Source organism: Streptomyces sp. NPDC049687, from assembly GCF_044465285.1.
Lineage (GTDB): Bacteria > Actinomycetota > Actinomycetes > Streptomycetales > Streptomycetaceae > Streptomyces.
Window position 1 is genome coordinate 1 of record NZ_JBITLN010000023.1, and the last position, 89365, is coordinate 89365.

At 70.9% G+C, this 89365-nt stretch carries 89 protein-coding genes, 3 tRNA genes and 1 pseudogene; 38 read left to right on the plus strand and 55 right to left on the minus strand.

What is annotated here, in order from left to right; translation table 11 throughout:
- From ACIBVL_RS40380 to ACIBVL_RS40395, 4 genes are all read right to left on the minus strand, one after another.
- Nucleotides 1–1259: ABC transporter substrate-binding protein (locus ACIBVL_RS40380; RefSeq protein ID WP_399105750.1), on the minus strand; the 1259-nt coding region annotated here is incomplete at its 3' end.
- Between the two features lie 206 nt (nucleotides 1260–1465).
- Entirely contained in the window at nucleotides 1466–2908 is a 1443-nt protein-coding gene (locus tag ACIBVL_RS40385; protein WP_399105752.1) for a cellulose binding domain-containing protein, read from the minus strand.
- 194 nt (nucleotides 2909–3102) lie between these two features.
- Entirely contained in the window at nucleotides 3103–4473 is a 1371-nt protein-coding gene (locus ACIBVL_RS40390; protein WP_399105754.1) for an ATP-binding protein, read from the minus strand.
- Entirely contained in the window at nucleotides 4470–5177 is a 708-nt protein-coding gene (locus ACIBVL_RS40395) for a response regulator transcription factor (protein WP_399105756.1), read from the minus strand. The genes ACIBVL_RS40390 and ACIBVL_RS40395 overlap by 4 nt, the downstream gene beginning before the upstream one ends.
- A 122-nt stretch (nucleotides 5178–5299) precedes the next feature.
- Here ACIBVL_RS40395 and ACIBVL_RS40400 point away from each other — a divergent pair, with 122 nt between their 5' ends.
- On the plus strand, nucleotides 5300–5818 hold the full coding sequence (locus ACIBVL_RS40400) for a hypothetical protein (protein WP_399105758.1): 519 nt from the start codon (nucleotides 5300–5302) through the stop codon (nucleotides 5816–5818).
- Between the two features lie 90 nt (nucleotides 5819–5908).
- Here the strand turns inward: ACIBVL_RS40400 and ACIBVL_RS40405 are convergent, their stop codons facing one another.
- Both ACIBVL_RS40405 and ACIBVL_RS40410 read right to left on the minus strand, forming a co-directional pair.
- Nucleotides 5909–6778 (minus strand): spermidine synthase, encoded by an 870-nt coding sequence (locus ACIBVL_RS40405; RefSeq protein WP_399105760.1) that lies wholly within the window; start codon nucleotides 6776–6778, stop codon nucleotides 5909–5911.
- 56 nt (nucleotides 6779–6834) lie between these two features.
- Nucleotides 6835–7239: a hypothetical protein gene (locus ACIBVL_RS40410; RefSeq protein ID WP_399105913.1), complete on the minus strand. Its 405-nt coding sequence runs from the start codon at nucleotides 7237–7239 to the stop codon at nucleotides 6835–6837.
- 263 nt (nucleotides 7240–7502) lie between these two features.
- On the opposite strand from ACIBVL_RS40410, the gene ACIBVL_RS40415 reads away from it, so the two are divergent.
- Nucleotides 7503–8999: a hypothetical protein gene (locus tag ACIBVL_RS40415; RefSeq protein ID WP_399105762.1), complete on the plus strand. Its 1497-nt coding sequence runs from the start codon at nucleotides 7503–7505 to the stop codon at nucleotides 8997–8999.
- 100 nt (nucleotides 9000–9099) lie between these two features.
- On the opposite strand, the gene ACIBVL_RS40420 is transcribed toward ACIBVL_RS40415, so the two are convergent.
- On the minus strand, nucleotides 9100–9696 hold the full coding sequence (locus ACIBVL_RS40420) for a histidine phosphatase family protein (protein ID WP_399105764.1): 597 nt from the start codon (nucleotides 9694–9696) through the stop codon (nucleotides 9100–9102).
- A 247-nt stretch (nucleotides 9697–9943) separates the two neighbouring features.
- Between ACIBVL_RS40420 and ACIBVL_RS40425 the strand changes: the two genes are divergently transcribed.
- The 7 genes from ACIBVL_RS40425 to ACIBVL_RS40455 all read left to right on the plus strand — a co-directional run bounded on the left by ACIBVL_RS40425 (nucleotide 9944) and on the right by ACIBVL_RS40455 (nucleotide 16341).
- Nucleotides 9944–10969, plus strand: coding sequence for a phosphatase PAP2 family protein (locus tag ACIBVL_RS40425; RefSeq protein ID WP_399105765.1), 1026 nt, complete (start codon nucleotides 9944–9946; stop codon nucleotides 10967–10969).
- Nucleotides 10920–12062 carry a hypothetical protein gene (locus ACIBVL_RS40430; RefSeq protein WP_399105915.1) on the plus strand — a complete coding sequence of 381 codons (1143 nt, stop codon included), beginning with the start codon at nucleotides 10920–10922 and terminating at the stop codon, nucleotides 12060–12062. The genes ACIBVL_RS40425 and ACIBVL_RS40430 overlap by 50 nt, the downstream gene beginning before the upstream one ends.
- Nucleotides 12063–12105: 43 nt before the next feature.
- Nucleotides 12106–13695, plus strand: coding sequence for a hypothetical protein (locus ACIBVL_RS40435; RefSeq protein ID WP_399105767.1), 1590 nt, complete (start codon nucleotides 12106–12108; stop codon nucleotides 13693–13695).
- The gene (locus ACIBVL_RS40440; protein WP_399105769.1) at nucleotides 13692–15032 is read left to right on the plus strand and encodes an AAA domain-containing protein; all 1341 of its coding nucleotides are present in this window, start codon (nucleotides 13692–13694) and stop codon (nucleotides 15030–15032) included. Before ACIBVL_RS40435 ends, ACIBVL_RS40440 begins: the two co-directional genes overlap by 4 nt.
- A 178-nt stretch (nucleotides 15033–15210) precedes the next feature.
- Entirely contained in the window at nucleotides 15211–15579 is a 369-nt protein-coding gene (locus tag ACIBVL_RS40445) for a hypothetical protein (RefSeq protein WP_399105771.1), read from the plus strand.
- A 125-nt stretch (nucleotides 15580–15704) separates the two neighbouring features.
- Nucleotides 15705–16277, plus strand: a complete 573-nt coding sequence (locus tag ACIBVL_RS40450; protein WP_399105773.1) for a bifunctional DNA primase/polymerase — start codon at nucleotides 15705–15707, stop codon at nucleotides 16275–16277.
- Nucleotides 16268–16341: transfer RNA gene (locus tag ACIBVL_RS40455), tRNA-Lys, on the plus strand. The genes ACIBVL_RS40450 and ACIBVL_RS40455 overlap by 10 nt, the downstream gene beginning before the upstream one ends.
- Nucleotides 16342–16466: 125 nt before the next feature.
- Here ACIBVL_RS40455 and ACIBVL_RS40460 read toward each other — a convergent pair.
- Entirely contained in the window at nucleotides 16467–17750 is a 1284-nt protein-coding gene (locus tag ACIBVL_RS40460) for a M6 family metalloprotease domain-containing protein (RefSeq protein WP_399105775.1), read from the minus strand.
- Between the two features lie 318 nt (nucleotides 17751–18068).
- Between ACIBVL_RS40460 and ACIBVL_RS40465 the strand changes: the two genes are divergently transcribed.
- The gene (locus ACIBVL_RS40465; protein WP_399105777.1) at nucleotides 18069–19910 is read left to right on the plus strand and encodes a putative bifunctional diguanylate cyclase/phosphodiesterase; all 1842 of its coding nucleotides are present in this window, start codon (nucleotides 18069–18071) and stop codon (nucleotides 19908–19910) included.
- Here the strand turns inward: ACIBVL_RS40465 and ACIBVL_RS40470 are convergent.
- Complete coding sequence (locus ACIBVL_RS40470; protein WP_399105779.1) at nucleotides 19889–20977, minus strand: LLM class flavin-dependent oxidoreductase; 1089 nt, start codon at nucleotides 20975–20977, stop codon at nucleotides 19889–19891. The genes ACIBVL_RS40465 and ACIBVL_RS40470 overlap by 22 nt on opposite strands.
- Before the next feature lie 92 nt (nucleotides 20978–21069).
- Nucleotides 21070–21813 (minus strand): decarboxylase, encoded by a 744-nt coding sequence (locus ACIBVL_RS40475; protein WP_399105781.1) that lies wholly within the window; start codon nucleotides 21811–21813, stop codon nucleotides 21070–21072.
- A 175-nt stretch (nucleotides 21814–21988) separates the two neighbouring features.
- Between ACIBVL_RS40475 and ACIBVL_RS40480 the strand changes: the two genes are divergently transcribed.
- From ACIBVL_RS40480 to ACIBVL_RS40510, 7 genes are all read left to right on the plus strand, one after another.
- Nucleotides 21989–22939, plus strand: coding sequence for a D-2-hydroxyacid dehydrogenase (locus ACIBVL_RS40480; RefSeq protein ID WP_399105782.1), 951 nt, complete (start codon nucleotides 21989–21991; stop codon nucleotides 22937–22939).
- 89 nt (nucleotides 22940–23028) lie between these two features.
- On the plus strand, nucleotides 23029–23934 hold the full coding sequence (gene ehuB, locus ACIBVL_RS40485) for an ectoine/hydroxyectoine ABC transporter substrate-binding protein EhuB (RefSeq protein WP_399105784.1): 906 nt from the start codon (nucleotides 23029–23031) through the stop codon (nucleotides 23932–23934).
- Nucleotides 23931–24575 carry an ectoine/hydroxyectoine ABC transporter permease subunit EhuC gene (gene ehuC / locus ACIBVL_RS40490; RefSeq protein WP_399105786.1) on the plus strand — a complete coding sequence of 215 codons (645 nt, stop codon included), beginning with the start codon at nucleotides 23931–23933 and terminating at the stop codon, nucleotides 24573–24575. The genes ehuB and ehuC overlap by 4 nt, the downstream gene beginning before the upstream one ends.
- A complete protein-coding gene (gene ehuD / locus ACIBVL_RS40495; RefSeq protein ID WP_399105788.1) occupies nucleotides 24572–25222 on the plus strand; it encodes an ectoine/hydroxyectoine ABC transporter permease subunit EhuD in 651 nt (216 codons plus the stop codon). Before ehuC ends, ehuD begins: the two co-directional genes overlap by 4 nt.
- A complete protein-coding gene (ehuA, locus tag ACIBVL_RS40500) occupies nucleotides 25212–25988 on the plus strand; it encodes an ectoine/hydroxyectoine ABC transporter ATP-binding protein EhuA (RefSeq protein ID WP_399105790.1) in 777 nt (258 codons plus the stop codon). The genes ehuD and ehuA overlap by 11 nt, the downstream gene beginning before the upstream one ends.
- Nucleotides 25989–26197: 209 nt before the next feature.
- The gene (locus ACIBVL_RS40505; RefSeq protein ID WP_399105792.1) at nucleotides 26198–26956 is read left to right on the plus strand and encodes an IclR family transcriptional regulator; all 759 of its coding nucleotides are present in this window, start codon (nucleotides 26198–26200) and stop codon (nucleotides 26954–26956) included.
- Nucleotides 26957–27043: 87 nt separating this feature from the next.
- A tRNA-Lys gene (locus ACIBVL_RS40510) sits at nucleotides 27044–27117 on the plus strand.
- Here ACIBVL_RS40510 and ACIBVL_RS40515 read toward each other — a convergent pair.
- The 6 genes from ACIBVL_RS40515 to ACIBVL_RS40540 form a co-directional block, all read right to left on the minus strand.
- Complete coding sequence (locus ACIBVL_RS40515) at nucleotides 27083–28726, minus strand: AMP-binding protein (protein ID WP_399105794.1); 1644 nt, start codon at nucleotides 28724–28726, stop codon at nucleotides 27083–27085. The two genes, ACIBVL_RS40510 and ACIBVL_RS40515, sit on opposite strands and share 35 nt — an antisense overlap.
- Before the next feature lie 34 nt (nucleotides 28727–28760).
- Nucleotides 28761–29228: a DUF3592 domain-containing protein gene (locus ACIBVL_RS40520; RefSeq protein ID WP_399105796.1), complete on the minus strand. Its 468-nt coding sequence runs from the start codon at nucleotides 29226–29228 to the stop codon at nucleotides 28761–28763.
- A gap of 98 nt (nucleotides 29229–29326) precedes the next feature.
- Entirely contained in the window at nucleotides 29327–29749 is a 423-nt protein-coding gene (locus ACIBVL_RS40525) for a DUF3592 domain-containing protein (protein ID WP_399105798.1), read from the minus strand.
- A gap of 92 nt (nucleotides 29750–29841) precedes the next feature.
- Nucleotides 29842–30447, minus strand: coding sequence for a lytic polysaccharide monooxygenase (locus tag ACIBVL_RS40530; RefSeq protein ID WP_399105800.1), 606 nt, complete (start codon nucleotides 30445–30447; stop codon nucleotides 29842–29844).
- A 95-nt stretch (nucleotides 30448–30542) separates the two neighbouring features.
- Nucleotides 30543–31652, minus strand: a complete 1110-nt coding sequence (locus ACIBVL_RS40535) for an SPFH domain-containing protein (RefSeq protein WP_399105802.1) — start codon at nucleotides 31650–31652, stop codon at nucleotides 30543–30545.
- A gap of 63 nt (nucleotides 31653–31715) precedes the next feature.
- On the minus strand, nucleotides 31716–33113 hold the full coding sequence (locus ACIBVL_RS40540) for a peptidoglycan-binding protein (RefSeq protein ID WP_399105804.1): 1398 nt from the start codon (nucleotides 33111–33113) through the stop codon (nucleotides 31716–31718).
- Nucleotides 33114–33299: 186 nt separating this feature from the next.
- On the opposite strand from ACIBVL_RS40540, the gene ACIBVL_RS40545 reads away from it, so the two are divergent.
- Nucleotides 33300–33373 (plus strand) — tRNA-Lys (locus ACIBVL_RS40545).
- A 69-nt stretch (nucleotides 33374–33442) separates the two neighbouring features.
- Here ACIBVL_RS40545 and ACIBVL_RS40550 read toward each other — a convergent pair.
- The 5 genes from ACIBVL_RS40550 to ACIBVL_RS40570 all read right to left on the minus strand — a co-directional run bounded on the left by ACIBVL_RS40550 (nucleotide 33443) and on the right by ACIBVL_RS40570 (nucleotide 37861).
- Nucleotides 33443–34093 carry a class F sortase gene (locus tag ACIBVL_RS40550; RefSeq protein WP_399105806.1) on the minus strand — a complete coding sequence of 217 codons (651 nt, stop codon included), beginning with the start codon at nucleotides 34091–34093 and terminating at the stop codon, nucleotides 33443–33445.
- Between the two features lie 3 nt (nucleotides 34094–34096).
- Nucleotides 34097–34681 (minus strand): hypothetical protein, encoded by a 585-nt coding sequence (locus ACIBVL_RS40555; RefSeq protein ID WP_399105808.1) that lies wholly within the window; start codon nucleotides 34679–34681, stop codon nucleotides 34097–34099.
- Between the two features lie 104 nt (nucleotides 34682–34785).
- On the minus strand, nucleotides 34786–35565 hold the full coding sequence (locus ACIBVL_RS40560; RefSeq protein WP_399105809.1) for an HAD-IIA family hydrolase: 780 nt from the start codon (nucleotides 35563–35565) through the stop codon (nucleotides 34786–34788).
- Nucleotides 35566–35757: 192 nt separating this feature from the next.
- A complete protein-coding gene (locus ACIBVL_RS40565) occupies nucleotides 35758–36645 on the minus strand; it encodes a hypothetical protein (RefSeq protein ID WP_399105811.1) in 888 nt (295 codons plus the stop codon).
- Nucleotides 36646–36745: 100 nt separating this feature from the next.
- A complete protein-coding gene (locus ACIBVL_RS40570; protein WP_399105813.1) occupies nucleotides 36746–37861 on the minus strand; it encodes an ROK family protein in 1116 nt (371 codons plus the stop codon).
- Between the two features lie 48 nt (nucleotides 37862–37909).
- Here ACIBVL_RS40570 and ACIBVL_RS40575 point away from each other — a divergent pair, with 48 nt between their 5' ends.
- Complete coding sequence (locus tag ACIBVL_RS40575) at nucleotides 37910–39007, plus strand: Gfo/Idh/MocA family oxidoreductase (protein WP_399105815.1); 1098 nt, start codon at nucleotides 37910–37912, stop codon at nucleotides 39005–39007.
- Nucleotides 39007–39516: a heme-degrading domain-containing protein gene (locus tag ACIBVL_RS40580; RefSeq protein ID WP_399105817.1), complete on the plus strand. Its 510-nt coding sequence runs from the start codon at nucleotides 39007–39009 to the stop codon at nucleotides 39514–39516. The genes ACIBVL_RS40575 and ACIBVL_RS40580 overlap by 1 nt, the downstream gene beginning before the upstream one ends.
- 95 nt (nucleotides 39517–39611) lie before the next feature.
- Here ACIBVL_RS40580 and ACIBVL_RS40585 read toward each other — a convergent pair whose 3' ends face one another.
- The 3 genes from ACIBVL_RS40585 to ACIBVL_RS40595 form a co-directional block, all read right to left on the minus strand.
- Nucleotides 39612–40469: a fumarylacetoacetate hydrolase family protein gene (locus ACIBVL_RS40585; RefSeq protein ID WP_399105819.1), complete on the minus strand. Its 858-nt coding sequence runs from the start codon at nucleotides 40467–40469 to the stop codon at nucleotides 39612–39614.
- A gap of 113 nt (nucleotides 40470–40582) precedes the next feature.
- Nucleotides 40583–41290 (minus strand): YidC/Oxa1 family membrane protein insertase, encoded by a 708-nt coding sequence (locus tag ACIBVL_RS40590; protein WP_399105821.1) that lies wholly within the window; start codon nucleotides 41288–41290, stop codon nucleotides 40583–40585.
- 95 nt (nucleotides 41291–41385) lie between these two features.
- Nucleotides 41386–41697, minus strand: a complete 312-nt coding sequence (locus ACIBVL_RS40595) for a DUF6412 domain-containing protein (protein ID WP_399105823.1) — start codon at nucleotides 41695–41697, stop codon at nucleotides 41386–41388.
- Between the two features lie 219 nt (nucleotides 41698–41916).
- Here ACIBVL_RS40595 and ACIBVL_RS40600 point away from each other — a divergent pair, with 219 nt between their 5' ends.
- Complete coding sequence (locus ACIBVL_RS40600) at nucleotides 41917–42675, plus strand: hypothetical protein (protein WP_399105825.1); 759 nt, start codon at nucleotides 41917–41919, stop codon at nucleotides 42673–42675.
- On the plus strand, nucleotides 42668–43051 hold the full coding sequence (locus ACIBVL_RS40605) for a GntR family transcriptional regulator (protein WP_399105827.1): 384 nt from the start codon (nucleotides 42668–42670) through the stop codon (nucleotides 43049–43051). Before ACIBVL_RS40600 ends, ACIBVL_RS40605 begins: the two co-directional genes overlap by 8 nt.
- 208 nt (nucleotides 43052–43259) lie before the next feature.
- Here ACIBVL_RS40605 and ACIBVL_RS40610 read toward each other — a convergent pair whose 3' ends face one another.
- The gene (locus ACIBVL_RS40610) at nucleotides 43260–44468 is read right to left on the minus strand and encodes an MFS transporter (RefSeq protein ID WP_399105829.1); all 1209 of its coding nucleotides are present in this window, start codon (nucleotides 44466–44468) and stop codon (nucleotides 43260–43262) included.
- Nucleotides 44469–44531: 63 nt separating this feature from the next.
- On the opposite strand from ACIBVL_RS40610, the gene ACIBVL_RS40615 reads away from it, so the two are divergent.
- Entirely contained in the window at nucleotides 44532–44927 is a 396-nt protein-coding gene (locus ACIBVL_RS40615; protein WP_399105831.1) for a MerR family transcriptional regulator, read from the plus strand.
- Here the strand turns inward: ACIBVL_RS40615 and ACIBVL_RS40620 are convergent.
- From ACIBVL_RS40620 to ACIBVL_RS40665, 10 genes are all read right to left on the minus strand, one after another.
- Nucleotides 44909–45811, minus strand: a complete 903-nt coding sequence (locus ACIBVL_RS40620) for a fumarylacetoacetate (FAA) hydrolase (RefSeq protein ID WP_399105833.1) — start codon at nucleotides 45809–45811, stop codon at nucleotides 44909–44911. The two genes, ACIBVL_RS40615 and ACIBVL_RS40620, sit on opposite strands and share 19 nt — an antisense overlap.
- A 67-nt stretch (nucleotides 45812–45878) precedes the next feature.
- Nucleotides 45879–47162: a pyridoxal phosphate-dependent aminotransferase gene (locus tag ACIBVL_RS40625; RefSeq protein ID WP_399105917.1), complete on the minus strand. Its 1284-nt coding sequence runs from the start codon at nucleotides 47160–47162 to the stop codon at nucleotides 45879–45881.
- Between the two features lie 94 nt (nucleotides 47163–47256).
- Complete coding sequence (locus ACIBVL_RS40630; RefSeq protein ID WP_399105835.1) at nucleotides 47257–48912, minus strand: AMP-binding protein; 1656 nt, start codon at nucleotides 48910–48912, stop codon at nucleotides 47257–47259.
- 97 nt (nucleotides 48913–49009) lie between these two features.
- Complete coding sequence (locus tag ACIBVL_RS40635) at nucleotides 49010–50128, minus strand: Glu/Leu/Phe/Val dehydrogenase dimerization domain-containing protein (RefSeq protein ID WP_399105837.1); 1119 nt, start codon at nucleotides 50126–50128, stop codon at nucleotides 49010–49012.
- Nucleotides 50129–50156: 28 nt separating this feature from the next.
- Complete coding sequence (locus ACIBVL_RS40640; RefSeq protein WP_399105839.1) at nucleotides 50157–50720, minus strand: type 1 glutamine amidotransferase; 564 nt, start codon at nucleotides 50718–50720, stop codon at nucleotides 50157–50159.
- Nucleotides 50721–50731: 11 nt separating this feature from the next.
- Complete coding sequence (locus tag ACIBVL_RS40645; RefSeq protein ID WP_399105841.1) at nucleotides 50732–51535, minus strand: acetylglutamate kinase; 804 nt, start codon at nucleotides 51533–51535, stop codon at nucleotides 50732–50734.
- On the minus strand, nucleotides 51532–52590 hold the full coding sequence (gene argC / locus ACIBVL_RS40650) for an N-acetyl-gamma-glutamyl-phosphate reductase (RefSeq protein WP_399105843.1): 1059 nt from the start codon (nucleotides 52588–52590) through the stop codon (nucleotides 51532–51534). Before argC ends, ACIBVL_RS40645 begins: the two co-directional genes overlap by 4 nt.
- A complete protein-coding gene (locus tag ACIBVL_RS40655; RefSeq protein WP_399105845.1) occupies nucleotides 52587–53435 on the minus strand; it encodes a RimK family alpha-L-glutamate ligase in 849 nt (282 codons plus the stop codon). Before ACIBVL_RS40655 ends, argC begins: the two co-directional genes overlap by 4 nt.
- Before the next feature lies 1 nt (nucleotide 53436).
- Entirely contained in the window at nucleotides 53437–53622 is a 186-nt protein-coding gene (locus ACIBVL_RS40660) for a lysine biosynthesis protein LysW (protein ID WP_399105846.1), read from the minus strand.
- Between the two features lie 72 nt (nucleotides 53623–53694).
- Complete coding sequence (locus tag ACIBVL_RS40665) at nucleotides 53695–54846, minus strand: isopropylmalate synthase (protein ID WP_399105848.1); 1152 nt, start codon at nucleotides 54844–54846, stop codon at nucleotides 53695–53697.
- A gap of 242 nt (nucleotides 54847–55088) precedes the next feature.
- Between ACIBVL_RS40665 and ACIBVL_RS40670 the strand changes: the two genes are divergently transcribed.
- Together ACIBVL_RS40670 and ACIBVL_RS40675 are read left to right on the plus strand one after the other, a co-directional pair.
- Nucleotides 55089–56312, plus strand: a complete 1224-nt coding sequence (locus ACIBVL_RS40670) for an acyl-CoA dehydrogenase family protein (RefSeq protein ID WP_399105850.1) — start codon at nucleotides 55089–55091, stop codon at nucleotides 56310–56312.
- Between the two features lie 17 nt (nucleotides 56313–56329).
- Nucleotides 56330–57553, plus strand: coding sequence for an acyl-CoA dehydrogenase family protein (locus ACIBVL_RS40675; RefSeq protein WP_399105852.1), 1224 nt, complete (start codon nucleotides 56330–56332; stop codon nucleotides 57551–57553).
- A 139-nt stretch (nucleotides 57554–57692) separates the two neighbouring features.
- On the opposite strand, the gene ACIBVL_RS40680 is transcribed toward ACIBVL_RS40675, so the two are convergent.
- Together ACIBVL_RS40680 and ACIBVL_RS40685 are read right to left on the minus strand one after the other, a co-directional pair.
- Nucleotides 57693–58382 (minus strand): winged helix-turn-helix domain-containing protein, encoded by a 690-nt coding sequence (locus ACIBVL_RS40680; protein WP_399105854.1) that lies wholly within the window; start codon nucleotides 58380–58382, stop codon nucleotides 57693–57695.
- Between the two features lie 398 nt (nucleotides 58383–58780).
- Nucleotides 58781–59497: a ScbR family autoregulator-binding transcription factor gene (locus ACIBVL_RS40685; protein WP_399105856.1), complete on the minus strand. Its 717-nt coding sequence runs from the start codon at nucleotides 59495–59497 to the stop codon at nucleotides 58781–58783.
- A 112-nt stretch (nucleotides 59498–59609) separates the two neighbouring features.
- Between ACIBVL_RS40685 and ACIBVL_RS40690 the strand changes: the two genes are divergently transcribed.
- The 3 genes and pseudogenes from ACIBVL_RS40690 to ACIBVL_RS40700 all read left to right on the plus strand — a co-directional run.
- Entirely contained in the window at nucleotides 59610–60521 is a 912-nt protein-coding gene (locus tag ACIBVL_RS40690; protein WP_399105858.1) for a ScbA/BarX family gamma-butyrolactone biosynthesis protein, read from the plus strand.
- Nucleotides 60522–61191: 670 nt separating this feature from the next.
- The gene (locus tag ACIBVL_RS40695) at nucleotides 61192–62556 is read left to right on the plus strand and encodes a DUF3500 domain-containing protein (protein WP_399105860.1); all 1365 of its coding nucleotides are present in this window, start codon (nucleotides 61192–61194) and stop codon (nucleotides 62554–62556) included.
- 404 nt (nucleotides 62557–62960) lie between these two features.
- Nucleotides 62961–63113: pseudogene (locus ACIBVL_RS40700) on the plus strand (transposase family protein); the annotation flags it as partial.
- A gap of 254 nt (nucleotides 63114–63367) precedes the next feature.
- Here ACIBVL_RS40700 and ACIBVL_RS40705 read toward each other — a convergent pair.
- Both ACIBVL_RS40705 and ACIBVL_RS40710 read right to left on the minus strand, forming a co-directional pair.
- On the minus strand, nucleotides 63368–64132 hold the full coding sequence (locus tag ACIBVL_RS40705) for an SDR family oxidoreductase (RefSeq protein ID WP_399105862.1): 765 nt from the start codon (nucleotides 64130–64132) through the stop codon (nucleotides 63368–63370).
- Nucleotides 64133–64272: 140 nt separating this feature from the next.
- Nucleotides 64273–65073, minus strand: a complete 801-nt coding sequence (locus ACIBVL_RS40710) for a class E sortase (protein ID WP_399105864.1) — start codon at nucleotides 65071–65073, stop codon at nucleotides 64273–64275.
- 212 nt (nucleotides 65074–65285) lie between these two features.
- Here ACIBVL_RS40710 and ACIBVL_RS40715 point away from each other — a divergent pair, with 212 nt between their 5' ends.
- Together ACIBVL_RS40715 and ACIBVL_RS40720 are read left to right on the plus strand one after the other, a co-directional pair.
- A complete protein-coding gene (locus ACIBVL_RS40715) occupies nucleotides 65286–66761 on the plus strand; it encodes a beta-1,6-galactanase (RefSeq protein WP_399105866.1) in 1476 nt (491 codons plus the stop codon).
- A 91-nt stretch (nucleotides 66762–66852) separates the two neighbouring features.
- The gene (locus ACIBVL_RS40720; protein WP_399105868.1) at nucleotides 66853–67875 is read left to right on the plus strand and encodes a hypothetical protein; all 1023 of its coding nucleotides are present in this window, start codon (nucleotides 66853–66855) and stop codon (nucleotides 67873–67875) included.
- A gap of 53 nt (nucleotides 67876–67928) precedes the next feature.
- Here ACIBVL_RS40720 and ACIBVL_RS40725 read toward each other — a convergent pair whose 3' ends face one another.
- Nucleotides 67929–68993, minus strand: a complete 1065-nt coding sequence (locus tag ACIBVL_RS40725) for a YDG/SRA domain-containing protein (RefSeq protein ID WP_399105870.1) — start codon at nucleotides 68991–68993, stop codon at nucleotides 67929–67931.
- Between the two features lie 186 nt (nucleotides 68994–69179).
- Between ACIBVL_RS40725 and ACIBVL_RS40730 the strand changes: the two genes are divergently transcribed.
- A complete protein-coding gene (locus ACIBVL_RS40730) occupies nucleotides 69180–72257 on the plus strand; it encodes a DUF3427 domain-containing protein (RefSeq protein ID WP_399105919.1) in 3078 nt (1025 codons plus the stop codon).
- Between the two features lie 45 nt (nucleotides 72258–72302).
- Nucleotides 72303–72803 (plus strand): GNAT family N-acetyltransferase, encoded by a 501-nt coding sequence (locus ACIBVL_RS40735; RefSeq protein ID WP_399105872.1) that lies wholly within the window; start codon nucleotides 72303–72305, stop codon nucleotides 72801–72803.
- A 15-nt stretch (nucleotides 72804–72818) separates the two neighbouring features.
- Here the strand turns inward: ACIBVL_RS40735 and ACIBVL_RS40740 are convergent, their stop codons facing one another.
- Nucleotides 72819–73451, minus strand: coding sequence for an ATP-binding protein (locus ACIBVL_RS40740; protein WP_399105874.1), 633 nt, complete (start codon nucleotides 73449–73451; stop codon nucleotides 72819–72821).
- A 215-nt stretch (nucleotides 73452–73666) separates the two neighbouring features.
- Here ACIBVL_RS40740 and ACIBVL_RS40745 point away from each other — a divergent pair, with 215 nt between their 5' ends.
- From ACIBVL_RS40745 to ACIBVL_RS40760, 4 genes are read left to right on the plus strand one after another with little or no spacing between them, the layout of a single operon-like run.
- Entirely contained in the window at nucleotides 73667–74515 is an 849-nt protein-coding gene (locus tag ACIBVL_RS40745) for a helix-turn-helix domain-containing protein (RefSeq protein ID WP_399105876.1), read from the plus strand.
- 32 nt (nucleotides 74516–74547) lie between these two features.
- Nucleotides 74548–74760, plus strand: coding sequence for a DUF397 domain-containing protein (locus tag ACIBVL_RS40750; RefSeq protein ID WP_399105921.1), 213 nt, complete (start codon nucleotides 74548–74550; stop codon nucleotides 74758–74760).
- 37 nt (nucleotides 74761–74797) lie between these two features.
- Nucleotides 74798–75094 carry a DUF6247 family protein gene (locus tag ACIBVL_RS40755; RefSeq protein WP_399105878.1) on the plus strand — a complete coding sequence of 99 codons (297 nt, stop codon included), beginning with the start codon at nucleotides 74798–74800 and terminating at the stop codon, nucleotides 75092–75094.
- Nucleotides 75091–75378 carry a hypothetical protein gene (locus ACIBVL_RS40760; protein WP_399105880.1) on the plus strand — a complete coding sequence of 96 codons (288 nt, stop codon included), beginning with the start codon at nucleotides 75091–75093 and terminating at the stop codon, nucleotides 75376–75378. Before ACIBVL_RS40755 ends, ACIBVL_RS40760 begins: the two co-directional genes overlap by 4 nt.
- A 337-nt stretch (nucleotides 75379–75715) precedes the next feature.
- Here the strand turns inward: ACIBVL_RS40760 and ACIBVL_RS40765 are convergent, their stop codons facing one another.
- The 12 genes from ACIBVL_RS40765 to ribB all read right to left on the minus strand — a co-directional run bounded on the left by ACIBVL_RS40765 (nucleotide 75716) and on the right by ribB (nucleotide 86482).
- Entirely contained in the window at nucleotides 75716–76429 is a 714-nt protein-coding gene (locus tag ACIBVL_RS40765; protein WP_399105882.1) for a nucleotidyltransferase domain-containing protein, read from the minus strand.
- A gap of 268 nt (nucleotides 76430–76697) precedes the next feature.
- Entirely contained in the window at nucleotides 76698–77102 is a 405-nt protein-coding gene (locus ACIBVL_RS40770) for a hypothetical protein (protein ID WP_399105884.1), read from the minus strand.
- 124 nt (nucleotides 77103–77226) lie between these two features.
- Nucleotides 77227–79479 (minus strand): MMPL family transporter, encoded by a 2253-nt coding sequence (locus ACIBVL_RS40775; RefSeq protein WP_399105886.1) that lies wholly within the window; start codon nucleotides 79477–79479, stop codon nucleotides 77227–77229.
- Nucleotides 79480–79758: 279 nt separating this feature from the next.
- Nucleotides 79759–80385, minus strand: coding sequence for a hypothetical protein (locus ACIBVL_RS40780; RefSeq protein ID WP_399105888.1), 627 nt, complete (start codon nucleotides 80383–80385; stop codon nucleotides 79759–79761).
- Nucleotides 80386–81163: 778 nt separating this feature from the next.
- The gene (locus ACIBVL_RS40785) at nucleotides 81164–81433 is read right to left on the minus strand and encodes a hypothetical protein (protein ID WP_399105890.1); all 270 of its coding nucleotides are present in this window, start codon (nucleotides 81431–81433) and stop codon (nucleotides 81164–81166) included.
- Between the two features lie 58 nt (nucleotides 81434–81491).
- Nucleotides 81492–82499 (minus strand): beta-ketoacyl-ACP synthase III, encoded by a 1008-nt coding sequence (locus ACIBVL_RS40790; RefSeq protein ID WP_399105892.1) that lies wholly within the window; start codon nucleotides 82497–82499, stop codon nucleotides 81492–81494.
- A 98-nt stretch (nucleotides 82500–82597) separates the two neighbouring features.
- Complete coding sequence (locus tag ACIBVL_RS40795; RefSeq protein WP_399105894.1) at nucleotides 82598–82771, minus strand: hypothetical protein; 174 nt, start codon at nucleotides 82769–82771, stop codon at nucleotides 82598–82600.
- 1 nt (nucleotide 82772) lies between these two features.
- Nucleotides 82773–83192, minus strand: coding sequence for an SRPBCC family protein (locus ACIBVL_RS40800; RefSeq protein WP_399105896.1), 420 nt, complete (start codon nucleotides 83190–83192; stop codon nucleotides 82773–82775).
- Nucleotides 83192–83956, minus strand: coding sequence for an SDR family oxidoreductase (locus ACIBVL_RS40805; RefSeq protein ID WP_399105898.1), 765 nt, complete (start codon nucleotides 83954–83956; stop codon nucleotides 83192–83194). The genes ACIBVL_RS40800 and ACIBVL_RS40805 overlap by 1 nt, the downstream gene beginning before the upstream one ends.
- The gene (locus tag ACIBVL_RS40810; protein ID WP_399105900.1) at nucleotides 83953–84546 is read right to left on the minus strand and encodes a hypothetical protein; all 594 of its coding nucleotides are present in this window, start codon (nucleotides 84544–84546) and stop codon (nucleotides 83953–83955) included. The genes ACIBVL_RS40805 and ACIBVL_RS40810 overlap by 4 nt, the downstream gene beginning before the upstream one ends.
- 8 nt (nucleotides 84547–84554) lie before the next feature.
- Entirely contained in the window at nucleotides 84555–85796 is a 1242-nt protein-coding gene (locus tag ACIBVL_RS40815) for a 1-acyl-sn-glycerol-3-phosphate acyltransferase (protein ID WP_399105902.1), read from the minus strand.
- A gap of 17 nt (nucleotides 85797–85813) precedes the next feature.
- Nucleotides 85814–86482: a 3,4-dihydroxy-2-butanone-4-phosphate synthase gene (gene ribB, locus ACIBVL_RS40820; RefSeq protein ID WP_399105904.1), complete on the minus strand. Its 669-nt coding sequence runs from the start codon at nucleotides 86480–86482 to the stop codon at nucleotides 85814–85816.
- A 299-nt stretch (nucleotides 86483–86781) separates the two neighbouring features.
- Between ribB and ACIBVL_RS40825 the strand changes: the two genes are divergently transcribed.
- Nucleotides 86782–87303 carry a MarR family winged helix-turn-helix transcriptional regulator gene (locus tag ACIBVL_RS40825; protein WP_399105906.1) on the plus strand — a complete coding sequence of 174 codons (522 nt, stop codon included), beginning with the start codon at nucleotides 86782–86784 and terminating at the stop codon, nucleotides 87301–87303.
- A gap of 332 nt (nucleotides 87304–87635) precedes the next feature.
- Here ACIBVL_RS40825 and ACIBVL_RS40830 read toward each other — a convergent pair whose 3' ends face one another.
- Together ACIBVL_RS40830 and ACIBVL_RS40835 are read right to left on the minus strand one after the other, a co-directional pair.
- A complete protein-coding gene (locus tag ACIBVL_RS40830) occupies nucleotides 87636–87983 on the minus strand; it encodes a hypothetical protein (RefSeq protein WP_399105908.1) in 348 nt (115 codons plus the stop codon).
- Nucleotides 87984–88388: 405 nt separating this feature from the next.
- A complete protein-coding gene (locus ACIBVL_RS40835; RefSeq protein ID WP_399105910.1) occupies nucleotides 88389–88814 on the minus strand; it encodes an Hsp20/alpha crystallin family protein in 426 nt (141 codons plus the stop codon).
- Nucleotides 88815–88971: 157 nt separating this feature from the next.
- On the opposite strand from ACIBVL_RS40835, the gene ACIBVL_RS40840 reads away from it, so the two are divergent.
- Nucleotides 88972–89274, plus strand: a complete 303-nt coding sequence (locus ACIBVL_RS40840) for a hypothetical protein (protein WP_399105911.1) — start codon at nucleotides 88972–88974, stop codon at nucleotides 89272–89274.
- Nucleotides 89275–89365 lie beyond the last annotated feature (91 nt).

An 89365-nucleotide genomic window follows, 5' to 3' on the forward strand; every position in this document is an offset into this window, starting at 1 on the left:
ACGCCCTTGGGGTCACGGACGAACTTCTGCAGCGCGGGCTGCATCACCGTCGAGGTGAAGTCCGGCCGGCTGTCGCGGTCCATGAACTGGGTGAGGCTCTTGGCGCCCGAGATCATCTCGTACGCCTTCTTCTGCAGGGCGGTGTACGAGGAGGTGTCGGCCTTGCTGGAGGCGGCCACCACGCTGGAGTCGGCCTTGAGGTAGATCGACTCGGCCTCGGGGGTGCCCAGGTACTCCAGGAGCTTGGTGACGCCGTCCTTGTTCTTGGGGCTCTTGCTGACCATGAAGCCGTCGGTGGGGGCCTCGACGGTGTCCTGGCCGTACGCCGAGTTGATCTCGGGGAAGGCGAAGAAGTCGAGGTCGTCCAGGTCGGCCTTGTCGGTGAACTGCTGCGCCACGAAACTGCCCAGCAGGTACATGCCCGCCTTCTTCGACACCAGGGTCTGGGCGGCGTCCTGCCAGGTACGGCCGAGGGAGCCCTCCTGGTGGTAGGGGAGGAGCTCGGCCCAGTGGTCGAAGGCGTCCTTCACCTTGGCGTCGGTCCAGGAGGCCTTGCCCGCCATCAGCTCGACGTGGAAGTCGTAGCCGTTGAGGCGGAAGTTGATCTGGTCGAAGGTGCCCATCGCCGGCCAGGCGTCCTTGTCGCCGAAGGCGATCGGGGTGAGCCCGTCCTTCTTCATCTGCTTGCACAGGGCGACCAGCTCGTCCCAGGTGGTGGGGACGGTGTAGCCGTGCTGCTCGAAGACGCTCTTGCGGTAGAAGAGCGCCCAGGGGTACGTGTACAGCGGCACGAAGTAGTACTTGCCGTCGGCGCCCTTGCTGAGCTTCTTCATCGCGTCGGGGAAGTTGTCCCCGATCTTCGCCCACACGTCGTCGACGGCGGTGGTGAGCCCCTTGGCCGCGAAGAACTGCATCCGGTAGCCGGCGAACCAGTTGAACACGTCGTCCGGGGTGCCCTGGAGGTAGGAGTTGATCTGCTCCTGGAACGTGTTGTGGTCCTTGGTGTTCACGTCGACCGTGATCCCGGACTGCTTCTTGAAGGCCGCGTAGATCTCGGCGAAGGCCTTCTTCGGGACCGCGTCGGAGGCGTTGGAGCCGAGGGTGACGGTCTTCGGGTCGGACGAGGTGCCACTGCTGCCACAGGCGGACAGCAGCGGTATGCCGGCGCCGAGGACAGCCGCGCCGCCTATGCCGCGCAGCAGGGAGCGACGGCTCGGGGAGGGGAGGGAGAGGCGGCCGGAGAGGGAGAGGTCGTGCATGTACGGCTCCTGACAGCGGGGTTCGGCCATGAGGCCTGGCTGAAAACTTCCGGTCGAAATCGACCAGAAATCAACTTGACCGAACACTGGTGGCGCAATAACAGCCGTATGTCCGGTCATGCGTCAAGAGCCGTCACCTTCATTTGTCGAAACGTAATCGACTCGGATTGATCGTCCGATTGCTCCCCCGCTGCCCCTTTCCTTGATCACTTGAGCGCGGCGAAGGCCTTCGAGAACGCGGAGTCGCCCTGGACGATCGAGCTGCAGGTGGCGTCAGCGGAGTTCTTGGCCCCGCCCGGGCACTGCCTGTCCCGCGTCGCCGACCACATCGACAGCCACGCCAGCCCCTTTGACTTCGCGAAGGCGACGAGCCGGCCGGCGTCCTCGACCCTGAAGACCTCGGACGTGACGTCGTTCACGCCGATCATCGGGGTGACCGCGACCGCCTTCCAGGCCGCACGGTCGCTCAGCCCGAACACGCTCTTGACCTGTGCCTGAGTCGCGGTGGCCGCCTGTTCGGCATATGTACCCATATCACCGCTGTAATCCGGACCGTAGTCCATGGCCATCACATTGACAGTGGCGCCCTTCACACCGTTGGCCTTTGCGGTCAAGAGCACATTCACGCCGTCCCGGGTCAGGCCCTCGGGCATCACGGGGAGGGTGAAGGAGACATCGAGCCCCGGGTGCCGCTGCTGGAGCTTGACGATGGCCTGGGCGCGCCGGGTGTTCGCCGCGGTGTTCGGCAGCGCCCCGCCCTCGACGTCGAAGTCGACCTTGGTGAGCCGGTAGGCGTCCACGACCTTCCCGTACGCCGCCGCCAGCGCGTCCGCCGAGGAGCAGGTGGTGGCCAGCTCGGAACCGTTGGCGCCACCGAAGGAGACGCGTACGTCGCCGCCCTCGGCCCGGAGCGCGCCGATCCGGGACGCCACCCCGTCGCTCCCGAGGTCGGTGACCCCGCCCCACTTCGGCGTGCAGCCGCCGCCGTCGGTGACGAAGGCGAGGTTGTAGTCCTTCACTCCGGTGGCGGCGACGTTCCCGAGCAGGTCGAAGGCGGGGTGGAGGGAGGTGTCGACGTAGGGCGCGAAGCCGGCGGAGGTGGCGGTGCCCGTGCCGGAACCGGTGCCGGTGCCCGCGCTCGGGGACGGGGCGGTGGTGGCCGTCTGACCGGGAGCGGGCGTCACGGACCGCGTCGGCCGCCCGCCCGGCTCGGGTGGGGCCCCCTCGTCCGCCGAGCACGTGGCGCCGTCGACGAGGCAACCGACCGGATCCCCGGCCCCGTTGACCACGAACCCGACGGTGACCGACTCCCCGACGGCCAGCCCGTCGGTGTCCCACTTCGGCGGGGTCACGGTGACATGTCGCCCGCCGACGCTCGACTCCCCGTTCCAGAGCGAACCGAGCTTCGCCCCCGCCGGCAGATCGAACTCCAGCTTCCAGTCCGCCTTGGCCCGACCGCTGTTGTTGGTGACGACGTACTGCGCGGTGTATCCCGTCGACCAGTCACCGGTCTTCGTGTACACCGCGCCGACCCCGGCCGCCTGCGCGGTGCCCGTGACGAGCACGACCCCACCACCCACCACGGCCGCGGCGACCGCACCCCCGATGACCTTGTTCCTGCCACTGACCTCGCGCCGGTGTCCGCTCATCGCCTGCCTGCCTCCACTGTTGGGTGCGGCAGACGCTAGCGACCCCGAAAGGGGCAAAGTGCCTGACAGGGGCGGGGGTCGGGGATCTTAGGACGCGCTTAAGGAGGGCATCGGGACAGGTTAAAGGTCGAGACCGATCCCCGGAGTCGTACCGCCACTCGGGCGACTTGACGGCCTCATGCGACAACCGCCCCTCATCCGACAACCGCCCGCTTCCGTCGCCGCACGGCCCCCCGATGCCCCCGGCGAACCGGCTCCCGCCCGTCCAGCTGGATCCAGATCCGGACCTCGGTGCCGCCCAGCACCGACGAGCCGATACGTACGTCGCCGCCGGTCGACTCCGCGAGGCGGCGGACGATGTCCAGGCCGAGGCCGGTCGAGCCGGTGGTGCCCGAGCCACGGCCGCGGGCCATGGCCGTCTCGGGGTCGGGGATGCCGGGGCCCGCGTCGGAGACGAGGACGATGACGGCGTCCTCGCTGTTGTGGACGTCGACCGCGAAAGCGGTGCCCTCCGGGGTGTGGCGGAAGACGTTGCCCAGGAGGGCGTCCAGGGCGGCGGCGAGGTCGGCGCGGGCCACGGGTATCCGGACCGGGCGGTCGACGCCGGCCGTGCGCACCTTGCGGCCCTCGTCCTCGGCGAGCGCCGACCAGAACGCCATCCGTTCCCGGACGACTTCGGCCGCGTCGCATCCGGCCCCCGGACCGGGAGCCGTCGTCTGCGGTTTGGCCTCCCGGGCCGTGCGGATGATCGTGTCGACCTCCCGCTCCAGCTGGGCGACCGCCGTGCGGGTCTGCTCGGCGGCCGGGGAGTCTCCGAGGGAGGCCGCGTTCAGCCGCAACACGGTCAGCGGGGTGCGGAGGCGGTGGGACAGGTCGGCCGCCAGTTCGCGCTCGTTCGCCAGCAGTTGGACCACCTGGTCGGCCATCGAGTTGAACGCCACGGCGGCGAGGCGCAGTTCGTTCGGGCCCTCCTCCGGGACCCTCGCCCCGAGCTTGCCCTCCCCCAACTCGTGCGCACCCTCGACCAGTCGCCGCGCCGGCTGCACCATCCGTACGCCCAGCCGGTCGGCGACCGCGACCGAGCCGACGACCAGGGCAAGTCCCACGGCGGCCAGCACCGCCCAGGCAGTGCCGACGCCGTTGGTGACCTCGGACTCGGGGACGTACACCTCGATGACCACGGTTCCCAGGCCCAGCGCCACCGGCTGGAGCAGCGCGGAGCCGCCGGGCACCTCGGCGGTGGAGGCGCGGCCCAGTTTCCGTACGGCCGCGATGTCCGCGTCGGCGGCGCGCCGCCGGCCCAGGTCGACGGCGGCCCGGCCGTCGCCCGCCGGTATGTGCACGGCCATCCCGTCGTCAGAGCCGGCGGAGGCGACCACCCGCTCCAACTGGTCGCGGTCGGTGGTGATGGACAGGGCCGGGACCACGACCGCGGCCTCCCGCTCGGCGTTGGAGAACGCGCGGTCGCGGGCCATCTCCTTGATGACGAGACCGAGGGGGACGGCGAAGGCGACCACGACCATCGTGGTGACCGCCAGGCAGACCTTGACCAGAGCCCATCTCATCGCACCGGCCCCCCTTCCCCCGGTGGTTCGAGCTTCACGCCGACGCCGCGCAGGGTGTGCAGATAGCGCGGCCGGGCCGCCGTCTCCCCCAGTTTCCGCCGCAGCCAGGACAGATGGACGTCGATGGTCTGGTCGTCGCCGTAGGACTGCTGCCACACCTCGGCGAGCAGTTCCCGGCGCGGGACGACGACACCGGGCCGGGCGGCCAGGAAGGCCAGCAGGTCGAACTCGCGCCGGGTGAGGTCGAGGCGCACGCCGTCCAACTCGGCCTGGCGGCGCAGCGGGTCGACGGTCAGGCCGCCGACATCGAGGACGGAGGAGGGCGGGATCTCCACCGTGCCGGCGCGGGACCGCCGCAGGACCGCGGCCATCCTGGCCGACAGGTGCTCCACCGAGAACGGCTTGGTCAGATAGTCGTCCGCGCCCGCGTTCAGCAGCCGGACGATCTCCGTCTCGTCGTCGCGCGCGGTGGCGATGATGACCGGCACGTCGGTGATGCCGCGCAGCATCTTCAGGGCTTCGGAGCCGTCCAGGTCGGGCAGTCCGAGGTCCAGGATCACCACGTCGAAGCGGAAATGGGCGACCTCGCGCAGCGCCTCCAGCGCCGTCCCGACGCTGCGCACGAGGTACGAGGCGTCGGTCAGATGCCGGATGAGCGCCGAGCGTACGAACTGGTCGTCCTCGACCACGAGCACACTTGCCATGCGCCGCACCGTACGCCATCCGCCGAGGCCCGGCCGGGGCCTGTGGACAACTCCCCTCCTGTGGACAACCGGTGGCCCGGCCGTGCGACACCCGTGGGACAGGTGAGGCAAGATGGCCCGCGATGCGCAGAGGACTCGTACACGTACTGGCCTGGCTGCTCGCCACGGGCGCGGCGGTCACGCTGTCGTGGTGGGGCGTCCACACGGTCATGGCGGGCACGGTCTACGACCCTCCGCGTGCCCTCCCCCTGACGGCGGGCGAGGCGACCACGACCGCCCAGGAGTCCAGGCCCCTGCCCTCGCCGAGCGCCGGCCCGTCCACCTCGCCCAGCCCGTCGCAAACCCCCGCCAGGACAACGGGCTCACCCGGGCCGAGCCGCACGCCCACCGCCCCGGCCCCTTCGAGGTCCGCCGCCTCCGGCACGGTCAAGAGCTACGACACCGACGGCGGCCGGGTCGTTCTCGACCTCGCCGAGACCCACGCGACCCTCGTGTCCGCCACCCCGGGCGCCGGCTGGTCGGTGCAGGTGTGGAAGACGGAGTCCTGGATCCGGGTGGACTTCGCCTCGGGCGCGGACCGGGTGACCGTGTTCTGCACCTGGCACGACGGCCCGCCACGGGTGGAGGTGCAGACGTACTAGCGGGCTTGTGCGTGGGACTCGGCGGCACACCGCCTCCACCCCGAAATCAACAAAACCCACCGTCGCCCCTTCGAGACGCCCGGCACGGTCCTAGCGGAACACCGAGGGCGGTGGCGCCGGGGAGGCGACCGCCGCCGCGTCCGTCACCGGTACGGCGCCCCCGGTGAAGTCGGTGAGTGCCCGGCCGTGCTCGACCCGGCCGGGGTGCGGGTCGGAGGCGGCGCGGCGGGTCAGTTCGGCGGTCGGGAGGGGGAGGTCGGAGGCGAGGAGCACGGCATTGCCGAACCGTTTCCCCCGCAGGACCGTCGGGTCGGCGACCAGGGCGAGTTCCGGGAAACGGGCGGCGGCGCTGGCGATCTGGCCGCGGAGATGTGCGAGGGGCGGGCCGTCGGCGATGTTGGCGGCGTAGAAACCGCCCGGCCTCAGCGCCCTGCGGACCTCGTCGAGGAACTCGGTCGAGGTGAGGTGGGCGGGGGTACGGGCGCCGCTGAAGACATCGGCGATGACGAGATCGGCCCAGCCGTCCGGCACCTTGCCGAGCCCTTCGCGCGCGTCGGCCGACCGGACCCTGATCCGCGCCCCAGAATCCAGGGGAAGCTCCCGGCGCACCAGTTGGACGAGGGCCGCGTCCCGCTCGACGACCTGCTGGGTGGAGCGGGGCCGGGTGGCGGCCACGTACCGGGCGAGCGTGAACGCGCCGCCGCCGAGGTGCACGACGCGCAGCGGCCTGCCGGGCGGCGCGGCGAGGTCGATGACATGGCCGAGGCGGCGCTGGTACTCGAAGGAGAGGTACGCCGGGTCGTCGAGGTCGACGTGCGACTGTGGCGCCCCGTCGATGAACAGCGTCCAGGCCCGCGCCCGGTCCCGGTCGGGGAGGAGCTGCGCGAGCCCGCCGTCGACGGTCTCGACGACGGCGGCGTCGGCGCCTCGCTCACGCCGGGTGTTCCTGGACTTCGCCATGAGGGCATCTTCGCAGGCGGCCGGCCCGCCCCGCGCCCTCGGCCGGGGCAGGAGCCTCACCGGCAGTTGTCCGCCGCCTCGATCGTCCTGGCCGCCTCGCCCAAGGCCCGCCGCAGGACGGCCGGATCCGTCGCCAGGTCCGCCTCGCCGGGCGGCACCAGCCAGTCCGAGCCCTCCACCGGGGGCTCGGGGTCGAGTCTCAGCCCGCGGCCGTCGGTCTCCGTGCAGACGCTTCCCGGCAGGTCCCAGGCGGCCGCGGTTCCGGGCGGCACCAGGAAGCCCAGGGTGCCGTCGCCGTCGTCGTGCAGGACGGGCCCTACGGCGTCCCCCGCGCCCCGGCGCAGGATGTCGACCGCCTCCAGTCCCTGCCGGGTCGGCACCGTCACGAGGTCGCAGGCCGCACCCGAGGGCACGACCGCCACCGACGGCGCACAAGGATCGTTGATCTGGCTGGTCTCCATCCCGGCCTCCACCGCGCAGCCCGCTGTAGTCCACAGCATTCAACGCACCATCGCGTCAACGGCTACGGCGGAAGTGCGCCGCAAAGGATGGCAGTTCATGGCAGATCCCGGAGGAGATATCCGGTTTGTGGTCAAACACTGCGTGGCGGCCCGAGCACAGCAGGTACGTTCTTGCCCGCCGGACATCAGGGTGATCACCTCGGTAAATCGGTCAGGACACCCCGTCCCGGCATGGTTCGACGGTTCGCAGAGAGGACCCGGCCATGGCGTCGTCAACGGTGACCCCACCCCGGCCCAACCGGCCACCACGGCCCAACCTCGCCTTCCGGCAGCTGCGTGGACAGCGCTCGCCGGCCGAGTTCGCCGCACTGGTACGGCGCGCCGCGCGCGAGATCGGCGAGCGGGTCAGCTGCGACGCGCGCTACATCGGGCGGGTCGAGGCGGGGGAGATCCGCTGCCCCAACTACGCGTACGAGCGGGTGTTCCTGCACATGTTCCCCGGCCGCACGCTCACCGACCTGGGGTTCGCGCCCCGCGCGTCCGTACGCGGACGCGGGGCGCGCACCGCCGAGGACACGCCCTGCGAGCACATCATGAGCCCGGCGCACACCAGTGGTGAGGCCGGGGAGGTCGATGAGACGCCTGGGGCCTACGAGCCGTATGACACGCAGGACCCGTACCACACGCACCACAACAACGAGGAGAGCGACGTGCTGCGTCGCGCATTCATGACCTGCGGGGGCGCCACCGTGGCCGCCGCCTCGCTGGGCCCCCTGGGGCTGCCCCTCCCCCACTCCCGGCTCCGCACGAGCGGGGGGAGTCCCACCGCCTCGACGGCGGAGCGCCGAGTGCGCCGCGCCGGGGCGAGCGAGGCGGGCGCCCTCGAAGAAGCGGTCCGCAGGATCCGGCTGCTGGACGACCGGCACGGCGCCGACGGCCTCTACCGGCGCGCGGCCGCCCCCCTGCGCGCCGCCTACGCGCTGCTCGACGCCGGCACCACCCGGCAGGCGACCGCCGACCGGCTGCACTCGGGCGCCGGGGAGCTCGCGATCTCCGTGGGCTGGCTGGCGCACGACTCGGGCCGCTTCGACGACGCCCGTTCGCACTACGCGGAGGCTCTGGCCACCGCGCGGATGACCGGCGACCAGGCGCTGGAGGCGCACGCCTTCTGCAACACCGCGTTCCTCGCGCGCGACGCCGGGCGCCCCCGCGAGGCGGTGCGCGCCGCGCAGGCCGCCCAGCGTGTCGCACGCTCCCTGGGCTCATCGCGGCTGATGTCACTCCTCGCGCTGCGCGAGGCGGGCGGCTGGGCCGGACTCGCCGACCGGGCCGGCTGCGAGCAGGCCCTCGCCCGCGCGCACGCCCTCTACGACCGGGGCCCCTCGGACGCCGACCCCGAGTGGATGAGCTTCTACGGCGAGGCCGAGCTGGCCGGTCTGGAAGCGCAGTGCTGGTCCGCGCTGGGCGACTGGACGCGGGCGGCGCGGCACGCGGGGCGGGCGGCGGACCTCCAGGACCCGCACTTCACGAGGAACATCGCGCTGTACACCACCGAACTGGCCGACGACCTGGCCCGCGGCGGCCGTCCCGACGAGGCGGCGGTGGCGGGGATGCGGGTACTGGACCTCCTGGACCAGGTCCAGTCGTCGCGCATCCAGGCGATGCTGGAGGGAACGGCCCGCGTCCTGCTGCCGCACCGGCGGGCGAGCGGCGTCCAGGAGTTCCTGGACAGGCACGCGTCGGCGCCGAGATCCCCCTAGGGGGTGTACGCCGTGGCCCTGGTTCCGGAAGGCACGGGCGGCACCCGCGAGAGCGGCGGGCAAACCCCCCGTCGCCGGCGACGGCGGGCGTGAGCCGCCGTCACGCCGCCAGGTGCCCCAAGTCGTTCCAGCTCTCGATCGCCGGCTCCCCGTAAGCCCACCCCAGCACCGACAGCGACGTCGGATTCAGCCGTATCCGCGCCGCGAAGTCCAGTGGCAGCCCCAGCCACCGTGCCCCGATGGACCGAAGGATGTGCCCGTGGGCGAAGACCAGCACGTCCCGGTCCGCGGACCGCGCCCAGGCGACGACCTCGTCCGCGCGCGCGGTGACCTCGGCGAGGGACTCCCCCTCGGGGACGCCGTCGCGCCAGATGAGCCAGCCGGGCCGGACCGCCTGGATGTCGTCGGGGGTCATGCCCTCGTACGCGCCGTAGTCCCACTCCATCAGCGTGTCCCAGCGGGCGGCCCGCTCCCCGAAGCCGGCGAGTTCGCACGTCTCCCGCGCGCGTGCCAGCGGACTGGTGCGTATCTCGACCTCCGCCAGGCCGTCGTACGGCGCCCGGTGCAGCCGCTCGCCCAGCAGCTTGGCGCCCCGGCGGCCCTCCTCCAGGAGGGGCACGTCGGTCCTGCCGGTGTGCTTGCCGGACAGCGACCATTCCGTCTGTCCGTGCCGGGCCAGCAGGATGCGCGGTGCCATGGAGGACCTTTCCGGGGAAACCCTGGGACGGACCAGGGGGAAAGCGGAGGCGGACCTTTCCATCATCGCTCACCCTGGAACGGGGCAACCCAGCGGGCGATCTCGGCGTCTTTGAGGGCCGGGGGGCGCCCCGGGAAGGCGCGCACATACGCCGTAAAGTGGCGCGTCCCGCGCCATGGGCACCGCAGCGAGCATGACAGCTCCACGACAGCGACACGAACAGCGACACGAAGGGGGAGGCGATCGGATGCCGCAGACCGAGACACCGGGCACCGAGGCGGCCCCGCGGACCCGGCTGCGCTGGTGGACCGAGCTGCCGCTGATCCTGCTGGTGTACGCCTGCTACTCGGCGGGCCGCCTGCTCGCGCGCGGGGACGTCACGACCGCCGTCGACCACGGCCTGGCGATCCTGCGCATCGAGAAGGTCCTGCACGTCAACGCCGAGCACCCGCTGAACCGCCTGTTCACCCGCGAGGCCTGGCTCGGCGTCCCGGCCGACTTCTGGTACGCGTCGCTGCACTACCTGGTGACCCCGGTGATCCTGGTGTGGCTGTTCCGCTCCCGCTCCCTGCGCTACCGGGCGGCCCGCACCTGGCTGATGACGTCCACGTTCATCGGCCTGATCGGCTTCACCCTGCTGCCCACCTGCCCGCCCCGCCTGCTCTCGGCGGACCACGGGTTCGTGGACACGATGGCCCAGTACAGCTCGTACGGCTGGTGGGGCGGCGAGGCGAGCGCCCCGCGCGGGCTCGGCGGGATGACCAACCAGTACGCGGCGATGCCGAGTCTGCACGTGGGCTGGTCGCTGTGGTGCGGGGTCGTGCTGTGGCGCTACGGCGGCACCCGCACGACGAAGGTGGCGGCCGTGCTCTACCCGCTGCTGACGACGGTCGTGGTGATGGGCACCGCGAACCACTACTTCCTCGACGCGGTCGCGGGCGCGGCCGTGATGGGTGTGGGTCTGCTGCTGGCGCCGCTCGTGATGCGCACCGGCGACCGGATCCGGACGGCGTTCGCGGTCCGTGTCCCGGCCCCCGCGGTCGGCACCCCGGCGGACGCCCCGGCGGAGGCCTCCGTGGCAGCCTCGGTGGACTCCGCGGTGGACGTCTCGGCGGCCTCTGCGGGCACAGCGGCCTCGATTGTCAGTGGCGGATGCCAGACTTCGACGGGTGAGCGAATTCCATGGCAGCGCGAGTCACGGTTCGGGCCAGGCACCGAGCCGGGTGCCTCCCCCTCGGACGCGGGGGACGGCGCTCCGGCAGCGGCTCGCTGAGCTGCGCGGCCCCGACGTACCGGCCAAGGCGCTGGACGCCCGTGCCCTCGCGGCCCTCGCCGCCAACCCGGGCTGCAGGCGGCGCGCGATCCTCGACGGCGCCGGGGTGAACAAGGCGGCGCTGGCAGGGGCGCTCGGCTCCCCGTCGGCCTTCGGGCAGTCCCAGTTCGCCCTCACGCGCGGCAACGCTTTCGAGGCGAAGGTGAAGGCGGACGGCGGCGCCGAGTTGCTGAGGCTGGTGCACGAGCGGCTGGACCCCGGTGCCGAACCGCCCGCCACCGCGAGCACTCCCGACCTGGCGGCCGCCGGCCCCGAGGGCCGCACGGCGCTTACGGCGCTGGCGCTGCGCGAGGCCACCGAGCAGGCCCGCGGCACCTGGACGTTCCTCGACCACCCCATGCTCGCCCTCGAGGTCGCCGGCTCCCCGGCCTTCCTGGAACCGGACGCCGTGGTGGTGCACCCGGACGGCAGCTGGACGGTGGTGGAGATCAAGTCCTTCCCGATGCTGGACGGTTCGGCCGACCCGGCGAAGGTGGGCGCCGCCGCCCGCCAGGCCGCCGTGTACGTGCTGGCCCTGGAGGAGGTCGCCGCCCGCCTCGACCCCGCCCCGCGGGTCCGCCACCGGATCCTCCTCGTCTGCCCCAAGGACTTCTCCAACCTGCCCACCGCCTCCGCCGTCGACGTCCGCAAGCAGCGCGCGGTCACCGGCCGCCAGCTGGCCCGGCTCACCCGCATCCAGGACATCGCCGACGCCCTCCCGGAGGGCACCTGCTTCTCCCCCGAGCTGCCCGCCGATCGGCTCACGGCGGCCGTCGAGTCCGTCCCTGCGACCTACGCGCCGGAGTGCCTGGCCGCCTGTGAGCTGGCCTTCCACTGCCGCGACCGCTCCCGCGCGGCCGGTGCGGTGACCACCCTGGGCCGCTCGGTCCGCGCCGAACTGGGCGGCCTCACCACGGTCGAGGACGTCCTGGCCGCCGCGCGCGGCGAGGCCGGCGACCCGGACGACCCGGCGGTGGCGGCGCTCAGGAGAGCGGCGGCACTGCGCGCGGAGGCGCTGGCCGGCGCCGTACCGGTGGGAGGCGCCGCCCGGTGACCCTCGCCGTCCGCTCCGAGCCCGCACGCCCGAAGGTGCCCCCGTGTCGCTGATCGCCACCCTCGCCCGCCTGGAGGCCGTCACCACCGGCCGCGCCCAGCCCACCGCCACCGTCCGGCACCGTCATCTGTCCGACCGCCCGCTGGTCTTCGTGCCGCTGACCACGGCCGGTGAGGCCGGCGCCCCGCTCGGCGCGCTGGTCGGCACCGACCGGGACGCGCCGCGCCTGCTCGTCGTACCGCAGCCCCGCGACCGCGACCTCCGCTTCGCGTTCGTGGCGGAACTGGCCGATGTCGTCCTGCCGTACATCGACTCCTGCGCCGAGTCCGTGGAGGCCGCCGAGCGCAACGAGACCGACCCGGAGACCGGCAAGCGCGTCAAGGTCGAGGTCGAGCTGTGCGCCGACGCACCCCAGCTGATCGTCCCCAGCCGCGCGGGCATCGACTACGTACGCCTCCTCGGCCGTTCCACGCGCTTTCGGCGCACGGCGGAGCAGGACCCGGAGACACCGCATCCCGCGCCCCCGCGCGTGCCGCTGCTCGGGCGCTGGCTGACGCACTTCGGGGAGCGGTCCCGGGTGCCCGGGTCCTCGCTGCTCCTCGCGCTCACCGAGGTGCTCGGCCGGCACTGGGCGACCGGTCAGTCCAGCCTGGAGGACCAGCACCTGGGGGCGCTGCTCGCCTGGATCGACCCGCCGGACGGCGGCACGGGCGCCGAGGCGGCCCGGCGGGCGGAGCTCGCCCGGGACGCCGAGGGCCAGCTGCTGTGCCCGCCGGCCGGACCGGCCACCGACCCCGCCTTCGACAACAAGCTGCTCGCCCCGGCCCTCGAGCGCTACGACCGCGCGCGCACCGCCCTCGCCGCCGCCGAGGACGGCCTGCAGGCCGACGACCGCATGGGCGCGCTGACGGCCGCCGAGCGGGAGGTCCGCGCGCTGGTGCTGAGCCGGACGCTGCCCACCTGGGAGGCGGTGTGGCGGGGGCTCGACCTGCTGCGGGACCTGCCCGAGGGAGCGCATGCCGAGGAGCGCTGGACGCGCGACCGCTGGTCGTTCACCGGCCACCGCGACCGGGTCGTCGCCGGGGAACCCCCGCAGCCGCGCCGCGACGACGCGGTGACCGCCGCCAACAAACTGGCCACGCGCGAGCGGGAGCAGGCCCGTCTGGACGCGCAGGAGGCCCTGGACGATCCGCTGGTGATGGCGGGGCGGCGGCTGGCCGGGGAGGCGTTCGCGGGCGAGGTCGTCGACGTCGTCATGGCGTACAGCGAGGGCAGACGGCCCAGCCCGCGCCCGCTGGTCACGGTACGCACGGACGACCGGCCGCATCTCGGGGAGCGGGCGAAGGTCTACCGGTCGCTGGGCGGGAAGCCGCAGGCGGCCGAGTTCGTGGAGCAGCAGGACGAGGGTCTGCTGGTGCTGCGGATCGTCGACAAGATGGGGCGCGGCAAGGAGCCCGAGCCGGGGTCGGTGCCCGAGAAGGGCGACCTGCTGTGCTTCACGCTCTTCGAGCACGAGCAGCGCGGCGGCGCCAAGCTGCCCGACCCGGAGGAGACGCCGTGGACGCACGGCGGCCCGCCGGGCGAGCGGACGCCCGAAGCCCCCGACTCCGTCACCCAGGAGGACGTGCTGTGACCACCGAGGCCGCCTTCGACCCCGGGACCGCCGCCGGCCGCGCCACCGACGCGATCCTGCGCGACACCCTGCACGGCACCGCGCGCGGGGTGGTCGTCGACTCCCCGCCCGGCGCGGGCAAGTCCACGCTCGTCGTCCGCGCCGCGCTGGAGCTCGCCGACGCGGGGCGCCCCCTGATGGTGGTCGCTCAGACCAACGCGCAGGTCGACGACCTGGTGCTGCGGCTCGCCGAGAAGAGCCCCGAGCTGCCGGTGGGCCGGCTGCACAGCAGTGACGCCGACCCCTACGACAAGGCGCTGGAGGCGTTGCCGAACGTGCGGAAGTCGGCGAAGGCGGCGGACCTGGCCGGTCTGCCGGTCGTCATCTCCACCGCCGCCAAGTGGGCGCATGTGAAGGTCGACGAGCCGTGGCGGCACGCGATCGTGGACGAGGCGTACCAGATGCGGTCGGACGGGCTGCTGGCCGTGGCCGGGCTGTTCGAGCGGGCCCTGTTCGTGGGCGACCCGGGTCAGCTGGACCCGTTCGCGATCGTGGGCAGTGAGCAGTGGGCGGGACTGTCGTACGACCCGTCGGCCTCGGCGGTGACGACCCTGCTGGCCCACAACCCGGAGCTGCCCCAGCACCGCCTGCCGGTCTCCTGGCGCCTCCCGGCGTCGGCGGCTCCGCTGGTGTCGGACGCGTTCTACCCGTACACCCGCTTCCGCAGCGGCACCGGCCACGGCGACCGCCGGCTGACCTTCGGCGTCCCGTCGGACGGCGCGGGCCCCGACCGGGTCATCGACGAGGCGGCGGAGTCGGGCTGGGGCCTGCTGGAGCTGCCCGCGCGGCACACACCCCGCACCGACCCGGAGGCGGTACGGGCGGTCGCGACGGTCGTACGGCGCCTGCTGGACCGGGGCGGCGCGGCCACCTCGGAACGCTCCCCGGACCCCACCCCCGTGACCGCCGACCGGATCGCCGTCGGCACGGCCCACCGTGACCAGGCGGCGGCGGTGCGGGCGGCGCTGGCCGAGCTGGGCGTCCTGGACGTGACGGTGGACACAGCGAACCGTCTCCAGGGCATGGAGTTCGACGTCACGGTGATCCTCCATCCCCTCTCCGGCCGCCCCGACGCCACCGCCTTCCACCTGGAGACGGGCCGCCTCTGCGTCCTCGCCTCCCGCCACCGGCACGCGTGCATCGTGGTCTGCCGTGCGGGGGTCGGCGACCTGCTGGACGACTACCCGTCGACGGAGCCGGTCCAGCTGGGAACCCTGGTGAAGTTCCCGGACGGCTGGGAGGCGAACCACGCGGTGCTGGCGCATCTGGCGGAACACCGAGTGGTGTGGAAGCCGTGAGCGCGCGGGACCCTCGCAGGGCCCGGAATGCCGGAGCGCGGGAACATCGTGGGGGCCGGGAGGCTTGAGAGTGCGGGGCGGAGTGCCTCTTGCGCCGCCGGGGGACAATGGAAGGTGGTCCACTCCACCGGTGGTGTTCACCGGTGGCGGCAATCGAACCCTACGAGGAGGTCGAGACATGGCGGAGCCCACGCCGCGTCGGAACGAACCGCGGCTACGCCCCGCGCCCCTGCTCTTCGAGCCGGCGGAGGCGGCCGGTGACCCGGAGCACTTCTTCGACCTGGAGTCGATAGACGACCCGGCCGCGCTGCTGTCGCGGGCGACGGAGCTGACGGTGGCGTTCCAGGCTGCGGCCGACCGGGCGGTGGAGTTCCAGGCCATGGCGGCCGCGCAGCTCGCCGACCCGCGCCGGTTCGACCGGCTGACGCCTGCGGACATCGCCGAGCGGGCCGAGTGGACCGAGGACTACGCGAAGAAGATGGTCGAGTTCGGCCATGATCTGCTGCGGGGGGACGCGGAGGGCCGGGGGCACGTCGACCCCGTGTGACACAGGCCCGGCACAATCCCGCCCGGCATATGCCAGGCGGGCAAGATACTCCCTTCCCCTCCCCTTGTCCCGGTTTTCCGCAACTCTCGGGAATCGCACACTCACGACCGGTAGACCTGTTCGGCATGAGCAGCGCATGTGTCACCGCGGACGGCGCCGTCTGGCTGGCCTCCGCCGGAACGTATCCGCGCAGCACCCTCGCCCTCTGGGACGAGCGGCCGCACGCCCCGGTCGTGCTGCCCTGCGGCTCCGTGTTCGACGTCGTGAGCGCCCCGGCGATGTTCGGGCGGCTGATGCTGGACCGGCTGTGGGACGAGGGGCCGGGCTCGGGGCCGGTGGCGGTGTTCCGGGGGCGGATGCTCCTGTTCGCCGCGCCGGGCACGGCACAGCGGCTGGCCTCACTGCTGGAGTGGGAGGAGTGGAGCGCCCACGGCCGCCGGGACGGCCGTACCGGATCCGTGCCGCCGCTGTTGTGCCACGGCACGGGGGACGCGGTGACCGTGCCCGCGCTCACCCCCGCCGAGGAGCAGGGCCCCACCCGCTGGGTGGTCGCCCCGGACTGCCGGCACCCATGGCTGCCGGGCCCGGAAATCCTGCTCTGGGCGGCCGTACGGGCGGCCCGCGCGGCGGTGCGCATATCGATTTTTCCTCCCCAGGATCAGGGTGCTAATGTCTACGACGTCAGCAGGCGCCGCTAGCTCAGTTGGTTAGAGCAGCTGACTCTTAATCAGCGGGTCCGGGGTTCGAGTCCCTGGCGGCGCACGACGTCGAGGGCGAGGCTTGTTCGCAGAAACGCGAACCGGCCTCGCCCTCGTCCTTTTCCGCGCGGCCCCGTCGCGCGTCGTGGGGGCTCGGCCACCCACCCCCCGGCCGGAGGCTCGCGTGAGCTACCTCTTGAGGGACGCCGGGGTGATCTTCACCGTCCAGGCGCCGGAAGCCGTGCGGCCCTCCGCCTCGACGCGTACGCCGTCGCCCGGCACCGTGAAGCTCTCGCCGAGGGCGACCGGGGCGTCGGCCAGGGGTGGGTAGACGGAGGATTCCCAGCAGGCCTCGGCGCCGGGGTGGGCGTCGATCACCTCGACCGGGCCGCGGCCGGACTGGGCGTCCGCGCTGACGCGGTAGACGAGGATGCCGGAGCGGCAGGCCGCGCGGTCGTTGCCGACGGGCCCGCGGGCCTCGAAGGCGAGGGCGGTGTCGGCGCCGGTGCGGACCACGGCCAGTTTGGTGCCGTGGCCCAGGCCGAAGGCGGGTGAGCCGGAGGCGCCGGTGACGGGGACGCCTGGTCCGGCGCCGAGGGGTTCGAGCGTGAGCCGGGTCGGCCCCACGCTCCGTACGCACACCACCTGCCGTGGCTCCAGCCAGCCCAGCTTCCACTTGTGCCAGCCGAACAGGTCAGGGGCGAGGGCGAACTGGCTGCCCATCAGGTCCCAGTCGCCGACATAGGTGTCCCAGTCGCCCTTGCCGTCGGCCGGGCGGTGGTAGAGGTCGGGCAGGTCGAAGACGTGGCCGGTCTCGTGGGCCAGGACCAGGCGGTCCGGGGGGTGCTTTTCGAAGACGGTGACGACGCGGCGGATGTCCGTGCCGTCGGCGTGCAGGGGCACGTCCAGGTTGACGACCTTCGTGGCGTCCGAGTTCACGCCGGGGGCGTCCGGGTCGGCGACGAAGTAGACGACGTCGTAGCGGGAGAAGTCGACCCGGCCGTCGGCGGCGGCGAGTGCGTCGCGCAGATAGGCGGCGCGGTGCCCGGCGTTCCAGTCGCGCTGTATGCGATAGGCGGTGGACGGCTTCGGCATCCGGATCCACTGCCGCAGGGGGTGCGCGCGCAGCGCGAACCTGCCGTAGGACGCCTGCTGGAAGAAGCGGCTGGTGGCCGGGAAGTGGTCGGCGGCCAGTTCGGCGGGGGAGGTCATCGGGGCCCAGTCCGGGAAGGACAGGAAGACCATCACCGCGTCGAGGGTGCGGGTGGGCCGGGGGTAGGCGGTGTTCCAGGTGTCGAGGCCCTCGGAGTGGTGGGCGTCGGTGCGCTGCAGCGCGCAGGGTGCGGCGGAGAAGGGTTCGGCGACCGAGGGGCCGGTGCACAGGGAGATCGCGGCGAGCGCCGACAGGGTGGTGCACAGGGCCGCGGTGCTGCGCAGTCGGGGGCGCGGGAACAGTCGCGGAAGACGCGGCACTTCAGACCTCCGGGGGGCGGTTCACGGGGCACCGCCACCCAGCCTCTTCCACTTTGTCCCTCTATGCCCTGTTTGCCTGCCCCAGAAGAGTGAGGCGGAGGAAAGCGGGCATCAATCTCGACACCCCCGGAATTCTCACGGAACGTCACAAGCGGTCGGGGGTCCGCAGAACCGGTCCACCTGCGGGCAGAAACGATCTGTCAGAAGGGTGGGTCGTTCCGGGACACTGGGCAGTGGCTGCACAACTCCGGGGGCAGCATCTATGATCGGCACACTTTCCTGCCAGGACAGCGATCGAGTGCACTGCGGGAGCGAGCGGTGAGCGGAACGTCCGAAGGGTCGACGCCCGCGGCAGACCTCGACCGGTCCGCCGTCACGGAGCGTGACAGTCAGGCTTCTCCTTGTGCGGAGGGCCCCGAACGTATCGATCCGCCGGCCTACCGTTCCGTCTTCGCGGCGGCGCCCCTCGCCATGGCGCTCGTGGACCGCGAGGGCCAGGTCGTGGACGCCAACCAGGCGCTCGGCGAGCTGCTCGGCGGGGACGGCGCGAGCCTGGTCGGTCGGGTCGCCGCCGATCTGCTGGACCTCGCCTCCGACGCCCGCACCTGGCACGCCTACGGTGAGGTGCTGCGCGGCCGGCAGGCGAAGCTGCGCTGCACCCGGCGGCTGAAGCACCCCGACGGGCGCTCGCTCTGGACGCAGGTCACGGTCTCCCCGCTCGAGGACGGCACCCCCGGTGTGCTGCTGTCCGTCGCCGACATCAGCGCCCGCCACGACCTGCAGGCGCGGCTGCGGCACCTCCAGATGCACGACCCGGTGACCCGGCTGCCCAACCGCACGCTGTTCTTCGAGCGGGTGTCGGCCGCGCTGGAGGCGGAGTCGTACGAGCAGAGCGGCACCGGCCGGATCGGCCTGTGCTATCTGGACCTGGACGGCTTCAAGGCGGTCAACGACACCCTCGGTCACCGCGTCGGCGACCGGCTGCTGGCCGCCGTGGCCGAGCGGCTGACAGAGTGCGCCAAGGAGGCCGGGCAGAACCGGCCGAGTGAACCCCTGGTGGCGAGACTGGGCGGCGACGAGTTCGCCCTGCTGGTGGAGGACTCCACGGGCACCGAACAGCTCGCGGACCTCGCCGAGTCCGTGCTGAAGGCCCTGCAGGCGCCGTTCGACCTCGCCGGGCAGCGGATGAACGTCTCGGCGTCGATCGGGGTCGTCGAGCGGCACGCGGCCGGGACCACCGCGACCGGTCTGATGCAGGCCGCCGACACCACGCTGTACTGGGCGAAGCTGGACGGCAAGGACCGCTGGACGCTGTTCGACCCGGAGCGCAACGCCCATCTGATGACCACCCAGGCCCTCGCCTCCACTCTCCGGCCCGCCATCGAACGCGGTGAGTTCCGGCTGGAGTACCAGCCACTGGTCGGCATGGCCGACGGACGGCTGCGCGGTGTCGAGGCGCTGGTGCGCTGGGACCATCCGCGGTTCGGCCTGCTGCCGCCGAATCGGTTCGTCGCACTGGCGGAGGAGGACGGCTCGATCGTCCCGCTCGGCCGCTGGATTCTGGCCACCGCCTGCCGGCAGGCCCGGCAGTGGCAGCTCGACCATCCGGACGAGCCGCCGCTGTTCGTCAGCGTCAACGTGGCGGTCCGTCAGGTGTGGGACTCCGACCTGGTGTCGGACGTGGCGCAGATCCTCGCGGAGACCGGCCTGCCGCCGGACCTGCTCCAGCTGGAGCTGACCGAGTCGGCCGTCATGGGTTCGGCGGGACGGCCGCTGCAGGCCCTGCAGGCGCTCAGCGACATGGGCGTGCACATCGCCATCGACGACTTCGGCACCGGCTACTCCAACCTCGCCTACCTCAGCCGGCTGCCGGTGTCGGTGCTGAAGCTCGACGGATCGTTCGTGCGCGGCTTCCAGTACGAGGGCACGGGCGCCGCGCCCAACCCGGCCGACCAGGTCGTCGTCGAGGCGATGATCGACCTCGCGCACCGGCTCGGGCTGACCGTCACCGCCGAGTGCGTGGAGACCGCCGCCCAGGCCACCCGGCTGCGCAGCATCGGCTGCGACACCGGTCAGGGGTGGCTGTACTCCCGTCCGGTGTCGCCGGATCGTATCTCCGAGCTGATGGACACCGAGAGCTACGCGGTCGGCAATCCGTAGGCGTCCGCGACGAGTTCGTAGGAGCGCAGGCGCAGTTCGCCCCGGTGGGCGTGGCTGGTGAGCATCAGCTCGTCGGCGCCGGTGCGCTTGTGCAGGTCGTCGAGTCCGGTGCGGACCTCGTCGGCGGTGCCGTGGACGATGTTCGCCGTCCAGGAGTCGACGAACTCCCGCTCCAGCTCGCTGAGCCGGTACGCCTCCGCCTCCTCGGGGGACGGGAAGAGTCCCGGGCGGCCGGTGCGCAGCCGGACCATGTTCACCCCGGTCGCCAGGACCTGCCGGCGGGCCTCGCGCTCGTCGTCGGCGGCCAGTACGGAGACCCCGATCAGCGCGTACGGCTCGGACAGCACCTCGGACGGGCGGAACGACTCGCGGTAGAGGTCCAGGGCCGGAACGGTGTTCTGGGCGGAGAAGTGGTGCGCGAAGGCGAAGGGCAGGCCGAGCAGTCCGGCCAGGCGGGCACTGAAGCCCGAGGAGCCGAGCAGCCAGATCGGCGGGCGGTGCCGGGACTGCACGCCCCCGGGAGAGGTGGCCTGGACCGGGCCGGGCACGGCGTGGATACGGCGGTAGGGGTGGCCGTCGGGGAAGTCGTCGTCCAGGAACCGGGTGAGCTCGGCGAGCTGCTCGGGGAAGTCGTCGGCGCCCTCGTGGGGGTTGTCCGTGCGGCGCAGGGCGGCGGCGGTCGCGCCGTCGGTGCCGGGGGCGCGGCCGAGACCGAGGTCGACGCGGTGCGGGGCGAGCGCCTCCAGGGTGCCGAACTGTTCGGCGATGACGAGGGGCGCGTGGTTGGGCAGCATGACGCCGCCCGAGCCGAGCCGGATGCGCTCGGTGTGGGCGGCGAGGTGGGCGAGGATCACCGCGGGCGAGGAGGAGGCGACACCCGGCATCGAGTGGTGTTCGGCGACCCAGTAGCGGTGGAAGCCGCGGGACTCGGTGAACCGGGCGAGGTCGACGCTGGTGCGCAGGGCGTCGGTGGCGGTGCGGCCGGAGCCGACGGTGACCAGGTCGAGGACGGAGAGGGGGGTGGGGGCGGTGCCGTGCGCCGTGCCTCGGATCTCGTCTGCCGCCACGGGGGTCCTCCTGTTTTCGGGCTTGCGGTGTCCTCGTGGCACTAACAGGAGGGTGTCCCCGTTTATTCCCGCCGGTCACCCCGGCCGGCGGCTCACACCTGCACGATCGGCTCCCGGGTGAACAGCGCCCCCAGCCCCGGCGCGTTCACCCGCCGGGCCGTGAGGCGCAGCGCCTCCCAGACGGTCACCTGGTTGGCGGTGAGGACGGGCTTGCCGAGTTCCTTCTCCAGGGCCGGGATGCAGGCGACCGTGTGCAGGGCGGTGTCGGGCAGCAGGACCGCCTCGGCTCCGGGGTCGTCGGCCGCCCGTGCCAGGGCGAGCACCTCCTCCTCGCCCCAGGCGCCGGCCTCGGCCGCGGTGGCGACCCCCACGCTGTGCAGCGCGGTCACCTCCACGCCTCCCGCGCGCAGGAACTCGGCGAAGCGGGCGGACACCTCCCGCGGGTACGTCGCCCCCACGGCCACCCGCATGGCCCCCACCTCCTGGACCGCGTGCACGAACGCGAAAGAGGTGGAGGAGGCCGGCATGCCGGCGGTCGTGGCCAGGGTGCGCACCTGCTCGTGGGCGCCCTCCCAGCCGTAGCCGAAACTGCCGCTCGTGGAGGCCCATACGACGGCCTCGGCGCCCGACAGCCGCAGTTGTTCGACGCCCGCCGCGAGCCGGTGGGGGGCACCCAGCCGCAGCGGCGCGTCGCCCTGGTGCGCGTCCTCGGCGAGCTCCGTACCGGTGTCCGTGCGGACGAGCTCCACCCGGATGTCACTGCCCAGGAGCTGCTCGATACGGGGGTAGTCGTCCTCGGCCGAGTGGCCCGGGTGGAGGAATCCGAGTGCGGTCATGTCCAGCCTTCCTACTGCTGCTCTTCTTCCGGCAGTACCCGGGTACCCAGCCGGAGCGACCCACCGCCCGCATCGTCACCTGGTTGGCCGTCCGGCCGTGTTGACGGCCGTGGGCCGGGGTGCGACCGTGTTCCGTCCCCGCACGTCAGGCCCTTGGCCAGGGAAAGGGCACCGGATGGCCGCCGTCCCCACGCTCCTCGTCCTCGACGCCGAGCCCCTCCCCCGCCTGGGCCGTCTCACCGGCCGGGTCCGTGTGCTGCACGCCGACGCCTCCACGCTCGCCGAACTCCTGCCGTCCGCCGACGTGCTGCTGGTGTGGGACACCGCCTCGCACGCGGTGCGCGCCGCCTGGCCGGGCGAGGGGCCGAGGCCGCGCTGGGTGCACACGGCGAGCGCGGGCGTGGACCATCTGCTCTGCCCGGAGCTGGTGGCGTCCGACACCGTGGTGACGAACGCGCGTGGGATCTTCGACGAGCCGGTCGCGGAGTACGTCGCCGCCCTGGTGCTGGCGATGGCGAAGGACCTGCCGCGCACCTGCGAGTTCCAGGGGCGGGGCCAGTGGCGGCCCCGGGAGAACCAGCGGGTGGCCGGCACCCGGGCCGTGGTCGTCGGCTCGGGCCCGGTCGGCCGGGCGATCACCCGCACCCTCAAGGCCCTCGGCATCACCACCGCCCTCGTCGGCCGCGTCCCGCACACCGGCATCCACGGCCCCGACGAGCTGGACCGTCTCCTCGCCCGCGCCGACTGGGTGATCGCGGCCGCCCCGCTCACCGAGCAGACGTACGGCATGTTCGACATCCGGCGCTTCGGCGTGATGCAGCCGTCCGCCCGTTTCGTGAACGTCGGCCGCGGTGGGCTGGTCGTCGAGGAGGCACTCGTACGGGCGTTGCGCAGCCGCTGGATCGCGGGCGCCGCCCTGGACGGTTTCGCCACCGAACCCCTGCCGTCCGACAGCCCGTTGTGGCAGGTCCCGGGTCTGCTCGTGTCCCCCCACATGGGCGGCGACACCGTCGGACGCCACGACGAGCTCGGCGCGCAGTTCGTGGAGCTGTTCGAGCGGTGGGCGGCGGGGAGACCGCTGAAGAACGTGGTCGACAAGGAGCGCGGATACGTGCCCGGGCGCTGAGATCCCGGCCCCGCCGTTGACGTCCTCCGCACACTCCCCTCACAGGACGCCCCCGCATAACCCGTGTGCGCCCGGGTAGCCGCGCGGCCATGGCTCCACCGAACAGACAACCCACACATCACAAGAACCCCACACGCCGGTCGCTGCTCGCGGGGGTGGCGGCGGTCGGCGCGCTGGGCGCGGCGGGCTGTACGCGCGTGGCCACGGCGTCCACCACGGACGGCGGCGACCTGCTCGACCGGCTCCGCGCCGCCGGGGTCGTACGGCTGGGGATCGCGGGTGAGATCCCGTTCGGGTACATCGACAGGGACGGGCAGCTCACCGGCGAGGCGCCCGAGCTGGCGAAGGCGATCTTCAAGCGGCTCGGGGTGGACCGGGTGCAGCCCGTGCCCACCGAGTTCGGCTCGCTGATACCCGGGCTGAACTCGCAGCAGTTCGACGTCGTGGCCGCCGGGATGTACGTCACCCCCGAGCGCTGCGCGCAGGTCCTGTTCGCCGACCCGGACTACCAGATGCTCGACTCGTTCGTCGTGCGCAAGGGCAACCCCAAGGGGCTGCACACCTACCGGGACGTCGTCGCGAAGAAGGCGAAGTTCGCCACCGGCACCGGGTACGCGCAGATCGAGCACGCCGTGGCGGCGGGCTACAAGGAGAGCGACATCCTGATCGTGCCCGACCAGGTCGCCGGCCTGAACGCCGTCGAGGCCGGGCGGGTCGACGTGTTCGCCGGTACGGCCGTCACCACCCGGGACGTGGTGACGAAGTCCCGCAAGGCGGAGTCGACCAAGCCCTTCGCGCCCCTCGTGGACGGCAAACCGACCGTCGACGGGGGCGCCTTCGCCTTCCGGCTCACCGAGACCCGGCTGCGGGACGCCTTCAACGCCGAGCTGCACAAGCTCAAGAAGAGCGGCGAACTGGCCCGCGTTCTGCGGCCCTTCGGATTCACGAAGGCCGAGATGACGGACCTGACCGCGAAGGAGCTCTGCGGCGGATGACCTCCGGACTCTGGGAACTCGTCCTCAAAGGCCTCTGGACGACCGTCCAACTCCTCGTCTTCAGCGCGGCGCTGGGGGCCGCCGTGGCCTTCACCGTCGGGATCGCGCGGACGCACCGGCGGCGGATCGTCCGCTTCCTCGCGGGCTTCTACACCGAGGTGTTCCGAGGCACTTCGGCACTGGTGATGATCTTCTGGGTGTTCTTCGTGCTGCCGCCCGCCTTCGGCTGGCAGCTGGTGCCGATGTGGGCGGGCACGCTCGCGCTCGGCCTGACCTACGGGGCGTACGGCGCGGAGATCGTGCGCGGGGCGCTCGGCGCCGTGGACCCGGCGCAGAAGGAGGGCGGAATCGCGCTCGGGTTCACGCCCGGCCAGCGGATGCGGAAGATCCTGCTGCCGCAGGCGGTGCCGGAGATGATCCCGCCGTTCTCCAACCTCCTCGTCGAACTGCTCAAGGGCACCGCGCTGGTGTCGGTCATGGGCATGGGCGACCTGGCCTTCAGCGGCAACCTGGTCCGGCTGGCGCTCCAGGAGAGCGCGGAGATCTACACGTACGTGCTGCTCATCTACTTCGTCATCGCCTTCCTGCTCACGAGGGGCATGCGGGGGCTCGAGCAGCGACTGAAGGCGGGTGTCCGATGACCTGGAACTGGAGTGCCGTCGGCGACTTCATGCCGCTGTTCTGGGACGGGCTGCTGGTCACGCTCCAGGCGCTGGCCCTCGGGTCGCTGATCTCGTTCACGCTGGGGCTGGTGTGGGCGCTGCTGATGCGGACGCCGACGCGGTGGGTGCAGTGGCCGGTGGGGATCGTCACGGAGTTCGTGCGGGACACCCCGCTGCTGGTGCAGCTGTTCTTCCTCTTCTACGTCCTGCCCGAGTGGGGGCTGACCTGGTCGGCGATGACCACCGGGGTGGTGGCCATCGGGCTGCACTACTCGACGTACACGATGCAGGTCTACCGGGCCGGTATCGACGCGGTGCCCACCGGGCAGTGGGAGGCGGCGACCGCGCTGAACCTGCCCAGGGGCCGGACCTGGCGGGCGGTGATCCTGCCGCAGGCGGTGCGGCGGGTGGTGCCGGCGCTCGGCAACTACGTGATCGCGATGCTCAAGGACACGCCCCTGCTGATGGCGATCACCGTGCTGGACATGCTCGGCCGGGCGCGGCTCTTCTCCCAGCAGCACTTCCAGTTCACCGAGCCGCTGACGGTGATCGGCGTGGCCTTCATCGTCGTCTCCTACCTCGCCTCCCTTCTCCTGCGCACCCTGGAGCGTCGTCTTGTCCGTTGACACCACCCCCACCCTGAAGAAGCAGCAGACCACCGAGCTGATCCGGCTGGAGCAGGTCACCAAGAGGTTCGGCGACCACACCGTCCTCGATCATCTGGACTTCTCCGTGGAGCCGGGCAGGCACGTGACCCTGATCGGGCCCTCCGGCTCCGGCAAGACCACGATCCTGCGCCTGCTGATGACCCTGACCAGGCCCGACGAGGGCACGATCACCGTCGACGGGCAGCGGCTGTTCCCCGCGCCCGAGAAGCAGGTCCGCGAGGTCCGCAAGAAGATCGGGATGGTGTTCCAGCAGTTCAACCTGTTCCCGAACATGAGCGTGCTCAGAAACGTCACCGAGGCCCCCGTCACCGTGCTCGGCCTGTCGAAGGACGAGGCGGAGGCGCGGGCGCGCGAGCTGCTGGACCTGGTGGGCCTGGCCGACAAGTGCGACGCCAGGCCGTCCCGGCTGTCGGGCGGGCAGCAGCAGCGGGTGGCGATCGCGCGGGCCCTGGCGATGCGGCCGCAGATCCTGCTGCTCGACGAGGTGACCTCCGCGCTGGACCCCGAGCTGGTCGCCGGTGTCCTTGACGTCCTCAGGGACATCGCCCGCACCACCGACATCACCATGCTCTGTGTGACCCATGAGATGAACTTCGCCCGGGACATCTCCGACCAGGTACTGATGTTCGACCAGGGCCGGGTCGTCGAGGCGGGCCCGCCGGAGCAGATCTTCGGCGCGCCGCAGGAGGAGCGCACGCGGGAGTTTCTGAGCGCGGTGCTGTAAGAGCACCGCAGGTCCCGCCGGGTCCCGCACCTGGTCTCCACAACTGGGCATGACCTTGGCATATGCCAGAGGGTCAGTGCCGCAGTTGAGGGGACCGAAGGTGCAACACATTCTCGTCGACTACTCCTCCCTTCCCCCTGCTCGGCCGTTATCGTGGAGACGATTCGCTGCCAGGATCACGGCCAAGAAAAGCGACCAGGGGGGAAACCGTGGCGCTGAAGCACGAGCCGACCGCGCCGTACCACTCGGCCCAGGACGCCCTGCGCGTGCTGGAGACAGTGGCCCGACACTCCACCGGTGTCACCGACGCCGAACTCGCCCGCCAGACCGGCCTGGGCACGGAGCGACTGACCGCGCTCCTGCGCATGCTGCGCCGCGAGGGCTACGTCGAGCAGGTGGCCGACGGCGCGTATGTCACCGGGGACGCGCTGACCCGCCTCAGCTCCGCCCGGGAGCACCAGCAGGCCCTCCGCGACCAGCTCCAGCGCGCCCTCGACCGGCTGCGCGACTCGATCGGCGCCGCCATCTACGTCAGCCGGTACGTCGACGGCGAGGTCACCATCGCCCAGTACGCCGACAGCCCCGCGAGCCCCGCCGTCAACGAATGGTTCGACTTCCGCTCCTCGGCACACGCCACCGCACTCGGCAAGAGCCTTCTCGGCCAGCTCGACCACAACGGCCGGCGGGACCACCTCTCCCGGCACAAGATGGCCCGCCTCACCTCGCGCACCATCACCAGCGACCGGCTGCTCCTGTCCCGCCTCGAGTCCCAGCCGCCCACGGTTCCGCACCTGGACCTCCAGGAGTACGCCGTCGGCACGGTCTGCGCGGCCGTCCCGATCACCGCCGGCTCCTCCGTCGGCTGCCTCGCCCTGTCCCTGCCCGTCTCCCACGCCCACCGCCTCCGCCAGGCCGCCGACGCACTGAACAGGAACGCGGCCCCGGTGCTGCTGTCCCTCGTGATCTAGCCTCCGGAAGGTGGTCGGAAGCACCCCTCGGGACCAGGTAGTATTTTCTCCGTCGCCAGCCGCCCGAGGGTGGACGGCGAGGGTCATGCGCCGCTAGCTCAGTTGGTTAGAGCAGCTGACTCTTAATCAGCGGGTCCGGGGTTCGAGTCCCTGGCGGCGCACAGATGAGGGGCCTCTCGTGGACACGAGGGGCCCTTCGGCTTCCCCCTCCGCGAGTCTGCGGTACGCCCGCTCCCCCGGCGGCCGCCACCACACCGGATCGGCACACCGCACCCCCTCCCTCCTCAGCAGCGCCCGGTGGATCTTGTTCGTGGCGGTGACCGGCATCCGCTCGACGACCCGTACGAACCGGGGCGCCATCTTCGTCCCCAGGTCGGCCTGGGCGGACAGGAACGCGGCGAAGGCGAGGGGTTCGAAGTCCCCGGCGATCGCCGCCATCACCTGGTCGCCGGTCACCGGATCCGGCACGGCGTAGACGGCGACGGCGTCCGCGCCCTCGTACCGGGCGAGGATGTTCTCGATCATCGCGGCCGCCAGGTTCTCGCCGTCGACGCGGAGGCGGTCGTCGGTGCGGCCGGCGAAGTAGAGGTAGCCGTCGCGGTCGCGGCAGAAGAGGTCACCCGTCCAGTACAGGCCGTCCCGGCGCCGCTCCGCCTCCGCCGCGGGGTTGCGCCAGTACCCCTCGAAGGGGTTCGGCCCGCGATTGACCAGTTCCCCGATGGCCTCGTCCCCGTTCAGCAGCCGCCCGGCGGCGTCGAAGACGGCCGGAGGGCACTCCCGCCGCGTCCGCGGATCGAGTACGGCGAGCCCGGGCCCCGCCCGCCCCACCGCACCCGCCGGTGTCCCCGGCGTCCACTGCACGGCCGCGCCACCCTCCGAGGAGCCGTACCCCTCCACCAGCCGCACCCCGAACCGCCGCTCGAAGGCCGCCGCGTCCGCCGCCCCCGCCTCCGTCCCGAAGCCGAGCCGCAGCGCGTGGTCCCGGTCGTCGGGGCCCGGCTCGGTGGCCAGCAGATACTGGATCGCACGGCCGACATAGGTGAAGTACGTCGCCCGGTGACGCCGTACGTCCGCCAGGAAACCGGAGGCCGAGAACCGCCGCCGCAGCGCCACCTGGGCCCCCGCCGCCAGCGCGGGCGCCCAGTCGGCGATCACGGCGTTGCCGTGGAACATCGGCATGCAGACGTAGTGCACGTCGTCCGGCGTGACGGAGAACTGCACCGCCAGCGACCGCCCCGCGGCGGCCAGCCGGCCCTGGGTGCAGATCGCGGCCTTGGGGGCGCCGGTCGAGCCGGAGGTGAAGTAGAGGAGGAGACGGTCCCGGGGGGTGGCCCGGGACGGGTCCGGGCGGGCGTCCGCGTAGGGGGCGAGGAGGGCCTCGTACTCCTCGGTGTCCGTCACCAGGACCCGTACGCCGGGCAGGTCGAGGCCGCCGAGGAGGGGGAGGTGGGTGTGCTCGGTGATCAGCAGCCGGCACTCGGTGTGCAGGATGTCCCGGGCCAGCTCGGCACCCCGGCGGGTGTGGTTGATCCCGGCGACCGCCGCACCGGCGAGCGCGGCGGCCGACAGCCACAGCGGGAACTCCGGGGTGTTGTCCAGCAGCACTCCGAGGTGCGGTGGTCCGCCCGGCGGCAGCAGGTCGGCGAGGAGCGCGGCCCGGGCGGCGGCCCCGGCGGCGACCTCGTGGTGGGTGAGGACGACGTCCTCGTACGACAGCCCGGGGCGATGGTCGCCCCAGCGCGCGGCCACCAGTTCGGAAACGGACTCCATGGGGGCGCACGGTAGCTGACGTACCGTCAGATGACTACGGCGCGACGTCCTCCCATCCGGCGAACGCCGCCTGGACGGTGACGATGAAGACGACGCAGAAGGCCAGCGCCACCCCCAGGAACACCAGCAGACAGCCCGACTCGGCGAAGAGCCGCCCGTGCGCCGGAGGCCTGGCCGTGGCCCGCTCGGGGCGGTCGGCCGGGTAGAACACGGTGACGATGTCGCCCTCCAGGGTCGTCCCCGGACCGTTCTCCTCCTCGAACCGGACCGTGCCGCCCTCCCGGGTGGTGAACTCGTAGACGTGGTGCAGGGTCGTCTCCACCCGGTGGTGCTCGCCACTGGTCGTCCTGGCGGTCGTGTACGTCCGCAGACAGCGCGCCTCGGCCGTGAGACCGCTGCCCCAGGCCCGGGTGGCCCGGCGGGAGCGGCTGATCACGGTGTACATCGCGAAGAGGATTCCCGCGATCATGATCGACGGGACGATGACGAAGAAGATCTCCATGTGGCTCCCCCGAAGCACCCACGCACCGGCCCGGTCGGCCGGTGAGGGGGAACGTACCCGCCCGCGCCCCCGGCCGGTCTCAAGGGAAGCTCAGAACTTCAGGGGCCGGTCACCAGCAGGTGGATCATCAAGGCGATGCCGCCGCCGAGGACGACCAAGCCGAACACCATGGACGCCGTGTCCCTGCCGGCCTGCGGAACGGACGCCGTGGCCCGCTCCGGCTCCTCGGCCGTGTAGTGGACGCGAACCTCGTCGCCGACGCCGCGGTCGCGCGGGCCGCCGCCCTCGGTGAACCGGACGGCACGACCGTCCCTGGTCGTGTAGTCGTACTCGTGCCAGTACACGAGGCGGGCCGTGTTGTTGACGATCTGCGTGGTCTGCCAGGCCCGCACCACCCGGGCCGGCGCCGTCAGGCCGCTCTCCCAGGCCGCCCGCCGTTGCAGGGTGCGGCGCACGATCGCGTACCCGGCCGCCGCGAAGCCGATGATGAGCAGGACGAAGACCAACTTGGCGGCCTGCATGTGACCGTACCCCCGTACGTCGGTGTCAGGATCTGCGTGCGCCGGCCCGGGAAGTCCCGCTCCGGCGCACGCGGACCCTATCCGACGGCGTCTCAGAACGTGACGTCGGAGCAGGCGTAGAACGCGTTGCCCGTGTCGGCGATCGTCCAGACCGCGACGATCACGTGGTGTCCGGTCAGGCCCGAGGGCAGCGTGCCGCTGTGGGACAGGGTGGCGGGGGGCCGCTGGCCGCCGTAGGGGATGGTGAGGAACGGGGTGAGGTTGAGGTCGGAGCGGGCCAGGTTGTGGTTCTGGTTCCAGCCCTGCCTGGTGACGTAGTACCTGAAGTCGGTCGTGGCGTGCATCGCGGTGAACTGCCAGCGGAAGGTGTAGCTCTGGCCGCCGGTCACCTTCGTGGTCGGCCACGCGCCGCCCGAGGGGGTCTTCGGGCTGTCGAGCTGGGCGAAGCGGGTGTTGTTCGCGGAGCAGATCCGCCCGTCGGCCGCGCCGGTGGCGGGGAAGCCCTTCGGACCCTCGACGCTCTGCGGCTCCCACTGGATGTCGCCGCAGTTCGTCACGGTGCCGTTCTGGCAGAGCTTCTGCCTGCTGACGGGGAGGTCGGTGTAGCCGTGGCCGCTGGCGCCGCCGGACGAGAGCACGAAGGCTCCGGTGGTGGCGAGGCCCAGCACGGCGGCGTAGAGCCTGGTCTTTGTGCGCATGCTGCCGCTCCTGGAGAACGTGGGGAGTTCTGTGAGCCGTGCAGGTCTAGACCAAGCTCGAGGTTATTGCCGTTTCTTGAGCATGTCCAGACCAATCACGGCGCCTGCTCCCCGCGCCCGGCGCAGAACGCCACCGTCAGGTCCTTCACCAGCGCCTTGCGCTCGTAGTCGTCGAGTTCCACCAGCCCCCGCATGGTCAGGCGGGTCACCGTGTCCTCCACCGAGTCGACGACGGAGGTCAGCACGGTCGCCCGGTGCTGGGCGTCGAGGGCTGCGATCCGACGGCGGTGCATCGCGGCGGCGACCTCGGGGGCGTACTCGATGCGGAGCGGCTGCACGGAGTACACCTCCAGGCCGATCGCACCCGCGTCCCGCGCGACCCGCCGGGTCAGCGCCTCCCCCGCCGCCTCCACCGAACCCCGGCCCGCGCCCGGAGCCTCCACCGGGATCCGGGCGAGGGCCGCCTCGACGCACTCGCGCAGATACGTCTCGTGGTCCTCGACGCCGAGCGTGGCCCGCGCGGTGTCCCGCACCCGCCACACCACCAGGACGACCACCCGAAGCCCCACACCGCTGCCGTCGGCCGCCGGCAGCGCCTCGCTCCGCCAGTGCCGCAGCCGTACGTCGACCCGGCGGCGCAGCAGCAGCGGGTTGACCCACAGCAGACCGGTGCGGCGGACGGTCCCCCGGTAGCGGCCGAACAGACCCAGCACCCAGGCCCGTCCGGTGCGCCCCCGGGCCAGCCCGCCGAAGCCGAACAGCCCCAGGGTGCCCGCCCCCGCGTACGCCGCCCACTGCGCCGGACCGAGCCCGGCGCCCGCCCACTCGGGCAGTCGCATCGCCTCCACCACGACCGGCGGCAACACCCCCGCCCACCAGGAGGTGACCACGCACCCGGCCGCCCCGCAGGCCCCGGCGAACACCCCGGCCGCACCGGGCAGCACCCGCGCTGCCCGTTCCACCAGGGCGGGGTCGACCTCGGCGAGCGGCCGCGCCTTCGCCGGAACCGGCCGCCGGAGTCGCGGCTGCTCCCCGGTCCCGGGCCGGCTGCCCACCACGGTGGGTCCGACGGCCACCGGGCGCGGCTCGGCCTCGTCGCGGAAGAGCAGATGGACGGGGATCTCGGTGGTCGCCTCGTTCTGGATGAGCCGGGCGGGCCGGGACGACCCCTCGGGCTCCGGGGTCGGTGAAGTGGTCGTGTTCATTGCGTGCCTCCAGCCTCCGCGCCAGATACGCCATGACAGTGATGGGGCCGGGCTTCCTTCCCCCTAGGAGAAGAGCCGGCGCCAGGTCTCCGGGCCCGGGTGGCCGTCCGCCGCGCCGCCCCGCCAGCCCTGGGTGCGCTGGAACGCCTCGACGGCACGCCGGTCCGCCTCGCCCCAGCGTGGCCCCGGGCCCGTCGTGTAGTACCTGCCGAACCCTTTCCTCAGCAGTTGCCTCCCCAGCTGGGTGACGTACGCGTTGTGCGCACCGGGGCGGAACATGCCCCGGCCCGGGAAGGCGGGGATGCGGGTGGGCGGGGTGGGGGCGGACGGGCCGGGCGTGGGGACGGGGGGTGGTGCGCCGGGGGCGCCCAGGGGGTTGCCGAGCCCCCCGATGTCCCTCCCCTCCCCCGTCACCAGCAGGCGCCACGTCGCCGGTCCGGGCAGGCCGTCCGCGGCGGGGCCGCGCCAGCCCTGGGCCCACTGGAACGCCCGGGTGGCGCGGCGGTCGGCGTCCGTCCAGCGGGGGCCCGGCCCCGAGGTGTAGAAGCGGCCCGCGCCGCGCGCCACGAGGAGCCGGCCCAGCTGGGTGACGTACCTGTTGGCGGCCCCCGGGCCGAAGGACGACCGGCCGGGGTAGGGGGTCGGCAGCGCCTCGGAGCCGGCGTCCGGCTCGTCGCTCTCCCCTTCCCCCTCTCCCCCTACGTGCACGGGTGCCGCCCCCGCCGTCAGGCCCCGGTAGCGGTACGCCGCATAACGGTCGGATTGGCTCCAGTAGGCGTACGGAGTGGGTTGCCGGCGGGCCCTCGGACGGGTCTCCTCGTAGGCGATGTAGTAGCTGTGGGTGTAGTCCGTCCAGCCGCCGAAAAGGACGACGTGCGAGCCGTTCCAGGGGTTGGCCGGATTGTGGAAGAGGAGAATGTCGCCGGGCTGGAGTTCCTCCTTGGAAATACGCGTCCCGAACTGGTCGAGGGTGCCCGTCCACTCGTTCCCGGGCAGGTTCCACGCCATCGAGACGAAGCCCGAGCAGTCCTGCCGGTAACCGTCGGCCCAGTAGGCGTCCATGCTGTACGGCACCCGCGCCGAGACCCATTCCTTCGCTCTCCGGATGATCTCCGCGCGGGTCGTCCAGGGCGTCCGGACCAGGCCCGGGGGCGTCGCCGGTCGCCCGCCCGGGCCGTGCAGCGGCGCCTTGCCGCCCTGCGGGGTCTCGGGCTCGTCATCTGCGGGAACGCCGGGCCGGTCGGATGCGTGCGGCGCGGCGAGGGCGGGTACGGCGTGACCGGCGCCGAGCGTCGTGGCCGCCGCGGTGGCGACGGCCAGGGTGCGGTGGGCGGCGGGGTGACCGCCGAACCGGGCCGGCCGCGAGCCAGGGGAATACGGGCTCACCCGGCGCCAGTGGACGCATCCGGGGCAGTCGCAGTCACTCGCGGGATCGAATTCCTCGAATACCGGAGTATCCATGCGATTCCCCTCACACTCCAGCTGGAAATGTCCGCGCCTGTGCACGTTCGCCAGTTTCTCAACTGTCTTCCCGGCGCGCATGCTGACGGTCCGAACGATGTACGCGGGCCCCGCGGCGGGTGTCGGCCCGGTGGCGGGTGGTCAGGGGCACCCTCGCACGTCCTGTAGAGTTGTCGACGTCAGCGGGCGCCGCTAGCTCAGTTGGTTAGAGCAGCTGACTCTTAATCAGCGGGTCCGGGGTTCGAGTCCCTGGCGGCGCACAGACGGCAAAGGCCTCTCGCGAAAGCGAGGGGCCTTTCGCGTTGCCCGCACGCCCCCTCGGCCGCCGGTCAGGTGCCCGTCAGGTACGCCGACACGATCACGTTCGCCGTGTAGCTGCGGCTCCCGCGGTCGAAGGTGCCGCCGCAGGTGATCAGGCGCAGTTCGGCGCGGTCCGACTGGCGCGGGCCGTAGGCCTGTCGGGCGTCGAAGCGGTCGCGCTGGACGACCTCCACGTCGTCGACGGTGAACTCGGCGACCCTCCCGTCGTCGCGGACCACCCGGATCGTCTCGCCCGCCCGCATGGAGCTGAGCTTGTAGAAGACGGCGGGGCGGGTCTCGGTGTCGACGTGCCCGACCATCAGCGCGGTGCCCTCGGCGCCGGGTTTCGCACCCGCCGCGTACCAGCCGACGACGCCCGCCTGGTCGAACGGCGGCGGCTCGATCGCGCCCCGCGTGTCCAGGCCACGGGCGACGACCGGGGCCTGGACACCCAGTTCGGGGATGTCGATGCGCTGCGGCAGCGCGGCCGTCAACGGCTTCGCGGCAGGCGGCAGTCCGGCGTCCGGCCTGCCCACGGCGGCCACGTCACCCGTGGTCGGCGCGGATATGCCCTGCCGTACGTCGGTCACCTCGCGCCCCCACAGCCAGAGCCCGAGCAGCAGCACCGCCCAGGCCAGGCCGGTGACGAGGCGACCGGAGGAGCGTTCTCGGTCGGACATGGCTCAACCCGCCCTGCGGCTCCGGCGGGCGCCCCTGGCGCCCCGGTACGCCACGGCGGCCGCGGCGACACCCACCAGGACCAGCCCGGTGACCGCCTGCGCGGTACCGGGACCCTCCACCCGGGCCTCGTCGACGGCGGCCAGCGGCGCGGTGCCGCCACCGCCCGCGTGCACGGGGGCGACCGGAGAGGCATGCGAGGTGACGGGGACCGGCTGGTCCTGGGCCGGTGGCTGCGCCTTCGCCACGACCTCGATATGGCCCTTCACCTGGAAGTCGACGCAGGTGATCTTCACGTCGTAGGTGCCGGGGCCCGCCGAGGAGCGGATCCGGGTCTCGCCGACGAGCGTGCCGCCCGTGCCGACGAGCCGCGCGTCCGCGACGAAGGCGGTCGAGGCGGCGGTGGCGGTCTTGCCGCCGCACCCGCTGACCCTCAGCGTGACCTCGGCGCCGGGCGCGGGCGTCGACGGCGTCACGGTGACGCTGCCGCCTCCGCTCCCGCCGCTCTCGCCCGAGGCGTACGCCGTGGGAATGAGCACCGCGGCCGCGACCGCGACACCCGCGCAGACAGTGACTTTCATTGAACGCATCGTGAACCTCCAGCTCTCTGGAGACTCCCCCGACGGGACCCCGTCCGCATCCCAGGACGGGGTCCCACTGCTCCGTACGGGTGTGTTCCGGCGCCGTCCGGGTTTCAGATCCGGTCGACGAGGTCCGCGATCGAGTCGACGACCTTCGACGGCCGGTAGGGGAAGTTCTCCACCTGCTCGGGCCGGGTCAGTCCGGTGAGCACCAGGAAGGTCTGCATCCCGGCCTCCATGCCGGCCAGCACGTCGGTGTCCATGCGGTCGCCGATCATCGCGCTGGTCTCGGAGTGGGCGCCGATCGCGTTCAGGCCGGTGCGCATCATCAGGGGGTTCGGCTTGCCCGCGAAGTACGGCTGCTTGCCGGTGGCCTTGGTGATGAGTGCGGCGACGGCACCGGTGGCGGGGAGGGGGCCCTCGGTCGAGGGGCCGGTCTCGTCCGGGTTGGTGCAGATGAAACGGGCGCCGTCGTTGATCAGCCGGACCGCCTTGGTCATCGCCTCGAACGAGTAGGTGCGGGTCTCACCGAGGACGACGTAGTCGGGCTCGTGATCGGTGAGGATGTAACCGATGTCGTGCAGCGCGGTGGTCAGACCCGCCTCGCCGATGACGTACGCCGTGCCGCCGGGCCGCTGGTCGTCCAGGAACTTGGCGGTGGCCAGCGCGGAGGTCCAGATGTGGTCGATCGGCACGTCCAGGCCCATGCGCTGGAGACGGGCGTGCAGGTCGCGCGGGGTGTAGATCGAGTTGTTGGTCAGGACCAGGAACGGCTTGCCCGACTCGCGCAGCCTCTTCAGGAAGGCGTCGGCTCCGGGGATCGGGACGCCCTCGTGGATGAGCACACCGTCCATGTCGGTGAGCCACGACTCGATGGGCTTGCGGTCTGCCATGTGCGGGATCTCCTGCCGTACGCCGTACGTGCGCGTGAACGCGGTGCGGTGCGGGTGCGCCGTGCTGCGCGTCCGCCTCGCCGGTGCACGCGGTCTGCGTGCGCCCCAGCCTAATCACAGGCCCGATCTTGAGGGAATGGCCGGAATCGGGGCGTCCACGTGCTGGACACGGCCTGGGCACGGCCCGAGGGCTCAGTCGCGGCGACGGGCCAGCAGCAGAGCGGCGCCCACGGCGAGGAGGCAGCCGGTGGCGGCGAGGAGGGCGGGGGTGGAGGTGAGGCCGGAGCGGGCGAGTTCCTTGGCCTCGTCGGCGAGTGAGGGGGTGCCGGTGGCCCGGGCGGAGGGCGAGGCGTCGGGCTTGGGGGAGGAGGAGGAAGAGGGGGTGGCGGTGGTGGGAGTGGGAGGGGGAGGGGGAAGGAGCGTCGTGGTCAGGTCCGGCTCGGAGGCGGAGTCGGGGGCGGTGTCGGTGTCGGCGTCCTGGTCGGTGGCGGTATCGGTGGCGGCCTCGACGGAGAAGCGGTAGTCGTTCGACTGGCCGATCCAGTCGCCGTCGTCGCCGTGCCGCTGGACGACGGCCGCGTTGGCGGTGATGTCGTTGGGCGCGGTGTCCGAGGTGAGCGCCAGGCGCAGTTTGACGGTGAGGGTCTTGCGGGGGCCGACGGTGAACCCGGGGAAGGCGTCGGCCTCTCCTTTGGGACCGTCGGTGAAGGCGCCGACGAGCTCGTCCTCGTCGGTGGTCTCGAAGCGGACCGGGTGCGGGCGGCCGCCGACGTAGAAGTCCAGGTGGGGCTGGGTGGGCTGCAGCGCGCGTCCGGCGTCGACGAGGACGACGACCGGATGGAGCCCGGTGCAGGTGCGGCCGGTGGTGTTGGTGAGGTCGAGGTACCAGGTGCCGTGGCCGCCGCCGGCCCGGTAGGAACCGGGGCCGTCGTGCAGACGGGTGGTGAGGGGGAAGGCGCCCGGATCCGCGCCGGCACAGGGCGAGCCGGCCTCCGCGTGCGCGGGCACGGGAAGGAGGGCGGCTGCGGCGGCGGCCATGGCTGCGGCACGGCGGAGGGCGGCGGGCGTGGACACTCCCATGAGCACGTGATCCTGCCCGAGGGGATGCGGCGTGAAGGGACACCACTCCGTACGATCATGTGATTTACCTGGTTTTCCCCCGTTCGGCGTATCGCCCGCCTCAGCCGTCCCCCCTCCCGAACACCGGCGCCAGCAGCAGCTGGGCCGCGCCCTCGGCGACCACCCGGTCCCCGCCCGGCGCGAGCCGGACCGGTACGGCGCCCTCCGGCAGCCCCTCGCGCCGGGCGCGGTCGGCCAGCACCGAGGCGACACCGCGCACGAACGGCCCCGGTGTCGCCACGACCGTGCGGCCGCCGAGCAGGATGAGGTCGATGTCGAGCAGACCGACGAGATTGGCCGCGCCCTCGCCGAGCACCCGGGCGGCCTCGCTCACGTCCCCCTTGCCGATGGCGGCGAGGCACAGCGCCTCGACGCAGCCCCGGTTGCCGCACCAGCAGTGCAGCCCGTCCATCTGGATGACCTGGTGCCCGAACTCGCCCGCGCCGGTGCGGGCGCCCCGGTGCACGGTCCCGCCGATCACCAGGCCGGACCCGAGGCCCGTACTCAGGTGGAGATAGGCGAAGGAACCGCGCTCACCGCCGACGGCGAGTCCGAGTGCGGCGGCGTTGGTGTCCTTGTCGACGACGACCGGCACCCCGAGGCGCTCGGCCAGGGTGTCCCGCAGCGGGAAGCCGTCCCACTCCGGGATGCCGGTGACGCGGTGGAGCACGCCGTGCACATGGTCGAGCGGGCCGGGGAGGGCGACGCCGACGCCGAGAAGCGAGGCGCCCGCGACCCGGATCAGTTCGCCGGCCTCCCGTTCCACCACGCCGAGGACCGCCTCCGCGCCGGCCCCCAGGTCCAGCGGCACGCACCGCTCCCCCACCACGGTCCCGTCGAGGTCGACCAGCACGGCCCGCAGCTCGTCCCGGTCCAGGTGGACACCGACGGCGTGCCCTGCCTCCGGGACCAGCCGCAGCACGGTGCGCGGCTTGCCCCCGGTCGACGCGCGATGGCCCGCCTCCGCCGCGAACCCCTCTTCCCGCAGCCGCGCCGTGATCTTGCTGACGGCCTGGGGGGTGAGCCCGGTGCCGTCGGCGAGCTCCAGACGGCTGATGCCGTCCCGCCCCGCCGACCGCAGCAGGTCCAAGACCAGCGCTGTGTTGTGGTTGCGCAGGTCCGGCAAGTTCACGCCGGCCGGGCGCCCGCCTGAGTTCGTCCTGTTCACGCTTCCCATTGTCCCCCCTGCTTGCACTTTGGCAACAGCGTTGCCAAAGTGGGGGGCATGACTGGAAGCAAGACCGGCGACACCGGTGTGACCCCCCTCCGCGTGGGCCTGATCGGCTACGGCCTCGCGGGCTCCGTCTTCCACGCCCCGCTGATCGCCGCCACCGAGGGTCTCGCGCTCGACACCGTGGTCACCGCGAACCCCGGGCGGCAGGAACAGGCCCGCGCCGCGTTCCCGGACGTACGGCTCACCGCCACCGCCGACGAACTCCTCGCCCACGCCGAGGAACTGGACCTGGTCGTCGTCGCGTCGCCGAACAGGACGCACGTCCCGCTGGCGACCGCCGCCCTGAAGGCCGGCCTCCCGGTCGTCGTCGACAAGCCGGTCGCCGGCACCGCGGCCGAGGCCCGGGAGCTGGCCGCCCTCGCCGACGACCGCGGACTGCTCCTCTCCGTCTTCCAGAACCGCCGCTGGGACAACGACTTCCTGACCCTGCGGACGCTCCTGGCCGACGGCGAGCTGGGCGACGTATGGCGCTTCGAGTCCCGCTTCGAACGGTGGCGGCCGCAACCGAAGGGCGGCTGGCGGGAATCCGGTGACCCCGCAGAGATCGGAGGTCTGCTGTACGACCTCGGCAGTCACGTCGTCGACCAGGCGCTGGTGCTGTTCGGCCCCGCGGTCTCCGTCCACGCCGAGGCGGACGTCCGCCGTCCGGGCGCGGAGACCGACGACGACACCTTCATCGCCCTCACGCACGCGAGCGGCGTCCGCTCCCACCTCTACGTCTCCGCGACGACGGCCCAGCTCGGCCCGCGGTTTCGGGTGCTGGGCTCGAAGGCGGGCTATGTGAAGTACGGCCTGGACCCCCAGGAGGCGGACCTGCGGGACGGGAAGCGCCCGGGCACGGCGACGGACTGGGGCACGGAGCCCGAGGAGCTGTGGGGCCGGCTCGGCGCCGGCGAGTCCCCGCTCACCGGTGGCGGACGACCCGTTCGGACCCTCCCCGGCGACTATCCCGCCTACTACGCTGCGGTGGCCAAGGCACTGACCGACGGCGGCCCCAACCCGGTGACCGCCGTCGAGGCGGCCGCCGCCCTCGACGTACTCGAGGCGGCCCGCCGTTCGGCACGAGAGGGAGTGGCGGTGGCGCTGTGATGGGCACCCACGAGTTGACCCCGAAGTTCACCCCGGAGATCACCCCGACCCTGGAGGAGCTCCGGACCCAGGAACGGCGGCTGGTCTTCCGCCAGTTCACCCACGACGACGCGTGGGCGCTCGGCACCCTGCTGGTGGAGCTGGCGAGGGAACGCCAGGCCCCGGTCGCCGTCGACATCCACCGCGCCGGCCAGCAGCTCTTCCACGCGGCGCTGCCCGGCTCGACCCCCGACAACGACGCCTGGATCACCCGCAAGCGCCGCGTCGTGGAGCGCTTCTGCGCCTCCTCCTACCTGGTGGGCACGGAGTACCGGTCCAGGGGAACGACGTTCGAGGAGTCGTCCCGCCTGAACCCGGACGAGTACGCGGCCCACGGCGGCTCCTTCCCGATCAACGTGGAGGGAGTGGGGGTGGTGGGCGCGGTGACGGTGTCGGGTCTGCCGCAGCTGGAGGACCACCGCTTCGTGGTGGAGGTCCTCGAACAGTTCCTGGAGAAGTACCTGAACTGAGCTGTCTTCGAGGGGCGCGGGGAACTGCGCGACCGGCCACGAACGGCGCGCGGTGGACGAACCACCGCAGTTCCCCCGCCCCCGGAGCGGAGCGCTTACGCGTCCTTGAACTCCTGCCGCTGCCTGCCCAGCCCGGAGATCTCCAGCTCCACCACATCCCCGGCCCGAAGGAACGGCTTCGGCTCGGGCGCCCCCAACGCCACCCCCGCCGGCGTCCCCGTGTTGATGACGTCCCCGGGGTAGAGCGTCATGAACCGGCTGACGTACCGCACGACCTCCCCCACGGGAAAGATCTGCTCGGCCGTGGTCCCGTCCTGCTTCAACTCGCCGTTGACCCACAGCCGCAGGGACAGGTCCTGCGGGTCGGCCACCTCGTCGGCGGTCACCAGCCACGGCCCCAGCGGATTGAACGTCTCGCAGTTCTTCCCCTTGTCCCAGGTCCCGCCCCGCTCGATCTGGAACTCCCGCTCGGACACGTCGTGCGCCACCGCGTACCCGGCGACATGCGCGAGCCCCTCCTCCGCCGACTCCAGATAGCGGGCGGTACGCCCGATGACGACCGCCAGCTCCACCTCCCAGTCGGTCTTCACGGACCCGCGCGGGACGAGCACGGTGTCGTACGGCCCGACGACCGTGTCCGCGGCCTTGAAGAAGACGACGGGCTCGGCGGGCGGCTCGGCGCCGGTCTCCCGGGCGTGGTCGTGGTAGTTCAGCCCGATGCACACGATCTTGCCGATGCGGCCCAGCGGCGGCCCGATCCGCAGCCCGGTCGGGTCCAGGACGGGCAGTTCGCCGGACTCGGCGGCCGCACGGATCCGGCCGAGCGCGACGTCGTCGGCGAGCAGCGCGCCGTCGATGTCGTCCACGACACCCGACAGGTCCCGCAGGGTGCCGTCGGCCCCGAGCAGTGCGGGGCGCTCCACACCCGCCGTACCGACTCGCAGCAGCTTCATGATCCCCATCTCCCTCGATCGCGGAGCGTCCGCCGACGGGTGCAGCCATCGGATGACTGGTCGATCCTCCAAGCTCGGAATCCGGTCCGCAAGCCCCCGTTCACGGACTGGACTCACCGGTAAAGGGCGGCCCGTTCGAGCGCGCTCCATGTCGTGCTCGTGATCACGTACAGCGCGGCGGCCAGCGGGACGACGGCCACGGTGACCAGCGTGAGGAAGGACAGGAACGGCATGGCCTTGGCGAGGGTGCCGAGCCCGGGCACCTCCGCGCCGACACCCGCCCCGGCCGTGATCGGCGAAACCCGCCTCGCCCGTACGAAGTTGAAGGAGGCGACGGCCGCGACGACGGCGAAGAGTCCGAAGTAGACCAGTCCCGCCGGCCCGAACAGGCCGTCCCCGGTCAGCGCGTCCGTCCACCGGTCGCCGAGGGGTGCGCCGAGGAACCGATGGCCGAGCAGTGCGTTGGCCTCGCCGCCGATCGAGGAGCTGGAGAAGAGGTGGTAGAGGAGGAAGAAGGCGGGCAGCTGGCAGAGGCTGGGCAGCAGCCCGGACAGCGGCGACACCTTTTCCTCGGCGTGCAGTTCCAGCACCGCCCGCTGGAGCTTCTCGGGGTTCTTCGCGTGCCTCTCGCGCAGTTCGGCGATCCGCGGCTGCAACGCCGTACGGGCCTTCTGGCCCCGGGCGGCCGCTCGGGAGAGGGGATGTACGAGGAGTCGTACGGCAGCGGTGAACAGGACGATCGCGGCGGCCGCGGCGGAGGCACCGAACAGCGGCTGGAGCAGGTCGGCGAGGTGCTCGACCAGGGTGGCGAAAACGGACATGGGTGAGGAGCCCTCCGGGGGTCTCGTCGTGCCGGACGTTCAGGGGATGGCGGCATGACGACCCGCGCGGGGTCACCGGGAGGAACGGGTGTGCCCTACGCGGCGGTCGCCGGGAGGGCGTGGCCGGGCGCCCGGGGGCGGGGCCGGCCGGAGGCGTCCGGGTCGCGTTGCGGCAGGAAGGCCGTACGGCGGGCGCGGTCCCTGATGGCCGTACGCACCCGGTGGGACGGTACGGCGGGGGCGCTGCGCGCGGCGACGAGGGAGCAGACGGCGAGCGCGGAGGAGACGGCGGCGGTCGCGGCGAGGGCCACGGTGGCCGAGAGGCTGCCGGCGTCGAGGAGGAGGACGTCCAGGACGAGCAGGAGGAGCAGCGGCGCGGGACGCGCGAGGAACCGCTTGCGGATCACGTCTGACTCCCCCCTTCTCCAGCAGCCCTGTTGCCGTTTATACCTGACCGGTCTCGATCGATTCCAGAAGCCCGCGTGTCTCGCGCCGTCTCGCGCCGTCTCGCACTGTCCCGCGCGACGAAGGACACCCCAGGGCCTTGTATCAACTGTTTGACACAAGATTCCTCCGCACGGCATCTTGTACTCACCATTTGATACAAGCATTCCCGGGGGCCCGCCATGCTCGACACCGTTCCACCCGAAAGACTCCTGGCACGTGCCGACCTCTGCGCCCGCTGGGCCGGGCTGGCGCTGGGGGTCGCGGTCGTGCAGGCGTGCGCCGCCCTGGGTGGCGATGACATGGCCATGCCGTTCGTGTCCGCGGTCACCGCCTTCGGACTGTGCGCGGTGGGCGGGGTGCTGCTCGGGGACTCGCTCACGCCCGCCCCGCGAGAGGCGGTCCGCACCGCGGCTCTCGCCCCGCGCCGGGTCCGCGACCACGTACCGCCCCGGATGGCCCCGCTGCTCGTCTTCCAGGCGGCCTGTGTCGTACTGCTGCTGTCGGTCGGGGCCGCCGTGGCCGACCCCGACCGCGCGGGACGCGCCGGCCGGACCCTCGCCGTCACCTGCGCCGTCGGCCCGACCCGCCACCTCGGCCCCTGGCCCGGCCTCTACTACGCCACCCCGGTCCTCGCCTCCCTCACCCTCGGCACCGCCGCCTGCTTCTGGTCCCTGCGCCGCATCGCCCACCGCCCCGGCGAGAACCAGCGGCGTCACGACCGCAGTTGGGCCATCACCGCCGCCTGGGGCCTGCTGGTCTCCAGCCAACTGCTGCTCGTCCTGGGCATGATCGGCCGCGTGCTGTTCTACTCGCGATGCGCCGGAATGCTGGGCAACGTCACCGCCCTGGTCATCTACCCCCTGGGCCTGGTGAGCCTGTTCACCCTGGGATGGTGCGTGTTCACCATCGTGGTCCCCCGGGCCGTGGACGATGAGTGATCCCGCCGTCCGCGTCGACACCACCAGCCAGGTACCGCCGTACGACCAGATCCGCGCCCAGCTCGCCGCCCTGATCCTCACCGGCCGGCTGACCGAGGGCGAACGCCTGCCGACCGTACGGCAGTTGGCCGCCGACCTGGGCCTGGCCCCGGGCACCGTGGCCCGCGCCTACCGCGAGCTGGAGGCCGCCGAGCTGATCCGCACCCGCCGCGGCGCCGGCACCAGGGTCGCCGCCCTCCCCTCGGATCCGGCCGGCTTCCGCCCGGAGCAACTGGCCACCCTGGCCCGCGACTTCGTCTCCTCCGCCCGCGCCCTGGGCGCCGACACCGAGGCCATCCTCACGGCGGTGCGCGAGGCGTTGGAGCAGGGGGCGTAGCCGGGCATTCGGGCGGGCGGCCGCCGGTTCTGCCGACGAGAGTCCGGGCCGGGACCGGTGACCCCGGCGGCGACGAAGGCCCCGCACCCGGCGGTACCGGGTGCGGGGTCTTCGTGAGCGTCTCGCGCGGAGTGTCCCGGCGGGGGATGGCGGGACAAGCTCCGTCACGTGACGCGTTCCCGGGGGTGGCCGTTCGCCGGCGGGTGCTCTACTCGGCGCCGGGGCGCCGGGCGGGGAAGGCGTGCTTGCGGGCGAGGACCACCACGGCCACCACCGGGGCCATGAGCGCGAGGACGCTCCACGCGAAGGACTTGGGGCCCAGACCGTCCAGCAGGATGCCGCCGACGGCGCCACCACCGGCCATGAACGAGTTCCACGTGGTGACCAGCAGAGCCTGCCCCCGGTCGCCACCGGCGTCGGTGACCGCTGTCTGCAGCAGCGTGGTGACACCGCCCCAGCCGAGGCCCCACAGCACCATCGCGCCGTAGACCACGACCATGTTGTCGGCCAGCACCGCCAGCAGGACGGCCGCCACGAGGAACAGGGCGCTGCTGACGATGGTCAGCTGGCGCAGCTTGCGGTCGACCAGGGCGCCCGTGATCCAGATGCTCACCACGGAGGCGATACCGAAGACGAGCAGCACGACGTCGCGGGAGCCGCCCATGTCGTACGTGTCGAGGAAGGTGGCGATGTAGGTGTAGAGGATGTTGTGGGCCAGCACGTAGGCCGCGACCACGAACAGGACCGCCGCGACCCCCGGAAGGGACAGCGCCTTCAGGATGGGCTCGCGGGCTCCAGGCCGCTGCCCCGGGGCGTCCGGGACCGACACCGTGATCCACCCCAGCAGCGCCACGGAGATCAGCGTCACGAGGCCGAACGTCATACGCCAGCCGAACAGCCCGCCGAGGAAGGTGCCGAGGGGGATGCCGAGCGACAGGGCGAGCGGGACGCCGGCCATGGTGATGGCGATGGCCCGGCCCTGAAGATGCGGGGGTGCCAGACGCCGTGCGTACCCGACCAGTTCGGCCCACACCGCGGCAGCGGCGATCCCGGCGAAGAGGCGGAACGCCATCGTCAGGGGGTAGTTGGACGAGAGGGCGGTGACCAGGTTGGCCACCGCGAACACCGTCACGGCCAGCAGCAGCAGCCGCTTGCGCCGCCACGCCGCCGTGGTGACGGAGAGGGGGATGGCCGCGACGCCGGTGGCGATGGCGTAGACCGTCAGCGCCTGGCCCATCGCGGACTCGCTCACCGACAGGTCGCGGGCCATCTCGGGAAGCACGCCCGCGGGGAGTGCCTCGGTCAGAATCCCCATGAAGGCTGCTGTGGCCAGAGCCAGAAGCGGTGAGAGGGGCAGCTTCCGATCGTCTGCTGCTGGAGCGGATTCGCTCAGCAGCTCTGTCTGGGATGTTGACATGGTTGTATCCTCAAACCCTCACATCGATGTGAATGTCAAGCCGGTACGGAAGAGGTGGGTCACATGCGGATCGGGGAACTGTCCGAGCGGACCGGAACCCCTCGCCGGTTGCTGCGCTACTACGAGGAGCAGGGGCTGCTGGTCGCCGGCCGCTCGCCGAACGGCTACCGGGACTACCCCGAGGGCTGTGTGAACCGGGTCCTGCAGATCAGAGGGCTGCTCGAATCCGGTCTGCCGACGCGGATCATCAAGCAGATCCTGCCGTGCATCAACGACCCCCGGGCCATCCACGTCTCCGACGCCACACCGGAGACGATCGCCACGCTGGAAGGCGAGCGCCAGCGCATGACCGACCGCATCGAGTGCCTGCTGCGCAGCCGGGAGGCCATCTCCGGTTACCTCGAGGCCGTGCGCCGCGAGCAGCGCCCGGCCGCGGCGCGCTACGAGGTCACCGTCTGACCGCACTGGACGGTGTTGGCCAGCACGACGCCGTGGCTGGTCACGTCGAGGACCATGCGGTCGCCGTCCTCGATCCGGAACCCGTCGTGGTACGTGGCCTTGTCGGCGCCGAGCAGCAGGTAGTTGACCAGTCCCGGCCGACGCAGCACCGGGTACGAGAGGACGTACCGCGTCATGTCCTCGATCCGGTGGTAGAGGGCGTCCCCGCCGCACGAGAAGTCACCCTGCCAGGCGGGGGCACCGTCCCGTTCGATGGTGACCCGGCCGGTCACCGTCCGGGGCGGCTCGTCGAGGAACAGCCAGGGCGTGAGGGACGTTTCGCACAGCTTGGCGTACGGCGTCCAGGCCCACGGGTTCTTCAGGTGCAGACCGATGTCGTTGAGGTCGTTGCCGAACGTGTAGCCGGCGTAGTGCGGGACGCCGTCGTCGTCGTTGACGTAGACCAGGGCGACCTCCGGCTCCTCGAGCAGCCAGACGGGGTCGGCGGGGGTGACCAGGGGTTCGTCCGGCATGCGCAGCCAGGAGCCGAAGCCCTTCATGTAGTAGTTCGGAGGTGTGAACTCCTCGTCGGGGGACGGGTCCCGGTCGAACTTGGAGCGGTGGGTGCCCATGAAGCCGTTGATCAGGGCGTTGTTGGTGGCGGCGGGCAGCAGCGGAGGAAGGAACCGCAGCTCGGGGTCGCCGATGGTCACCTCGACCGTCTCGGCGCCCTCGGTCACCGCGGCGAGGACCGCTTCCGGGCCACCGCCCGCGATGACCGCGGCGCGCACCTGCCCGTCGGTCACCCGGTACAGGACATGGGGCTCCCCGGGGGCCGACAGGCCCAGGCCCGCGTAGCGCTGCCCCTTGTACTCGCATTCGAAGAGGATCGGTGTGGTGGACATGGCGGTGACGGATCTCCTTGGAGAGGGGTCGACGGGTGGTGGCGGAGCGGTGGCAGAGCGTGGGTGATCAGCGGGTGGTGCGATCAGGGGTGGGCCGGTCGTCACGGAAGCCGGTGAGGTCGGCCAGGACCTCGCCGACGCGGTCCAACGACGCCTGGATCCAGGGCAGCCGGGCCGGTTCCGATGCGGTCAGGGCGTCGGTGCGCTCGGCGTCGGTCTCGCCGTAGAGCCGGCTGGTGGCGACTCGGATCCGCAGCGAGCTGTCGGGCTCGCCGAAGGCGGTTCCGGGCAGCAGGCCCACTCCGTGGCGTTCGGCGAGGAGCGCGGCGAGCGCTCTGCCGCCCTGCACGTCGTGGGCTCGGGCGAGGTGTTCCCGGAGCGGCTCGAAGTCGGGATAGAGGTAGCAGGTTGCGCGCACCGGCGCGAGGTCCGCGCCGACGGCGGTGAACCGCTCGGCGACCGCGCGCACCACCGTCTCGTGCAATCGCCTGCAGGCGGCGACGTACGCGACCACCTCGGGCGGCTCCTCGAAGGCGTAGGCCGCCGCGGCCTGTACAGGAGCCGCGGTGCTCGACCAGATCTGGCTTGCGATGGCGACCAGCCGGGTGTGCACCTCGCGCCCCAGCGGGCCGTCGGGCAGCCGGGCGACCCCCAGCCGCCAGCCGCCGAGCGCCAGGTTCTTGGTGAGGCCGGTGGTGACCACGGTCCGCTCCGGCGCGAACGCGGCCGGGGAGACCGCCCGGTCCGCCGGATCGAAGACCAGGTCGCAGTAGATCTCGTCGGAGACGATGACGAGGTCCAGATCCCGGGCGGCCCGGGCCAGGCGCTCGACCGTACCCGGTGAGGCGACGGCGCCCGTCGGATTGTCGGGCAGCGTGACCACCACGCACCGCGGGTCCCGCCCGGCGGCCCGGGCGAGGGCCACCGCCTCGCGCAGCGCCACCGGGTCGGGCACACCGCCCTCACCCGGCAGGGTGGGCACCGCGATCGGCCGCGCCCCGACCAGCTGGGCCTGCGCCGCGTAGCTCACCCAGCTCGGCACCGGCACCACCACGTCGCCGCCGACGGCCAGCAGCAGAGCGAACAACAGCGGTTTGCTCCCCGGACCGCAGACCACCAGACCGGGGTCGACGGCGAGGTTGCGCCGCCCCCAGTAGCCGGCGACAGCGGTACGCAGCGCCTGGCTCCCGGCGACGGACCCGTAGGCGTTGCGGTCCGCCGCCGCGGCGAGCCGCTCCCGCAACGCGGGCAGGACGGGCAGGCCGATCTCGCCGCTGGCCAGGGAGAGAACCCGTTCCCCGGCGCTGCGCCGGCGGGCCAGCGCCTCGTCGGCGGCGAGGGTCGCCGACATGGTCACGGGCACGGATGCTGGTGCTGGTGCTGGTGCTGGTGCTGGTGCTGTCATGGTGGGCTCCAACGGTCGGTCTGAGGTGGACGGGGAGCGATCACGCCCCGGCGAACCGCTCCCGCAGCTCGACCTTGCGGACCTTTCCGGTGAGGGTCTTGGGCAGGGCCGTGACGATCTCCAGGCGCTCCGGGAAGAAGCGGGGATCCTGGTCGGCGTCCCTCAGGTACGCGCGGAGCTCCTCGAGCGTGACGGTGGCTCCACCGCGGGGGACGACGACCGCGAGGATCGGGTCGTCCACCGTGCCGTTGGGACCGACCAGCGCGGACTCGGCCACCTTCGGATGCCGGGAGATGATCGCCTCCAGTTCGGCCATCGGTACGACGATCCCGTCGCGCAGGATGGTGTCCCTGGCGCGGCCGAGGATGCGGATGCCGCCCCGGCCGTCCTCACGTGCCACGTCACCGGTGTCGAACCAGCCGTCGTCGGTGAGTTCGGCGTCGAAGGCGTCCTGCTGCTTGTGGTAGCCGAGCGCCCGCGACGCGCCGCGCACCCGCAGCCGGCCCACCGGGGCCCGCTTGCTCGGGTCGTGGCACAGGTCGATCCGGATCTCCATCGAGTCGATGGGCTGCCCGTGGCTGTGCGCCGCCCAGTCCTGGTTGTAGTCGAGCCGGCTGATGGTGACGGGACCGAACTCCGACATGCCCCACACCGAGTACGTGCGGGCCCCGAAGGTCTCGCGCAGCTCGTCCACCAGCTGCTGGAGCACGGGCGCGGCGCCCGTGACGGTGTGATGCAGGCTGGACACGTCGTGCGGGTCGATCCGCTGGGCCCTGGCGACTCCCGAGAGTGTGGGCGGCGGACCGTACAGCAGGGTGGCGCCGTACCGTTCGACCAGGTCCAGCAGGCCCGCGTGGTCCGGGCCGTCCTGGAAAGCGATCGTCCCGCCGAGCATCACCCCGGCGAGGACGCCCTGGCCGAAGCCCGAGTAGTGCACCAGCGGAGTGGTGACCACGACCACCAGGTCGTCGCGGAGCAGGAAGGTGTCCACATAGCCACGCACGCCCGAGTGGACCGTGTTCTGGCTGTGCACCACACCCTTGGAGAAGCCGGTCGTGCCCGAGGTGAACAGCACCACGAAGGGCTCGTCCGGCCGCAGCTGGCGCCCCTCCAGATCGGCCGTGCGCTGTTTCTCCCAGTGCGGGGCGACGAAGTGGTCGTGGAAGTCGAGGGCCCCCTCGGGAGCGTGCCCGTCGACCACCACGACGTGGTCGAGCGGCAGTTCGCCCTTGAGCGCGGCGACCTTCTCGGCGAGCGGATAGCCCTCCCACTCCGGGACCGTGACGCACACCTTGGCCTCGGTGAGCGCGAGCCGGTGACGCAGCTCCTCCTCCCGGCAGACCGGGGCGATCGGGCAGATGACCGCGCCGACCGCCATGCAGGCGAACATCAGCGGCACCATCTCCCACCGGTTGGGCAGCTGGACGGCGACCACGTCGCCGCGCCGCACGTCCAGCTCGAGCAGCGCCCCGGCGAACCGGTCGGTCAGCCGCGCCAGTTCGGCGTAGTCCAGGGTGTCGGTGCGGGCCTCCTCGAGGCGGCGCCCGGCGATGGCCAACTTGCGCGGCCGTTCGCGGGCCTGCCGTCGCAGGTCGTCGAGGAAGGTCTCGTCCCGCCACCAGCCGCGCCGCCGGTACTCGGCCATGCGGTCCGCCGCCGAGGCCGTGGCCAGAATGGCGGTCGTCGTCGAAGTCATCCCCGCCCCTTCCCACGGACGCCGAGCAGTCCCGGTAGCGGGCCGCCCGGCCGCGCGGCGGCGATCATCAGCGGATCCCGGTTGTCGTGCCGCATGGTCATCCCCGCTCCTTCCGGCGGGTCTCGAGCAGTTCGGGCAGCGGGTCGCCGGGGTTCGCGGCGGCGATGTCGAGCAGGTCACGGGTGTTGCGGCGGACGCGGTCGCCGATCCAGTCGAAGACCCACGCCTTGCGGGCGTCCGCCGCCAGGCCGAAGGGGACGACCCGGGTGACGGCGAGGGCGGCCGAGCCGGCCCCGCCGATGTTGGCGATCACACCGGGGACCAGCGTCGCGCCCGAGGCCCGCGCCTTTTCGCGCGCCTCCGCGCTGGAGGCGAGGTTCGCGCCCTCCACCACCAGCGACGCCCGCAGCCGGTGCGCGTTGCCGTCGTTCAGGGCGTACTTCTGCGCGGCGAGGACCAACAGGTCGGCGTCGATGTCGAGCCAGGTGTCCGGCCCGGCCGAGACGGTGACGTGCTGCGGCAGCCGGGAGCGGTCGATCAGCCCGAACTCGTCGGTGACGGCGATCAGATCGGCCACCGGCAGCCGGTCGGCGCTGATGGTGCCGTTCACGTCGGCCACGCCCACGATCACATGGCCGCGGTCCTCCAGGAACTGGGCGACGGCCCGGCCCACCGCGCCGAAGCCCTGGACGACGACCCGGGCCGACTCGGTGCGCCCGCTCGCCTCGAGGGCGGTGACGGCCGCCACCCCGACACCGTGCCCGGTGCAGTCGATCAACGGCTCGTAGTAGGTGCGCCAGTCGATCGGCATGTCCGGGGCGCCCAGCCGGTAACGGGGGTCATAGCCGGCCTCGGCGAAGAACACGGCCCGGTCCGCGGGGGTGACGCCCATGTCGATGCCGAGGTGGACACCGCCGTGCAGCAGCGGCTTGACGGTACGGCCGAAGGTGCGGAAGGTCTCCTCGCGGTCGGTGCCGTCGGAGACGATGCCGCCCTTGGCGCCGCCGATGGGCAGGCCGGCCAGGATGAACTTGTGGGTCATGTCCCGGGCGAGACCGGCGACCTCCTCCTCGGTGACCCCGGTGGTCATCCGTACCCCGCCCATGGCCAGGCCGTCGTACAGGGAGTCGACGACGACCCAGCCCTCGAGGGCGCCGCCACTGCCGTTGAGGTGGACCGTGAACGCGGGCTTCTGCGGGTTTTCCAGATCACTCATGCCAAAGTCCTTGCCTAGGTTGTCCTCGTCACTGGTAGAGCTGGGCGAAGCCGCGGAGGATCTCCAGGCCGTCGCTCCGGAACTCCAGGTGGGCCTGCGCACCGAAGACGCGGCCGTCGTCGGAGCGCAGGAACTCCACGGGCGCGTGCTCGGAGCGGCCGATGGAGCGGAAACCGTCGGGGGCTTCCTGAAGGTAGAGGGTGTGCCGGTGGAAGACCGTCACCGTCGGCTTCACATGGGTGAAGAGCGGCTCCTCCTTGTCGACCTGCACCTCGTGGCCGCCAACCCGCTGGGGGCCCTCGGCGAGCCGGCCGCCCGCCGCGACCGCGAGGATCTGCATGCCGCCGCAGATCCCGAAGACCGGGACGTCGGCGTTCATGACGAGGTCGACGAGCGGCTTGTAGTGGTCGCGGTCATAGGCGCGGACCTTGGTGCCGCTCAGCACGATCGCCTGGTGACGGCCGTCGAGGCGGGCCGGCACGGAGGCCGCGTCGACCACGTCCGTGTCCGAGCCGAGCTCCTCGAACCGCTTGCGGAGCTGTTTCAGCGAAAGCGTTCCGTTGTTGACGACGAGTACACGGGACTGCGCCACGCGCGTGCTCCTCACGTTCGGGTGATGACGGTGCCGGTGCGGGCGGCGAGCAGGTCCGTGACCGGCGCGCTGCCGATGACGACGCGCTCCACGCCTTGGTCCAGGGCCTCACCGGCGGCCCGCAGCTTCTTGCGCATGCCGCCGGTCGCGCCCTTGTCGCGGAACTCGGCCGCGGCCCGCGCGGTGATCCAGCGCACCGGCTCCCCGTCGATCAGCAGGTGTTCCACGTCGGTGACGAGGACCAGATCGGTGGCGCCCGTCGCGCCGGCGACGGCGGCGGCGGCCCGGTCGGCGTCGGTGTTCACCTCCTGGCCCGCCGCGTTGCGGGCGAGCGGGGTGACGAGGTAGGCGTGGCCCGGCTGGAGGTTCTTCAGCGACGCGGGGTCCACGCCGGTGATCGGGCCGACGAGGTTCTCCAGCTCGACGAGCTGTTTGTCCCGCCACCACCAGCGCTCCCCCTCGCCCGCGCTGACGAGCCCGTCACTGCCGAGCAGCCGCTCCGCGGTGATACCGCGCCGCTCGAGCCGGGTGAGGACCGACTCGCCCAGCTCGGCGCTGACGGTCTTGATGTCCTCGATGACCTCGGGCGTGGTCCAGCGGCTCTGGTTGCCGTACCGGTCGCGCAGGATCGCCGACGGCTCGCGGTGGCGGGCGCTGAGCCTCTTCAGCGGCTTGGACCAGCCGTGCACGAGAACCAGCGGCCGCCCCCGCCCGTGCTCGGCCAGGTCGTCCCACCAGGTGCCGGCGAGATCGTCGAGGCAGCTGCCGCCGAGTTTCACCACGGTCGGGGTCGGCTGTGTGGTCGTCTCCCTCATGCGGGCATCACCGGCTGCATCGTCAGGCCCGTCTCCTCGGGCAGTCGGAACCGCTTGTTCATGGCCTGCAGCGCCTGGCCCGCCGCGCCCTTGACGAGGTTGTCCAGGGCGGCGAGGACGACGATCCGGCCGCCTTCGTCGTCGTACAGGACCGTCACGTCGCAGAAGTTGGAGCCGAGGACCGCCTGCGGGTCGGGCACCGGGATCAGCGTCTCGGTGTGCCGCCGCACCCGCACGAACCGGTGCCCCTTGTAGAAGCGCAGATACGCCCGCTGCAGCTCGCGACCGTCCACCTCGTCGTCGGTGAACACGTAGGCGCTGGCGAGCAGTCCGCGTACGTGTGACACCCCGTACGCCGACATCGTCAGCGAACCGACCGTGCCGGGCTTGCTGTGTTCCAGGAAGTCGCCGACCTCGGCGGCGTGCCGGTGTCCGGTGGGGGCGTAGGGCGCGATGGCGCCGTTGCGCAGCGGATGCAGGTCCGGGACCCGCAGTTGCAGGCCGCCGCCGCTGGAGCCGCTCTTGCCGTCCACGACCACGGTCCTCAGGTTCAGGCCGAGGCCGAGGGTCAGCGGGGCGAGACCCAGGGTGATCGCCGTGGCGTAGCAGCCGGGTACGGAGATCAGCGGGGCGTCGACGAGTTGGTCCCCGACGAGTTCCGGTACCCCGTAGACGAAACGGTCGGCCAGTTCGTCGGACCGTACGGCCTTGGGGTACCAGCGCTCGTGCAGCTGGGGGGTGCGGATACGGAAGGCGCCGCTCAGGTCGATCACGCAGGGGACGCGGTCGGCGAGGAGCTCGGCGAGCTCGGCCGAGGCCGCGGCGGGCGTGGCGAGGAACACCACGTCGCACCGCTCGGCGACGGCGTCCGCCGTGACGGGCTCGACGGTCAGGCCCAGATCGAGGCGGAGCCCGGGATGCAGCTGGGCCGGGCGTCGGCCGGCGCTGGAGTTGCCGCCCAGGAAGGTCAGTTCGAGGTCGGGATGCTGGCTCACCAGCCTGATCAGTTCACCGCCGGTGAGCCCGGAGGCGCCGACGATTCCCACGCGGATCATGCGAGTGTCTCCTGCACGTGACGGGCGATGGCCGACGGGATGTCCGCCCCCGTGGTCGACGCGACCCCTCGCCAGGCGGGGGCGTGGTTGACCTCGTTGACGAGGTGACCGGAAGGCGTCCGGAAGAGATCGACGCCGTAGACGCCGGCGCCGAGCCGGTCCACCACCCCGTCGACCACCTTCTGCACCTCGGGGTCGTGGGCGAGGGCCCGGCTCTGGTTGCCGAGCGCCGCGTTGCTGCGCCAGTCGGCTCCGGCGCTCTCGAACTCGGCCGCGGCGACGATCTCCCGGCCGACGACCAGGCAGCGGATCGAGCCGCCGCCCAGATACGGCTCCACCAGACAGGCCTGCTCGAATGCGTGGCCGAGGTCCTCGACGTAGTCGTACACGGAGTGCGCCAGGTCGGCGTCGCGGATCAGGGTGACGCGCTTGCCCATGCCGCCGTAGACCGGCTTGAGGACCACGGGCAGGCCGAGGTCGTCGAGCGCCTTCTCGAAGTCCTTGCGGGAGAGGGCGAGCCGGAAGTCCGGCACCGGCACGCCGGCGGCGCGCAGCACGGCGCGCAGCACCAGCTTGTTCTCGCAGGCGTGGATGGCCTCGGCGGAGTTGAGGACGGGCACACCGCTCGACTCGGCCAGGGTGGCGATCAGTCCGCCACGGGTATAGCTGCGGCTGCGGATCAGCAGGGCGTCGTAGCGGTCGACGGACGGGGAACCGGAACCGCCCAGGCACAGGGACTCGTCGTTGACCCAGTCGATCTCGAGGCCGAAGTCCGGTGCTCGGCGGATGAGTTCGCGTTCCTCCCAGCCGACCCGGTCCGCGACGATGGCGACTTTGGCGCTCATGTCACTGGCCCCAGTCACGCAGCTGTACCTCGACCATCTGCAGGGACAGCCGGCCGTCCTGGACGCCCTCCACGCGCAGGGTGAGCATGCACTCGGGGCAGGAGAGGGTCTCGCCCTGGACCATCGGCGGCACGGTCAGGTCGGTCTCGCACTCGGGGCAGTCGCCGGTGAGGATGGCGGTGGACATGGATCAACTCCAGATGTCGTCGTACGTGTTCGGGTGGACGGGACCGGTCGGCCCCGGTGGGGAAGCGGGCGTTCAGGCGGCCTGGAAGTCGATGGCGGCCTTGCGGATGGCGTCCCGGTCGAGCAGCGGCGCTCCGTCGCGCTCCTGCCGCTCGGCGAGCCAGGGGGTGAAGGCGTCGATGTCGACGACGACCCCCGACTCGGCGAGAGCCCACTTGACGAGGGCCGGCGTGAGGCGGGTACGGACCCGCAACTCGCGTGAATTGCCCACGAGTTCGGCGGGCAGCGTCTCGTACGCCTCGGGGTGGGTGAGCTGGCCCGGCAGTTCGTAGGCGAACGCGTGCGGTGTGGTCGGACCCGACTGGAAGGCGTCACCGAGGCCGGCGCCCTCGATGGCGACGCGCGACAACTCGGTGAGGTGGGACAGGTCGAAGCGGGTGTCTCCGTGGATGACGCGCAGTGCCGTGAGCAGCTCGGCCAGCGGGGCGTTGCCACCGCGTTCGCCGATGCCGCCGACGGTCGCCGAGATCCACTGCGCGCCCGCCTGGACGGCGGCGAGGGAGTTGGCGACGGCCATGCCCAGCATGTTGTGCGAGTGGATCTCGATCTCGGAGCCGTCGATCGCGGTGAGGTCGGCGATGACCTCCTCCATCTGCCAGGGCGACAGACAGGCCACGGTCTCCGCGAGCCGGAACCGGTCGGCCCCCGCCTCGAAGCCGGCCGTGACGTAGGGGACGAGACGCTCCCTGGGGGTGCGGGCGCCGTCCTCGCCGCTGAACGTGACGTGGAAGCACCGCTCCTTGGCCTGCGAGATCGCCGAACGGGCCAGCGTCTGGAGGAACTTGGCGCTGGGCGAACCGAGCTTGAGCTTCGCGTGCTGCTCGGAGGTGGGGATGGAGTACATGATGTGCCGCACGCCCAGGCGCTCGGCCTCGTCGAGGGCCTTCGCGACCTGCTGGCGGTCCCGCACCACGACGAGCGTCATGCTGCGCTCGGGGCCGACGGCCTCATGGGTGGCGAGGACGAGGTCGGCGTCCTTGGAGTCCGGGCCGGACACCATGCCGACCTCGACGAGCTCGATGCCGGTCTTCACCAGCAGATCCGCGATGACCGCGGCGTCCTTGGGACCGAACTCGACGCCGGCCATGTGCGCGGAGTCCCGCAGGGTTGCGTCAGACAGACGGGGCAGCCCCGGAAGGCTTCCCCCGTGCTCCTCTACTGCCATTGCGTTTCTCTCCTTTTCCCAGGGCCGGTGGGGCCGATATCCATCGTGGCCAGCGCAGTGTGAGGAGACAACAGTTCCTGTGTCAGAGCATTGTCAAGGACTGTGATGGAGAGTCAGCGCCGGTCATGTGTGTGAATTCTCTGCAGGCTCACCGGAAAATCTCTAATTCATCCCCGATGACCATTTGAATTTCCGGTTATGGTGACCGGGCCCGTTTTCAGAAGATGGGAGTGGAGAGTTCGATGGAAATTCCGCATTCCCCCACGGCCCCCGGCGAGTGGGCCCGGGAGTTCGCCGGCCGTGTCGCCCGGCCGACCGTCGCCGACCGTGACCGCGACCGCCGCTGGGACCCACGGCTCTTCGCCGAACTGGCCGGAGCCCGGCCCGGCCCGGGCCTCACCGGGCCCCTCGTACCGCGGGAACTGGGCGGCGACGGCCTGTCCGCCACTCAGACCGTCGCCCTCCTGGCAGGCCTGGGCGAGGGGGCCCGGGACCCGGGCCTCGCCCTCGCGGTGGGCGTGCACGCGGTGCTCGCCACCGTGCCGCTGCGCGCCTTCGGCAGCCCCGGGCAACGGGAGCGGTACCTGCCCCGGATGGCTTCGGGCGAATGGGTGGGCTCCCTGTCACTGCAGCAGACCCAGGGCGCTTCCGTCGCCCCGACCGTCACGGCCCGGCGGGCCGGGGACAGAGGTGCGGGGCCGGGTGCGCCCACGACCGGCGGCACGACCGGCATTGACGGCACGCGACCTGGCACGGCCACGACCGGCGGCTGGGTGCTCAGCGGCGCGCTGGACCTGGTCGCGGGCGCCCCCGTGGCACACCACTTCCTGGTCGTCGCAGCGCACGAGGACGGTGGACGGACGGCATTCGTGGTGGACCGGGCCACCCCGGGCCTGCGGGTCGGCGAGGCCGCCCCGGCCGCGATGCCCACCTGCCCTTGGGGACGGCTGGTCCTGGACGACTGCACGGTCCCGGACACCGCGGTGCTGGGCACCGTCGGCGGCGCCGCGGCCGAGGTGGAGCCACTGCTGGCGGTGCTGGACTGGGTCTTCTCCAGCGCTCCCTGGCTCGGCCTGATCCGCGCGCTGACCCGGGACGCCGTCGACGACGCCCGTGATCGCCGGCTCTTCGGCCGGCCGCTCCACCACGACCAGTCCGTCCGGTTCACCCTCGCGGACCTGGCCGCGCGGTGCGAACTGGCCGAGGGGATGCTCCAGCGGGCCGCCGAGCAGTTCGACTCCGGCGACCGGCCCTCGCGCCAGGACGCGGCCACCGCCCGGCTGTTCGTCGCCGCCGCCGCCCGGACGGTCACCGACGCGGCGGTACGGCTGGCCGGTCCGCTCGCCCTCACCGGTGACGGGTTGATCGGGCGGGCACACCGTGACGCCGTGTTCTTCGCCGGCACCGGAGGCGGCACCGAGGTGCTGCGGCCGGTGATCGCGGCGTCCCTGCTCGGACTCGGCTGAATGTGAGGACTGTGTACATGACCGGCGACACAAGCGGCACCCGGGCCCCTCTGACCTTCCCGGGCATCGCCGCCCGGGCCTCCGAAACGGACGCGACCGGCCGCATACCGGCCGGCAACTGGAAGGAGATCGCCGACTCGGGCTATCTGAGACTGTTCCATCCGCCGGAGATCGGCGGCACCGGCGCCGACGGCCTCACCCAGGCCGAGGCCATGGAGGCGCTGGCCCGCGCCTGTCCCGGCACCTACTGGGCGGCGACCGTGTCCGCGCTGCTCTGCGGCAAGCTGATCTCCACCTACGGCGACATCCGCGTCCACGAACGGCTGCTGCGGCCTCTGCTGTCCGGGGAGCACCTGGCCGCCTTCGCCGTGGTGGAGCGTACGGCGGGCAGCGACGCGGGCACCTACCGCACCACGGTGCGCCGTGCCGGGCCAGCGGGCAGCGGCTTCGTGATCAACGGCGAGAAGTCCAGGATCACCAACGCCCCCACCGCCGACCTGGCCGTGGTGCTCGCCCGGCGCGAGCGGCTCCCGGGGGACGACGAACCCGACTGGTGCCTCGCCTTCGTGGACCTGCGGCAGCCGGGTGTCAGGCGGTACGAGATTCCGCACATGGGGCTGCGGGGCATGCCCTGGGGCGGCATCGTCTTCACCGACGCCCACATCGCCGAGACCGACGTGATACCCGTGCCCTTCGGTGAACTCGCCGAGGGCATGGCGTGGGGATGGCTGAAGAACTCGTTCGCCGCCATCGCCGTCGCGGAGTCCGCCCTGGCCGCCTCGGTACGGCACGCCCGGGAGCGGGTCTCGTTCGGCCGGCCGCTGGGGCACATGGAGGGTGTGCAGGCCCAGCTCGCCGAGTCCCGCGCCCAGATCGATGCCGCCCGGCTGCTGGCCCGCCGGGCGATGTGCGAGCGCGTCGCGGGCCGCTCGGCCCGGGACCTGATCGCCATGCTCAAGATCTACGCCACCGAGATGGGCGTCGAAGTCGCCGCGCGGGCCGTGCAGATCCACGGGGCGGCCGGCGTGACCCAGGGCAACGAGGTGGAGCGTCTCTACCGCGACGCCCAGATGAACGTCATCGGCGGCTTCACCTCCAACCGCCTGCGTGAGCAGGTCGCCGAGGGGATCGGCCTGGGCCCCGCGGTCTACAGCGCCTTCGACTGGGTGACGCCCGCCGGCCTCGGGCAGGACTCGACGGGACTCGACGGGCTTCCGTATGCCGCGGGGGCGGTCGCCTGACCCACGGCTGAGCCACCACGGGGACACATCCGATCGCGCCGTTGCGGGTCCGAATCCATTCCGGGTTCGGACCCGCAGCGGTATGCGGTATTGATGCGGTGTCGATCCGGCAGCAATGCGGTGTCGAGGCGCAGTTTCGTCAGCCATGGCCCATGCGATAGCCGACGCCGCGGACCGTGATGATCCAGGAATTGGCGCCGAGTTTCGCACGCAGACTGCGTACGTGGGTGTCGATGGTGCGACTGGAATCCGCCCAACTGGTTTCCCAGACCCGAGCCATCAGTTCCTTTCGGGAAATGACGTCCTCGGGAGTCGCGGCCAGGGTGTGCAGCAACTCGAACTCTTTGGCGGTGACATTCACCGATCGACCGTGCAGCCGGACCTCACGGGTTCTGCTGTCGATGCGCAACGGACCGAGCGAAAGGATCCGGGCCGGCTCCGGCCGGGGCCGGGCCCGGCGCAGTACGGCTTCGATGCGCGCCAGCATCTCGCGCACGCCGCACGAGGTGACGACACAGTCGTCCGCCCCGGCCTGGAGAGCGAGGACGCGGTCCAGTTCGGTGTTGCGGGCGGTGACGGAGATGATGGGCTTGTCGCCGGCCTCGCGTATCGACCGGCAGACCTCCAGACCGTCGATGTCGGGAAGGTCGAGGTCGAGCAGGACCAGGTCCGATTGCAGGTGGGCACTCAGCGCTTCGGCCCCGGTGTCCACGCTGGTCGCGGAGTACCCCTGCCGGCGTAGTTCGCGCACCCGTGCCTCGGCCCCGCCGGTGTCGTCACCGACCACCAGGACGCGGGTCGGCAGGATCTGCGCAGCGTGCACCGTCATCGCTCCCCCTTTCACACGCGCAGTCTCACTTTCAATAAAAGAACACACGTCCCGTTATTTGTACAGCCGGATACCAGAGACAACCTTCAACAAACAGGGCAAAGCAGACATGAAATTACGCTACGGCAACCTGAACGGCACATAGAGTCCGACATTTACGGCATATACGTCACTCGAAAACAGGACGAGAAACGCGTACACTCGCTCGACAGCACCCGCCAGGAGCCACGAGTGACGCGGATCGATCGCGTCATTCCCCGCCCAAGCCGGTGAGTCCGGACGTGACACACAGCTGTCGCGCCACTGTACGGGGGTACACGAATGCAAATCATGCGAAGCTCGGACATACGTCGGCCCCGGGTCGCAACCCGGGGCCACCGGCCGGCACCGTCGACATGTCACCCGTGTCCGGGGGGCTCCTGCCGGCCGCCGTCCGCCTCGCCGTCCCGGCCCGCCGGTCCGCCCTCGCGCAGGAGCCGCTCCGCCCGGTAGGGCGAGACGTCGAGCTTGGCGAGCACCACGGGCGTCACGATGCTGGGAAGCAGGAGCTGATAGAGGCCCGCTATCTCCTCCGACAGGTCCAGCTTCTCCTCCAGGACCTCCGTCACCAGCTGTATCCCGGTCCACGCGCCCACGACCGACCGGGAGACGGCGGCGGGATCGGCGTGCGCGAGCAGTTCGCCGGATTCCTTGGCCTTGGTGAGCAGTCCGTGCCCGATCGCGACCCAGTCCGGCCAGCGGGTGCCGAACAGCCTGCGGGCCTTGGGGTCGACGGCCAGCCGTATCGCGGCGCGCAGTATCGGCTCCCTGGGCACCCGGTGGGCCAGCAGCAGTCCCAGGTCCACCCACTCCTGCAGCTTGAACGCCTGGGGCCGGAGCCCTTCCTGGGTCACGGCCTCGTCGAGAACGGCGCGCGCCATGTCCTCCTTCGACGCGAAGTGGAAGTACAGGGCCCCTCGCGTCAGTCCCGTCCGTTCGACCAGTGCGGCGATCGTCGCGGCGTCGTACCCCACCTCGTTGAACAAGCCCGCCATGCCTTCCAGGATGAGCTTGCGTGTGCGAATCGCGCGATCTTGCCTCACCACCCTGTACCTCCCAGCCGTACCTTTGTCCATCTTTGAGGCCTCACCGAAAGAACCCTGCAACAACCGAATAACCGGTACTTTATCAGCGCGCTTCCCGCAACCAGACCGGTGCACGGGGAAGTTTTGCGACAAGGGGGGAACCTTGTTCAGCACCATCGACCCAACGCGCCCACTCGCCGACGACTCCGGATCCTTCTCAGAGAAACTGGGTGAATACACCCATCTCAGACACGCGGCGGCCATCCTCATCCGGGCCTGCCGCCCGGCGGGTCCGGACGCCTTCACCCTCACCGCCCGCTGGCCCGCCCACGTCGGCCCCGGCCCCTACGACCCCCGCCTCATGGCACAGACCATCCGGCAGAGCGGACTCCTCGTCGCCCACGCGGAGTACGGCGTGCCCACCGGACACCAGACACTCCTGAACAGCCTCAACATCACGGCCGAGCCGGGCTTCCACGCCGGCGAGGCCGCGGACTTCGAGGTCGACGTCGCGGTCACCCGCACCGGCAGGCGTGCCGCGAGCCTGGCCATGGAATTCCGCATCCGGCGCGACGGCGCCACCGTGTGCCTGGCGGACGCGGAGTTCGGCTGGGTGTCCCCCGCGGCCTACCGCCGGGTGCGGGGGCGGCACAGCACCGTCGGCTGGGGCGAGTGGTCCCTGCCGGAGCCGGTCGCCCCCGAACTGGTCGACAGGGCCGCGGACGACGATGTACTGCTGGGGGCCTGCGCCGACTCAGCCCGTCACCGGTGGCAGCTGCGCAACGACGTGTCCAACACCGTCCTCTTCGACCATCCCGTCGACCACGTCCCAGGGCTCGTCCTCCTGGAAGCCGCACAGCAGGCCGCGTGCGCCGCCGCGGGGCCGGCACCCGTCGAGCTCACCGACATCGCCATCAACTACGCGCGGTACGTGGAGTTCGACGAACCCTGCTCGATCGAGGCCCGGCGACTGACCACTCTGCTCCCCAACTGGTACGCCGTCGCCGTCACCGGACGCCAAGGCGGAGAGGTGGCGTTCGAGGCGCGGCTGCGGGGGTTGCGGCCGCAGGCCTGAGGTCACCCGTCCAAGCCGACGAGTCCTCGGGTCCCGGATACCGCGGGCGGCCGACATCCTCGCCCGCGGTACCTCAGTGAGTGGTGTGCATCGTGAATTCGCAGGTCACGGGTCTGGTGTGAGTGACGAGTCGGGTACTCGTGCCGGTCGGTGGCCGATGACCACGGGGTGGATCATCGGGCGAGTTCGATTCCGGCGGGAGGTCGGGTTCAGCTGCGCCCGTGACCGGCCCCCGCCTACGATCCGTCGGCAGGTCGGCATGCCACGAGATCGCGGGCGGCTGCGGGGACGCAGCAGCGGCACTGGATCACCGCTCGCCGGAGCGAACTGGACGCCCTCGCCGAGCAGTGACCAGGCAGTTGCAGGAGGTGCAGGTCGAGCGGGAGGAACTGGCGATCGCCGAGCCGGCGTTGAGGCGTTGGGCTCAGGTGGAGCCCATTGACTCGTTCACAGCAACTCCCGAAGATCGCTAACCGGGGCCCAGGAGACTCGTTCCTCTGGGCCAGAAGACTCGTTCGAAGCCACAGCCCCGACCCGACTCCACCACGCCCCGGCACACCCTCCGACACCCACCCAACGACGTGACAACGCCGGACGGGAGGATGAACTCCTATACGGCTCACAGGCTATTACCACGCGATTGCCAGTTGTCAACGAAATCGTCAGCGACATGGTCAACTCAGTGCACGGACACAAGCCGAGAACGCAAGCAGCCCACCGTTCCCGCCGCTGGTTCATGAACAAGGCCCTGCTCGCCGGCGGTGTCTCCGCCGTCGCGGTCATGGGCGGCTACACCGCCAGCCAGGCCGGTGCGGAGGAAACGTCGACCGCCGACGCCACGGCGAGCGCCACCCCGTCTCGCCCGCCGTCCGGCGGCGGTGGCCAGACCATCGCGTACGACGACTTCGTCGGCGTCACCACCGACGGCACCGTCATCAGTGACCTGTATGCGATTCACCGGACCGGCGTCTCCACCACGCCGGTGGTGCGCGCCGGGTCGGCTTTCGTGAACTCGCTGACCGACGACCAGAAGTCGGCCACGCTCTACGACATCGACGCCGACCAGTGGCTCGACTGGACCAACGTCGACTCCAACGACCGCGACGGTCTCGCCCTGCGCGACATGGACGAGAAGCAGTACAAGCTCGCCATCAAGCTGCTCAAGGCCGCGTTGTCCGCGCGTGGGCTCGAGAACGCCACCCAGATCCGCAAGCTCAACCATTTCCTCGGTGAGTACAGCGGCGACACCTCCAAGGCGCTCAACTACGACGCCTACTGGTTCACGATCATGGGCACCCCGTCGGCAACCGACCCCTGGGGCTTCCAGTTCGAGGGCCACCACCTGGTCATCAACTACTTCGTCCTGGGTGACCAGGTTGTCGCGACCCCGACCTTCCGCGGCTCCGAGCCGACGAAGATCACGTACGACGGCGTGGACTACCACCTCTTCCGGGAGGAGACCGCTGCCGGCCTCAAGCTGCTGCGCTCGCTGGACAACGCCCAGCTCGCCACCGCGGCGCCGGGCACCGAGGAGAAGACCGGCACCAACCTGACCGTCGGCGCCCACAACGACAACGCGGTCCTGCCCTACAAGGGCATCAGGGGCTCGGAGTTGAACCGCAAGCAGCAGAAGCTGCTGCTCGACTTGGTCGAGGTCTACACCGGCACCATCGACGAAGGTCACTCCCGGGTGTGGCTGCGTGACATCGAAAAACACCTCGACGACACGTACTTCTACTGGATCGGCGAGTCCGAGGACGACTCAGCGTTCTACTACCGAGTGCACTCCCCGGTCGTACTGATCGAGTACGACGCCGAGTCCCCGCTCGCCTACCACGAGGACGACGACTCCAGCTCGCCCTCCCCCACCGCGTCGGCGACGGCCTCCGCCTCCGCCTCGGCGGGCCCGGGCGGTGGCATGGGCGGCCCGAACGGCACCCCCACCCAGCAGCACATCCACACCATCATCCGCACTCCCAACGGCAACGACTACGGTGTGGACCTGCTCAAGCTCCACCTGGCAACCGACCACTGACACTGGCTCCGCTCCAGGGTCTGTCCAGTGAGACCTGTGCGTGAAACGTGCAGGTCAGGTGGGCTGATGCGCGGGCAAGTTGCCGTGCGCCATCAAGGGCCCCGACGGCCTTCTCCACACCGCCCGCCTGCCACCGTCGAGCGCCACCCAGAACCACCTCGCCACCTTGATACGCGGCCACTTGAAGAAGATCGGCTCGCGGTGGCGGGCCCTGCCCGCGGGGAGCACCGCCGGCATCGTGCTGGCGGTGCCGCACTGTGACCAGCGGCCCGGCGACCTCGCCGACGGCAACGGCATCCACCGCACCACCGTCACCCGGTGGGTGCGGGGGTCGCCGGCCTGCTCGCCGCCCGCGCCCGCGCCCGGACCGCGCGCTCAAGAAGATCGCCCGAACGGGTGGCGGGGTGGTTCTGCTCGACGGCACCCTGATACGAACCCGGCGGCGCACCAGCACGGCGAACCGGAAGAACTACTCCGGCAAGCACAAGTGCCATGGCCTGCTGGTGATCGCGCTCACCGACGACCGGGGCCGCCTGCTGTGGGTCTCCGCGGCCCGGACCGGACGCACCTCGGAGATCACCTCCTGCCGCCACGGCAAGCTCACCGCAAAACTGCGGGCGGGTCCTCGGCAAGGTCCGCACCGATCCGAAGTGGGCGACCACGCGGGTGCGGGCGCTGCTGGTCCTGACGAACCGCGAAGTCTCCCGATGACCGACGATCTTCACCGAAGTCATCCGCCCACGACCAGCACGAGAGCCCCGAACACCACGCACACCAGACCCGTGACCAGCGACTTCACGATGCACACCGCTCAGTGGTTGACGAACCCCCCGTCCACCGGAAGCACCGCGCCGGTGAGAAACGGGCAACGGTCGCTGAGCAGCCAGGCCGCGGCGGCCGCGATCTCCTCCGGCTCCGCGGTACGTCCCTGGGGGGTCACCGAGTTGGCCAGATCCTCCATGCCGGGATTGCGCGCGAACCAGTCGACGGTGATCTCGCTGCGGGTGGTGCCCGGGGCGACCGCGTTCACCCTGATGCCCCGCTGCGCGTACTCGTCCGCGGCGGCCCGGGTGAGACCGACGACCGCGTGCTTGGAGGCGATGTACGGCGCGGCGGCGGGAATGGCGACCAGACCGGCCACACTGCTGTTGTTGACGATCGCGCCACCGCCACGCGGCAGCATCGCGGCTATCTCATGGCGCAGACAGTTCCAGACGCCCCGTACGTTGACGTCCATGATGGTGTCGTACACGTCGTCCGCCATCAGATGCAGCGGAGTACGGTCCCCGCCGATCCCCGCGTTGTTGAAGGCCCCGTCCAGGCGCCCGTACTCGGCGACGGCGAAGTCCACCGCGCGGCCGGCGTCGGCGGCGACCGACATGTCACCGACCACGTAGGACGCCTCCGCCCCCTTGTCGCGCAGTTCGCCCACGAGGGCCGCCAGCCGGTCCTCCCGGCGGGCGACCAGGACGACCACCGCACCCTCCCGGCTGAACACCTTCGCCGCCGCGGCACCGATGCCGCTGCTCGCGCCGGTGATGAGGACCACTCTGTTCGCCAGAAGATCACGGATCATGACGGCAGTTTCCCAAAGGGGCCGACGCCATGCTGCTGAACCGTTCATTCCCTTTCTGCGGTACGGCTGTGCGGCACGGCGGGGCGTCATCCGGTCACCCCGCATCCGCCGGCACCCCGAGGATCGGCCGGGACCGTGACTCAGCCCGCGCCCCGCGCCCGCGTGGAAGTCAGCGTCCCCCACACCACCAGCCGGTACCGGGAGGTGTACTCGGGGGTGCAGGTGGTGAGGGTGAGGTAGTGGCCGGAGGCGGAGTAACCGTAAACGGGCCTGGTGAGGGAACGGGGCACGGGCCGGATGACCCCCGAGTCGCGGGGTGAGGTCTGCGGCAGGATCTGGTCGACGGTGTAGGTGTAGGTCGCGTTCCTGGTCTCCACCTCCACCCTGTCGCCCTTCTTGAGGTGGTTGAGGTACCGGAAGGGTTCGCCGTGGGTGTTGCGGTGCCCGGCGAGCGCGAAGTTGCCTGCCTGGCCCGGCTGTTGGGTGTGGGCGTAGTGGCCGACGTACCCCTTGTTGAGGACCTTCTGCTTGCTGGTGCCCTCGGCGACGGGGACGCTGAGGTGGAGACGGGGGATGCGGAGGACGGCGTAGGCCTGGGAGGCGCGCGGACCGGACGAGGACGCCCTCCCGCCGCCACCGGACTGCCCGGACGCGCGCCCGGACCCGGAGTCGGAGTCGGAGTCGGAGTCCGAGCCGGAGTCACTGTCGGTGCCGCTGTCACCGGAGTGGTCCGCGCCCCCGGCCTCCCACTCCCGCTCCAGCGCCTCCACCCCCCGCTCGGCGCCCTCCCGCGCCTCCCGGTTGGTCCACCACAGCTGATGGACGACGAGGAGGAGCACCAACGCCCCTGCGGTGACGAGGAGTTCCGCACCGCTCCAGAGCACCCGCCGGTACCGGGCGCGCCGCCGGCGGGTGCTGTGCTGCACAAGGGGGATCCGCACGCCGGGCACCATAAGGCGAGGGGGACAAGGTCGCCAGACCCGTACATACGCGACCTGCTCGCGCTATGCCCCGTTCGCCCCGTCGAACCCCTTCATGCCCTTTCTCCACAGGTTTGAGAAAGGGCTGTCAGAACTCTCGACAACCCCACATGGCACACCTGATGCTTCGTGTCGGCCGAACGGGACCGGCCATGACTCGGAGCGGAGTAGCCATGATCCGACGCAGGACACTGCTGGCCGCCACCGGCGGCGCGCTCTTCGGAAGCGCCCTGGCGACGGGCACCGCCCACGCCGACGCCACGATCTCCGTCAACCCCTCGACCACCTACGGCACCTGGGAGGGCTGGGGCACCTCCCTCGCCTGGTGGGCGAACGTCTTCGGCGGCCGCGACGACTTCGCCGACGCCTTCTTCACCACCAAGTCCGTCTCCTACAACGGCAGGACCCTCCCCGGTCTCGGCCTGAACATCGCCCGCTACAACCTCGGCGCGTGCAGCTGGAACACGGTGAGCGGCACCTCGATGGTGGCCTCCCCCAACATCCCGGCCTTCAAGCAGATCGAGGGCTACTGGCAGGACTGGAACAACGAGGACCCCACGTCCTCGGCCTGGGACTGGACGGCGGACGCCACGCAGCGCGCGATGCTGCAGAAGGCGGTGGCGCGCGGCGCGACGACCGAGCTCTTCGCCAACTCCCCCATGTGGTGGATGTGCCTGAACCACAACCCCTCCGGCGCCTCGGGCGGCGGCAACAACCTCCAGTCCTGGAACTACCGCCAGCACGCCTCCCACCTCGCGGCCGTAGCCCTCTACGCCAAGAACAACTGGGGCGTGAACTTCGCGACGGTGGACCCCTTCAACGAGCCCTCGTCGTCCTGGTGGACGGCGACGGGCACGCAGGAGGGCTGCCACATGGACGCCACGGTCCAGTCGGCCGTACTGCCGTACATGCGCAGCGAGCTGGACAAGCGCGGCCTGACGGCGACGAAGATCTCCGCATCGGACGAGACCAGCTACGACCTGGCCCGCACCACCTGGAACTCCTTCTCCGCCACGACGAAGGGGTACGTGAACCGGGTCAACGTCCACGGCTACCAGGGCTCGGGCGGCCGCCGCGACCTGCTCTACACGGATGTCGTCACCACGGCCGGCAAGGCCCTGTGGAACTCCGAGACGGGCGACAGCGACGGCACCGGCTACACCATGGCCTTCAACCTCCTCTACGACTTCCGCTGGCTGCACCCCACGGCCTGGGTCTACTGGCAGGTGATGGACCCGACGGCGGGCTGGGGGGTGATCAAGTACGACGCCGGCACCCTGCAGGCCGGCGCCGTCGAGACGAAGTACTACGTCATGGCGCAGTTCAGCCGCCACATCCGCCCCGGGATGAAGATCCTGGACACGGGTGTGAGCTACGCGGCGGCGGGCTACGACGCGTCGGCGAAGCGCCTGGTGATCGTGGCCCTGAACACCTCCTCCTCCGCCCAGACCCTGACCTTCGACCTGTCCCGCTTCACCACGGTGAACGGCGGCTCGGGCGGCCTGGTCCCGCGCTGGAGCACCCTGACGACGGGTGGCGGCGACCTGTACACGGCACGCTCGGACACCTACCTCAGCGGAAAGACGCTGGCCGTGCCGTTCGCGGCGAAGGCGGTGCAGACACTGCAGGTGGACGGCGTCACCATCTGACCGACGGGCCGGAGGCGGATCCGCGCCGATCCGGCCCCTCTGGCCTGCAGATATCTCACTTTTGACACCGGGCGGCGCTACGGTGTCCCCCATGCGCCCCGACACGCCTGCCGAGAACGTCGACCACACCGCCGAAGCGGCACGCCTGGAGCGGACCGCCGGCCTGTATCCCGAGGACGCGGAGGCCCTGCTGCTGCAGGCCGCGGCCCACCTGGAACTGGCCGGCGACCGCCCCGCCGCCACCGCGCTCTACGACCGCCTCCTGTCCTCCCCGCAGGGTCCGGAGAACCTGGAGAACCCCCACCTGGTCCGAGCCCTGAAGGCCTCGAACCTCTGGGAGTACGGCCACGAGGCGGAGGCCCGCGCCATCATCGACGGCCTCCGCGCCGCCGCCCCCCGCGACCCCGCCCCCTGGGTGATCGTCGCCGAGGCCCTGGAATCCCACGACGAGCTGGAGGCGGCGGAGAACGCGTTCACGCAGGGAGCACGCCTCCTGCTGACGGACGTGTCGGAGCCCCCCTACTCCACTCACGCCCTGCTGTTCGGTCGCCACCGGGTCCGCCGCATGCTGGGCGCCCCACACGACGACTGGGACCTCCAGGCGGACACCCTCCACTCGTCCCCCGTCTCCCTGGACGAACTCCACGACCCCAAGCGCGTCTGGTCCCTCGGCTCGGACAACCCCGCGGAGCTCGCGGCGGAGATCTCCCGCCTCCAGGCCGAATTGGGCGCCTACCGAGAGGCCCTGTCCCGCCCCTTCCCGGTGGCCGTCCTGCACTGGCCGGCGGGCGAACTCTCCGAACTGGTCGCCGCCTACCCGTCCCTGGAACTGGAGTACCCCTCCCACGGCGAGCACCTCGCGACGATAGAGGCCTCCCTGAGAGAACTGTCGGCCTCCGGCACCCCGAACCTCGGAATCGTGACGGGGACGGTGCCGTCTTATGAGGCGTTCGCCGCCTCGGAGGGGACTTCGCCGGGGGACGGGGATCTGCTGCCGCAGTATGCGACGACCTTGGCGGCGAGGGGGAGGGCGGTGGCTTGGCCGCCGCAGAGGGGGGCGGCTTGTTGGTGTGGGTCGGGGAGCGCGTATGAGGGGTGCCACGGAGTTGAGTAGGCGATTCAACCCCGCGCACCGAGCCCAGCCGTCATAGCGATGTGTGCCCTGGCCTACGACTGGCTAGGGCCACCAGCCCCTTGCCACCGATCACGGTGGTACCGGACGTACTCCTCATGCACCTTGTGGTTCGCGTCCCTCTTGAGCTTCGCTCGCACGTTCTCGCCGACGATTCCAGCCCGCACGACGATCGACCAATCGTTCTCAATGACGATGGCCCCCATGTCGAGCCTCACATGGCAGTTGGGGCACAGGCACAGAATGTTCCGCTCAACATCGGGACCGAGGTGAGGTTTACCCAAGGGGCGTATGTGAGCACCCTCGCTGTAGGGCTTGCTATCCGGACCAACTAAGCGCACACCGCAAATCTGGCACTCGTGGTCGTAGAGTTCCTTAACGCGTCTAGCCGCGGCAGCGTCCCTCACTATGCGCTGGACACGGGTGGCACGCGTCGTAGGTAACTTCTCTTCCCCATACGAGTCGTCATCACCTTGCCCTCCGCGCTCGACTCCCACTTCTTCGTCCAGCCGCTCCTCCTGCTGCACCAACACCTCAGCAACACGGCGTTCAGCAAAGGTCAGCTCCTGTTCAGGATCGGAAAGGCGCTCCAAGTCGAACTGGCAGATCTCGATGGGCGAGCCGTCGGGCGCCGGTGACTTCGATATAGCCGTACGTACGGCAGTGATCTTGTACAGGCCGTCATACCGGTAGCCCTTGGGAAGGGAATACCGGCGATCCCCCTTGGGGCCTCGCATGATGCGAATGTGGTGCCCCCGATCAAAACTGAGCTTGAGCGCCGCGTTGTCCGGATACTCCCAGGATTGACTCCGCAGGAGCCTCTTGCCATCTTTGGCCTTGTCCTTGTCTGGTGATGCGCCGGTGTACTTAATCCAGGTCCAGCCATCCTCGTCGTCTTCATACCCACCGTTGAGGACGATGGCGTCGGCGACGTAGGTGCCGTCCTCATCCTTGAGGCGGGAGATCCCCCGCATGTTGTCACTGTGAAGCTTCGCAGCCCTCACTTCAGCGCGCCCAGGAAAGACCTCACCAGGCACGACGCCGTCTATGTGACCGATGACTCGCTCTACCATCGCACCATACTGACCGAAGTCGATCACTTACGTCACGTCAGATTCCGAGACCGATCGATCAGTTGGGTCACCGGGACTCGCGCCTCTTGTGTCAGTGGCCCCTGTTAGAACTGTTCACGGCGCAACGAGTGATCGAGGGGGCCCAGCGTGGTTCAGCCAAGGGATCTGTCACAACCTGTCGCAGGTGTGTACGAAGAGCTCATCACCGAAGGCATGCAGGCACAGATCGACCAGCTGAACGCGGCCGGTTGGAAGCCGATCCATGCAGAGGTCAGCGCTGAGTCCTCACCGCATGTGCTGGCCCGCTACATCGGTGACGCTGTGGGTCGGCGATTGAGCCAGCTACCTCATGACAAGCAGGTCGCCGTGGCCAACCAGATCATGCAGTTCCTGGTCAACAGCATCCCGGATCCAGACGTAGATGCGGCCGTGACCGCCATCGCCGATGGACCTCGCCAACTTCTCGCCCTGGCTGAGCAGGAAGCCCCTGGCGTCTACGCCATCCGCCCACTGACTCCGCTCTCCGAGACGGCACTGATCACCAACGCGCCGGATGATCCGAGCTTGGGAGCGGAGCTACGGGCAGAGCTCGCCACCGCCGACCGCATCGATCTGCTCTGCGCGTTCGTGAAGTGGTACGGCATAAGGGTCCTGGAGGACTCGCTACGGGCAGCGAAGGAACGTGGTGTTCCGATCCGGGTCATCACGACCACCTACATCGGCGCCACCGACCGCGGCGCTTTGGACCGGTTGGTGCGCGAGTTCGGCGCTGAAGTGAAGGTCAACTACGAAATTCGGTCGACGCGTCTGCATGCTAAGGCGTGGTTGTTCCGGCGGAACACGGGCTTCGACACGGCGTACGTCGGCAGCTCCAACTTGTCCAAGGCTGCCTTGCTTGATGGCTTGGAGTGGAACGTACGGCTGTCCTCGATCGCGACTCCCCGAGTGCTCGACAAGTTCGAGGCGACCTTCGACGCGTACTGGGCCGACATGGCCTTCGAGACGTACGACCCCGATCGCGATGGCGAGCGACTCGCCGAGGCACTAGCCCGGGCGGGCGGCACCGGACCTGTGGGAGAGCTCAAGATCAGTCTCTCAGGTCTCGAGGTACACCCCCTCCCTCATCAGAAGGACATGCTGGAACGCCTCCGTGTGGAGCGTGACATTCGTGGCCGCCACCGGAATCTCCTCGTAGCGGCGACGGGAACAGGCAAGACCGTCATGGCTGCGCTGGACTACCGCAGCATGCGCGACAAGCTTGGCGGCAAGCTTCCCCGCCTGCTCTTCGTCGCCCACCGCAAGGAGATCCTGAAACAGTCCCTGCGGACCTACCGAGAGGTTCTCGACAACGCCTCCTTCGGCGACCTGCTCCACAGCGGCAAGGAGCCGGGCGATTGGAGCCACGTGTTCGCCAGCGTCCAGTCACTCAATGTGCAGCGGCTAGAGCAGCTGGACCCCGAGCACTTCGACGTGATCGTCATAGATGAGTTCCACCACGCCACGGCCGAGACGTACAGACGGGTCATTGAACACTTCGAACCGGCCGAGCTGTTGGGGCTCACTGCAACCCCCGAGCGGATGGACGGACGCAATCTCCAAAACGAGTTCTTCAACGGACGGATCGCCGCCGAGCTGCGACTCTGGGAGGCCCTGGAGAACGATCTGCTCTGCCCGTTCCACTACTTTGGTCTTCCGGACGGCACGGATCTGACCCGCCTCGACTGGCGTTCGGGTAGCTATGACCGGGAACAGCTCGGCCGCATCTACACCGGTGACGAAGCCAGGGCCCGCATCGTCATCAAGCAGGTCAGGGATAAGATCTCGGATCCCGCCGGCATGCGGGCACTGGGATTCTGTGTGAGCAAGGACCACGCCCACTACATGGCCGAGTGTTTCCGCCGGGCCGGGTTCCAAGCGGCGGCCCTCGACAGTGACTCCAAACCCGAAGTGCGCGAGCAGACGCTTGACGATCTCAAAGCGGGTCGCATTCAGGTGATCTTCTCCGTCGATCTGTTCAACGAGGGACTGGACATCCCTGACGTCGACACCCTCCTACTTCTCCGCCCCACCAACAGCGCGACTGTCTTCCTCCAACAGCTCGGGCGCGGACTGCGCCGTACGTCGAACAAGCCAGTCCTCACTGTGCTCGACTTCATCGGTCAGCATCGAGCCGAGTTCCGCTTCGAAGAGCAGTTCCGGGCTCTGACCAACCTCTCGCGCAGCCGCCTCGTCGACAACATCGAGCAGGGCTTCCCCCAACTGCCGTCCGGCTGTCAAATCATTCTGGAGGGCAAGTCCAAGGACCTGGTCCTGGACAACATCCGCACACAGCTCAAAGCCACCATCACCACGTTGGCCAAGGAAGCCAAGGACTACAGCACCCTGCGGCTGGCGGACTACCTTCGCGAGAGCCGACGCGATATCCAGGAGCTCTACAAGAGCGACAACTCCTGGACCAAGGTGCTGCGTAAGGCGGGCTTCATCCCGGAGGAGGCGCCGTCAGGCGAAACAGAGCTCCTCAAGCGTGTCCACGCCTTCCTGCACGTTGACGACCCGGACCGGATCCATGCGTACCTGCGTCTGCTTGCCGATGACGCCCCCGACTACGACGCGCTGTCCATGGAGGAGCAGGCATACGCCCGCATGCTCTTCTTCAACGTATGGGACAACGCAGGCGGTTTTACCGACTACCGGCAGGGGCTTGAATCTCTCCGTGCCCAGCCGGTGTTCCGTGACGAACTCCAACAAGTCCTGGCGTACGCCCTCGAAGAGGCTGACCACTTCCCGCTCCCGCTGGATGGCCCGCTCGCCCGCGTCCCTTTGAAGATCCACAGCTCCTACAACCGCTCCGAGATCCTCTCGGCTCTGGGAGTGGCACATCTTGGCGGCCAGATGCCAAGGGACTTCGGGCAGGGAGTGCGGTGGGTGGAGGAACACAGAACCGATGCCCTCCTCATCACTCTAGAAAAGGACGAGCGGGACTTCTCCCCCACGGTTCGTTACAAGGACTACGCGCTCAGCCCGACGCGCTTCCACTGGGAGTCCCAGAGCACAACTCCAGAAAACTCGCCGACTGGGCTGCGTTACCAGCACCACGCCCAGCAGGGCAGCCATGTCCTGCTTTTCCTGCGCCGCTACAAGCGCAACAGCATCGGCAAGGCCGAGCCGTGGATGCTCCTGGGCCCGGCGATGTACGTGGAACACACCGGAAGCAAGCCCATGGCCATCACCTGGGATCTGCACCACGAGCTTCCTGCCGATGTGAGCTCCTACGCCTCGATCACGAGCTGACCTTGGTCTCTGTGGCGCCGGCTCGTTTCGTGTGATGCTGGCGTGATGAGTGATCAGCGTGAGATCGCTATCGTCCGGTGGCCGGGCCAGACCCCTTCCGCTGAGGACGGCCTGGCCCGGTTGTTGGCGGATTACCATCTGCGGACCGAGGCCGAGAAGGGTGAGGCCGTTGCCGACGTGGACGGGCTGCCGGACCGCTACCGGATAGAAGTCTCGGACCCGAGGACCGCGTTCATCGACGATGTCGTGCTGTTGGCCTTGAGCGGGGACACCTCCGTGGGCTGCCTGGTGGTGACCGCCCCCACCGATGGGCAGTCGGAGATCAAACGGCTTTGGACGGATCCAGCATTCCGGGGCCAGGGCATCGCATCTGGTCTCCTCAGCGCCGCGCTCGCGCATGCTACGGAAAGCGGCGCGACCGATGTGCGGCTGTCGGTGTGGAAATGGCGGACCGGTGCTATCGCCCTATACGAACGGCTCGGCTTCACGGTCAGCGAGTCGTGGGACGAACGGGATCTCCTGGTCTGTATGCAGCGCGCCCTGTGAGGCAGCCCGTCCGCCTCAGCCGTCCAGTTCAGCGTCGTAGCGGGCCTGGGCGCGATCCAACGCCTCGTCCACATCGCGGCCGTGCGCGCGCAGCCAATGCAGGAAGTCGGTGATGAGTGTGATCACCGACTCCTCGGACACCGCCCTGCCCAGTCTTCCGTGGCCGGGCCGGAGGGGCGGCGGCTTCTCTCCGGCGTAGAAGTCCAGCAACGCCTCGGCCCGCCGTACGCCGGGGCCTTCCACATGGCCGTTCGGCGAGGTGAGGCCCGTTGTCAGCTCGCACCAGGTGACCTTCCGGTCGACGCGGAGTTGGACGCCCCAGCGGGCGGCGACCGCGTCGACGAGGGCCATGCCTCGCCCGCCTTCCGCGTCGGCGTTCGCGTCGAGGAGGGTGGGCAGGGCGCGGGTGTCGGGGTCGTGGACCTCGATGCGTAGATGTACGCCGTTCATCGCGACCGCGAGCGTGGCCGGGGTTCCCTGGCCGACGTGCGTGATGACGTTGGACGCCAACTCACTGACGCAGAGCTGCGCTTCGTCGGTGACATGGTGCAGACCCCAGATGCCCAGGTGCAGTCTCATGGCCCGCCGCAGAACGGCCACCTCCGTCGGCTCGGCCGTGAAGGCGAGGTCCCACGGTTTGCGCGTCATGCACTCTTCCCGGTCCACGAAAACCCCTCTGGTCGCAGCGACACCCCCATGAGCCACGCAGTGTCACGCATGGTCACGGTGAGTTGCATCACCATCAGAGTGCGGTGCGCGAATCCCTTCGTGCAATGTGCACAGCGAGATTCCCACTTCTGAGTGATTGGCAAGCACATCCCTTGGCGCGAGACTGAACGCCCGCTACTCGAAACGGGGTTGATATGGCCGGATCACCAACGGCACGACGGCGCCGGCTCTCGATCGAGCTGAAGAAACTCCGTGAACAGAGCACACTCACCTGCGCCCAGGTGGGCCAAGCCCTGGACTGGAGCGGCTCGAAGGTCAACCGTATGGAGACGGGCAGCGGTCGTATCCAGCCCTCGGACATCGACGCCCTCTGCCGGTTCTACGGCACCAGCGAGGAGATGCGGGAGTTTCTCAAGTCGTTGGCCCGACAGGCCAAGGTCCGTGGCTGGTGGCAGGTCCATGGCTCAGCGGTGCCGGAGTGGTTCAACATCTACATCGGTCTGGAGCAGGACGCGTCCACCTTCCGCCAGTACCAGTGCGAGCTGGTGCCCGGACTCATGCAGACCCACGCCTACGCCTCCGAGCTCCACGCGACCGGTGCGCACCTGTCCGCCGAGGACATCGACAGGGCCGTACGCGTGCGTATGGAGCGGCAAGCCATGTTGCAGCAACCCGATGCCCCCGAAGCCTGGTTCGTCGTGAACGAGGGTGCTCTGCGCAATGTCGTCGGAGATCGAGGACTGATGCGGGAACAGCTCGAACGCGTCCTGGACGCCGCTCGGCTGCCGACCGTGACCCTGCAGATCCTCCCCTTCGATTCGGGGACGTACCCGGCCACCGGTTCCTTCACCATGCTGGGCTTTCCCGCCCCGGAGGATCCCGACCTCGTTTACCGGGACGGCATCACCGATGCCGTCTACTTGGAGGGCGAGCATCATGTTCGTGAGTACACCCGGGCGTTCGACGGCCTTCGCGCCGCGGCCCTAAGTCCTCAGCGTTCGGTCCATCTGATCGAAACGGTCTTGAAGGAATACGCACGGTGAGCATTGCAGAGTCCAGTAGTTCCAGCCAGACGGTGTGGTTCACCTCGTCGTACAGCAATGGTGCCGGCGGGGAGTGCGTCGAGTTCGGGCTGATGGACCACGACGCGGTCGTACGCGATTCCAAGATGTCGGGAGGACCGGTGGTCACTGTGGGGAACAAGGCTTGGCGCTCCTTCGTGGGGGCCTTGACCCAGGGACAACCGGCGCACCGAGGGCAGGATGCATGCCGGCTGCCGGATCTGTAGGACACTGCCCATAGGACAGAGGATCAAGGAGCAGATCGTGAGCGCACAGCACGAGGAAACACCCGTTCCTGCGCCGTTGTCTCTGAGGACCATCGGCGATATCCGAGCGGCCCTGCGCTCCGGGCATGGCTTTCCCGGCGATCGCGAGTCCTTCGAAGCGGATCTTCAGCATGCGCTGGAGACGTCGACGGAGACAGACTTGAAGGCGGTTGCTGCGGTCATCGTCGATTACCGGGGCAGAATCCGTCTCTACCAGGACCCTGAGTTCGACATCGCAGTGCAGGAAGGCATCGACCTCACGGCCCGACTGAAGCAGGAGACCCAAGACCGGTGAGCGGCGTCATCGCGGCCGTGACAATGAGGGCTGCCGAGCGGGCGAAGTCCCTCGGAGTCGAGCAGGCCCTCGAAGTGCTGCGGCAGGAACTGGAGCAGGTACCGCGTCTGGGGGTGCTCCTGGGGCCGACCCGGCCAGACGGCACGGAGGTCCGCAAGACACGTGTCGAGCGCCGGGGCAGTCAGCCGGGGTTGGCGGTGGCGTATGTGTACACCCCGTCGCCTCCGCCTCCGACGGTCGCAATCGTCGCCGTGACCCCGGACGACGGCACCGGCAGCGAGTAGCCCGATACCAGACGGAGCCTGAGCGTGGCGTCCTCGCCGGTCACGCATGGGTTGGTGGCTCCGAGGAGTCGTGGCGGACCGAGAAAGCATTATGCGGCGCAAGTGAGATGGGCCGGGCCGAGGCAGTTGCCCTCGTGCAACAGATCATGGATGCCGACCATGTCTCTGAGGAGGAGGTCGACAGCTGGATGAACCTGCTCGACAGGGGGTTGGCATGTCCAGCAGGCCACGTCAGCAACCTGCTCTTCCGGCCGCCGGAACGGGAGCTCTCGGCCGAACCTGGTCCAGCTCCAGATCAAGGCGACAGCCGCTCAAGGTCACCGCCGCAGCGGCAGCGCTATCGGCGTCCGTTGCGGCTGTACCCGGCCCACAGTGGCCCGCCGACCAAGTCCAGCACCTCTTTCACCGCATCCGCGAAGCGGTCCGGTCCGCCACCTGCATCGGACATGGCCGCAGCGGCCCCTTCCGTGAGCCGACTGTGCAGCCCAGGATCGGCTGCGGCGAGCCGCCGCGACAGCCATTTGCCGCCGCCCAGCCAGTGACCGCCCGCCAGCAAGGCGAGTTCCGAGGCGCGCAGCAGCAACAGTGCCACCAGGTGCACCCGCTCCAGCGAGTCCGAACAGCCGCGCAGATCATCCAGCGCATCGGTGAGCCCGTATCGCCGGTCTTCCAGCTCCGCGTCCGATGCGGGAGGCGGCCCGGCCGCAATGCGTTCCCTCGCCTCGGCCTGCAGTGCAGCTCCGAGCCTGTCCGCATCGACCAGCAACACACCCTCTGCGCACATGGTCAGCAGCGGAGAACGGCGGGCGGCCGTCTCCCGGTTGGCGAAGGCATGCCAGTCGGCATCGGTCTGGACGAAGAGCTCAACTGGCCAGCCCTGGTGCACCAGGCTCTCCCGGTACGGGGCGGGCGCACCGGTCAGCAGCACCACGATGTCCAGGTCGGAGGTGGGCGTACGACGGTCGGTCAGCACGCTCCCGGCGAGGAAGGCGGACCGTGCCTCGGGGAAACGGTCCAGCACCAGCTCCCTGGCGATTTCCACAGGATCCATCGCCACAGTGTGGCGTCATCGGTCGATACCGGGCACCGGGATTCTTCGCCGCTGCCGAGTCCGCGGGCTGGCCGCGCTCATCGTCGTGATCGCGTCCGCGTCCGGGGCGCGCTGCTGGATCGTGCCCCAAGGACCGCGTCGGATGAGGGCGGTCAGAAGGCCCGCCTATCGCGCGCGAAGCGGTCCTCCCGAGGAGCCGAAGCGGACCCGGCGGCGACCGGGAGGCGTCGCCCGTGCCGGGTCTCGGTCGGGGTGCAGCCGGCTGTGCTCATCCGGGCAAGGGCACCGGTCGGTTGGTCATGGGGTGTGCGGCGGGCTGACGGCATGACAGCAGCAGGGTGATGGCCTGCTCGCGGGTGCGGGCCGGGGTGTCGTTCCAGGCGCAGAGGAGCTCCCAGTCGTTGAACGGGGCGTTGCCGTCGGGGTCGAGGCGGGTGCGTACGGTGGCCAGTGCTGATCTGACCGCTTCGGTGCAGGACTGTGCGTTTCCGGTGGCGGCCCATGACAGGGCGCCGACGAGGCTGGCCGCCTGGGGGTCGTGGGGGGAGCCGACGTACAGCAGGCCCTGTCCCTGGCACCAGCCGCGTTGGGCGATCAGCAGGGCGCTGCGCTGGAAGATCTCGTGGGACAGGGCGGGGGACGGGGCGGCGGGGCGGTACAGGACTGTGCTCATCGGGCTTGGCTCCCTCTCTCTTTGCCGGGGTGGCGGAACATGACCGCTGCGCCGTCGGCCTGGGGGACGAGGCCATCGGCGCAGCGGGGCCTTGCGAGTGGGAAGGTCGCAGCGGTGAGTCAGGTCACCGCGCGGTGTGGTCGGCCAGGGGGAGCTGCTCGCTCGCGCTGCTTGCCACCGCGGCCGGAGCGGGCGCCGGTTGCGGCGCGGGGGCCTGGTGTCCCGTGCGGCGGTGGCGGCCCCAGATCCGGTCGCCGATCAGCAGGAGAGCGGCGGGCATGACCAAGCGGCGTACGACAACGGCGTCCAGGACGACGGCGGCGGCGAGGCTGATGCCCAGCTCCCGGACGATGCTGATCTGCGCGCTGGTGAAGGAGGCGAAGACCGCGACCATGATCGCGGCTGCACCGTTGACGAGCCCGGCCGTGCGGGCGAGTCCGCCCAGGACGGCCTCGCGGTGCGAGATCCCGCCGAGGTACATCTCCCGCATCCGGGAGATCATGATCACCATGTAGTCCATGCTGAGGCCGAACATCACGGCGAAGAGCATCAGCGGGGTGACGCTGTTGATCGAGTGATCGTCGTTTCCGGAGATCAGGGCGAGGAAGCCGAGGCTGGCGCCGACGACGGCGACGTTGAAGGCCAGGGCAAGCAGCGGCAGCAGGACCGAGCGGAAGGCGAACAGCAGGATCACGAAGCTCAGCAGGGCCACCGATCCGACCACCAGAGGGACCGAGCGCAGCACCAGGTCGTCGAAGTCGGAGCCGGTGGCGGTGGCGCCGGCCAGTTGCACGCTGACGTTCGGCTGGGTCTGCCCGTCGAGGTGGTTGCGCAGGTCGTCGACGAGGTGGTGGGCGGAGGCGCTGTCGGGGTCGGCGCTGGGTGTGACGACGACGCGGGTGACCAGGCTGTCGCCGTCGCGCGTCCACAACTGGCCGAGTGCCGCGCGGGTCTGGGCGTTCAGGGTGCCGGGGTCGGCGAGGGTCTTCGGCAGGGTGTCGGCCGGCAGTCCCAGCGAGGTGACGGCCTGGACGTTCTCGGCTCCGGGAGCGGTCTTCGCGTACGAGGCGACGGCGGTGGCGCTCTTGAGCAGGGCGTCGGCCTGGTCGCGGTCGCTGCTCAGGACGATCTGGACGGGGAACATCTCACGTACGCCGATGTCCTGCTTGATGCGCTCCATACCGATGCGGGCGCTGTCGTCGGAGGGCAGGATGTCGGCGCTCGCGACGGGGACGCGCAGGGTCAGCTGGGCCGCCGGCGCGGCGAGCGCGGCGAACGCCACCGCCAGGCCGGCCAGGACAAGTCCCGGACGGCGCGAGAAGCGGCCGCTGGGGCGGTCGGCGCTGCGGGCAGCGGTGGCGGCGGCGTTCTTGCGGCGGCGCAGGGTGCCCCAGTTGATGCGGTGGCCCAGCAGGCTCAGCACGGCGGGCAGCAGCGTCATGGCGATGGCCACGGCGACCAGGGAGACCGCCACACCGCCCAGGGCGATGCTGGTGAAGGACATGGCGCGGGGAATGAACAGCGCCGAGAGGGCCACGACGACCGCCAGGCCGCTGAACATCACGGAGTGGCCCACGGTACGCATCGTGCGGTCCAGGGCGTCCGGCACGGTGCGCCCGTCGGCGAGTTCTTCGCGGAACCGCTTGACGATGAAGAGCGAGTAGTCGACGGCGACGGCCAGGCCGACCATGGACACGATGTTGGCGAACAGGCTGTTGACGTCGGTGACCTGCGTCATCCCGTAGCCGATGGCCTGGGTGACCATCAGCGTGGCGCCGGCCATGAGCAGGGGGACGGCCATCGCGGCCACGGAGCGGAAGACCAGCAGCAGGACGACGAAGAGCACCGGGAACGCGATCATCTCCGCGCGGGTGACGTCCTCCTTGGAGTGCACGTTCAGTGCGTTGTCCAGGGCCGGGGCGCCGGTGACGTCGGCCTCGACGTCCTTGCCGACGGCTTGGCGCACGTCGTCCTGCAGGTCGGGCACGAGGTTCTGGACTGTGGTGTTGTCACTGGTGAACCCGACTTGGAGGAACGTCGTGCGGCCGTCCTCGGACAGCCACTCCGGATGAGTGCTGCGGTCGGTGATGGTGGACACCCCGTCGCGCCGTACCGCTTCGCGTGCCTGCCCGATGGCGTCCTCCACGGAGCCGTCCGGGCTGTGCAGCACGACCAGGAGGGAGTTGGGGGCCTCCTTGAAGGCGCGTTCCACCGTGCGCTGCGCCTTGACGGACTCGCCACGGGGGTCGGAGAAGCCGCCGGTCTTCAGGGCGCCCTCGAGCTGGAGCGCGAAGGGAACTGCCAGCGCGAGGAGCAGCAACCAGCCGACGATCACGGCTTTGGGCCGTGTGACGGCGAGATGGGCGATTTTCTTCACTTCTAACTCCTGGGATCGGGGTCCGCCGTTCGCGGAAGGCGGGCCGTCCGACAGCTGCCAGACAAAGGGACCCACGTAGTCGATGATGGAACATCGATGACGTGCTATCGATGCCTCATCATGCATGACGGAACATCGATGACGCAACATCTTTGAACGCGACCGCTGCGGGAAGGAGGCGGCACAGAGGAGATCCGGACATGCCTCACCGGTCGATCACGCCGCGGCGACCGACCGGATGAGTGGGTGAAAGGAGGAGCTGACCTGCTGAAAGGCGCCTTACGAACCAGGGGAGCCGGGTCCTTCGGAAAGGCCTGATCCGTATGCAGAGGATGCGAGCCGCACCGTGTCGGCTCCCGCCGTGTCCCGGTCGGTGGGCGTACGCCTGGCCCGCAGCCTGTCGAGTTCGGCACGGTCCGCCCACAGAATGAGGCGGTAAGGAGGCCGGCCCTCCTTGCGCGCCACGGTGACCCAGCCCCGGCGCGCCCAGGCGTACAGGGTGATGGACGGCATGGACAGTTCCGCGGCCAGGTCCCGCAGCCACCACTCGTCCGCCTGGAGGCTCTCGCCGGGAACCGCCACGGGCCGGCGACGGGTCCGCTGGACGTTCTCGCGCAGCAGGCGGCGGACCGTGGTGAGGCTGATGGGATCTCTCCGGCCCGGCGCCATGGTGAAGCCCTCGCACCACAGCACCCGGGTGATGGTGGGAGCGTTGCACCCCTGTCCGGCAAGGACGGCGATGCGCCCGACGATCTGGGCGTAGTAGTCCTCGGGCGGGATGTCGGGAGACGGCTGCTGGGCCGCGGACGGGCGTTGTCCGGGGCACCTCGCGGTGGCATCCGTGTGCAGGGAGGGGTCGCAGTCGGGTTCGTGAGGGCCGGCGGGCCGTGCGGACGTCGACGTCATGACCGCCTCGAGCGGGCCCGGGAGCTCACACAGCGGCCGGGCGAACGCCTGTGGCCGGGAGAAGGCGCCCGGCCGGCCGATGGACGGGCGCTCCGGCGCGGCCGGCGTCCCCCACCCGTGCGGCACGGCGGGATCTCGCGGCGGACGGTGCGGGCGCGCCCCATGGTCCCGGGGGCTCCCGCCGGGAGGACCGGGACATCCATCAGGCTCCGCCCCCGGTCCACGGGATCGTCCGCAGTGCGCGAAGCGGGCGGTCCGAGCGGACGGGGACTGCGCGGCGGGCGACCGTACCGGCACCTGGCGCGGCGGCGGGGAGCCGCCGGTTCGGCGGGCGGACGACGGTACGGAGACGGAGGGGAACGTCGACGCGGCGCATAACGGCGGGATTCAAGGTGGCGTCCTTCATCGTCCCTGGTTCTCACTGCATGGGCGTCCGGTACCGCGGAAGATCATGTGTGAAGGTCACGCTAGGCGTGCCCCTGTACGCCGGGATCGCGATTCGGGCAACATGACCCGAAAACAAGGCGTGGACCGCTGCGGTCTCACACTTCCACTTGTCGTGGCGGAGACTGCTCTTTTGCCGCTCTGTCAGATTCCGCTTCCCGGGCCGGAGTGGCATGGCCATGCCAATAATGGCCGGAATGGCATGATCAGGTCCGGTACGGACACCCGTGCCGGCCGAATCGGCTTTCCCTGCCTGGCCCGGCTCTTCGCCTCCGTTGTCAACGCCGCGGAAGGCCAGACGGCCTCGCCGTGGTCTCGCCCGGTCCCCTCCGGGTCAGACGGCCTTGAAGATGCGTTCCATGATGCTGAGGACCGTGGTGAACTCCTGTGCCGCCGGTCCCTGGCGGTCGGCGGGGACGGAGGCGGCGAACGTCTCGTCACCGAGCGGGCGCGGGTCGATGCCTCTGATGTCCAGGTCGCCAGGGAGCCATGCCGCACGTCCCACGGCATCGGCGGGCGCACCGTCGCGTCGCCCGACGGCTTCCCGGGGCGCCGCGGTGAACACCGCGTCCGGGGTGGCGGAAAAGGCATTGCTGATGCTCATGGCAACTCCTGAGTCGCTCGGGGAGGGGCGGACGGGGACGGGTGCGGTTGGGTCGGGGTCAGGGCAGCGTGACCACTTGGGCCGCGTAGGAGAGCCCGGCACCGAAGCCGATCGTGAGGGCGAGCGCGCCGCTGCGGACGGCTCCGGAGGCCAGCATGTGCTCGATCGCCAAGGGGATGGAGGCCGCCGAGGTGTTGCCGGTGTGCACGATGTCGCGGGCGACGGCCACGCTCCCGGGCAGACGCAGCGTCGCGGCGAGGGCCTCGACGATGCGCAGGTTCGCCTGGTGCGGGACGAACGCCTCGAGGTCGGCGGCGTCGACTCCGGCCTCCTCCAGGGCCCGTCGGGCGGCATGGGCCATCTCGTAGACCGCCCAGCGGAACACGGCCTGGCCCTGCATCGTCAGGGCGGGGAAGCGCGGCGTACCGTGCCTGAGCTCCTGCCAGGAGGCGGTCTGGTCGATGGCATGGCCCTGCGAGCCGTCGGAACCCCAGACCACGGGGCCGATGGCCGGGGTCTCCGAGGGACCGACGACGACGGCTCCGGCGCCGTCGCCGAACAGGAAGGCGGTGCCGCGGTCGTCGTGGTCGATCAGGTCGGACATCCGCTCGGTCGCCACCACCAGGACGTGGCCGGCGCTGCCGCCACGGACCAGGTCGTGGGCCACCGCCAGGGCGTGCGTGAAGCCCGCACAGGCCGCCGACAGATCGAAGGCGGCGGCCTGCCTGGCCCCGATCCGGTGGGCCGTGTCGGCGGCGAGGGCGGGCAGTTGACGGAAGTGGGTCGAGGTGGCCACCAGGACGCAGCCGACCTGGTCCGCGGTCACTCCGGCGTGCGCGAGTGCCTTTTCCGCGGCCGCGGCTCCCATGAGGGCGACGCTCTCCTGCGGAGCTGCCCAGCGCCGTTCCGCGATACCGGAGCGTTCGCGGATCCACTCGTCGCTGGAGTCGATCCGAGGGGCGATCTCCTCGTTCGGCACCACTCGGGAGGGCCGGTAACCGCCTACGCCGACGATACGGGCGTACTCCGGGCCCTTGGAAAGCCGCAGCACGGGGGGTGTGGACACAGGGTCTCCCTGGAACGGACGGTCAAAGGGGAGGGGAATGGTGACGGGCCCGGAGCGGGGGTTTTCCCCGGGCCCGTCACGGAACGGGGGCGGCCGGCTCAGTCGAGGCCGCGCAGGATGTGCTCCTCGGTGAACTCGCCTTCCAGGCGGGCCAGATGGAGCGGTGTGGGCAGCGCCCAGCAGTGGGTGGGTGGGACGGCCGGGGACGGGGCGGCGGGTGACACCTCCTCACCGGGCGCCTTTGGAACGGGCACCGGGGCGGCGGGCGCCATGTCAGGACACCCGTGCGGGCGCGCGCTGTTCGGCCCGCTGGGCCAGCCGGCCCAGGCGCAGGTCGGCGACACCGGCGAACGCCGGACGAAGCAGGGCGGCGAGGCTTCCTTGGTTGGTGAAGGAGTGCGAGACGCGGGTGCCGGTGCCGTAAGGCAGCAGACGCCAGGTGTTGGTCTCGGACAGGCCGGGGACTTCCCAGTGGCCCTCGATGAGGGTGGCGCCGATGGCGCGGTACTGCCAGTGCCCTTTGAGGCCGCCGCGGGCGGTCAGTGGATAGCGGTGGCCGACGATCGCGGCCGAGGGACCCCGTACCGAGAGGAACGCCGGGTTCCATTCGGCCAGGGCAGTGGGTTCCAGAAGGATCTGCCGCACGGTCGCGACCGGTGCGGGGATCAGGATGTGCGAACTGACGGTGTTCATCAGTACCTCATTCCTCCGTCGGTGCGGATGACGGTGGCGTTGATGTAGTCGGCGGCCGGAGATGCCAGGAAGGCGATCGTCTCGGCGGTCTGGCCCGCCTCGCCGAGCCCGAGCAGCGAACGGTCGGTCATGCGCCGCTTCTGCGGGCCGGCCACGGCCGCTCCCAGACCGACGTCGAGGATTCCCGGGGCCACGGTGGCGGTGCGGATGTTGTACGAGGCGTACTCCTGCGACACGGTCATGGCCAGGCCGTGCAGGCCGGCCTTGGAGGAGGTGTAGGCCGCCTGGCCCGCGTTCCCGGTCAGTGCGGTGACCGAGGAGACGTAGATGATGCGGCCGTACCGCGCCCGCATCATGCTCTTCACCGCATACTTGGTGGTCAGGAAGGCGCCGCGCAGGTTGACCCGCTGCACCTCGTCCCAGTCCTCGATCGGCATCCGCACCAGGGGCTGGTCGCGGGTGATCGCGGCGTTGTGAACGAGGACGTCGAGCCGGCCGAACCTGCGGGCCTCCCCGGCGAGCAGGGCGGCGGTCTCGTCGGTGGCCGCGTCACCAGGTACGAGCCGGAGCCGGTCCCGGTGCTTGTCCGCGAGACGCTCCAGTTCGTCCGAGGGCGAGCGGTGATTGGCGACGACCGCGGCTCCCTGGTCGAGGAGCGTCTGCGCGGTCAGCAGACCGAGGCCCCGTCCCGCGCCGGTCAGGAGCACCACCCTCCCCCTCAAGGGGTCCCTCAGGGCCGGGGCTGCCGCAGTCGGACTGGTCATGGCGTGGTCTCCCAGGTGCGGGCCGGAGCCACCGCGGCGTCGACCGGGCACATCACGGCGGCTTCTATGTCGGCGGTGAACAGGTGGTCGGTGACCGGCGCGAGCCGGTCGTCGGAGAAGGGGCGGGGTTTGCGCAACCGGGCGAAACGCAGGTTGTCCGGCCGGTACGGGGGGCTCTCGACGAGCAGATGGGGCAGCAGCAGGTCGGGCTCGCTGCGCACCTTGCCCGCACTGTCCCTGAGGAAGCGCAGGCCTCGTTCGCGCAGCGCGGGCGGCATCCAGTCGAGGACAGGCAGGTGCAGCTCGCTCACGACGCCGTCGCTGGTCAACGTGGCCCGGTCGGCCACGTCGGACGGAAGGCGCTCGGCTTCCTCGGCGTACATCGGTACGGAGATGCGCTCCTGCTCGACCAGAACGAGCAGGCTTCCGCCGCTGTACAGGTGGTCCATCACCGCCGCCGCCTGTGCCGGGCTCGGCCACAGGGCCGTAGGGGTGTAATCACCGGACGAGGACTGGCGCCAGGTGAGCCTGCGGGGTCCGTCGAAGACCACGAGAGTGCTGCCGCACTGCAGGAACGCTGATCTGCTCATGGATGTTCTCACCCACTCCGGGTCGTCGCAGGGGCGCCGCCGACACCGACGAGCTGCTTGTAGTGGGCCTCGGCCCGGCGCCTTCGGTCTGCCGTTCTCAGGTCGGGGGCGGGGGCGGCCAGGATGGCGCGCAGTTGCCCGGCCGCCTCGTCGTCGTGGCCCACGGCGATCAGCGCCTCGGCGTACGCCATGGGGTACCGGGTGTCGTGGGCGCCGAGACGGGCCGCGTGCCGCAGGTGATCCAGTGCCTCCGCACGCCGGCCGCCCAGGGCGCCCGGCACCAACAGGTGCCAGCGGCCCAGCAGGTAATGGGCCATCAGGTGGTCGGGGTGATCTCGCAGCACCTCCTCGGCGGTACGTCTGACGCTGCGCAGCAGGGCGGGGCGCAGCGGCGCGGGCGCTTCGAGGGCCCGCAGTCCGGTGAGCCGGGCCGCCAGAACGCGGGCGTCCGCGTCGACCAAGCCGTTCGGGTTGTTCGGATCGGTGCGGCGGGCCATGCCGAGCAGCAGGCGTGCCTGCCTCAGACGCCGTGCCGCGGGCAGGGGATCGGTGCGGCTGAGCATTGTCTCGACGGTGGTCTCGGCCCGTTGGACGAGTTCTCGGGCCGCCCGCTCGGCCCGCTGCGGATCGCGGGCGGTACGGGCGGTGTCCACCAGCGCCTCGAGGCTGTCGCGGGCCGAGTCCACCAGCGCCCTGACCCGCTGGGGCCGGGGCAGTGCGGTGTCGTCGGGCAACGCGGGGCCGAAGACGACGTGCACCTCGGCACGGCGGGGCAGCGAGGCCCCCTTGGGCAGGACGTGCTGTGCGCCCCACAGAGCCACGGGGATGACGGGTACACCGGCCCGGACCGCGAAGCGGAAGGCCCCGTCCTTGAAGGGGAGCAGGGGCCAGCCCGGCCCTCGCGTGCCCTCGGGGTAGACCACCAGAGCGCCGCGGCCGGTGAAAACCTGGTCCACCGCGGCCAGCAGTTCCTTGCCGGGGCGGTCACGATCCACCGGGATCCCGCCCATGCCTTCGGTCCACCGGCGGCGCAGGGGGTGGACGAAGGCCTCCGACTTGGTGAGGTAGGAGGTGGGAGTGTCCCGTAACACGTCGAGCACGGCGTCGAGAACGAGATGGTCGGCGAAGCTGCTGTGGTTGGCGATCAGGACGAACGGTCCGTCGGCCGGCACATGCCTGACTCCTTCTACACCGGCGAGGAACCGGTGCGTGACCGCGGGACGTGTCAGCGCAGTCGACGCACCGGCCATCCACCGGGGGATCCGGCTCACTGCACCCGCTCTGTCTGGGCCGCGGCGTACTCCCGGAGCTTCTCGATGCTGGTGAGGACCAGGCCCTCGCGCCGGGCGAACTCGACGAGCTGGGGAAGCCGCGCCATCGTCCCGTCCTCCAGGATGATCTCCACGATGACGCCGGCGGGCGTCAGCCCCGCGAAGCGGGCGAGGTCCACAGCCGCCTCGGTGTGACCGGGGCGCTCCAGGACGCCACCCGGGCGGGCCACAAGGGGGAAGATGTGGCCCGGTCGGCGCAGGTCCGCGCTGGAACCCTTCAGTATGAGTTCGATCGTCTTGGCGCGATCCGGGGCGGAGATCCCGGTGGTGACGCCGTGCTCCGGGCCACCGTCGACGCTGACGGTGAACGCGGTGCCGTGGTGGTCCTCGTTGCGCTCGACCATCGGGGGCAGCTGCAGTTCCGCGGCGCGCTCCTCGGTCACCGAGACGCAGACCAGTCCGCGGCCGTGGGTGATCATGTAGTTGATGGCCGTGGCGTCGGCGAACTCCGCCGCCACGATGAGGTCTCCTTCGTTCTCCCTGTCCTCGTCGTCCACCACGACGATGAGCTCACCGCGTGCGATGGCAGCCACGGCCGCCGCAGCGTCGTCGAGGACGATCGGAGCGTCGAGGGCGACGGGGCTTTCCAGGATCTGCGCGGTCATGTCGCTTCCTTTGCTTGACGTTGGCGTGTGCTGAGCTCTTCCGGGTCGACGAATCAATGATTCGCCATCGATGACCCCTCATCGATGACCCATCATGCATGTCACGCCATCGTTGTTGCAACACCATTCGGGGGGTCGCGTGAAGTGGCAGTCGAGGTTCCGGAACCGGCCGGCCAGCCAGATGTGGCATATCGATGACGTAGCATTGAATGATGCGCCATGGATGCCGCATCATCGAGAAATGATGTGACCCAACGATCTGTTGAAGCCGACTGTCGAACCAACTTCTTGGAGCCGCCATGTCCCACCCCGCGACCACCTCAACCACGCCGCCGCACAAGACAGCCGAGACGACCGTGCGCCCTCAGAGCGATTCGGAGCTGCGCTATCTCCTGCTGGCGGCACAGCGAGAGGGCGCCCGGCAGATGACCGGGCAGCTCAGGCCCCTCAACCTGACCCCGGCCCAGGCCGAAATCCTGTTGGTCCTCGCGGAGCGCGCCCCTCTCACGCTCGCCGAGGTGGGCCGTCTGATCGTGTGCGAAAGCGGCAGCCCCAGCCGCATCGTCGACACGCTCACCAAGCGCAACCTGATCGACCGCGAGCCGGGCCAGGTCGACCGCCGGGTCGTCTATCTGCGGCTGACCCCGCGTGGGGAGGCGCTGATCCCCGAGCTGCGCACCATCGACGCCCAGACCGATGCCATGGTCACCGACCGCCTCAGCCCGGAGGAGCAGGCGGTCATGACCCGGGGGCTGCGCCAGATCCTGGACGGCACGCCCAGCGGAGACGCGCTGGCCGAGCGCTTCCGGCGGAAGAAGTGACCGGCCGCGCAGGCGCGGACCGGCCGTCGGACCGGCCCCGCCCCGCCGCCTTGGCGGGCACCTTCTGAAACAGCCGGCAGCGGCGGATCGGATCGCCCACGGGCTGCCGCTGCCCGAGGCGGAAAGACGCCGCCTGCCGGTGGCAGACCCGGCGTCCCGGGAGCGGGCCGGGACGCCGGGTCTGTGGATCGAGCGTGCGTCCCCTCGTGTCAGGGGTGGCTGCGACCGCCGAGCGACTGGCCGGGACGCTGTCGGAGGCCGAGCCCGGCAGACGGAGCGAAGGCCGGACCGTGTGGGTCGCGGCCTTCGCCGTCAGAAAGCGATCTGCCGTCTCAGGGAGCGCAGACCACGTAGACCGTGCCGGTGGCCGCCCGGCCGTTCGTCCTCTGGCTCAGGGTGCCTTTCCAGCCGACGGGCTTGCCGGAGGAGCTGCGCCTGGGTTCCGTGCGGGCGACGTACATGGTGGAGGGATCGTCGACTCCGACGCCGCCGCCCGTGGCCGTCCAGCCGGAGGGGCAGGAGATCGTGGTTTCGGAGGTGAAGTACTTGGATTTGACGACGGGGGTGGCCACCGCGGCGTCCGCCGAGGATGACGGGTACGAGGCGAACGCGACCAGGGCGAGGAGAACCGCGGTGATCCCGGTCAGGGCGTAGGCGGTCCGTCGAGCAGCAGCGCTCATGCGTTTCCTTCCGGTGAGGGCGACGCCGGAACGGGCTGGTGCTCCGTCCCCGCGTCACGTCACCAGGTCAGCACCGTCGCGGGCGCGACACGCAGGTGTCTCCGCAGGTGATCACAACTCGCCGGAAGGAGATCGTTCGCGACGCCTCGCTGCTCGGCCTGCGTCTGATCCAGGGCCTCCGCGAGATGGGCCAGGACGTGCGGCCCCTCCCCCCAGGCCTTCGTACGCCGGACGGCTGCGGCGGCACGAACGCGAGGTCGTCGCCCTGTGCGTATGGGGCGGGCTCGACCACGCGCAAACCGCCGAGGCCGCCGCCGGCGCGTTGCCGTACGCGAGTGCGCAACTGCGCCGGTACGGCCGTACGACGGTGGCGGCCTCGGCTCCCGGGAGGGACCCTCCGGCACCTCAGCCGCTGATCTCCTTGCGTCCCGTGTCGCCGCCGGTGATCTGGATGCGGCGCGGCTTGGCCTGTTCGGCCACGGGGATGCGCAGGGTGAGGACGCCGGCCTCGTACGAGGCGTCGATGCGGTCCGTGTCGAGGGTGTCGCCGAGGAACAGCTGGCGGGTGAAGGTGCCCGTGGGGCGCTCGGCGACGATCGTCTCCGCGCCCTCGGGGGCGGGGGAACGGCGCTCGGCGCGGACGTTGAGGACGTTGCGCTCGACGTCGAGTTCGATCGTCTCGGGGTCGATGCCGGGAAGGTCGAAGTGGACGAGGAAGTCGTCCCCCGACCGGTAGGCGTCCATCGGCATGACGGCGGGGCGCTCGGTGGTGCCGAAGACCTGCTGCGCCAGTCGGTCGAATTCGCGGAACGGATCGGTACGCATGAGCATCACAGGTCACTCCTCTCGTCAGGTGCTGGGTGCGATGCCCTTCGGTTACTTATATAGCTCGGAGGAGGAAACTTGACAAGCTCTGACTCAGGTTCGTTGCCTGGGACAGCGTGAGCGTTAGCCTCGGCCCAGCGGAAAGGCCCAGGAGGAGGCAGGTATGGCGAAGGTTCCCAGCTCGGTGATCGCCGCGGGTGGGCTGGTCGGCGGGTACGGGGTGGCCCGGTGGACGAAGAAGCGGCAGCTCGGCGGGGCCGTGCTGGCCGTCGCGGGGGCCGCGGCGGCGCAGCAGTGGCGGCAGCGGGCGGGCGGCCGGGCCGCGGGCGCGCTGAGCGCCGCGTACGTCGCCGCGTTCGCCGGGTCCCACCCGCTGGCCAAGAAGGTGGGCGCCTGGCCGGCCGTCTTCGGTGTCGCGGGCGCCGTCGCCCTGGCCTCGTGGGCGGTGGCGGACCGGCAGGGCTAGGTGTTCTGTCCACGGAGGTTGGTGACGCAGGTCTCGGCTGAGGGATCTTGAAATGGGTGAGGGCCTTCTGGCCTGGTGTGGACTGCGACAT

What these genes read in the sequence shown, in the direction of transcription:
- ACIBVL_RS40615 (WP_399105831.1), top strand. Translation starts at nt 44,532, where the DNA reads ATGCGGATCGGGGAACTGTCCGAGCGGACCGGAACCCCTCGCCGGTTG.
- ACIBVL_RS40635 (WP_399105837.1), bottom strand. Translation starts at nt 50,128, where the DNA reads ATGAGTGATCTGGAAAACCCGCAGAAGCCCGCGTTCACGGTCCACCTC.
- ACIBVL_RS40395 (WP_399105756.1), bottom strand. Translation starts at nt 5,177, where the DNA reads ATGGCAAGTGTGCTCGTGGTCGAGGACGACCAGTTCGTACGCTCGGCG.
- ACIBVL_RS40630 (WP_399105835.1), bottom strand. Translation starts at nt 48,912, where the DNA reads ATGACTTCGACGACGACCGCCATTCTGGCCACGGCCTCGGCGGCGGAC.
- ACIBVL_RS40620 (WP_399105833.1), bottom strand. Translation starts at nt 45,811, where the DNA reads ATGTCCACCACACCGATCCTCTTCGAATGCGAGTACAAGGGGCAGCGC.
- ACIBVL_RS40685 (WP_399105856.1), bottom strand. Translation starts at nt 59,497, where the DNA reads ATGGACAAAGGTACGGCTGGGAGGTACAGGGTGGTGAGGCAAGATCGC.
- ACIBVL_RS40825 (WP_399105906.1), top strand. Translation starts at nt 86,782, where the DNA reads ATGTCCCACCCCGCGACCACCTCAACCACGCCGCCGCACAAGACAGCC.
- ACIBVL_RS40610 (WP_399105829.1), bottom strand. Translation starts at nt 44,468, where the DNA reads ATGTCAACATCCCAGACAGAGCTGCTGAGCGAATCCGCTCCAGCAGCA.
- ACIBVL_RS40720 (WP_399105868.1), top strand. Translation starts at nt 66,853, where the DNA reads ATGCGCCCCGACACGCCTGCCGAGAACGTCGACCACACCGCCGAAGCG.
- ehuB (WP_399105784.1), top strand. Translation starts at nt 23,029, where the DNA reads ATGGCTCCACCGAACAGACAACCCACACATCACAAGAACCCCACACGC.
- ACIBVL_RS40670 (WP_399105850.1), top strand. Translation starts at nt 55,089, where the DNA reads ATGGAAATTCCGCATTCCCCCACGGCCCCCGGCGAGTGGGCCCGGGAG.
- ACIBVL_RS40660 (WP_399105846.1), bottom strand. Translation starts at nt 53,622, where the DNA reads ATGTCCACCGCCATCCTCACCGGCGACTGCCCCGAGTGCGAGACCGAC.
- ACIBVL_RS40785 (WP_399105890.1), bottom strand. Translation starts at nt 81,433, where the DNA reads ATGAGCATCAGCAATGCCTTTTCCGCCACCCCGGACGCGGTGTTCACC.
- ACIBVL_RS40705 (WP_399105862.1), bottom strand. Translation starts at nt 64,132, where the DNA reads ATGATCCGTGATCTTCTGGCGAACAGAGTGGTCCTCATCACCGGCGCG.
- ACIBVL_RS40625 (WP_399105917.1), bottom strand. Translation starts at nt 47,162, where the DNA reads ATGTCGGCGACCCTCGCCGCCGACGAGGCGCTGGCCCGCCGGCGCAGC.
- ACIBVL_RS40715 (WP_399105866.1), top strand. Translation starts at nt 65,286, where the DNA reads ATGATCCGACGCAGGACACTGCTGGCCGCCACCGGCGGCGCGCTCTTC.
- ACIBVL_RS40575 (WP_399105815.1), top strand. Translation starts at nt 37,910, where the DNA reads ATGACTGGAAGCAAGACCGGCGACACCGGTGTGACCCCCCTCCGCGTG.
- ACIBVL_RS40600 (WP_399105825.1), top strand. Translation starts at nt 41,917, where the DNA reads ATGCTCGACACCGTTCCACCCGAAAGACTCCTGGCACGTGCCGACCTC.
- ACIBVL_RS40450 (WP_399105773.1), top strand. Translation starts at nt 15,705, where the DNA reads ATGAGCAGCGCATGTGTCACCGCGGACGGCGCCGTCTGGCTGGCCTCC.
- ACIBVL_RS40590 (WP_399105821.1), bottom strand. Translation starts at nt 41,290, where the DNA reads ATGTCCGTTTTCGCCACCCTGGTCGAGCACCTCGCCGACCTGCTCCAG.
- ACIBVL_RS40535 (WP_399105802.1), bottom strand. Translation starts at nt 31,652, where the DNA reads ATGAACACGACCACTTCACCGACCCCGGAGCCCGAGGGGTCGTCCCGG.
- ACIBVL_RS40815 (WP_399105902.1), bottom strand. Translation starts at nt 85,796, where the DNA reads ATGGCCGGTGCGTCGACTGCGCTGACACGTCCCGCGGTCACGCACCGG.
- ACIBVL_RS40385 (WP_399105752.1), bottom strand. Translation starts at nt 2,908, where the DNA reads ATGAGCGGACACCGGCGCGAGGTCAGTGGCAGGAACAAGGTCATCGGG.
- argC (WP_399105843.1), bottom strand. Translation starts at nt 52,590, where the DNA reads ATGATCCGCGTGGGAATCGTCGGCGCCTCCGGGCTCACCGGCGGTGAA.
- ACIBVL_RS40475 (WP_399105781.1), bottom strand. Translation starts at nt 21,813, where the DNA reads ATGACCGCACTCGGATTCCTCCACCCGGGCCACTCGGCCGAGGACGAC.
- ehuD (WP_399105788.1), top strand. Translation starts at nt 24,572, where the DNA reads ATGACCTGGAACTGGAGTGCCGTCGGCGACTTCATGCCGCTGTTCTGG.
- ACIBVL_RS40830 (WP_399105908.1), bottom strand. Translation starts at nt 87,983, where the DNA reads ATGAGCGCTGCTGCTCGACGGACCGCCTACGCCCTGACCGGGATCACC.
- ACIBVL_RS40570 (WP_399105813.1), bottom strand. Translation starts at nt 37,861, where the DNA reads ATGGGAAGCGTGAACAGGACGAACTCAGGCGGGCGCCCGGCCGGCGTG.
- ACIBVL_RS40805 (WP_399105898.1), bottom strand. Translation starts at nt 83,956, where the DNA reads ATGACCAGTCCGACTGCGGCAGCCCCGGCCCTGAGGGACCCCTTGAGG.
- ACIBVL_RS40680 (WP_399105854.1), bottom strand. Translation starts at nt 58,382, where the DNA reads ATGACGGTGCACGCTGCGCAGATCCTGCCGACCCGCGTCCTGGTGGTC.
- ACIBVL_RS40665 (WP_399105848.1), bottom strand. Translation starts at nt 54,846, where the DNA reads ATGGCAGTAGAGGAGCACGGGGGAAGCCTTCCGGGGCTGCCCCGTCTG.
- ACIBVL_RS40560 (WP_399105809.1), bottom strand. Translation starts at nt 35,565, where the DNA reads ATGGCAGACCGCAAGCCCATCGAGTCGTGGCTCACCGACATGGACGGT.
- ACIBVL_RS40390 (WP_399105754.1), bottom strand. Translation starts at nt 4,473, where the DNA reads ATGAGATGGGCTCTGGTCAAGGTCTGCCTGGCGGTCACCACGATGGTC.
- ACIBVL_RS40530 (WP_399105800.1), bottom strand. Translation starts at nt 30,447, where the DNA reads ATGCGCACAAAGACCAGGCTCTACGCCGCCGTGCTGGGCCTCGCCACC.
- ACIBVL_RS40400 (WP_399105758.1), top strand. Translation starts at nt 5,300, where the DNA reads ATGCGCAGAGGACTCGTACACGTACTGGCCTGGCTGCTCGCCACGGGC.
- ACIBVL_RS40410 (WP_399105913.1), bottom strand. Translation starts at nt 7,239, where the DNA reads ATGGAGACCAGCCAGATCAACGATCCTTGTGCGCCGTCGGTGGCGGTC.
- ACIBVL_RS40525 (WP_399105798.1), bottom strand. Translation starts at nt 29,749, where the DNA reads ATGCAGGCCGCCAAGTTGGTCTTCGTCCTGCTCATCATCGGCTTCGCG.
- ACIBVL_RS40745 (WP_399105876.1), top strand. Translation starts at nt 73,667, where the DNA reads ATGGCCGGATCACCAACGGCACGACGGCGCCGGCTCTCGATCGAGCTG.
- ACIBVL_RS40405 (WP_399105760.1), bottom strand. Translation starts at nt 6,778, where the DNA reads ATGGCGAAGTCCAGGAACACCCGGCGTGAGCGAGGCGCCGACGCCGCC.
- ACIBVL_RS40445 (WP_399105771.1), top strand. Translation starts at nt 15,211, where the DNA reads ATGGCGGAGCCCACGCCGCGTCGGAACGAACCGCGGCTACGCCCCGCG.
- ACIBVL_RS40735 (WP_399105872.1), top strand. Translation starts at nt 72,303, where the DNA reads ATGAGTGATCAGCGTGAGATCGCTATCGTCCGGTGGCCGGGCCAGACC.
- ACIBVL_RS40480 (WP_399105782.1), top strand. Translation starts at nt 21,989, where the DNA reads ATGGCCGCCGTCCCCACGCTCCTCGTCCTCGACGCCGAGCCCCTCCCC.
- ACIBVL_RS40840 (WP_399105911.1), top strand. Translation starts at nt 88,972, where the DNA reads ATGGCGAAGGTTCCCAGCTCGGTGATCGCCGCGGGTGGGCTGGTCGGC.
- ACIBVL_RS40515 (WP_399105794.1), bottom strand. Translation starts at nt 28,726, where the DNA reads ATGGAGTCCGTTTCCGAACTGGTGGCCGCGCGCTGGGGCGACCATCGC.
- ACIBVL_RS40555 (WP_399105808.1), bottom strand. Translation starts at nt 34,681, where the DNA reads ATGCGTTCAATGAAAGTCACTGTCTGCGCGGGTGTCGCGGTCGCGGCC.
- ACIBVL_RS40655 (WP_399105845.1), bottom strand. Translation starts at nt 53,435, where the DNA reads ATGAGCGCCAAAGTCGCCATCGTCGCGGACCGGGTCGGCTGGGAGGAA.
- ACIBVL_RS40810 (WP_399105900.1), bottom strand. Translation starts at nt 84,546, where the DNA reads ATGAGCAGATCAGCGTTCCTGCAGTGCGGCAGCACTCTCGTGGTCTTC.
- ACIBVL_RS40835 (WP_399105910.1), bottom strand. Translation starts at nt 88,814, where the DNA reads ATGCTCATGCGTACCGATCCGTTCCGCGAATTCGACCGACTGGCGCAG.
- ACIBVL_RS40675 (WP_399105852.1), top strand. Translation starts at nt 56,330, where the DNA reads ATGACCGGCGACACAAGCGGCACCCGGGCCCCTCTGACCTTCCCGGGC.
- ACIBVL_RS40770 (WP_399105884.1), bottom strand. Translation starts at nt 77,102, where the DNA reads ATGAGCACAGTCCTGTACCGCCCCGCCGCCCCGTCCCCCGCCCTGTCC.
- ACIBVL_RS40695 (WP_399105860.1), top strand. Translation starts at nt 61,192, where the DNA reads ATGGTCAACTCAGTGCACGGACACAAGCCGAGAACGCAAGCAGCCCAC.
- ACIBVL_RS40425 (WP_399105765.1), top strand. Translation starts at nt 9,944, where the DNA reads ATGCCGCAGACCGAGACACCGGGCACCGAGGCGGCCCCGCGGACCCGG.
- ACIBVL_RS40585 (WP_399105819.1), bottom strand. Translation starts at nt 40,469, where the DNA reads ATGAAGCTGCTGCGAGTCGGTACGGCGGGTGTGGAGCGCCCCGCACTG.
- ACIBVL_RS40550 (WP_399105806.1), bottom strand. Translation starts at nt 34,093, where the DNA reads ATGTCCGACCGAGAACGCTCCTCCGGTCGCCTCGTCACCGGCCTGGCC.
- ACIBVL_RS40420 (WP_399105764.1), bottom strand. Translation starts at nt 9,696, where the DNA reads ATGGCACCGCGCATCCTGCTGGCCCGGCACGGACAGACGGAATGGTCG.
- ACIBVL_RS40730 (WP_399105919.1), top strand. Translation starts at nt 69,180, where the DNA reads ATGCAGGCACAGATCGACCAGCTGAACGCGGCCGGTTGGAAGCCGATC.
- ACIBVL_RS40740 (WP_399105874.1), bottom strand. Translation starts at nt 73,451, where the DNA reads ATGACGCGCAAACCGTGGGACCTCGCCTTCACGGCCGAGCCGACGGAG.
- ACIBVL_RS40580 (WP_399105817.1), top strand. Translation starts at nt 39,007, where the DNA reads ATGGGCACCCACGAGTTGACCCCGAAGTTCACCCCGGAGATCACCCCG.
- ACIBVL_RS40565 (WP_399105811.1), bottom strand. Translation starts at nt 36,645, where the DNA reads ATGGGAGTGTCCACGCCCGCCGCCCTCCGCCGTGCCGCAGCCATGGCC.
- ACIBVL_RS40520 (WP_399105796.1), bottom strand. Translation starts at nt 29,228, where the DNA reads ATGGAGATCTTCTTCGTCATCGTCCCGTCGATCATGATCGCGGGAATC.
- ACIBVL_RS40605 (WP_399105827.1), top strand. Translation starts at nt 42,668, where the DNA reads ATGAGTGATCCCGCCGTCCGCGTCGACACCACCAGCCAGGTACCGCCG.
- ACIBVL_RS40780 (WP_399105888.1), bottom strand. Translation starts at nt 80,385, where the DNA reads ATGACGTCGACGTCCGCACGGCCCGCCGGCCCTCACGAACCCGACTGC.
- ACIBVL_RS40415 (WP_399105762.1), top strand. Translation starts at nt 7,503, where the DNA reads ATGGCGTCGTCAACGGTGACCCCACCCCGGCCCAACCGGCCACCACGG.
- ACIBVL_RS40765 (WP_399105882.1), bottom strand. Translation starts at nt 76,429, where the DNA reads ATGGATCCTGTGGAAATCGCCAGGGAGCTGGTGCTGGACCGTTTCCCC.
- ACIBVL_RS40795 (WP_399105894.1), bottom strand. Translation starts at nt 82,771, where the DNA reads ATGGCGCCCGCCGCCCCGGTGCCCGTTCCAAAGGCGCCCGGTGAGGAG.
- ehuC (WP_399105786.1), top strand. Translation starts at nt 23,931, where the DNA reads ATGACCTCCGGACTCTGGGAACTCGTCCTCAAAGGCCTCTGGACGACC.
- ACIBVL_RS40800 (WP_399105896.1), bottom strand. Translation starts at nt 83,192, where the DNA reads ATGAACACCGTCAGTTCGCACATCCTGATCCCCGCACCGGTCGCGACC.
- ACIBVL_RS40540 (WP_399105804.1), bottom strand. Translation starts at nt 33,113, where the DNA reads ATGGATACTCCGGTATTCGAGGAATTCGATCCCGCGAGTGACTGCGAC.
- ACIBVL_RS40645 (WP_399105841.1), bottom strand. Translation starts at nt 51,535, where the DNA reads ATGAGGGAGACGACCACACAGCCGACCCCGACCGTGGTGAAACTCGGC.
- ribB (WP_399105904.1), bottom strand. Translation starts at nt 86,482, where the DNA reads ATGACCGCGCAGATCCTGGAAAGCCCCGTCGCCCTCGACGCTCCGATC.